Source organism: Tahibacter amnicola (assembly GCF_025398735.1).
GTDB classification, from domain to species: domain Bacteria; phylum Pseudomonadota; class Gammaproteobacteria; order Xanthomonadales; family Rhodanobacteraceae; genus Tahibacter; species Tahibacter amnicola.
In genome coordinates, this window is record NZ_CP104694.1 from 581,774 (window position 1) to 697,116 (window position 115,343).

Consider the following 115,343-nt stretch of genomic DNA (forward strand, 5'->3'; position numbering starts at 1 on the left):
CCCCGCGGCGAAATCCTGTTTCGCGACAACGCCAGGCAGCTGGCCGAACTGCCGGAGCTGCTGGGCTTTCCGATCGTGCTCAAGATTCCCGACGGCAGCTTCTCGCGCGGCATCGTCAAGGCCAACAACGCCGAAGAGCTGAAGAAGGGCGTGGACGAATTGTTCCAGCACACCGCGCTGATCATCGCGCAGGAATTCCTCTACACGGAATTCGACTGGCGCATCGGCGTGCTGAACAAGGAACCGCTCTTCGCGTGCCAGTACTTCATGTCGCGCGGTCACTGGCAGATCTACAACCATGGCGCCCGGGGCACGGCCAAGTCCGGGGGCTTCAAGACCTTCCCCGTCCGCGAAGCACCGCCGGAAGTCGTGCGTCTCGCGCTCAAGGCCACGCTGCCGATCGGTGATGGCCTGTACGGGGTAGACCTCAAGCAGGTCGGCAACCGGATCGTCGTGATCGAAGTGAACGACAACCCGTCGATTGATGCCGGCGTCGAGGACGAATACCTCGGCGAGGATCTCTACCGCCGCATCATGGAAGAATTCCTGCGCCGTCTGGAACGCAAACGCCTGGGCATCACCGACTGACGTTCACCCCGGCGGCGGCGGTGACTACAGCCGTTGCAGCAGTGCCGTGACCAGTACGCGGATCCGCGCCGTCCGGCGCGGGCGGCGCACCGGCAGCCGCCGAGCCTGGCGGTGCCGGACCATGACGTGGCGCCATCCCTGGCGCCGGTCGAACGGGGTCCCTTCCCCGGCCACGTCACTGCTGCGGCGCGCGAACGAGCGGACGAGGAACGCCCGCGCGCTGGCCAGCAACCGGTGCCGGTGCGCTGCGAGCAGCGTCACCAGCGGGGCACCCACGAGCCAGTAACCGACCCATCCGAAAACGGGCGAATAGGCGCGCGCCGAAGGCAGGGCCAGCCAGAGGCACAGCCCCGCAGCGAACCAGCAGCCGGAGACACGGTCGACCAGGGTGAAGCCGGGCGTGGCCTGTGGGGCAATGCGGGTTTGCGGGAAAGGCGTCATGGACGGTTCCGGCTCGTGGGTGCGAGCCGTTACTGTAGGCGCCGGTGATCTCAGATCCTGAGAACCCGACGCTGCGAAGCCGCATGCGATACTTCGGCGGTCTACCGGAGCCCACGCGTGGAAACACACACGATCCTGCACTACACCGTCGTGCTGCTGGCCGCGGCTGTCATTGCCGTGCCGATTGCCAAGAAGTTCGAGCTGGGCGCCGTGCTGGGCTATCTCATCGCCGGCGCGGTGATCGGCCCGGCCGGATTGAAGCTGCTGCAGAATCCGGAGCAGATCGCGCGCATTTCAGAGCTTGGCGTCGTGCTGATGCTCTTTGTCATCGGATTGGAACTGTCGCCGCAGCGGCTGTGGGTGATGCGCAAGTCCGTGTTTGGTGCGGGCACGGCGCAGATGCTGGGAACCACAGCGCTCATTGCGGGTGTCGCCGCACTGGGCTTTGGCCTGGGCCTGAAATCCGCGATCGTGATGGGACTTGGCCTGGCGCTGTCGTCCACGGCTTTCGGTCTGCAGCTCCTGGCCGAGCGCAAGGAACTTACCGCGCCGCACGGCCGCCTGGCCTTCGCCGTGTTGCTGTTCCAGGATCTGGCCGCCATTCCCATTCTTGCGCTGATCCCCGTGCTGGGCGGCGCCGGCGGCGCGGCGATGAACCTCGTCGATGCGTTGCGCGTCGTTGCCGTCATCGCCCTGGTCGTGGTGGCCGGCCGCTTCCTGCTGCGGCCGGTGTTCCGTGCCGTCGCCGGCACGCGCATTCCGGAAGTCTTCACCGCCACGGCTTTGCTCGTGGTCATCGGCACGGCCTGGCTGATGGAGCTGGCCGGCATCTCCATGGCCCTGGGCGCGTTCCTGGCCGGCCTGCTGCTCGCCGATTCGGAATACCGCCACGAGCTGGAATCCCAGATCGATCCGTTCAAGGGGCTGCTGCTGGGCCTGTTCTTCGTCAGCGTGGGCATGTCGGTGGACCTGGCTCTGCTGTTGCGCGAGCCGTGGGTGGTGCTGGCATTGACGGCGGCTCTGCTGGTCGCCAAGGGCCTGGTGCTGCTTCTCGTCGGACGCAGCATCGGTGGCCTGGATACCCCGCAGTCGCTCGCCTTGGCCGCAGTGCTGGCGGGCGGCGGCGAATTCGCCTTCGTGGTGTTCAAGCTGGCGCACAAGGCGCAGCTGCTCGACGGGCGCCAGCACGACCTGCTGACCCTGGTGATCACCTTGTCGATGGCGTTGACGCCGGCGGTCGTGGTCTGCGTGGCCAAATACCTCGGCACGCGGGAACGGGCTCCCGAGCGCGAGTTCGATCGTATCGAAGGGGATCCGCCGCGCGTGATCATCGCCGGCTTCGGCCGGGTCGGGCAGATCGTGGCGCGTATCCTGCGCGCCCAGCGCATTCCGTTCACGGCGCTGGAAAATTCCATCGAACAGGTGGACGTGTCGCGCCGCTTCGGCAGCGAAATCTATTTCGGCGATCCGACCCGCCCCGAGCTGCTGCGCGCGGCGCAGGCGGACAAGGCCGAGATCTTCGTGCTCGCCACGGACGACCCCGAGGCCAATGTGCGCACCGCCCGCATCGTGCGCCGGCTGTATCCGCATCTGAAGATTTTCGCCCGGGCGCGCAACCGCCAGCACGCCTTCCGCCTGATGGACCTGAACGTCGACGGCGTCGTGCGCGAAACCTTCGACGGCAGCCTGGTGCTCACCCAGCAGGTGCTCGAGGCGCTGGGGCAATCGCCGGGGCTGGTCGCCGAGCGGATCGCGCGTTTCCGCGCGCACGACGAGGCGCTACTGCTGGCGCAGCACCTGGTCTATGACGACGAGGCGGCGCTGGTGCAGAGCGCGCAGGAAGCCTTCGTGGAACTGGAACGCATCTTCGCCGCCGACATCGACGCGACGACCTGACCGCGGCACCGGCGCCTACTCCGGCGGCCGCACCGGCTGGCGCAGCATCTTGGCGAGGCTGGGGATCGCCGCGGTGGCGCCCAGTTCCGCCGCGACGTCCGCATAGCCGAGGAGTTCGGCCAGGTCCGCCGGGCGCCGCCCGCGGCAGTCGCGCAGCTCGCGGTCTGCGCCGCGTGCCAGCAGCTGGCGTGCGCAGCCCAGCAGGCCATGGATGGCGCAGGCGTGCAGCGCCGAGACACCCCGTTCGTCCTGCACATCCAGGTCGGCGGCGTAGTCGAGCAGCACGGCGACGAGCCGGCCGAGCGCCGGTGCATCGCAGGGGGTGCCTGGATCGGCGCGTCCGCCCACGAGCAGCAGCAGCGGCGTCTGCCCCTTGCCGTTACGCGCATTGGGCGCCGCACCGGCGCGCAGCAGCGTTTCCAGTACGCCGGCGGCGCGCTGCGCCGGCTGCGCGAAGCCGTACTGCACGGCCGCGTGCAGGGCAGTGGCGCCGCTGTCGTCCGCCAGTTGCGGGTCGGCCCCGGCCTGCAGCAGCTGCAGCACCAGTTCCGGAAATCCCAGCGCGCTGGCAATCATGAGTGCGGTGGTTCCGCCCGGCAGGCGCGCGTTCACGTCCACGCCATGGCCCACCAGGCAGGCGACCACGGCTTCGCGGCGCGCGCTGATCGCGGCGGAAAGACAGGTCGCGCCGCTGGTCGCCGCGTGATTCGGATCGGCGCCGGCTTTCAGGAGGTCGTCGACGAGGTCGCGATGACCCTGGCCGCAGGCGCGCAGCAGCGCAGTGGCGCCCTGCCCGTCGGTGGCCTCGATTGGCAGCTTCAGTGCCAGCAGCTTGCGCACCGCGTCGCGGTCGCCCTGGGTTGCCGCGCTGACCAGGTCCGCCGGCCACAGGCGGCGTCGCGGCAGCGGCCAGTTGGGCCAGTGCAGCCAGCGGGTCAGGTCGGATGCACCGCTGCCCAGGACCCGACCCAGCGGTGTTTCGCCATCGTCGCCAGCGATCTCCGGATCGGCGCCAAAATGCACCAGCCGCATCACGATCGCCTCGGCTGCCGGAACCGGCAGTGCCATGGCCAGGGCCAGCGCCGTGCGGCCGCGCGCATCGCGGTGGTTGGGATCAGCGCCGCGTTCCAGCAACGCATCCAGGACATCCAGTGCGCCCAGCTGGGCGGCGATATGCACCGCTGTTTCGCCGGACTCGCCGGCGTCGAAGGGGTCGGCGCCGCCGTCGACCAATTCCCGGGCCAGCTGCAACAGGCGCTGGCGCCGCGGCGCGTCTTCGCAATGACGCGCCGCGTCGAGCACGCGGCGCAACAGGCCGGATCCGCCGATGCCCGCACCCGCGTGGACCAGCTCTTCCAGCGCGGCGAGGCTGTCGGGCAATTGTGCGACGGCCGCATCCAGCAGCCGTCCGCCGGGGCCGTAGGCATCCGGTCGCAGGCCGTGATTGAGCAGCCACTGGCGCGCCCGCGGGTCGCCGTGGGTGGCCAGTTCCTGCCAGATACCCGCCAGGTCCCGCTCGGACCAGCTGCGGATCACCTCGATAAAGCTGTCGGCGATGGTCCAGTGGCCGAAGCGCAGCGCATCGAGCAGGTGCGCCGGCGAATCGGTGGCCGCCGTGCCCGCGGCGTCGGCCAGGCTCGCCGGCAAGGGATAATCCGGGTCGATCAGGGCGACCAGGTCCCAGCGGCCGGTCGTGATCGCGTGGTCCAGCGCACAGCGACCATCGCCGCAGGGGCGCCGGCGGTCGATACCCAGTGCCAGCAACGCGCGGACCGTATCGGCGCGGGCCTGGCGCGACTGGCAGGCGATGACCAGGGCCGTGCGGCCCAGGTGGTCGACGCGGTTGGGATCGGGTTTGCGCTGCGCGATCAGTGCGATCACTTCCGGTGCCCCGGCGCGGGCGGCTTCCATCAGGGCGGTCGTTGCATGCCCGTCGGCGATGTCGACGCTGGCACCGGCATCCAGCAGCAGGCGCACGATGCCCGCATGTCCGGCGAGCGCCGCCGCCATGAGCGCGGTGCGTCCCATCGGGCCCTGGGCGTCCGGACGGGCCTTCTGCTTCAGCAGCAGCTTGGCGCCGGTGATGTCGTCGTCGGTGATGCCCGAGGCGGACAGCAGCAGCGGCTGGGCATGCTCCACCTCGTTCTTCGCGCCGTGCTCCAGGAAAAAGCGCAGCAGGGTCCAGTTCGCGGCCGCGGCGGCCTGTCCGGGCGGCGTCAGGCCATCGCGGTTGATGCAGGCCATGGAGGCGCCGGCATCGAGCAGCATGGCTGCGACGACCGGTTCGGAAGCCAGCGCGGCGTAATGCAGCGCGGTATTGCCCTGGGCGTCGGCGAGGGCCGGATTGGCACCGTTCGCCAGCAGGGTCAGCACGGCGTCCGGGCGGCCTTCGTAGCTGTCGCGGGTGGCGGCCAGCAGCGGGGTCAGGCCCGCATGGCAGCGATTGACGTCGGCGCTGCGTGCAATCAGCGCGCGCAGCAGGCGTACCTCCGGCAGCGTCGTCGCCAGCATCAGCACGCTGCGCTGGTCGCGCTCGGTCTCGGCGGGCACCGTGTTCGGATCGGCACCCCGTTCCAGCGCGGCGATCGCCAGCTCCACCTGGCCGCAGCGGGCGGCATGCAGCAGCGCGGTATCGAGCTCGGAGCGGCTCAATCCGCCGGGAAGCACTGCCGGCGACGCGCAGGTGCCGTCGGTGTGTTCCGCTACGACCGGCTCGGCGCGCTCTGCATGGCGGCTGCGCCGGGCAGTGAGCACGGCGCGCAGGGTGCGGTTGGCTACCAGCAGTTGCCCGACCGGCAGCAGCACCAACCCGTAGACGACCAGTGCGCTCAGGCGCAGTTCGTTCGGCAGCACGCCACCCAGGCCGGCGATGGCCGCCGCGGCGCAGGCGAGCAGCAGCTGGATCAGCCCGACCCACAGGCCATGGCTGAAATACAGCTCGTGTTCGCGCGTCAGGTGCAGCGAGAACGTCAGGCTGCGCGACAGCGCGGTGGCAATCCAGGAACGTTCGTCGTCTTCCGGGTAGGCATCATCCCAGACCAGCACCAGCCCGAACGCCGGCCAGATGCGCCACAGCGCCAGCAAGGCGACCACGACCGCGGTCGACAAGGCCAGCGTGGCGACGAGCGAGGGCTCGCGCAGCAGCCAGCCCAGGGGCCAGCCGAGCATGAGCACGAGCAGTGCGCTGTAGCCGGCCACCAGGACGAAGTGCGCCGCGCCGCGGCGCAGCACCGTGCGCGCGAAATCCGCTTCCAGGTCAAAGCCGAGGCCGTGGCAGACCGCGGCCAGTGTCAGCGAGTTGGCGGCCAGCAGGGCCAGGAGCACGGCCGGGTGCACCACCATGCCGGCGACGACCAGGCAGGCCGCGGCAGGCAGGAAATACGGCAGGCTCGCAATGAGGGCGCCAAGGCGCGACGGCTTGGATCTGGGCACGCAGATAAAGTCCGGGCACAAAAGAACGGGCCGAGTATAAGCACCCTCGGCCGCAGGCGCGGTAAAGCCTGGTTAATGCGCCGGCGGGCGCGTCGCGGCGGTTTTCCGGCCCATTCAGTGGGGTTTGGAAGGCGCCTCGGCTTCGGCGAGGCCCTGTACGGGCGGCAGCTGCAGGTGGAAACCCGGGCCACGCAGGTTGGCCATCACCGCCTCGACGTCCTCGCGCGCCAGCTTGCGGTCGGGCGAGAGCGTCAGCTCGATCACGAAGGTGAGCTGGCCCAGGCCCTGCGCCAGCGATGCCGGCAACAGGCCGAAGGCATCGCGTTCGCGCAGGTATACGTACGTATCGGCCTTGCGTTCGGAACGGTAGACAAAGCACTGCATGTCATCCTCGCCAATCTCTGTCGTAAACAAAAAAACCGGCGGCCGCGGCCGGTGCCGCGCCCGCCGGTCGTCGCGACACGGACAGTCTATTCGCCGAAATGCGTGGGCGGCGCCGGTGCCTGCACCGGAGCGGCCCGCACGGCCGGCAACTGCGCCAGCAGCACGTCGACGGCCTTCTCGATGCTCGGGTCCTTGCCGGCAGCAATCAGTTCCGGGCGATCGATGATTTCGATGTCGGGCGCGACGCCCTCGTTCTCCACGGCCCATTTTCCATCGGTGCCCATGAAACGGAAATTAGCGGCGAGAATGGTGCCGCCATCGGCCAGGTTGGGATTGCCGGCGATGCCGATCAGCCCGCCCCAGGTGCGCGTGCCGATCAGCGTGCCGAGCTTGAGCTTGCGGAAATAGTAGGGAAACGCATCACCGCCCGAGCTCGACAGGCCGTTGATCAGCATCGCCTTCGGTCCCTCGTGCGACACCAGCGGCGTGGGCACGGGATCCAGTCCACGCCGCTTCCAGTAATTGAGCGGCTGACGCGCGACCAGCTCGATCATCCGGTCAGGAATGAAACCGCCACCGTTGTAGCGGTCGTCGATGATCAGTGCTTCCTTCTCGTGATAGGCGAGCATGCCGCGGTTGAGCTCGCGATTGCCCTCGACCGCCGTGTTCGGCACGTGGATATAGCCGATGCGGCCGCCGGACAGTTTCTCGACCAGCGCCCGCCGTGAAGCGACCCAGTCGGCATAGCGCAGCGACTGCTCCGAGGTCAGCGTGCGCACGCGCACATCGCGTGCCTCGCGACCTTCGGGGTTGTCGGACACACGCAGGCTGACCACGACATCTCCCTTGCCATGCAGAAGCGCATAGGGATTTTTCACCGAACGCGCATCGACGCCGTCGACCGCCAGCAGGAAGTGCCCTTCGCGCACATCGATACCGGGTTCGGTCAGCGGTGAGCGCTGGTCGCGGTTCCAGTTCTCGCCCGCAAAAATCTTGGCAATGCGGAAATAGCCCGACGGATGCGTGGCGAACTCGGCGCCGAGCAAGCCGCTCGCATGGCGCTCGACCTTGGGCATGTCGGTCGACGACTGCACATAGACGTGCCCGGCGTTGGTCTCCCCGGCCACTTCCTGCAGCAGGTAGTCAAAGTCCGCGCGGCTGGCCACGTGCGGCAGCCAGCGGCCGTAGCGTTCGCGGATCAGGTTCCAGCGCTCGATGCCGCCGTGCACGCCCGGTTCGTAGAACCAGTCGCGCACCAGGCGCCAGGCGTCGGTGAATTCCTGCTTCCATTCCACACGCGGGTCGACGAACAGCTCCATGCGATCAAGATTCAGCGCGCCCGCGTTGAAATCCTGGCTGGCGTCCGCCTTGACGATCGCATAGCGCTCCGCCTGGCGTAGCAGCAGCTTGTCACCCGAAAGCGACACGCGGTAGTCGTTGAGGTTGGCGGCGACGGGCTTGTCCTGGTCGGCATCCAGGGCGAGGCGGCGCAGCTCGAAACTCTGCTGGCGCGGGCTGCCCGACAGGAAGTAGATCGCGTCATTGCCGGCGCGCAGCGCCTGGTAGCTGCCGCCGGCCACCTTCAGTGCGACAACGCGGCCCGAAATGCCGTCCAGGTCGATCCGGGTGGGGCCCGGCCCCTTGTCGGGCGCCGTCTCGCGTTCGGCGCGTGCCTTGCCGACGGAATCATCGCCGGCTTCATCGCTCTTGTTCGGATACGGCGTCGGCCCGTCCTTGGCCAAAATCAGTGCGTAGGGCTTTGTTGCATTCGTATACAGGTAGTTTTGTTCGTGCGCGCTGAACGTGAGGTTCCAGTCCCGGTTGGACAGGAAATACAGCCAGCGGCCCTTGGGATCAAAAGCCGGGCTGAAGGCGCTGGAAGTGGGCTCGGCCAGCGCCACGGACTTGCCGCTGCGCAGCGAATACAGGAACAGCTGCGAAAGGTGGGTATCGGTGCTGCGGCCGTAGGCCAGCCACTGGGAATCGGGCGCCCAGGCGTAGTCAGTGATGTCTTCAAAGGTGCTGCTGTCGACCTCGGTCGTCGCGCCGGTCGCGACCTCGACAATGCGCAGGCGCTGGCGCTTGTCGGCGTAGGCCAGGCGCGTGGAGTCGGGCGACCATGCCGGCGGGAAACGCCAGGTATCGCCGTCGGTCGTGATGCGGCGCGGTTCGCCGCTGCCATCCTGGGCGCGCAGGTAGATCTCGTATTCGCCGGTGGCGTCCGACAGGTAGGCGATGGTCTTGCCGTCGGGCGACCAGCTCACGCTGATCTCGCGCTCGGCCGGGGTGCGGCTGATATTGCGCACCTCGCCGTTCTTGGCCGGCACGGTGAAGATCTCGCCGCGCGCGCCGAACACGGCGCGCTCGCCCTGCGGCGACAGGTCGAAGGACTCGACATAGGCAGCGGCCTTCTTCCACTGCGGCAAGGCCTGCGGAAAATCGCCGGTGACCTGGATATCCACCTTGGCCGCGCTGCCCGTGGCCGGGTCGAAGCGCCACAGGTAGCCGCCCTGCTCGAATACGATGGCGTCGGCACCGGCGCTGGGCCACATCACGTCGAAATCACTGAACTGGGTCCGCTGCACCGGCTCGCCGCCCTGGGGCGACACCGACCACAGGTTCAGCGTCTGGCCCCGGTCCGAGGCGAAGAAAATCGTATTGCCCACCCACATGGGCTGGTGGTCCGAGGCCGGATGGTGGGTCAGGCGCTGCGAGGTGTTGTTGACCAGGTCGTAGGTCCACACCTCCTGGGCGCGGCCGCCGCGGTAGCGCTTCCAGCTGCGGAAATCACGGTCGATCGGCGTGTAGACCACGCTCTTGCCATCCGGAGCGAACATGCCGCCGCCGGATTCGGGAATCGCCAGCGGCGTTTCCAGTCCGCCGTCGGCCGGAATGAGATAGGGCCGACCGCCGCGCTCATCGAACGGCAGGCGGTTGACCCGCACCAGGACGTTGCGGCCGTCGGGCGACCAGTCCAGCACGCGGTAGTCGGTGCCGCCGCGCGGCGGCATCGCGCCGACATCGTTGTACCAGCTGATCTGGCGCGGCGCGCCGCCGCTGGTGGGAATCACATACACCTGGCGGGTGCCGTCATATTCGGCGGAGAAGGCGATCTGGGCGCAGTCCGGCGAGAACTTGGGATACAGCTCGTTGCCCAGGTGAGAGGTCAGGCGCAGCGCCGTGCCGCCCGTGGCCGCCACGCGATACACGTCACCGGCATAGACGAAGGCGATGTGGTTGCCGCAGATATCCGGCAGGCGCAGCAGGCGCGTGCCGGTGTCCTCGGCCGGCGGCGTGGCGCCGAGCAGGATGGCGGCAGTGGCAAGGACGGGTGAAATCGGCATTGCGGGTTCTCGTCTCGTGGGTCAGGCGCATTGTAGGAATGCCCGTGGCAAGTGCCGTGGGCCATAAGGGCTAGTCCGGCGTCGCGAAACCGGCCATCGCCGTACGGCGCGACCGCGTGCCGCATCGCCGTTCCCGGTCCGGTGCAGTACCGTGCAGCCTGGCCGGCTGCAACCCGAGGCTTCGGGCGAGCCCTGGATCCCATCAAGGACGATCATGATTCCGCTATTCCGCCCGATCGGCGCGGCGCTGTGCGCGCTCGCCAGCCTGACTGCCGTGGCGCACGAACACGCCAAGCCCGCGGTCCGCCCGGCGCTGGGTGCCTCCGTCGCGATCGCCCCGGACGGCCGCGTGTGGTGGGTGGGGGCCTCGGGCGAGCATGTCGTCGTCCGTCGCGCCGCCGCGGTGGGTGCGCCGTTCGATGCGCCGCGTACCGTGAATGCGGAACCGGAAACCATTGCCGCCGACGGCGAAAACCGTCCCAAGATCGCCTTGGGCAAAGACGGCGCGATCTACCTGAGCTGGACGCACCCGCGCGGCCAGCCCTACAGCGGCGACATCCGCTTCAGCCGCTCGCTCGACCAGGGCGAGACCTTCTCCCCGCCCGCGACCGTGCACAGGGACCGCCAGGAAATCACGCACCGCTTTGACGCCCTGGCGGTCGACGGCCAGGGGCGCGTGGCCGTGGCCTGGATCGACAAGCGCGACCGCAGCGCCGCTGCCGGACGCGGCGAAACCTACGCCGGCGCGGCGATCTACGCTGCCTGGTCCCGCGATGGCGGCGAGCACTTTGAACCCGAAGTCCGCGTGGCGGACCACAGCTGCGAGTGCTGCCGCATCGCCGCGGCGACGGCACCGGATGGCACGGTATGGCTGCTCTGGCGCCAGCTCTTCGACGGCGGCGTGCGCGATCACGCATGGGCGCGACTGGATGCTGCATCGAAGACGCCCCCGGTCGTTCTTCGCGCCACCGCAGAGAACTGGCGCCTGGATGGCTGCCCGCACCACGGCCCGTCCCTGGCATTCGACGGCGAGGGTCGCGCCCACGCCGTGTGGTTCAGCGCGGCCAAGGGCAGTCGCGTCCACTACGGCTCGGCACCGGCGGGCGAAACATTCCCGTCGATCGAAATGGCGGCAGCCGGTGCATCGCACGCCGACCTCGCCGTCGACGGCGATCGCGTATGGATCATCTGGCAGCAGATCGTCGAGGATGCCGACACCCTGCAGGTTCGTACGTCGACCGACGGCGGTGCCACGTTCAGCCCGCCGCGTGAAATCGCGCGCACCACCGGGCCTCACTCGCAACCGCAGGTGCTGGTGTGGAAGCGCAAGGCCTACGCCGCATGGACCCTGCCCGAAGGGCCACAGATCGTCGCACTGGAGACGCGCCGATGATGCTGGCAACCGCGTTCGCCGCGCTGGCGCAGCTGGCCACGCCGACGCTGCAGGTACTGGACGAGGTGGCTGCGCGACACCTGGTGGCGCCGGGCGCGCGCACGAAAGTGATCGCACTATGGTCGCTCGACTGCGGCTACTGCGACGCCCACCTGCGGGCGCTCGACACCCTGGCACGCAACGGTGCGCCACTGGACGTGGCCATCGTCGCGACCGATGGCGCGGAGCGTAGCGAAGCCGCCGCCGCCCACCTGGCAGCGCTGCAATTGGGATCGTCGTCGACCTGGATCTACGCCGAAGCCGCTTCACCACGCATCGGCTATCGCCTCGACCCGGAATGGGGCGGTGAACTGCCACGCACCATCGTGATCGACCCAGACGCCCGCCGCAGCCGCAGCGGCGTGCTGTCGGAGGTGCAGTGGAAGCAGCTCCTCGGCGTTTCGCCGGAGTAGGCCAGCGCAGGGGGCGTCATACGCCGTGCTCTCCGCCCGGAGGCCGGTTCATCCGAATCGCCATGGGCGCACAGCAAAGCGTCGCGTGCGCGGCGCCGCGCACGCGAACGAAAACTGCGCAGATCGAAGTGGATGATCCGTCGACCGCGGCCGCAGCGACGGCGTGGAAGCGGTTGTGTGATACCACGCCGGCAAGGCGATGCTCGTCAGCACGCTTTGCCCGCCAGCCCGTCGCGAACAGGCTGTGGATATCGACCAACCCGTACAATGGCAAATGTCACCGGAAACACCGTCGACGCCCTTTGTGCGGCAATCCATCCTCCGGACAGATTGATCGTCGCCTTCCGGCACGATCGACGATACTTCCTGCGACATTCGCGCAAGGCTTCGGTAGGTTGGGGTGAGCGCCAGCGAACCCCGACACGTGCCTCTCGGCAAGTCGAGACGCCATCGGTGCCGCCTTGTCGGGCTTGGTTTTCGCCCACCCCAGCCTGCGTCACCACCCGGTGGCTACGGTTGACGTAGCGACGAACGAATGCGCCCTGTTGGAGTTCGCTGGCGCTCACCCCGACCTACGAAAGCAACGCTACGCTCCCGTAGCCCGCGACCGCATCAACAATTGCCCGCTGTTGTAGGTTGGGCTGAGCACAGCGATGCCCAACATCGCCGGGCGCGTAACGCAACGGCGACAGCTACGTACCGCGTAGCCGGGTTGAGCAGCAAGCTTAGCCGCGGGGAAACGCCGCGACTGCGATCACGGTGACGCGACACCCGACGCAGCGACCATCTCACGCCGCTACCTCCACCGCCCGCGCCTCCCGGTCAACCTCCTCCAACCGGTACCGCGCATGCGCTTCGAGCATGGTCAAGGCGTGCACCTCATCCGCCAGATGCGCCACCAGCGCGCCCACGCCGTGCACAAATGCATTCCCGGGCGCCGCTGCGCCGCTCTTCCCCCGGCGCAGCACCGCCGCCAACGTGCGCAGGCCCGCCAATGCCCGGTCACGCCGGCCCCGCGCGGCGTCGACAATCGTTTCCGCACTGTCGGCATCCGCATCAAACGCATTGACGAGCACATCCGCCAGACAGAACTCGTCGGCGGGCAAACCATGAGGGGACGAATTCACGCGCACCTCCGCGACGGGGAGGGAAGGCCACGCACCCGCCGGCCAGCGGCACGGCGGATGCGTCGGGTATCACTGCGCGTACAACGTTCGCGATGCGCGAACGGACTTTCCATGCAGATCGACATCGTTGAGTCCTGGACGAGTGGATAACCCGTCACCGGACCCGAAACGGTGACGGACGGCGCATGGTTGGCATACCGGACCTTGGGCCGGCCAGCCTCTCGGCTGCCGCGCGCCGCCCGCCATTGAAACCGGAATGGTATCAATAGGGCGCCCAGCCGACGATGGCGGACGCAAAAAAAGCGCCGACATCGACGGATGGGCGCTTGTGGCGCCAAGGTCACCAGGATGCCAATCCCGGGCTGCCGATTTGGCGGCAGCAAGGGGATTTTGCGAATGCGGTGGAGTGGCGTCAATCCGTACGGTGGAGAAATTTCCGGGTAGCGTGGTATGGACACCGGTGTGTGGATGCCCTGCAATTCCCGGTTGCAATGCTCGGCGATGGTTCTTGGTGGTGCACATCAATTTCGCGACACGACGCGCTTCGGGCGTCTCACGATCCGATACATCGGCTTGTCAGAATCGCATGACTGGTCCATGGAGCAGCCCATGACAAACCCATCCGTCCAACGTTGCGGCCATCGCGGATATAACCGTCTGCGTCTAGCAGTGCTATCGCAAATTCCGTAGACTCCGTCACGTTTCAATCGGCGCACGTTGCGCCGCATCCGGATCGGCAGCAGGCATTCCTGCGACTGGCTACGCCGGTCCGTGATCATCCCTTGCGCGCATCGTGATCAGGTGGCTCGACACCGTACTCCGATGCGCTGCGATGTAGCAGCCAGTAAACCAAACCCTTTGGCGGTCCCGTTGTGGGCCGCATGCCAGCCATACCAGGGGCTTTGCCTTGACCACCACCGAAGCGCCTTGCGGCGCGTCGCAATCCGTTGTCGCGCCTGATCGGCGTGACCTCGCCTCTGCGGCGCCTGTCGATTCCTCCCTCCCCATGTTCGCCATTCACCGATACCCGATGACAAGCTTCTTCCAAAAAACGCTACGTACTGCGACGACGCTGTTGCTGGGGCTGGGCGCCTGGAGCGCGGCTTCCGCGCAGGTCACGCCGCCTCCGGCGACGGTCTGCAATGCCGTGACGGTGCCCACCGTCCACGGCACCGTGCCCGGCTTTCCCGGCCGCTGGGTCAATCCGGATCGCCAGGGCCTGGGCTGGGACTTCTTCTACGGCGACGGCCAGCAGTCGATGTACCTGACCTGGTTCACCTACAACCGCGCCGGCCGTCCGGTGTGGTTGCACGGTGAAGCCAAGGATCTGCAGTTCAATGTCGTTTCCGGCGAGCGTACCTGGGCGTCGACGCTCAACTGGGTGGAGTTCAATCCGAACGGCCGCCGCACCGTCACCAAGGTCGGCGATATCGCTATCACCTTTCCGGCCAACACGACCACCCGCGCGGCGGTCCGCTGGCTCTGGAACCGCGGCGTCAACAAGGTCGACGACGTGGTCCACGACGAATGCCTCGTCGACATGTTCCGCGACATCGCCAGTCGCGGTACGCAGCCGAACCAGGCGTTCTCGTCGAACTGGTTCTTCCGCACCGACAACGACAACGACCCGCGCCTCGGCTGGGGCGTCGACTTCATCTTCCACAAGCTCGCGGACACGGCCAACTACGTCGAGATTGCCGCCGCGGCGATCTTCGACCAGGCCAACCAGCCGGTCTGGCTGCAGTCGATCGACCTTGCCGGAAACCTGCCGCCGGCCACCACGCTCAATCAGCTGCCGACATCCCAGTACGGCGTGCTGAAATACCTGCACTACACCTACACGGGCAACAACCAGGCCTCGGTCCATCCGATCCTGCGCACCTGCGTGGAAAACTGCACCACGCAGATCGACGACGGCCTGAGTCCCAACCCGGAGAACGCCGCGCAGCCATTGCGCCGCAACTTCGTGGAGCGCCAGATGGAAGCGGCGCGCGCCGGCCTGGCGCGGGTGATTGCCTCGGTGCCGGCCTCCAGGACGGGCACGGCCGCGATTGCGTGGCCGCCAGCCGTCCTCGGCTCAGAACCCGTGTCGGTCGTGCGCGTCGACGCCGACCACATCATCGTCGATCGCTCGGTCTGCAAGGTGCCCAAGGTGGGCGACACCTGTGAGTTCCGGGTCAGCTGGAGCAGCGAAGACGAGAACGCCGTGATCTCGCGCGTCGATCTGGTGCGCGGTGGCGTGACCCGCATTGCCACGGGCCACTGGGGCGAACGCACCGAAGTGCTCAAGGCCGGTGACCGCGTCCAGTACCGGATCAACTACAAGACGGCCGTGCTGACGGGCGAGCACTACACGCCGGAAGTGCGCGTCATCGTCGGCGGTGATTTCCCGGACGAAGCAGAGATCGTCCAGAACGCCTGCAGCGACAAACCCGAGTGCGACCTGGGTACCCACGACGCGTCAGTTGGCGCAACGGCCGGCGAAGCCGGTGTCGACGGCGGCGCGGCGACGTACACCATTCCGATCACGGTTCCGCCGGGCCGAAAGGGCATGCAGCCATCCGTCTCGCTCAGCTACAGCAGTCGCGCCGGCAATGGCATCGCGGGCATCGGCTGGAGCGTCTCCGGATCCAGCAGCATCCATCGCTGCCCGCGCACATTGGACCAGGACAACGACGTCGGTGGCGTCAAGCTCGATGCGTACGATGCCCTTTGCCTGGACGGACAGCGGCTGGTCAAGATCAACGGCACTTACGGCCAGCCCGGCACGACCTACCGCACCGAGATCGACAGCTTCGTCCGGGTGACGCAGACGGGCAACGCGCTGAACAGCGGCAATGTCTGCTTCAAGGTGGAACACAAGGACGGGCGCACGTCCTACTACGGCTGCAAGTTCGACAACACCGACGGCTGCAACCGGGGCGTCGCGCCGCGCGTGGTGCCGGTGGAAGTCACTCCGGGTGCCCCGCCGCAGACCAAGGAACTGTCGTGGCTGATCGCGCGTGTTGAAGATCGCACTGACAACCGGATGGACTATTGCTATACGGCCGGCGCCCGCGGAGAAACCCTGCTGGAGGCGGTGAAATACACCGGCTCTAACCACGACGGCCCCGGCGACCGCGTCGTGCGGTTCAGTTACGAACCGCGACCGATCGACAACGGCGCGAACGATCGCAGTTACTCCTATGTCGCTGGCTTCCTGACGCAACAGACGCAGCGCCTCACCCAGATCCAGACCGAAGCGCCGAATTTTGACGGCGTCGCCAAACCGGTCCGCACCTACACGCTGCGCTACGACAACGAACTGCAGTCCGACCGCAGCGCTTCCAGCGGACGCAGCCTGCTGCGCTCGGTGCAGGAATGCGCGTTCGGCTTCGACAATGTCGACAAGGATGGCAACGACGCCGAAACCATGGCCTGTCACGAGCCGACCGTCTTCGACTGGGCGGATAGCGGACTGAATTTCCGTTCGGGCCCCATGACGGAGTTGACGCTGCCCGATGCCGCACCGACGGGCGGCAGTGATGAGGGCCCGGCTCACGCCGTTCGCTCCGTCGCCATCAAGGCGGACTACAACGGCGACGGCGTGCGCGAAGTGATGTTCAGCCAGCGCCAGTCCGATGGCCAGCTGCACCACTACCTGGCGCAGTTCGATGCGGATCGCCGCACGCGCGATCTGGTCGAGCTGTCATCGTCGAGCTTCAAGAACCGCGCAGTGGACGCCCTGAGTGCCTCCCGCGCCGCCGACTTCGACGGTGACGGAAAGTCTGAGGAGCTGACCGACTACACCCTGCAGAAGTGGAAACTGGAACCGGGCGCGCCACTCACCGGCGATCCGTTTGCCACCGTCAGCACCAATCTGCCGGCCTACGACAACCCCTACATCGGCGACTTCAACGGAGACGGCGCGCCGGACATCCTGGCACTGGCCAACCGCACCTGCACACCCAGCGCGCCGGGCACGGTCTATACCGACGGCACGTTCTACACCGTGTGCCTGTTCCTCAATCCGCGTCCGGCCGACGTGTTTCCGCTCAGCAACGGCCGCATCGACTTCACGCCCCACCGCATCATCGAGCTGCCGCACGCCACCGGCAGTGCGCAACGCCTGGTGCACATCACCGATTTCGACGGGAACGGGCTGACCGACTTCTTCGTCGGGCCGAGCGGACCGGAAACCGTCTACCTCGCCAGCCGCAGCGGCAGCAGCGTGACGTTCACACCCAAGCGTGCGACTGACCTGAACTTCCAGCACCAGTCCAATGACATCGTTCACTGGATCGACATCAACGGCGATGGCCTCGACGACATGGTGCGTGCCCACCCGGAAACGTGTCCGACCAACCAGTCGTGCTATGGCAACTGGCATATCCAGCTCAATCGCGGTGGCTACTTCGCCAACACGGCCACGCCAAACTATCCGGGCCAGCCGGGTGCGCCGGGACTGATCCGCAGCGGCCGGACAATGCGCTACGCCAACGCGGTTCGGCCGGCGGATATCGACTCGGACGGTCGCGCCGATCTTCTCTACCCCGCGAAATTTGCCGCGCGTATGTGCGTGCACACGATGACGCAATGCCGGCAAGACGATTGTCCCGACACGCGGCGAGTCTGGGCATGCCCTGAGTACCCGCCGGAAGAGGGGGCGCACCCCAACGACCTTTCCAATCTGCAGCAGGCAGTGGCGGGCTTTTCCTACCACAATAGTTCTGGTGTTGAATATCTGTACGCAAAAGAGCACGAGGGATCGGATCACAGCATCTATCAGTTCAACGCCGTGAAGTTCGTCCAGACGGGCGAGAACAGCTTCGATGCCGTCGTCACGCAGACGCCGCTCCTGGGCAAGATCTTCTCGCTGGGACGCGACACGGATCGCGCTGTCGATGACCTTTTCGGCGACGGCATGACCGATCTGCTGAACAATGACTTCTACTGCCCGGTGCGACCGGCGCCGGGTACGCTCTACGACCGAGCCGCGTGCGCTGTCATCGGTGCGATCCAACCCTTCCCTAACGCCCCTACCTACCAGGTGGGCCCGACCGCGCCGCTGCCCGGCGGCGTGCCGCTGGCGTGCCTGGCCCAGTTTGCGTATGGCCTGCCGACGCCCGCCAAGAATGCCTGCGATGTGGCCCGTGCGACCTACCTGAACGAAAACCTGGGTGACCACGAGCGCAGCCGCGCGGATGGGCAGCGCCTGGCCCCGGCATTTCCGGAAGTGATCGACCGCGCCACCGATGCGCTGGGCAACCAGAGCGTCTGGGAATACTTCCCGCTCACCAGCCAGGCCGGTCGACTGTCGCAGGTGCCGCCGCTGTACACGCTGGGTACTGACGGTTATGTCGGCCGCGACCGCCGTCACTTCCAGTTCCGTTCCTCGATGCCGGTCGTTTCGCAGTTGTCGCAGAGCAACGGCCAGAAGACGGGCACATCAAACGACCTGCTGGGTTTCCGCTCACGCCTGTTCAGCTACCAGGACGCGCTGTACAACGCTTACGGACGTGGATTCCAGGGCTTCCGGCGCATCATCGAGCAACAGGCGACCGCGCTGGGTGACGCCAACCGGCGTCTGCGCACGGCAACGACCTACCATCAGAAATTCCCGCTTGCCGGCCGCGTCGAAAAGGTCGAGACAGGAATCCCCTTGTCGGCGACGGCAATGCAACCCGTGTCGGAAACCACCTACGACTGGCGCTGCAAGATCGCCGGTGCTGCGCGGTGCGCGACGGAAACGGGGGCGCACCGGAAAACTATCCCTTCCTGCTCTCGCAATCCACGACGACATACGCCAGTTCCGGCGAGCCGATGCGCAGGGTTCAGGAAGTTCATATCGACGGGCTGAAGGCCGGCTGGGATCAGTACGGCAACCCCACTGCGACGACGGTGACCGCCAGCGATGTCGGCACTGATCTGCAGAAGCTCGTCACGTCAAAAGTCACGCATACCAAGAACGTCTACACCTACGACGAAAACGCGTGGTGGTTGGACAGGCTGAGCAGCAGTACCGTCACCACGCGCGCCGTGCAGTACAGCGACACGCATCCGTTGCCCGCTGGCGTCACGGTACCCGAATACACCGTCATCTCCACGCCGGCCTTCGATTCCGTCAACCGCACGCTGCTGTCGATGACCGTCGACGGAAAGACGGGCGCCACGGCCGATGCCAACAGCCACCTCGTCACCCGCTACACCTACCCTGCCGTCAACCATGGCATGCCGGCCACCACCACGGTCGAAGTGCCGCCGCAGGACGGTGTCACCGGCGTGACGCAGGAACGCAACTCCACCATCACCTATTCCAGTGACGGCTATTTCCCGGAGACCACGACCAATGCGCTGAATCAGTCGTCGGAGGTCACTCTGTCCGCCCGCGACGGCCTGCCGCGTGAGCAGACGGATATCGCCGGCATCACGACGTCAACGCGTTACGACGCATTCGATCGCCCCATCGAGGTGCGCCAGGCGCGCATCGGCGTGGGCAACCTGTCGCCGCCCATCCGTACGGCGGTTCGCCGGTGTAGCAACGGCAGTTGTCCGGGCGTGGGTGCCGGCAATACGACGAATGAGCGACAGGCCGCATTCCGGGTCACCGTGGCGCAGGACGGCCAACCCACGCGCGTGGAATGGCACGACGCGCTCGGTCGCACGGTCAAGTCCGCGCAGGCGACGCTCGTCAAGAACGGGCTCCCGGCGACGTACAAGTACCGCGCCACGCTGACTGACTACAACCGCATGGGGCAGGTGGAGCGGACATCACCGCCGTATCTGGAAGGCGTGGATCCGCTGCCACCCGCGGAAGCCTGGACGAACTTCCAGTACGACGCATTGGGTCGCGTCACGCAGAAGCTGTCGCCCACCGCCGAGGCGGACAAGACCCGTCGCATGGCAACGACCTATGCCTACGATGCCAACCTCACCAGCGTTTCGCTGAAGCCGACGGACAACGCCTGCGGCACCAACCTGTGCTTTACCGTCAAGCGCTATGACAGCGTGCTGGGCATGCTGCGCACGGAAGACGCCGACGGCGGCGTGACGCGCTACTGGTATGACGGCGCCGGACGCCCCCTGGCCATCGCCGATGCGCGCGCGAACAGCCTGGTGGCCAATGGCGTGGTCGCCTATGCGAATGCGACCACGGGCAGCTATAACGCCTTCGGTCATCGCCTGAAGCTGAATGATCCCAACCAGGGTCTGTGGCAGTTCAGCTACAACGTCCTGGGCGAGCTCGTCAGCCAGAAGGACGCGCGCAGTTTCGTCACCACGATTGAACAGCGCGACGCGCTCGGCCGCGTGCTGAAACAGCGCAGTGAAGACACCTACCGGGTCGGCACAGGTACCCGCAAGGAGTACTACCTGGACCAGTGGACCTACGACCAGGGCGTACCCGGCCAGCTCGATGAGGTCGTCCGTTGCGCCAAGGATTCGGCACCGCCCGATACCTGCACCAACGGTCTGCGCCAGTACTCGAAGGAAAGCACCACCTACGACGAGCTGCGCCGCCCGTACACGCAGACCACGCAGCAGTGGTCGCGCCCGGATATCAATATCCAGGGCGCCGAAACGGCCATGTCGGTCACGACCCACTACGACCGCTACTTCGGCCGCGTAAAAGGCGTGACCTACAACGACAGCCGCCTGCGCATCCGCACCAAGTACGACCGCTACGGCGAAGTGATCGATCTGCAGGACAACGACAACGGCGCCTGGCTGTGGTCCATCGACGGCTACGATGCCTGGGGCCAGCCGACCCGCCAGCAGTACGGCAACGGCGTCTGCGGCTTCTATAGCAGCAACCCCAAGACGGGCCAGTCTGCCAAGCGGGCCTGGCACCGCCATTGCGATACGGCGTCGGCCAAGCTGGACGAGGTGAACTACACCTACGACGCCCTCGGCAACCTTGCAACGCAGCAACGCGGCCGTCCCACCGTCGCGCCGTTCACCGCCACCGAGTCTTACGGCTACGACCGCCTGCAGCGCCTGCTGTCCGCCAGCCCCACCACGGCGGCACCGGTCAACTACAGCTACGACCTGATCGGAAACCTGACCCAGAAGACCGACTACGCGCAGTCATACACCTACACGCTGCCCCCCGCACCGAACGTTCCTGGAGCGACCAGCTGCGGACCGAACGTCGCCAAGCGCATCACCCGCATGGGCGGCGCCGGCACCGTCGACGCCGGCTGCGACGCAAACGGCAACCTCACGCTGACCCGCAGCAGCAACAGCGCCGACGAGCCTGACCGTCTGATCGACTACGACCACACCAACCGCCCGCGCCTGATCAGTCGCAACGGCCAGAACACCGCCTTCGACTATTCCCCGACCGGAACGCGTCTGCGCGAAACCGTCCACGCCGGCGGTGTGCTCAAGATGATGCTCGATCGCGGCCCCGGCGGCGTCGAACGCGAATACAGCGCGTCCAACATCAACGAGAAGACCCTGCGCCACGAGCTGGGCAGCGTAGTCATCATCAAGAGGAAGCGCGAAAGCGATGGCACGCTTACGGATCTGGGAACCTACTACCGCCCACTCGACCGCCTTGGTTCGCCATTGGGCATGCTCGACAAGAATGGCGATTACCGCCAGCCCGTCACCGACGCCAGCCAGTCCACCGCATCAGCACTCGCCTTCGATGCCTTCGGTCAGGCGCGTGATTGGACTTTCGCTACCCGTCCGGCCAGTGGGACAAAACCCAGCGGCCAGACCAATCTGACGACAACGCATCTGGGCTTCACCGGGCACCAGCATCTGGGTGATGTGGGCCTGATACACATGAATGGTCGCGCCTACGACTATCGGTTTGGCAAGTTCATGTCGACAGATCCGTTTATCCAGTTTCCAGCGAACTCGCAAAGTCTGAATCCATACTCATACCTTTTGAACAACCCATTCGGTGGACATGACCCTACCGGGTATGCCTTTAGATGCGACAAGGATAGGTGTTCCTTCAACGGGGCGGATGTCAGCTACTTCGAGATTCTGACGATGGAAGACGGCGAGAAAATCGTCGTCGCGCAGGGGAAAGACGGAGGGTTCTATAGGGTTGAGTCGATCTCCATTTCAGAGAGCAATGGCATGGAGGCGCCGTCGAAACTGCTCTACAGCTCGAAGGGTAAGACTCACGACTCCATTAGGGCGCTCAATGAGCGACACAACCTATTTCGAGACGATGTCACGTACAAGGGCACAGACTTCATCAAGGAAGAAGTCAATCGGCACGGGCGAGAATATGTCGAGGCGGTGTTGGAGTTGGACAAGAAGGCAGCCGAATGTGCCGCGAGCGGCCTTCTTTCGTGTGCAGTTGACGCGGCCGCAGAGCTTGCAGGTGCTCCGGGGTTCGGAGAGAAAAAGGAGCGGCAACTCGCCAACGAAAATCCGGAACTGCTGGCGAAGGCGGAACAAGCCCGGGACTCTGTAATACTTGAGAAGAAGACGAAGCACGGGATGTACATTGGCGGGTACACGGACGACGGAATTATCGTCGTAGGGTGCTCAAAGAATCCGACTGGATGCGCAGAGGACGACGCAGCGCGTCAGGGTGCTACTCGCTTCACGTTGCCTGTTGGCCGTCGGTTCGACGAGACGGCCGGAAAGAGAACCTGGCACGACCGGCCAGTTTGCGTAAAATGTCAGGAAAAGTACTACCCCTGGCAGTTCCCGCCGGGAGTGAAGTGGGATTCTGGTGGGCGGTGGGACGAAATTATGGGGGCGTCGTCGAAGTAGATGCCTAGAATTTTCGCGGCGTTCGGCTGATGCCTTTCAGGTTATCAGTCGAGCTCGTACAGCGGGCTCTAAGCGTCACTACGATCCGCATTTGGCATAAGGTTTTTGACTTTTAGTCCTCCGAATGAGGGGTGTTCGATGGATCCGATTGAAGGCTCAGTGCTCCAAGGGTTTCCCCAGCCAGAATGGAATAGACAGGACAGCATATCTGCCGCGATTGTTGCGGCTCATAGCGTCAAAGATGGCGAGGAAATTCGAACTGCGGCTCGCAAATTGCTCGGTACGGTTGCCAACGATCATAGGGGAACCTACTACCCCGTAATCCTTCCCGTGTTGCCAATTTTTGAGAGAGTTCTTGAGTCAGATAACGGTATTGCGAAGCAAATTGTCTTAGGAACTCTTGGCAATATAGTTGATTGCTTTCAGCCAGAGGACGGCTACGAGGAGTTTCTCATGCCTGATGGGAAAACCATCCGATTGCACGACGAGTTTATGCGTGTAGTAAAAGGCATGATCCCTCTGATCAAGCGCATTTCCCATGAAAGCACTGTGGCTGGTGCTATGGCCCGCGAAATCCTAAGTGACTTTGCGGAGGGAAATTGACGGAGCGAGGATGGCTCGAATCGGGTTGGTCCAGGGCGACCACGTTTCAGTTTTCCGAGCCCGCTACCGGAATCCAACCGATTCCGGTAGCGGTAGTGGCGTGAAACAGTGGCGCTACGAGCGCCCCCAGACACTTCTCCGGTCCACCCAGTGTTGCCGTCCACTTCCACGGCATCTTCCGCTGCATCCGGCACGCGGTCCTATGCGACGAGGGAAACTTCACAGGCCAGGCCTTCGATCACCACAAGCAATGGATCGAAGCTCGTATGTACGAACCGGCGTCGATCTCTGCCATTGGTGGGTACGTGTCTCGATGAGCAACCGCGTGCACGTGGTCGCCACGCCCCCTGGCGCCTGTCGCGGCAGAGCGAAAACCATGAGTCTGACCATGCGCAATTGAACGGCTGGTTGTGAGGAGAAGGTCATTGATGCGGTAGAGTTGCCGGTCAGCGCCGACGGTGTCGGTCAAATGCACTATCTGGAGAAATCATGGTCAGGACTGGAATATTGCTCTCGTCGCTACTCGCCGTGTCGACAGCGCTTGCGGATGAGTCGTACGAGGACCGCTGGGTTCGCATTGCGAACGAGCACTTGGCGCTGGTGAAGGTGGAGCCGGGAAAGTCTTACGAGTACGACCTCATCAAGGTCCATAACACCTTCTGGAAGGATGTCACCGACAAATGCAGCGGTTCCGCGAAGAGGGGAAAAGTAGAGGCGTTTTCCGCGGTCGCCGTCATCGGCGATGATGGCGTAATCGCGGAGTTTCTTACTGTTCCTCGTAGCCCGCATCTGGCCTGCTTCGAGCAGGAGATGGTCGGCAAGCGTTATCCCAAGCCACCCTCGTATCCGTTCTACGAATTGCTCGAGGTCAAGCTCTGACGCGGGGCGAATCCAGGCCAACGGGGCGAATCCAGGCCAACCAAGTTTCAGACTTTTCCGAGCCCATCACCGGAATCCAACCGATTCCGGTGATGGTGACGAAGTGAAACAGTGGCGCCATGAGCGCCCCCCTACATCTCTTCGTTCCCCCCGGCGTTGCGGTACACGTCAAGCTACTTGTCGCCTGCTTTGATCAATTGACCAACTTGTCCGGATTGAGCGTCACGGCCCCCGTGGGCGACCAGTCGCGAACACCGCGAGACCATCGACGCGGATTCTGTGCTCGCGCCGATTCGTACAGGTGGTGACGGGCACGCAAGATGGCATGGTCCTCGCCACGATGACGTTGGGCTGGCGTAACGAACCGAATGCCGCTATGCCGATGCTCGCCGTTGTACCAATGGACGAAGTCAGCTGCCCACCGACGAGCGGCCTGGATGTCGCCAAATCCTTCCGGCGGATATCCGGAGCGGTACTTGGCGGTTCGGAACAGTGACTCGGCGTACGCGTTGTCATTGCTCACGCGCGGACGTGAGTACGACGGCGCGATGCCCAGCCATTGCAGCATGGCCAGCACTGTCGTCGCCTTCAGGCTGGCACCATTGTCGCCATGCAGGACGGGTTTGTTCAGTGCCGTGTGCACGCCTTCGGCCAGCGCGACGCGTTTAGCCAGGTGGGCGGCGTGCTCACCGGATTCGACCTGCTGAACCTCATGACCGACGATATGCCGGCTGTAGATGTCCAGGATGAGGTAGAGATAGAACCATTGGCCTTTCACGCGTGACGGCAACCAGGTCACGTCCCAGCACCAGACTTGGCCGGGCGCGGTGGCAATATGGGTTGTCGGTTCTCTGCGCCGTTCTGGCGCTTTCGCGCGACCGCGGTGTGTGGTCTGCTGGTTATGGCGCAAAACGCGATGGAAACTCGATTCGCTGGCGACATAGCGGCCCTCATCAGCCAGTCGCGGGACGATCTGCGCCGGCGGCAAGGCGGCAAATCGTGGTTCGTTGGCGATCTCCAGAATCGCTGCACGCTCTTGCGACGTCAGTGCATGTGCCGGCACAGGCCGCACGGCCATCGGGCGACGGTCACCGGTCTCCAACCCACCGTCGCGGCGCCATCGCTGCAGCGTGCGAATGTCGATCCCGGCCAGCGAACACGCCACGCTCAGGCGGGCACCGCTACAGTGCGCCTCATCAATGGCTTCTACCATCCAACGGCGATCTTCCATCGCGATCATTCGTCCGCGTCCTTGGGGAAGATCGCCTCGAGTTTTTTTGACAGAACCAGCAGAGCTGCCGTCTCCGCCAACGCTTTCTCTTTGCGACGAAGCTCGCGCTCCAGCTCCTTTACCTGACGCCGCTCCGACGGCACCTGCTGTGCAGCGTCCGGCCGCTCCAGGGCTCCTGTCGCGGCAGCACGCCACTGCGCCAATTCGCTCGGAAACAGCCCTTGCGACCGGCACCACGCGTTCTTCTCTTCCTCGCTCATTGCCGCCGTCGTCAGCAATGCCTCAAAGCGCGCTCCGGCTGTCCAACCGCCGTTCTTCTGGCCACTGGCCAGCGCCTCTGCGCGCCACCGCTCCAATGTATCCGCCGAGATGCCGATCTCGCGCGACACCACATTCACGTCCGCACTTTCCGGCGGCAGCAATCGCGCTACCGCCCGGTCCCTAAACGCCTTTCCGTATCGAGCCACGTTCTTGTCCTTCGCCCCAGGGGTACGATTCTATCGGGGCGACAAGTAGTCTGACGTAAGGGGGTTGCCGGCCATCTCCATTGCATCTCCCGCTGCGTCCGTCGGGCGTTTCTGTGCGGCGAGGATCACTTCACAGGCCAGACCTTTGATCACCGCAAGCAATGGATCGAAGATCGCCTGTACGAACTGGCGTCGATCTTCGCCGTTGGCGTGTACGCCTACGCCGTGATGAGCAACCACGTGCACGTTGTCGCGCACGTTGCACCGCATGGCGCAGCCACATGGACCGCGGAAGAAGTGGCCGAACGCTGGATGCGGTTGTGCCCGATCCGTCAGGACAACGAAATTGATCACACTGTCTGCGCCATGCGCGCAGCGCATATTGCCGCTGATCCGGCGAAAGTGGCGCTGTACCGTGATCGATTGTCCTCATTGCCGTGGTTCATGCGTTGTTTGAATGAGCCGATTGCACGACGGGCGAATCGCGAAGATGCGTGCACCGGACGGTTCTGGGAAGGGCGCTACCGCTGCCAGGCACTGCTGAACGACGCAGCGTTGCTGGCGTGCATGGCCTACGTCGATCTCAATCCTGTTCGGGCTGGAATTCCCCAGGATTTAGCAACATCCGAGCACACGAGAACTGGTAATGGCGAACTGCAAAAGCACGTTGCTTGAGGTGTTCAAGCCAAGAATTCCATGGTTCTTCTAATCGACAGCGAGAGTACCTGGTCGCCAGAGACGTCGGCGGAGGACACTGGTGGTGTGCGCCATGATGGCTGATAGTCCTGAAACAACTATCGGTGGGTTCTGTGATAGTAGTGCCTGTCTTGCGCCACTTAGAGTGCCTAACAAAACGCCGCGTAGTCTACAATGCGTCAGCCACAAAGAGTTGAGTGCTGACGGATGAGTAAGCTTGAGATCAAGGACGATCTATGGGACGTGATTCGGCGGCTACTTCCGCCGGAGCCAGATCGCCCGAAAGGTGGTCGGCCAAGAGTGCCGGATCGTGCTGCCATCAACGGCATCGTGTTTGTCCTGAGGACGGGGATTCCATGGGAGCATTTGCCGCTCCGGCTAGGCTATGGATCCGGCATGACCTGCTGGCGACGGCTGCGAGACTGGCAGCAGAGCGGTGTTTGGGATCGATTGCACAAGGAACTGTTGCGGCGGTTGCGTAGCTACGATCAGATCGACATGTCGCGAGTGAGTGTGGATGCAGCGAGTGTTCCTTCCCCCGGGCGGGGAGGAAACCGGTCCAAATCCTACCGATCGAGGAAAGTTGGGGTGCAAAAGGCACGTTGCGGTCGATGCCAGGGGCACGCCGCTCTCGTTCCTCATCAGCGGCGCGAACACGCACGACAGCAAGTGCTTCGAAGCCGTAGTCAATGCGTTACCTGCGGTTGGTGGTCTTCGAGGGCGTCCTCGGCGATGGCCAGACAAGGTTCATGCTGACAAGGGATACGACTACGAACATTGCCGACACGCGTTACGGCACCGTGGAATCGTCCAGCGTATCGCTCGGCGAGGCGTCGAATCGTAACCGTCCGGCGCCCCACATTCCCTGCCGAGATTCACTGATGAATGCTCGCCGCTCAATTTCCTGGAGCGACGAGTATGCAATCGGCAAAGACGAAACAGTTCTGGCAGCGCCACGTTGACGGCTGGAGATCAAGCGGCCTGACGCAGAAGCAGTACAGTCAGAAGCACGGCGTCAACGCACTGACGTTGGCACAGTGGAGCCACCGGCTCAAGCGTGATCGCACCGAAGTACCTGGTCGCGCGCTGGTGCCAGTCCGGGTTGTCGGCGAAGTTTCGCCTGCGCCGATTCAGGTGCAGCATGGTGCGTGGCGGATTTCGGTGCCGGTTGGGACGGATACGCATTGGTTAGCCACGCTGATGCGCGAGATCGTGGCATGCTGAGCCCGACGGCCTGGTGGATCGCGATCGAGCCGGTCGATCTTCGGTGTGGCATGGATCGCTTGCTGGCAACGATCGCGATTCAGTTTGGCCACGACGGTGCCGCCGGCGGGGCCTACGTCTTTCGCAATCGCAGTGGCACGCGCATCAAGGTCGTGTGCGCTGATGGCAGCGGCGTGTGGATGTGCGTGCGACGACTCAGAGAGGGGCGATTCGTCTGGCCGCGCAGTTCTGATCGCGTTTGCGAGATCGATGCGCAATCGTTCGCGTGGTTATGCACGGGCGTTGATTGGCATCGATTGTGCGCCAGACCGCTGGTCGGCGCGCTGGTGTAACTTTACAATCACCGGATGAGCATCGACACGCCGGCCACTGACGATCTGCAATCGCAATTGCGCGCGGCGTTGGCGGCATTGGCAGAACGCGACACTCAGATTGCCGCACGAGATGCTCTGCTGTCGCAGCGCGATGCTCAGATCATCGAGATGGCCACGGTTGGTGCGTATCGCGAAGCGCGCATCAAGACGCTGGAGTCGCAACTGGCGGAGATGAATCGCCGACTGTTCGGCCGCCGTTCCGAACAACTGGATCCGGCGCAGCGTCTGTTGTTTGAAGAGGCGTCTAACGAAGATGTCGCGGCGATCAAAGCGGAGCTGGAGACACTCAAGGCTTCGCCGTCACCATCGTCGGCGCCTCGCCAGCCCAAGCGTTTGCCATTACCGCAGCATCTACCCCGCGTCGAAGTCCGCCATGAACCAGCTTCGTGCGCCTGCGTGGCCTGTGGCGGCACGTTGACGCCGATGGGCGAAGATGTGAGCGAGCAACTCGACTGCGAACCCGCGAAGTTCTTCGTTCGTCGGCACGTCTACCCCAAGTACGCTTGCCGCACGTGCGAGACCGTGACCGCCACGCCCAGTGTGCCGAACATCATTGAACGCGGACGGTTCGCGCCGGCGTTCATCGCGCACCTGCTGGTCGGCAAGTATGCCGACCATGTGCCGTTCTACCGGCAGCAGCAGATCTACGCACGCAGTGGCATCGAGCTGGCACGCTCCACCATGACGGATACGTCGGGCGCCGTCGGCGTGGCGCTGATGCCACTGGTGGCGGCAATGAAAACGGATCTGCTGGGTCGGGGTGTGATCCACGCAGACGAAACGCCGCTCGCCATGCTGGATCCAGGCGCTGGCAAGACGGCTCGTGCGTACTTGTTTGCCTACACCTCGGCCCACGGTCCGCCGATCACCATCTTCGACTTCTGCACGAGCCGCAGTGGCGAGAATGCCCGGCGCTTCCTCGGCCCGTTCCGCGGTCATCTCGTCGTGGACGACTACAGTGGCTACAAGGCGCTCTTCGGCGATACCGTGACCGAAGTCGGTTGCTGGGCGCATATCCGTCGACGGTTCTTTGAGTTGCATGCCGCGAAGTCCAGCGCGCATGCCGAGCCCGCGCTGCGCTACATCGCCGAGCTTTACCGCATCGAAGCGCAGGCCAAGGGGTTGGATCCACCCGAGCGACAAGCGCTTCGACAGCAGCATGCACGCCCCATCCTCGATGCCTTCCAGCAATGGATCAGCGAGGTCTCCGCCATTGCCTTGCCCAACAGCGGCCTGGCCAAAGAGCTCGCGCACACCCGCAAACGCTGGCCCGCGCTAATCCGCTACGTCGATGACGGAACACTTCCGATCGACAATAACCCCGTTGAGCGCTCGATCAGGCCCATAGCGCTCGGTCGCAAGAACTGGATGTTCGCTGGATCCAAGATGGCCGGCGGACGCGCCGCCGCCATCATGAGCCTCATCGCCACCGCCAAGCAGAACGGCCACGAACCGTTCGCTTACCTCAAGGATGTGCTGACCCGCCTGCCAACCCATCCCAACAGCCGTATCGCTGAGCTACTGCCTCATCGGTGGCAGCCGGTGGTGTGATCATCGGCGGGTTGGTCCTGCGAGGGAATGTGGGCACGGCGGACGCTTACGTCGAATCTAGCCAGCGACTGGGCAAGCATCGTTGGGTCGTCGAAAGAACGTTTGCTTGGCTCAACCGATTCAAACGCCTTCGCATCCGGTATGAGCGCCGCCCTGAAATCTATCTGGCCTTCGGATTGCTCGCTTGCTCATTGATCTGCTGGCGTGCGATTGAACGGTTTTGTTAGGCACTCTTAAGTGAGGAATTGGCATGTCGGAGCGCCCCAAATTGTTTTATGAAGCTATTGTCTGGTCCAGAGATCCGAGCAGTGTTGGAAAAAGGATAAGCTTCTACTCTGAAGGGCCTGAAGAGGCGAGAAAGCATCTTATCGAACAGTTTGGCGAGGAGATCGCATTCACCTTGCACAATGAGGAGGCTGCAACGCGGCCTCGATAGGATCGAAGCCTACGACTACCGGTTCGGCAAGTTCATCTCGGTGGATCCGTTCATCCAGTTTCCGGAGAACTCACAGTCGCTGAATCCGTATAGCTACATTCTCAACAATCATTGAGTGGGAAGGATCCGACGGGGTACGCGGCCGAGGCGGGGTCCGCTTGCCACGTGGAAAAGGGGTATGCGGCGCTGCGTATGGCTCAGACGGCGATTCGGCACGGGCGGTCTATCTAATGGGTGTCAGCGGTAACCCAATAGTCCCCGAGACCCTGAAATTGGACGCGAATGACATCAAAAGCAGGCTGTTGCTGACAGGAAAAGTGTCACCAAGTGAGCTGCGAAGGTGTTCCGCGGCGGAAATTGACGCGCTGTGCGAACTTAGAGCTGGCTCCGCAATTTCGGACAGCAGCTTAAGTGGGAATCTGCTCCAATGACGAGGCGCCGAGGCGCCCAGAAAGGAGCAATCGATGAAACGTACCCGCCGGAAGCACTCGGCAGAGTTCAAAGCCAAGGTGGCGCTGGCGACCTTGAAGGGGGACCGGACGCTGCCCGAGTTGGCCAAGCGATTTGACGTCCACCCGAATCAGATCACGCAGTGGAAGGCGCAGCTGCTGGAGAAGGCCGCAGAGGCCTTTGGCGGCTCGCAGGAGCGAGAACCCACACCAACCGTGGATGTGAAGGCCCTGCAAGCCAAGATCGGCCAGCTGACGATGGAGAACGATTTTTTGGCCGTCGCGCTCGGTCGTCTGGACGATGCGAGCGCCAAGCGATGATCGATCGCGATCATGTCCTGCCGGTGAGCCGACAGGCGGAAATACTGGACCTATCGCGATCGAGCGTGTACTACCTGCCGCGATCGACGTCGCCTGCCGACCTGGTGTTGATGCGCCGGATCGATGAGCTTCACTTGGAGCACCCGTTCGCCGGTGCGCGCATGCTGCGTGATCTGCTGCGGCAAGAGGGTCATGTCGCGGGACGACGGCACATTGCCACGCTGATGCGCAAGATGGGCATAGCAGCGCTCTACCAGGCTCCCCGTACGAGCACGGCCAATCCGGCACATCGAATCTATCCATATTTGCTGCGCGCATTGAGGGTTGATCGTCCCAATCAGGTCTGGTCGACGGACATCAGCTACATTCCAATGGCAAAGGGATTTATATACCTTTGTGCAGTAATTGACTGGTACACGCGCCGGGTCTTGGCGTGGCGATTGTCCAACACGATGACGACTGACTTCTGCATCGATGCGCTGCAGGAAGCGCTTGATCTACACGGCAAGCCGGAGATCTTCAACACAGACCAGGGAAGCCAGTTCACCAGCGAATCCTTCACCGGTCTGTTACAGCAAAACGGCATCCAGATCAGCATGGACGGCAAAGGCGCATGGCGTGACAACGTCTTCGTCGAGCGACTCTGGCGAACGGTCAAATATGAAGAGGTATACTTACATGCCTACGAATCGATCGCCCAGGCAACGCAGCGTTTGACCCGATACTTCACGTTCTATAATCAACGCCGACCGCACAGTGCTCTTGACGGACGCACGCCGGACGACGCCTACTTCACTGCGCTGCCGCAAAAGAAGGCCGCGTAACTCCGCAGACTCTCACTTAACAACGACGGGAAGTTGTCCTAACAAGCGGAGCCACCTCTCTTGCCAGGCAACCGCTGCCGCAGAGAGTAGGGAGAGGATGGTGTTGAATCACGATTTGTATGGTTCAGGGCTAAGGATCACCGAACTCGCGCCGGCCATTGAGTCTGCGCTGGGCATCACGTTCGCCCTGCACGAGAGTGGATTTCATGGGGGTGAGTACTTCAGGTTCACGGCGGATACCGACGAGGAATTCATACTGAAGAACAACATTGACGACGTGGAGGACGAGTGGGCAGAGCCAGACTTCAAGGCGTCTGCTTCACTGCTATACGTCGACTTCACCAGCAGAGCTGAGGAAGTCGGACGGGCTCTCGCGAAGGTGATGTCGTTACAACTCCTGAGAAGCGAGGTTCTCTGAACTCGCAGTAGGCGCGCGCCTGGCTTTTCTGTGCAGTGAGTGCCCCGGTTCCAGCGTGCTCGTACGTGTCTATCATCGCCTTCGACAGCAGGCGCGATGGCTTCGAATATCGTGGATGAATTCGACTCGCTGCTGAAGTCGGTGCAGCTAACGCCAGTCGGCACCAAGCATTGCCGTGTTCCGGAGAAGCGTTTCAGACTGGTAGGCAGGCAGACTCCTCGCAATGCCTTTTGTCGATGACTTACCGGGGGGCTACTTTGGCGCCTGTCGCCGCAGAGCGAAGACCATGAGTCTGACCATGCGAAATTGAACGGCCGGTTGTGAGAAAAGGTCATCGATGCGGTAAGTTGCCGGTCGGCGCCGACGGTGTCCGCGACGGTCCACGCGGCCGCTTCGAACACGTCATCGAGGCGCTCATGGCGCCACGATGCCGTGGCGGGGTGGCGGGAGAATCAGCGGAACGCCGGCAGATGGGTCGGAAAATTCTGAAAGGCGGGTGTCGTGGTCTATTCGCGCGAGCACGGCTATCGGCGGCCCTACTCCGCGACCACATTTTCCGAATTGCAGTTTATCGACATGGGCTCCGAACGACATGACTCTGGTGATACCTAGATCGGTGCTCGCGAATACGGCGATGGATGGCACAGCGTGATATGGCCTCGCGCAGCACAATCCGTAGGCATGACAGTGAATCACCCTAACGACCATCGTGGCAGGTGGCGATGCACGCGTCGGCCGGAGTAAAGCAGTGAGAGATGTGCTACTGATCGCACCGAACGCATACACGTTCGACACGATGAAAGGGCTCCTCCCCGCCGGAATGGAGGTTGTCCAACCTGAGAATGAAGACCGCATCTACCTACGAAACCAGGGATTTGCCGTCTCCGTTGAGGTGAACCATAGCCCCGAGGTTGTGAACATCTACCAGGAGCCCTGGCAGCGCGCCGTTGTGGGGCAGGTAGGCGCCGAACCCAGGTTCTACTTTGTCGTGTTCTGGTCGATGGCGGACCTGAGGGATGTGCTGTCCGCGATTGCCGATACACCGGACCTCTTCGTTGACAACGACAACGGTATCGTCGAGCGCGGTGATCAGTTCGTGGCACGCTGGAGGCGCGACAGAAGTTGGGGTTGGTAGTCTGGAAGGGCGCGCCGGCACGTGGGCAAGCGCGAATCGAACTTCGGCCGATCCTCGGGCTTCATGCAGTGGCCGGGAGCCGCGCGCAGACGCGAACCGACGGCGAGGGGCCGGCATTGCGCGTGGGTTTCCGTAACGATGGTGTTCAAGCGGAGGCCGTGGTGAGGAATAGCCCGGTTTCGCTCGACTGGTTCCTGCGCAGTCTGCGGTCCGCCACCGCCTCGTAGTACCTGTGCGAGAACCCTGCTTGCATCCAGCGGAGCGGGCCCTATTTCGCGCGGCGGAGTTGACAGGCTTCGCGTCGACCCCGAACCGGGTGAACCTCCTTCCTGCCGATAGATCCACATGAACGCGAAACCGCTTCTCATCGTCGCCGCGCTGATGGCACAGGTGCTGCTCTGGCTGCCGGGGCACGCCACCGCCTGCAGTATCGGTCCCCAGAACTTGACCTGGTCCGAGATGCTGGAGAAGGCGACGGGGGCGGTGACCGTTCGTCCTGTGATCTCGCATGTCGCCGGCGACAGGGTCGTCGTCGAACTCAAACGAGAGTCCGTCATTCACGATCCCAGGGCACTGTTTCGCGGGCAGATGGTTGTCGCGGTGCCTTATGCCGAGACGATAGACCGGCATCGGCAGCCGGCCTTCTGGGCGGGTAAGCGGCCGGCGGGATCCCGGACTCCCTCGTGTCGGTTCGAGCAGGTGGTGGATGCGTCGAAATCCTACGTGCTTCTCCTTTCCGTGCAGGGGGAATACACCCTGGAGCCCATTTTCGGCGATGACGATCCCTGGCTTGAAGCGGTCAAGGCTCATTTCCGTACGGGAAAACCCGACGTGCGGCTGCACGTCTCGTTCAAGCTGGTCCGCAGCGGGCGCTGCGTGATGAATCACGCGCACAGTAGCGGCCTGCAGGTGTTCAAGGAGTGTCTGCTGACGCAGGCCAGCAGGATACCTACCAGGCCCCTGCCTCTGGATGTTGACGTCGATGGAGCAACACTGCACTTCGACATGAAGATCCACGAAGCGGGAATTACACCGGCAGAACTGCAGCGGGTCTTCGGCACCGACTTCGGTCTAACAGACGGGATTCCGTTTGAGTCCATGGTCAGGACGGTGACGGGACCTTAGGTCCGCACGCGATGAGGGGTAGTGCCCCTTGTGCGGCAAAATCGGACTACATAAGTTCCTAATGCACCTGCGCCAACGGCGGCAGGTCCAGCTGGGTGGCGGCGCTGTCGAGCACCAGCGTGCCGAGCCGCTGCAACTGCGGTTCGGCGCCGAACTGGTCAGCGAAATGCGTCGTCAGTGCGGCGAGGCTGGTGGTGTCGAGCGGCCAGGCATGCGCCAGGATACGCCACGCCGACGAGCCGATCGGCTGTGCCGCGGTCACGGCGACGATGCCGAGGCCGCGAGCCTCGTGCGCGAAGAGGCGCGCGGGCGGCAGGGAGGGATCAACGACGGCCAGCTGTTGCACGGGCCAGGGGCACTGCGCGGCGGAATCGTCGAAGCGCAGCGGAACGCGATGCGCAGCCAGCAGCGCGGCGAACTGGCGCAGCTCGAACAGGGATCCGGCGTAGGCGTGGGCGCGATCGGCCGGTGCGAGGACATTGCCGTGCTCCGCATGCCAGGCAGCGTAATCCGGGACGGTGGTATAGGCGCTACCCTTGGCGTAGTGCCAGCGGCGGCCGCGGGAGGAAAGGGCCTCGGCGGTGTTGTCCGGCGACAGCAGTGCCGGCTCCAGCATCTGCCACAGCGCCGACAGCCCGGCATGTTCCAGTTGTACACACGACAGCGCGCACACATCGTGGCGAGTGAGGTAGCGCGCGTGTTCCAGGCGCAGGCCGGTCAGGCGCATCAGGGCATCGGACGTTCGCGCACCGGCCTCGCCGCGCGCCACGAAGTCGCGCTCCATGCGCTGGCCCAGCGCCTGCACGGCGCTAGATTCGCCGCAGAACATCCAGGGCAGGAACAGCATCGCGCCGCTGCCGAGGGCTGGCTCCGGCTGCAGCACGGGCGTGGGCATCGCGCCCTCGTGCGCACCGAAGGCGAGCACGCGCGGGGTGGGATCGGCGGCAGGCAGGCCGCGCTGCGCCAGCTCGGCCAGCTCCGCGAAGACCGGCCAGCCCGGGCGCAGCAGCTGGGTCTGGTCAAACAGTGCGCCGGCCAGCACCAGGTGGGTGGACTCGGCGCCGGGCAGCAGCTTGCACAGGTCTTCGGCGAGCAAACCGGCCAGATGCTCGGTTTCTTCGCGCGAGAACACGCGTCGTTCGGGCAGCGCGCCGGGCGGCAGTTCGAGGGCGAGGACGGCGGGGCTGTGCAGCAGGTCGGTCATGGACGATGCGTCCCGGGCGCGCGCCCGGCATTGGAGAAACCGCGGATCTTATCACCGCCCATCCCCCGCCCCGGGACGTTCAACGGCGACGTCCGGCGAGGATCCGCGCTATCGTCGACGCGGCGTGTTGCCTGCTCGACTACCAAAGCGGGCTGGACGGTTTGCGTGCTGCAGTGCAGCGACGGGTCACGCAAACTCAGGCACTTAGCGCACAGTTGTCCGGACCTGACGGCATCGTAGTGCGGCGGCGCCAAGGATAAACTTGACATCTTCCCTAGCTCGCTACCGGGTCAACGAGCATGTCCGTGCCAGCCATCCAGATCGATCGCGACTACAGCCTAGAGCACAAGTATACACGTAGCGAAGGACGCATTTATCTGTCGGGGGTCCAGGCGCTGGTACGCCTGCCGCTGATGCAGCAGATGCGCGACCGCGCCGCCGGGCTGAACACCGCGGGTTTCATCTCTGGCTACCGCGGCTCGCCGCTGGGCGGTTTCGACCTGGAGCTGTGGAAGGCGCGCAAGCACCTCAAGTCGTCGAGCATCGAGTTCCAGCCGGGCCTGAATGAAGACCTCGGCGCCACGATGGTGTGGGGTTCGCAGCAGGCCAACCTCTTCCCGGGCGCGAAATACGACGGTGTCTTCGCCATGTGGTACGGCAAGGGCCCGGGCGTTGATCGCTGCGGCGACGTGTTCAAGCACGCCAACGCGGCCGGTACCTCCAGGCACGGCGGTGTGCTGTGCCTGGCGGCCGATGACCACGCCTGCCGCTCGTCCACGCTGCCGCACGGTTCCGAGCTGGAATTCGTGTCCGCGATGATGCCGGTGCTCAATCCGGCCGGCGTGCAGGACATTCTCGACATGGGCATGCTCGGCTGGGCCATGTCGCGTTTCACCGGGCGCTGGGTCGGCTTCAAGACGATTGCCGAGACGGTTGAATCCTCGGCTTCGGTGAATGTGAATCCGCATCAGCTCGACATCGTCATCCCGAGCGACTTCGTGCTGCCGCCCAACGGCCTGAGCATCCGCTGGCCGGATCCGCCGCTGGAGCAGGAAATGCGCCTGCACCAGTACGCCGTGCAGGCGGCCGTGGCCTTCGCCCGCGCCAACCGCATCGACCGCACCGTGATGGATTCGCCCAAGGCGCGCCTGGGCATCGTCACCACCGGCAAGAGCTATCTCGACGTGCTGCAGGCGCTGGAATACCTGGGCATCGGCGAGCGCGACGCGGCGGATATCGGCATCCGTGTCTACAAGGTCGGCATGACCTGGCCGCTGGAACCGATCGGCATCCGCGAATTTGCGCGCGGCCTCGAGGACATCATCGTTGTCGAGGAGAAGCGCTCCTTCATCGAATCGCAGATGAAGGAACACATGTACAACTGGGATCACCACACGCGTCCGTCGATCGTCGGCAAGTACGACGAAGAGGACAACTGGATCCTGCCCTCGACCAACGAACTCACGCCGGCGCGCATCGCGCGCGTGATCGCCAAGCGCCTGTCGCGCTTCTTCACGTCGGAGACGATCGAAAACCGACTGGCATTCCTGGCGGCGAAGGAAAAGGAACTGGCGCTGCCCCGCGCCAATTTCCCGCGCGCCGCGCACTACTGCTCGGGCTGCCCGCACAACACGTCGACCGCGGTGCCGGAAGGTTCGCGCGCGCTGGGCGGCATCGGTTGCCACTACATGGTGACCTGGATGGACCGCCGTACCGAAACCTTCACCCAGATGGGCGGCGAAGGCACGACCTGGTGCGGCCAGGCGCCGTTCACGGAGACCAGGCACGTCTTCCAGAACCTGGGCGACGGCACCTATTTCCATTCCGGTTCGCTGGCGATCCGCCAGTCGATCGCGGCCAAGGTGAACATCACCTACAAGATCCTCTACAACGACGCCGTCGCGATGACCGGCGGCCAGCCGGTGGACGGCACGCTCACCGTGCCGGATATCGCCCACCAGGTGCGTTCCGAAGGCGTCAGGACGATCATCGTTCTCTCCGACGACATTGAAAAATGGTCGCGCCCGGAGATCTTCCCCGAAGGCGTGGAATTCCTGCATCGCGACGAGCTGGACGCCGTGCAGAAGCGCCTGCGCGATACGCCGGGCGTCACGGTCATCATCTACGACCAGACCTGCGCCACCGAGAAGCGCCGCCGTCGCAAGCGCGGCAAGATGGAAGACCCGAAGAAGCGCGTCTTCATCAACTCGCTGGTGTGCGAAGGCTGTGGCGACTGCGGCAAGAAGTCGTTCTGCGTGTCGGTGACGCCGAAGGAAACCGAGTTCGGGCGCAAGCGCGAGATCGACCAGTCCAACTGCAACAAGGATTTCTCCTGCGTGAAGGGCTTCTGCCCGAGCTTCGTCACCGTCCACGGCGGTGGCCTGAAGAAGCGCAAGGGCGCCGGCCAGGTGGACTTCGACAGCCTGCCGATGCCCACCTTCGCGACCGATCTGGGCCAGCCCTGGAACATCCTGGTCACCGGCATCGGCGGCACGGGCGTCGTCACCATTGGCGCTTTGCTCGGCATGGCCGCTCACCTGGAAGGCAAGGGCGCCACCGTGCTCGACCAGACGGGCCTGGCCCAGAAGGGTGGCGCGGTGACCTGCCACCTGCGCATCGCGCGCCAGCCCTCAGACATCCACGCCGTGCGCATCGCTGCGGGCGAGGCCGACCTGGTGCTCGGCTGCGACATGGTCGTGGTGAACGACTACTGGGCGCTGTCGAAGATCCGCGCCGGTCGTACACATGCTGTGCTCAACACCCACGAAGCCATGCCGGGCACGTTCACGACGCGGCCGGACATGCAGTTCCCCGCGGCCCAGATTATCGACGCCGTGCGCCTGGCGATGGGTGCCGAAGCGCCGGAACTGGTTGATGCCACGGCGCTGGCGACCACCCTCATGGGCGATTCGATCGCCGCCAACCTCTTCATGCTCGGCTATGCCTGGCAGAAGGGCTGGGTGCCGGTCAGCCTGGACGCGCTGATCCGCGCGATCGAACTCAATGGCGCCGCCATCGAGATGAACCGTACCGCGTTCAACTGGGGTCGCATGGCGGCGCACGACCTGGCGACCGTGGTCAACGCCGCCAGCCCGAAGGCCAGGGTGTCGGACCCGACCCAGGGCTTTGACGACAGCCACCTGTCGGGCACGCTGGACGAAGCCGTCACGCGTCGCATGCTCTTTTTGACCGATTACCAGAATGGCGCGTATGCGGCAAAGTACAAAGCGCTGGTCGACAAGGTGCGCACCGCCGAAGCCGAGCGCGTGCCCGGCTCCACCGCGCTGTCGGAAGCCGTCGCCCGCTATGCCTTCAAGCTGATGGCCTACAAGGATGAGTACGAGGTTGCCCGCCTCTACACGCAGCCGGCCTTCCTCAAGCAGGTGCAGGACACCTTCGAGGGCGACTACAAGCTGCACTTCCACCTGGCGCCGCCGCTCCTGGCACGCCGTGACGCCGAGGGGCACCTGACCAAGGGCGAGTACGGCCCGTGGGTGCTGACGGCATTCAAGCTGCTGGCGAAGCTGAAGGGCCTGCGCGGCGGCGCGTTCGACATCTTCGGCAAGACCGCCGAGCGGCGCATGGAACGCCAGTGGATCGCCGACTACTTCGTCGCGATCGACGAACTCCTGGTCGGTCTGCAACGCGACAACCATGCACTGGCTGTGCAGATCGCCAGCGTGCCCGAGCACATCCGCGGCTATGGCCACGTCAAGGAAGCGCATGAGGCGAAGGCACGTGCCGACTGGCAGACGCTGTTGTCGGACTGGCGCAATCCGCAGGCGCCCCGCATCGCTGCCTGACCGCCACGCAGGACCGGGCCGTCTGCGGCCCGGCTGCCGGCTGTCGCCCGGGACAATCCCGACCACCGGAACCGGCCCACGCGCCGGTTCCGCGGGATTCGCCGGACGTGATTGACTCCCCGCCCCAGCGCGCGCGAAAAATCGCATAATCGGCTTTTCTCCGCCGCGCTGTCCGGCGGTCGCGCAACGGTGCGCCATCGCGCTTCGGGAGGTCCATGGATCGGTCGCAATTCGCACAATTGCTGGGGTCGTTCGACCTGACCGACTATCTCGATGAACACATCATCGAGCGCGGCCTCGACTACGTGGCGCGTGGCCGCGTGCTCAGTGCGACCTACCACGCCGGCAAGGCCCAGGGGCGCATCACCTGCCAGGTCCAGGGCAGCGGCAAGCAGCCCTACACCACCAGCATCGCGTTGCGCGAAAGCGGTGAGGGTGTTGAGGTCATCAACGCCTGTACCTGCCCGATGCAGGGTGACTGCAAGCACGTCGCGGCGGTCGCGCTGCAGGTCGTGGGCCTGTATGCCGTCATCGGGGGCAACGGTGATCCGGGTGAGGATCTGTTCGCGCCCGCCACGCCACGCGATCCGGACCTGCACCAGTGGGATTACTGGCTGTCCAGTCTCAACCTGCCTGCGGATACGCCGCCCGGTGCAACGGAGCCGCGCGTGCTGGGGTTCCTGTTCGAGGCCGGCGCCGGCACGCCGCAGCGGCTGTGCGCGCAGGCCGTGTGGTTCCGTCACGGCAAGCGCGGCGGCCTGGTGTCGCCGCGGCCGGTGCAGCCGGCGCCGGGCAGTCATGATCCCTGGGGGTCGCTCACGCCCGATGAATTTCTGCGCATCGCCGAGCTGCGCATGGCGCCCAGCGACATGGCGCGTCTGCAGGGCTGGCATTGCCTGGGATCGCCGCGCCACGAGGCCTGGCTGCTCGACGTGCTGGCCAACGCGCCGTGCTATTTCGGAAAGCCCGGCAGCAGCGCCCTGCGACTGGGCGCTTCGCGCGGCGTCGACTGGCGCTGGCTCAACCAGACCGACGGCACGCAGCGGCTCGAACCCCGCGTGGCGGGCACCGCTGACAACACCGTGATCCTGAAGATCGCCGGCCTGTGGTACTGGGATGGGGAATCCGGTGAGATCGGACGCGTGGAGGGCGATCTGCGCCTGGCCGAGCGCCTGCTCGCCGCGCCGCAGCTGCAGCCGGAGCAGGTCGCCGTCCTGCGTACCCGCTGGAAGGCGAACGAGACGCTGGCGGCCGTGCCGCTGCCGGAAGATCCCGGCCCGATCGAAGTGGTGAAGGTCAGCCCCGTGCCGGTGCTGCGCATGGCGACACTGCAGGCCGGCGCGCTGGGCCGCAGCGCGCGCGGATCGTACGTCGCCGGTTGCCTGCACCTGTCCTTCGACTATGCCGGCGAACGTTTCGATGTCGTGCCCGCCCTGCGTAACGAGCGGCGCCGCGCGCCGGACCGCATCCGCGAATTCGTGCGCGACCGGGGTGCCGAGCTGGCCGCCGCCGAACGGCTTGACCGCCACAAGCTGGTCGAGGCGATCGATGTCGCCTACGCCCACGGCGTGCAGCCGCGCACCATTCAGCCGGGCGACTACGTGCTCGAACGCGGCCGCAGCGAGCTGGCGCCGCCCGAGCAGTTGCTGGCGCTGGCGCTGCGGTTGCAGGCCGACGGCTTCCAGCTGGAATTCGATGCGGAATCGCCGGTGGAAATCCTGCCTGCGCCGGAAGCCTGGCATGCGGATATCGATGACACCGGCAATGCGTGGTTTGACCTCTCGCTGGGCATCGACATCAGCGGCCACCGCGTCGACCTGCTGCCGATCCTGCAGAAGGCGCTGGGGGATCCGTCTTTCCCGCTGAAGCCCCCCGCCAAGGAAGCCGAAGATGCCGTGTGGCTGGCGCCGGTGGATGCGCGCCGCCGCGTGCCGCTGCCGGTGGCGCGGGTGCGCGCCCTGATCGCGCCCCTGCTGGAGTGGCTGGAGGCAGGCGCGGTGCAGGAAAGCCTGCAGTTGCGCCGGGCGCAGGTGGGCGTGGTGGAAGAACTCACGCGTGGTCCGGCGGCCCTGCCCTGGCGTGGCGGCACGCGCCTGAAAGACACGCTGGCGCGCATCGGCGCCGAGCGCAAGCCGGTGACCGAGCCGCCGGGCTTCCGCGCCACGTTGCGTCCCTACCAGCGCGACGGCCTGGCCTGGCTCGAGTTCCTCGGCAGCGCAGGGTTGGGCGGCATCCTGGCCGACGACATGGGCCTGGGCAAGACGGTGCAGGTGCTGGCGCACCTGGAGGCCATGCGCCAGCGCGGCGAGCTGGCGGATCCTGCGCTGGTGATCGCTCCGACGAGCCTCGTCTGGAACTGGCGCGCCGAAGCGCAGCGCTTTGCGCCGGACCTGAAAGTCCTGATTCTGCACGGCGCCACCCGCGACGCGAATTTCGCCACGGTGCCCGATCACGACCTGGTGATCACCACGTATCCGCTGCTGTCGCGTGACCGCGACGAGCTGATCAATTTCCGTTTTTCGCTGCTGATCGTCGACGAGGCCCAGGCGATCAAGAATGCCCGTACCCAGGCGGCGAAAGTCGTGCGTGAGCTCGACGCCAGGCGCCGCCTGGCCATGACCGGCACGCCGCTGGAGAACCACCTGGGCGAGCTATGGGCGCAGTTCGATGCGGTTGAGCCCGGGCTTCTGGGGGATGAGAAATCCTTCGTGCGACACTACCGCACGCCCATCGAAAAACACGCCGACGTCGAGCGGCAGCAGAAGCTGCACAAGCGCATCGCGCCGCTGATGCTGCGCCGGCGCAAGGAAGATGTCCTGACCGATCTTCCGCCCAAGACCGTGATCGAACGTGGCGTGGAGTTGATCGGCAAGCAGCGCGAGCTCTACGAATCGCTACGCCTGGCGCAGCACGAGCGCGTGCGCGAGGCAATCCGCGAACGCGGGCTGGCGCAGTCGGGCATTGTCGTGCTCGATGCACTGCTGAAGCTGCGCCAGGTGTGCTGCGACCCGCGCCTGGTCAAGCTCGAGCGCGCCCGGCGCGCGCCCGAATCGGCCAAGCTGGATCTTCTGCTCGACCTCCTGCGCGAGCTGGCGATGGAAGGCCGGCGCGTGCTCGTGTTCTCGCAGTTCGCCGAGATGCTGGGCTTGATCGAGTTGGCGCTGGACGAGGAAGGCATTGCCTACCAGACGCTGACCGGCCAGACGCGCGACCGCGCCGAACTCGTCCAGCGTTTCCAGACGGGAGACGTCCCGGTCTTCCTGATCAGCCTGAAGGCCGGTGGCGTGGGCCTGAACCTGACGGCCGCCGACACGGTGATTCACTACGATCCCTGGTGGAATCCCGCGGTGGAAGCGCAGGCCACCGACCGTGTGCACCGCATCGGCCAGGACAAGCCGGTTTTTGTGTACAAGTTAATCTGCAACGGCACGGTCGAGGAGAAAATCCAGGACCTGCAGCAGCGCAAGGCGGAACTGGCCCAGGCGGTGCTCGAAGGGGGGACAACCCAGGCGCTGCGCTTTGACGAGGAAGATCTCGCCGAGCTGTTCGGCATGTAGCCGGGCGCGCCGCCCGCACCTTTGCGAACAGCGTCACGCTTCGGCACATCCGGGGCGTCCGGCTGGCACGCCCGCTTTCCGGGCTGCGAGAACCAAGGCACGACCATCCACAGCGCCGCTGCGCAAGGAGTTCGTCATGCCAGGTACATTGCGTCGTCTTTTCCACTTTGCAGGGCTGGCCATGGCCGCCAGCGCGTCGGCTGACGCGGCCATCCATGTTGTCACGCCGACATCCAACCTCCAGTCCGTGATCAACGCCGCGGCAAGCGGCGACGAGATCCGCTTCGAGCCCGGGCTGTACCGCACCGGCTGCCTCGACATCTTCAAGCGGCTGACGCTCACCGCGCGCGTACCCCACAGCGCCATTCTGCAAGGATCGGCCAACGCGCCGCTGTCCGCCAATGCGGGCGATGCCGCGGCGGCGGCCTGCGGCTTCAACCTGGCGCGGCGGACCGCAGACGGCACGCGCATCGAGGGCCTGCAATTCCAGTATTTCCGGCATGCCATCTACGGCAAGGGCCTGGCAAACCTCGTCATCGTCAACAACCGCTTCGTCAGCAACTTCGGCAATGGCGTCGCGCTGCGCGATACCGCGGACATCGAGATCGCGCGCAACGCCTTTCTCGATCCGTACCTGCCCAACGACACGCCGGGAACAGTCGAGCCCTACTGGGTCAATCCGGTCGGCGTCACCGACGCGCAGATGGACTACGGTGTCTCCATCTACGGCAGCCTGCGTCCGCGCGTGCATCACAACTACTTCTTCGGGGTGTTCAACCAGGCCCTGTCGTTCAAGATCGCCAACCGTGACGCCTACGCCGGCTACAACACGTTCGAGGGGTACAGCCTGACGGCGCTGTTCTTCGGCCAGGAACCCTCGATCGACGCGACCTATCCGGAGTTTGGCCTCTCCGGCTGGGACGGCGGGCGCATCGTGGCCGAAGGCAATGTGTTCCGCGCGGTGCGCGCCGAACACCCGGGCACGCACGCGTTGGTGGAATACCGCGGGCGCAGTCCGCTGCGCATCCGTTACGTCAACGGCGATGTGACGGTGCGCAACAACATTGTGGAATCGGGCATCCTGGGCTTCACGATCGAGTGCAACGGCAGCCAATGCCCGATGGGCACCATCGACGTGACCAACAACCTCATCGTCGGGCGTGTCATCACCGGCGACAACGTGGCGCACGATATTGGTGTCTGTGGGATCGATGTGCAGCCGCAGACCACCGCCCAGGTGCGCGTGTTCCAGAACACGATTGCCTGGCACCGCTTTGGCGTGTGTGCGGAAGGCGGCGTCCTGCGGGTGCAGAACACCGAGTTCCACCGCAACCGCGAACGCGATGTGCGCGCAACGCCAGATGTCATCGACTACAACAACCAATACACCGCCGCCGGCCCGGTACTGGGCGCGCACTCCACGAATGTCGATCCGCGCTTCTACGCGGCGCCGGATCTGCGCATCCGCACGGCGGCGGTGCGCCTGACGCCGAACCGCTCGTTCAGTCGGCCGTTCTACCTGACGCCGCAATCACCGGGTGCGACCAGCGGAAGCCAGGGCCTGTTCAAGGGGGCGTATCCCCTGATCACGACGATGCTGTTCGAAGACAACTTCGAGGTACCGTAACAGCCGTTCAGCGGCGGCGGGCGGAAGGCCGCCGCTTGGAGGCAGACGGCCGGCGCGCGCGCGTCGGCCGGGGCGGTGCGGCGACGGGGGCTGCGGGTGCATCCGGGCGGAAATCGCCGATAAGGCCCTTGGCTGGGCAGAGCTTGAAGATCGGGCATTTCTTGCAGCCGATCGCCAGGGCGACCGGACAGACAGTCACTGACATCGTTCTTCTCCACGGACGGAGCGGCGGCGGCTGGGCCGTATCATGACACCGAAGCGCGCGTCGTGCCCGGGCCGGCGCGCTATCGTTCGACCGGTACGGCCAGGCCGACCTTCACCCGTTCCAGGCTCACGCAGGTGCTGAAGCTGCGTACGTTCGTGTCGTCGAGCAGGGCGCGCCGGGTGAACTGCTCGTAGGACTCCATGTCGGCGGCCAGCACGACCAGGATGAAATCGGCCTGGCCGGTGACGTAGTAGCACTGTTGGACTTCGGCAAAGCTGCAGATTTTCTGGCGGAAGCGATCAAGGTCGGCTGCTGACTCGCGTTCGAGGTCCACCCCCACGATGCAGGTCACCGGCATGCCCAGTGCCTTGGGCGCCAGCTGGGCGATCTCGTGCTCGATCACGCCCGTCTCGCGCAGGCGCTTGAGGCGGCGCTGCACGGCGGCGGCGGAAAGGCCGATGGCCTCGCCGATCGCGGCCGCCGACAGCTGCGTGTCGTGCTGGTAGCGCGCCAGGATGCGGCGGTCGAAGGCATCCAGCCCGGTCGTTTCATTTTCGTGCATGCGGCACCTGGAGATTGCGGCGAAACCGCATTTGCCGGCAGGCGAACGCGGCGTGGCGACGGCACGCGTGGCCTACGCTCTGTCGACGACTTCTCCGCCACGAGCACGCCCCATGCCGCCATCCACGGCCCCATTGTACGCAGCGCCCTGGCCCGTCCTGGAGAACGGTGATGCGCGCCTGCGTCGGCGCTGCGCGCCGGTGGCCACAGCGGATGCGGGGCTTGAGCGTGATATCGCCGTTCTCGCCGCCACGCTGGGTGAGTTCCGTGACCGCCACGGCTACGGCCGCGCGATCGCAGCGCCGCAGGTCGGACTGGATCGGCGCCTGGTCGTGATGGACCTGGGTGCCGGGCCGATCGCCCTGGTCAATCCGGAAATCACCTGGCGCAGCGCGGAGACGGATGAATACTGGGACGACTGCTTCAGCCTGCCCGACTGTGTGGTGAGGGTGCGACGCCACCGCCACATCAGCGTGGCGTTCCGGGATGCGCAGTTCCGTCGTCGCGCATGGGAACGGTTGCCGGCCGATGTATCGGAACTGCTGCAGCATGAGATCGATCACCTCGACGGCTGCCTGATGACCGACCGGGCGGTTGGCGAGGCCGCGATTCAACCGATTGCGCGGCGTGCGCACCTGGTCGGGCCGCAACGGCCTGCGCACCGCCTGCAGCTTTCCCGCATCCGCGCTGCCGCAGCGGCCATTGATCCGGTGTTCCTGCAATCGCGGCAATACATGTCGGCACCGCTGTCGGCCGTCGCCGGTGCCACGGTCACCCTCAAGGACGAGACCGACAATCCCATCGGCTGCTTCAAGGGACGCGGCGCGACGTACTTTCTCGCGGAGTACCACGCCCGGGGCGGACGCGGCCCGCTCGTCTGCGCCAGTGCCGGCAACTTCGGCCAGGCCCTGGCCTATGCGGCGCGGCGCTACGGCATTGCCGTGATCGTCTATGCCGCGACGACGGCCAACGCGAAGAAGGTGGAGCGGATGCGCGCGCTGGGCGCCGAGGTGCGCCTGGCCAGCAGCGATTTCGATGCGGCCAAGGCGATTGCACGCCACGCCGCGGCGGCCGCGGGCGCACTGATGGTCGAGGACGGGCGCGAAGCGGCGATCAGCGAAGGCGCCGGGACGATTGCCAGCGAACTGTTCGCTGATGATCCGGCACTCGATGCGGTGCTGGTGCCGCTGGGCAATGGCGCGCTGCTCAATGGCATGGCGCGCTGGATCAAGGCCGCTTCACCGGGAACGCGTGTGATCGGCGTCTGCAGCCAGGGCGCCAGCGCCATGGCCGATTCCTGGCGCGGCGGCCGGCTCGTTGCGCATGCCGGCGTGGACACGATCGCCGACGGCATCGCCGTACGCCAACCGATTCCCGAGGCCCTGGCGGACATGCACGGACTGGTGGACGAGGTCGTACTCGTCGACGACGCCACCACCCTGCGCGCCATGCGCGAGCTGCATGCCGCCCATGGCCTGTGCGTGGAGCCTTCCGCGGCCGTCGGGCTTGCGGCAGTGCTCGCCGCCCGTGCGTCTTTTGCCGGGCGCCACGTCGCCACCGTGCTTACCGGCGCCAATCTCACCCCCTCGCAGCGCGAAACCTGGTTCGGCGATGCCGCGCCGGCAGCGCCTGCATCTACCTGCAAGGAAACTGCACCGTGATCGACCACGTAGAACTGTTCACCGAACGCCTGGATGCCTCCGCGGACTTCTTTGAAAAGGCGCTGGCGCCGCTGGGCTACCGGCTGCACGTCCATGGCGCCGTGCGTGGCTTCGGCGTCGACAATGATTCCCTCGACTTCTGGCTGCGCGAAGGTGGCCCGTCGACGCCGCTGCCGCACGTGGCCTTCCACTGCGCCGATCGCGCGCTGGTCGACGCGGCGTACCAGGCCGCCCTGGCCGGCGGTGGCCGCGACCGCGCGGCGCCCGCACTGCTGCCGCAAATCCACCCGAACTACTACGCAGGCTTCGTCTACGACCCGGACGGGCACAACATCGAGTTCGTCTGCCACCGGGCCGAGGCGGCATAGCCCGAAGAGCCGCGTGGCGCCGCCGTGGTCCGGTGTGCGCCACGCGGCGGCGTGACCCGGCGGGTCCGGTCGCGGCCCGGACCGAGATTTGAGGAACCGGCCGTGCTACCGTGCACGGGCGCCGGCCGGGGGCCGGCAAGCCCATCCTGTGCTGTCGCGCCCGTGCGCGTGCCGAATGTCGACCAACGATTCACCGATCACCGAGCTGCTTTCCCGCTGGCGCGCCGGCGCCACGGATGCCGAATCCCGCCTGATGGAGGCGGTCTATCCCGTGTTGCGTGAACTGGCCCGTTCGCGGCTGCATCGCGGGCGCCACGGCCTGACGCTGCAACCGACGGAACTGGTCAACGAAGCCTACGCGCGTCTGCAGCTGGCGCGCGAAACACCGTGGGAAGGACGGGTCCACTTTTTCGCGATGTCCGCACGGATCATCCGCGGCCTGGCGATCGACTTCGCCCGCGCCCGGGCCAGCGAGAAGCGTGGTGGTGACATGGTCTTCGTCGAACTCGACAAGGCCGAGGACATCGCCGGTTCCGAACCCGCCGTCGACCTGCTGGCCCTGGACCAGGCGCTCGAAGCCCTCGAGCGCGATGACCCTGTCTCGGCGCGGATCGTCGAGCTGAAGTTCTTCTCTGGTCTCACCACCGAGGAAATCGCCGAGGCCTGCGAAATCTCCACGGCCAGCGTCGTGCGCTACTGGCGCTTTGCCCGCGCCTGGCTCGGCGATCGGCTGTCGCCGACGCGTCCCGGCGATGCGGACTGACGTTCTGACGCCCATGGCCGGTGGTCCTTTTCATGGGCTCGCGAATGACCGGTGAGACGGCCGTGGACCTGGGCCGGCTGCGGCTGCTGTTCTTCCAGGCCGTCGAGCTGGCGCCGGAGGCGCGCACGCGTTTCCTGGCCGAACTGGAGGCGACCGAGCCCGCGATGGCCGGCCGCGTCCATGACCTGCTGCGCGCGGATGCCCTGGAAGCCGAGCGCCCCACCGCGCCGGTGATTCCGCAGCTGTCGGTGCTGCGGCAGGGCCCGGAGCAGTGGCTCGGCAAGACGATCGGCAACTACCGCGTCACCGCTTTCCTTGGCAGTGGTGGAATGGGTACGGTCTATCTTGCGGAGCCGGTTGCCGGCGGCGCGGCTCCGGCGGTCGCCATCAAGTTGATTCGCCCGGAATGGCTCGATGGTCCGCTGCGCAAACGCTTCCAGCTGGAATGCCAGGTGCTCGGCACGCTCGATCATCCGGGCATTGCGCGGGCACTGGGGGCCGGCGAATTGCCGGACGGCACGCCCTACCTGGTGCTCGAATACGTCGACGGGCTGCCGCTGACGGCCTATGCCGACCAGCACCGCCTGACGGTGCGCCAGCGGCTGCAGCTGTTCCTGAAAGTGTGCTCGGCGGTATCGCACGCCCATGCCCAGGGCATCATTCACCGCGACCTGAAAGCCAGCAATATCCTGGTCCGTGCCGACGGCCAGCCCAAGCTGCTCGACTTTGGTATCGCCAAGCCGCTCCGGGCGCAATTCGGCCCGCTGCCGGTGGAACGCACGGCCACGGCGCAGCGCTTTTTCTCGGCCAATCATGCGGCGCCGGAACAGTTGACCGGGGAACGGCCCGGCGTCGCCTGCGACGTCTACGGGCTTGGCGTGCTTCTGTACGAATTGCTTTGTGGTGAATTGCCATTAGTGCTGGCCGGAATGAGCGCCGGCCAGGCGGAGAACACGATCCTCCAGCAGATTCCGCTGCCCCCTCGGCGCGGATCAAGGCCGCGACGGCGTCGATCGGCGATGCGCGCGCCCGGGTACGTGGCGTGGCGGACCGACGGGAACTGGTCCAGGCGCTGACCGGAGAGCTCGACCGGGTCGTGGCGCGTGCGCTGCGCAAGCAGCCCGACGAGCGCCAGGCCGGCGTCGCCGAACTGGTCAAGGAGATCTGCGCCGTGCTCGCCCCGGTTCCGCAGCGCGCAGCACGCGCACGGCAGGACGCATTGCCGGCGTGGCTTCGCATCGGTATGCCGCTGGCGGTGACGGTTCTGGCCACGTTTGCCATCGTCCATTTTGCGACCCGGCGCCCGGCGATGCCGGCCCAGGACGCTGTTGCCGACCACGGCGGAGCCGCGTTGGAAACCTCAGTGGCCGACGGCGACGCCGGCAAGACCGGCAACCGGGCCTTCGCGCTGCTGGCGCTGGCCCAGGCGCATCATCGGTCCGGCGACCTCGCCGCGGCTGCCCAGGTGCTGGATGAAGCGCTGCAGGCGGCGCCGGATCGTGCGCTCGCCGTGGTGCTGCATGACCTGCGTGCCGACGTCGCCATCCTGGCGGGCGACCTGGGCATGGCCGACGCCCAGATCGGTGCCGGCCGCGCGCTCGCCCAGACGCGGCGCGAGCATGCGCAGCTGGCGCTGCGCGAAGTGGCGCTGCTGCGGGCGCGCGGCGAGCGTGCCGAAGCGGAACGCCGCCTTCAGGCGCTGCGGCTTGAATCGTTGCCGCTGCTGGATCCCGCGGATGCCGTGGCGCGGCAGATCCAGTCGGCAGATCCCGCGGCGGGTACCGAAGTGGGGGCGGCCGCGCCGGATAGTTCGGCAACGCCGGCCCGCGCGTCTACGCCAGCGCGGGCATCCTCTCCGGAGCCGGCACCCGTACAGGCGGTGACGCTTCCTGTCTCCGGCGGTGTCTCTCCCGATGCCGTCGCCGCGCAGATGGCGCAGTTCCGGCAGAACAGTTCCAACCAGCCACGCGACGTGCTCGAAGAGGCCTACGGTCCGTCGGCAACGCCGCCCACAGCACTCGGCATGGACGAAGGCTCCCGGTCGCTCGAACAGCTGGCGGCCCTGTCGCGTACCCGGACCGTGGCCACCGTCGCGCAGCCGCGACCGGCGGAGCCGGAGCCGGAGCCGGTGAAACCGGCGGCCGCTCCCGTCGCGCCACCGGCGCCATCGCCGGTGGCGGCCACCACGGCCTGCCCCGATCCGGAAGCCGCCACTGATCTGGCCGGCATCAGTGAAAAATTCCACACCTGTATTCTGGATCGTCAGCGCCAGGGCGATCCACCGGCCCTGCTGGAAGCGCGGGTGAACTACGGCCTGTATCTCAACCGGCAGCAGGCGTTCGCGGCCGCGCTGGCGGCACTGGAACAGGCGCTGGACGATGCAGATACCCAGCAGCGTCGTTCCGACACCGGCCGGCTCGGATCACTGGCGCTGGCCGTCGCACGCGTCGGTGTCGTGGGCAGCGACGATGACCGCCAGCGGCTGGCGCACGAGCTGGCGCTCGACGTCTGGCTGCAGACGCCCGTGGCCAAATCGCGCTGGCAGCAGCAGGCGGCGCTGGCACACCAGCTGGGCGTCGAACGCGCGCAATAGCGCCAGACGCGGTAGCGTCTGCACGGGCGGCCCTACTTGCGGATGAGGTACCGCCCGCCGTGCCTGGGTGTCAGGCGGGCGCCGACGCCTTCTGCCGATTGGCCCGCTTGAGCACCGCCACGGGCTCGGCCCAGCTGCTGTTGGGCCGGCGCTTGGTGGTGGCGAGCACCAGGTCAGTGGGGTGGAACACGTTGAGGTTGTGGGTGATCGGCGTGGTGAGGATGTACTGCGCCTCGGTGGCGCGCAGGAAGCCGCCGACTTTCTCGATATTGAACACGTCCAGGTGGGCGAAGGGTTCGTCGATGAAGACGAAACCGCCGGGGTGGGTCTCGTCACGCAGCAGGGCCACCAGCAGCAACAGGGATTTCATCACCTGCTGGCCGCCGGACGCCTCGCCGTCGTCCAGGCCGATCCAGCCCTTGCGGTCAAAATCAAAACGCACGACCAGCCCGGCCTGCGCCAGCGCCAGGTCGTCGTTGGCCAGCTCCGGCTGGTCGACTTCGACATTGATGCCCGACAGTTCGCCCAGCGCCTTGAGGTTTTTCGCGTAGGCGCGGACCGTGGCGCGCAGCACGTTGATGTAGGCACCGCGGGCCTCGTCCGTGATCCGGCGGGCGCGTTCCAGGTGTGCTTCGCGGCGTGACAGCGTGGTCGCCAGTGCCTCGTGGTCGGCGCCGATCTTTTCGCGCAAGGCCACGCACGCCGGATCAGTGACAAAACCACCGCGCTCGATGCGATGCGCCAGGCGCTCCAGTTCGCGCTGCACCTCGTGTGCTGTCTCGAACTCCGCGCGGGCGTCGGCCAGCACCTGCGCGCTGCGCCAGGCCGGCGGCATCAGGCCGCGCTGGTGACGGAACTCGATGATGCGGCGCACGTGGGTGCGTTGTTCCTGGGCGAGCTGGTGGCGCCGTTCGCCCAGTTCGCGCGCCAGCGCATCGCGCTCGGCGCGCCGCTTGGCGGCATCGAGTTCTTCCTGCTTGAGCGCCTCGCGCAGGCGATCGACGGTGTCGCGTGCCTGGGTCAGTTCCATCGCCGCGGCCTGGGCGTCCGCCTGGCGTTCGGCGAGCTCCGCGTCGGCCTGGGCGAATTCCGCCGCGCGCGTGACCAGTTCCTGTGCGGCATCGAGCTTGAGCAGGCGGGCCTGGGCCTGGTCGAGCTTGCGCACCAGCTCGGCCAATTCTTTCTCACGCTCCGCGTGGCGTCGCGCCAGCTGCGCCTGCTCGGCCTCCAGGTCCTTCAGGCGGCCGTGGCGTGCGCTGGTGCCGAAATGGCGTTCGTCGGTGCCGATGTGACGACCGCCGCGGTGTTCGCGCAGGTAGCCGGTCGGAGTGATCCAGTCCTGCCCCTGCGGCAGCTTGGCGCCGGCGTCCACGGTGGCGACACGGCGGATGCGATCGAGCTGGCGCGGCAGCCACGCCGGTGGATCGGCCGAGAAGCGCAACACTTCCAGTAGCGAGCCGGCGCTGGCCTTCTCCACCGGGGCGCGGTCGGCCACGACGAAGTGCCGGTAGCGGTGCTTTTCGCCCAGGGCAAAGGCACGTTTCGCGTCCGCCGGCGAGGCGAGCAGCACGAGATGGCGATAGGGATTGAGCACGGCTTCCACCGCCGCTTCCCAGGCCGGATCCGTCACCTCGACGCTGTCGGCCAGCATGCGGTGCTCGATGCCGGCGTCGTCCAGCGCCTGGCGGAACTCGCGTTCGAAGCCGGGCTGGTAGCGCTGGCCGGTCGACAGCGCGGCGATCTGCGTGCCGATTTCCGCGGCGCGCCGGCGCTCTTCGGCGGCGGCAAGATCCAGTTCCGCCTGGCGGCGGCGACCGGCTTCGATCTCACGGGTCAAGGCCGCGACGTCGCTGCCGCCCTGGCTGGCGGCGAGTTCTTCCAGTTGCGCATGACGGCGCGCCAGCCCTTCGATATCGCGGGCCAGGTCGCGTGCGGCGAGGAAGCGCTGCTCGGCGTCGCGGGCTGCCGCCTGCGCGGCCTCGAGCGCGGCACGCGACTGGGTGACGTGATCGCTGGCGCCGGTTTCGCGCTGGTCGAGCTGCTGCTGGCGCTGCTGCGCCTCGCGCAGGGCCCGGCGCAGGCCCAGCAGGCGCGGACGGCCGCCGTCGAGCGTGGACTTGAGTTCGGCCAATGCGACTTTTGGAGCTATTTCCACTTCGAGGCGTTGCTGCTCCCGCTGGATCTCGCCGAACTCCTCGAAGGAGCGCACGTCGGCCTTGGCGGCCTCCAGGCGGGTGTGCAACGCCGCGAGGTCCTGCCCGAGCTGCTTCAATTCCTGTTCGGTGGCGAACTGCTCGCCGCGGGCCCGCTGGTAGTCCTCCAGCACGGGCTTCTCGCCAAAGACATCCCAGACCAGTTGCAGCAGTTCGCGCGGCGGGTACTGGCACAGTTTGTCGGTGGCGCCCTGCTCCAGCGTCAGTACGCGCCGGATGGCGCGCGTGAGGCCGGCACCTTCCAGGCGTACGCGGTAGTCGCGCAGGCCCAGCCACTCGCCGCCCTGCGATTCGATCGCTTCGACGCCGGTGTCGCCGCCCACGATCTGGTAGTCACGCGTCCAGTCGCCGCCCTTCTTGCGAATCCGGCAGGCCAGCGTGACGTCGGCGTCCATGATGGGAAAAAACGGGCGCCGGCCGTTGCGGTCGGGCCGGTTGCTCACCACGGCGCGCAGCCACGCAAAGGGTTTGCCGTTGTGACGCAGGTACGTCTTGTAGTCGCGCGCGGTCTCGCGGTCTTCAATCGCCAGCAGCGTACGCAGTGCGTCCAGCAGGGTGGTCTTGCCCGAGCCGTTGGGCCCCACCACGGTCACGATGGCCGAATCCAGCGGCAGGGTGAAGCGCTGCCAATAGTCCCAGTGGACGACTTCAAGCGAACGGAATTCGAACATATGCGGCCTCAGGCCTCGCCGCCGAGCGCGTCGGCGTCATCGATGGGCAGGGTGTGGCGGGATTCCTCCACCACGAAGGCCAGCGAGCCGTCGAGCACGCGGCGCGCGGTGCGTTCGTAGTCGAAGGCCAGGTCCAGCAGCGGGCCCTCGTAGAGGCGTTCCTTGCGCCGAACGATGAAACCGTGGCGGGCGAGCACGCCCAGGTTCATGTTGATGCGCATCTTGCCGCCCAGCTTGTCGCCGAAATCGGCGAGCAGGGTGCGTTCGCTCACCGGCTCGGCCACCTCCTCGCCGACGGGAACGGGCTTGAGATCGGCGAAGATCTGGCCCTGGTCCTGGTCGCGATCGGTTTCCACGCGGGTGATCTGGCGTTGGCGTTTGGGAAGAATCAGCAAAGACCACAACACCACCAGCAGCGCGATCGCATCGCGGTCCAGGCCGAGGTTGGTGGCGGCCCAGGCCTTGGGGCCGGCAAACACCGCCGCTTCCTGCGCCTTGGCCACGGCGACCGCGATATGCGATGCGTAGGGGTGATCGAGCAGCCGCAGTCCCGCCGCGGCGAGGCGGCGGTCCAGTTCCTCGCGGAAGCTGGCGTCGGTCAGGGCCTGGCGGGCCAGTTCGTCCTCGCGCGGCAGCCAGCGTTCGGCCAGCAGGCGCGCAATCAGTGCAGCGACCGGGTCACTCATTCTTGTCTACCTCGGAAAGCAGGTGGCCGGCGCTGATCTGGCCGACATCGGCACCATCGACCCCTTCCAGCGTGCCGCTGAGGGTGAGCCGCAGCGGCAGGCGCGCCAGGGCAGCGAGGGCACCCACGCGCGATTCCGCGCCCGGATCGCCCAGCAGTCCCAGCAGCGAGAGGCGGTAGGCGCTGGTCGCGAAATCCGCGTGCGGTACCAGCGCTGCGAGGGAAACGGGGCCAGCCAGATTGGCCAGGTCCTCGTACCAGGCTTCGGCCAGGGAGAAATCGGCCGATGCGGCGAGTTCGCGCGTTTCCTCCGGCGCGCCCTGCGCGGGCGGAAGGCCGACGGCTTCTTCCGCCCCTTCGCGTTCGCGTTCCACCAGCTCGTAGTCGGCGATATCCAGCGCGATATCGCCGAGGATGAAGGCGGGCGCCAGGCGTTCGGCCAGCATGCCGTCGGCGACGGCGGCCAGTGCGGGGATGTCCATCGAACGCAGCCAGCGGTTGACGTCCGATGAGGACAGGCCGCTGCCGCCCAGATGGACGCGGTGGCGATCGAGCTGGTTGAGCGCGCGCTGGAACACCGACGCCTGGCGCAGCATCGCGCTCTGGGCGCGGCCGATCTGCTGTGCGACGCGATGGGTGGCAGGATCGATCTCGCCGTCCTGGGCAATCAGGCGCACGACTTCCGTGCCCTTCTCGACCCAGCGCCAGACCGACTTGAGCGTGGCAGCGGCGGCGCGAATGCGGTGTTCGGAACCGCTCAGCACGGCGCGGTCGAAATCGTCGCGCAGCTCGTTCAGGCGCGACAGCAGGTGTTGCAGATCTTCGGTGCCCACCCGGCCCATGGTTTCGCCGGCCGCCAGCTGCGCGGTGACATAAGCCAGTTCTTCGCCCTCGCCCTGGAATTGCAGCAGCAGGCTCAGTGCCGAGAGGGCCTGCCGGCCGACGGGGCTGATCCGGTAACGCTGGGTTTCCGATTCCCAGGCGAGCAGGCCGTTGTCGCGCAGACGCAGCAGCACCGTATCGAGCTTGGTGGCGTCGATGTAGGCGAAGTGCTCGCGCAGTTCCTGCGGACTCCAGTCCGGCGCGTGACCGCGTTCACCGATGGTGCGAAGGACCAGCAGGCGCACCAGGACAGCGTCTTCGCCGCCATGGAACAGGGTGGAGAACGCGCGCAGCAGTTCCCGCGCCTTGAGCAGCGGAAACAGCGCCGGTACATCGTTGGCCACGATGCCGGCGCGCAGGTACTCGTGCAGGCGATCGTCGGATTCGGACATCGGATAGCGGGCGAGAAAACAGCGGCGCGCATGGTCGGCCATCCCGCCCGAGGGTGCAAGCGCCCAGGTTCCGGACAGCGCTGTCCAGAAATGGCACGCCCCGCGCGGGGCGGGGCGTGCAAAACGACCGGGGGGACGGAAAACCCCCGCCGGATCAATAGGCCTGCGCGGTTTCCAGGCGGCGGCCACGGGTGGCGAGCTTGCGCACCAGCACGTAGAACACCGGGGTCAGGAACAGGCCGAACAGGGTGACGCCGAGCATGCCGGCGAACACCGTGATGCCCATGGCCTGGCGGATCTCCGAACCCGCTCCCTGCGCCAGCACCAGCGGAATCACGCCCATGATGAAGGCGAAGCTGGTCATGAGGATCGGACGCAGGCGCAGGCGGCACGCCTCCAGGGCCGCATCGACAATGCCCTTGCCCTCCCGCATTTCCAGTTCGCGCGCGAACTCGACGATCAGGATGGCGTTCTTGCAGGCCAGGCCCATCAGCACGACCAGGCCGATCTGGGTGAAGACATTGTTGTCGCCACCGGTCAGCCACACGCCGGTCAGCGCCGACAGGATGCACATCGGCACGATCAGGATCACCGACAGCGGCAGCGACCAGCTCTCGTACAGCGCGGCAAGCACCAGATAGACCAGCAGCACGCACAGGGGGAAGACCAGGAGTCCCGCCTTGCCCTGGGTAACCTGCTGGTAGCTCAGGCCCGTCCATTCGAACGACATGCCGTTGGGCAGCATCTGCTGCGCCAGGGCGCCGGCACCGGCGATCGCCTGGGCGGAGGAGACCAGGCGTGGATCCGCACCGCCCTGCAGGTCGGCGGCCGGGAAGCCGTTGTAGCGCACCACCGGGTCGGGGCCGTACGTATTGCCGATCTTCACGACGCTGGCGATCGGCACCATGGCGCCGGCGGCATTGCGTGTCTTCAGATTGGCGATGTCGCTGACTTCGTCACGGTAGCCCGCATCCGCCTGCGCGATCACCTGGTAGGTGCGTCCGAAGCGGTTGAAGTCGTTGACGTAGCGCGAGCCAAGGTATACCTGTAGCGTTTCGAACAATTCGGACAATGCAACGCCCTGCTCCTTGGCCTTGGTGCGGTCGACTTCCGCCGACAGCTGCGGCACGTTGGACTGGGCAAAGCTCACCGGCCGCTCGAAACCCGGCGTCTGCATCAGCGTGCCGGTCAGCGCGTCAACCTGCTTTGCAAGCTCGCCGTAGCCCAGGCCCGTGCGGTCCTGCACGTACATCTCGTACCCGGCGGACTGGCCCAGCCCCAGGATCGGCGGCGGCATCGCTGCGAACGCGAGGCCTTCCTTGATCTCGCCGAAGAAGCGCATGTTGAGCTGCTGCACGATCTGCTCGGCGGTCAGCCCCTGGCGCTCGTGGAACGGTTTGAGCCCGAAGAAGATCGTTCCCATGTTCGGCGTGTTGGTGAACTGGATCGCGTTCAGGCCGGGGAACGCCACGGCGGTGGCCACGCCCGGGGTTTCCAGCGCGATCTCGCTCATGCGACGGATCACCTTCTCGGTGCGGTCGAGCGATGCGCCCTCGGGCAGCTTGGTGCCGGCGAAGAGGTAGAGCTTGTCCTGTGTCGGAATAAAGCCGCCGGGCACCGCGCGGAAGCCGATCACCGTGAGACCGACCAGGACCAGATAGACGACGACCATCAGCGGCGCGCGCCGCAGTGCCGGGCGACCACCCTCGGCGTAGACGTCGCCGGCCTTGCGGAAAAGGCGGTTGAACGGGCGGAACAGCCAGCCGAACAGGCGGTCGATCACGCGCGTGAGCCAATCCTTGGGCGCCCCGTGCGGCTTGAGCAGGCCCGCGGCCAGCGCCGGCGACAGCGTGAGGGAGTTGATCGCCGAGATCACGGTGGAAATTGCGATCGTCACCGCGAACTGGCGATAGAACTGGCCGGTGACCCCGTCGATGAAGGCGATCGGCACGAATACCGCGCACAGCACGAGCGCAATCGCGATGATCGGCCCGCTCACCTCGCGCATGGCGCGATGCGCCGCCTCGAGCGGACTGTGCCCCTCCTCGATGTTGCGCTCGACGTTCTCCACGACGACGATGGCGTCGTCGACCACGATGCCGATCGCGAGCACCAGCCCGAACAGGGTCAGCACGTTGATCGAGAAACCGAGCATCCAGAGCACGGCGAAGGTGCCGATCACCGATACCGGCACCGCCAGGAGCGGAATGATCGATGCGCGCCAGGTCTGCAGGAACAGGATCACCACGATCACGACCAGGGCGATCGCCTCGAACAGCGTGGTGATGACCGCCTTGATCGAGTCGCGCACGAAGACCGTCGGGTCGTAGACCACGTCCCAGGTCACGCCCTCGGGGAACTGCCTGGACAGCTCCTTCATCTTGGCGCGTACCGCATCGGACATCTGGATCGCATTGCTGCCCGGCGCCTGGAAGATGGGAATCGCCACGGCCTGCTGGTTCGACAGGAGCGAGCGCAGGGCATATTCGGACGCCCCCAGCTCGATGCGCGCGACGTCTTTCAGACGCGAGACATTGCCGCGTTCATCGGCCTTGATGACGATATTGCCGAATTCCTCCTCGGTGACCAGGCGGCCCTGCGCGTTGATCGACAGCTGCATCTCCGATGCGATCTTCTGCGGCGGTGCGCCGATGGAACCGGCGGAAACCTGCAGGTTCTGCTCCTGGATGGCGCGCACGACGTCGCCGCCGGTGAGGCCCAGCGCGGCGATCCGGTCCGGTTGCAGCCATACGCGCATGGAGTAGTCGCCCGAGCCGAAGATCAGTGCCTGGCCAACGCCGGGAATGCGCGCGATTTCGTCCTTCAGATGCAGGACGGCGTAGTTGCGCAGGTAGGTGATGTCGTAGTTGCCCTTGGGCGAGAGCAGGTGCACGACCATCGTGAGGTTGGGCGACTGCTTGAGGGTGGTGACGCCCAGGCGCCGGACGTCTTCGGGCAGGCGCGGCAGGGCCTGGCTGACGCGGTTCTGCACCTGCACCTGGGCCAGGTCCACGTCGACGCCGGTCTTGAACGTGACGGTGAGCGTCATCACGCCGTCGGAGCTGGCGACCGACTTCATGTAGATCATGTTCTCCACGCCCGTGATTGCTTCTTCCAGCGGCGCGGCAACGGTTTCGGAGATGGTCTTGGGGTTGGCGCCCGGATAGGCGGCGCGCACCTGGACTGACGGGGGAACCACTTCGGGGTATTCACTGATCGGCAGTTGCGGGATCGCGATGAGGCCCGCAATGAAGATCAGAATCGACAACACGGCCGCAAAAATCGGCCTGTCGACGAAGAAACGCGAGAAATCCATTGTGTACTCCTTGCCGTGCGCGAACGCAGCGGCGAATGTCCTGTCGGCGCGCGACGCAGCGCCCGGGGGCGCTGTCGTCGCGAACGGCTTGGGGTCAGTGCGCGGCGACGCCCTGTCCCGCGCCCGCCGCGGCCGGCGGCGGCAGTTCGGGCTGGTCCATCGGCACCACGTTTGGTGCCACCGGTGCGCCGGGGAAGAAGACCTTCTGCACGCCATTGACGATCACGCTGTCGTTGGCAGTAAGGCCGTCGGTCACCACGCGCAGGCCATCCACCTGCGGGCCGATCTTGATGTCGCGGCGCAGCGCCTTGTTCTCGGGGCCGAGCACCCAGACGAACTTGCGGTCCTGGTCGGTGAGGATGGCGCGGTCATGAATCAACGTCGCCTTCTGCGTGCCGCTGCCCAGGAGCTTGATGCGTGCGAACAGGCCGGGGGTGAAGAGGCGCTCCTTGTTGTCGAACACCGCGCGGGCGCGGATGGTGCCGGTGTTGGCATCCAGTTCGTTGTCGACGAAATTCATCACGCCCTCGTGCGGAAAGCCGTCTTCATCGGCCAGGCCCATGCGCACGGGGTTCCTCACCTCGCGCGAACTCTGGCGTTCGCCGGAGCGGGCCAGTCCCTGGTAGCGCAGATAGGTCTGTTCGTCGCCCTCGAAGGACACATACACCGGATCGAGCGACACCACCGTGGTCAGCAGCGTGGCGGTGGGCATGCCGCTGGTGACGAGGTTGCCGGGCGTCACCTGGGCCTTGCCCACGCGGCCGTCGATGGGGGCCGTCACGCGGGTGAAGTCGAGGTTCAGGCGTGCCTGGTCGGCGGCCGCCTGCATGGCTTTCACGTCGGCCCGCGCCTGGGCCAGCTCGTCCTCGCGCGTATCGACGTCGATCGCCGCACCGAGTTTCGCGGCGGCAAGTTGGCGCGCGCGTTCAAGCTGCCGCTGCGCGAGGGTCACGCGCGACTGCGCGCGCTCGACGTCGGCCTGGGCCCGCGCGAAGGCTGCGCGGTACTCGCGGTCGTCGATGATGAAGAGCACGTCGCCCTTCTTCACTTCGCGGCCTTCCTCGAACTGGATCTTCTCCAGGTAGCCCGTGACGCGCGGACGCACTTCCACCTTGTCGACCGCTTCGATGCGGCCGGTGAACTCGTCCCACAGGGTGATGGATTTTTCCACGACGCCGGCGACGTTGACGGCCGGCGGTGGCGGCATGTGCGCAGGTGCGCCGCTGGTCTTGGCACAACCGGCGAGAATCAAGGCCAGCGCGGCCGCCAGCACGGCGGTTCGCACGCGCAAGGCGACGGTGGTCGGGTTGGTGCGTTGCATGTCCCACTCCTTCGGATCAGTAATCATTCAAGCCGCGCCGACCGGTTCCGGAACGCCTCCGGCGCGCAGTCCGAGCACGGCGGAAGCGCCGTCGGAACTGGCGAGAAGGTCGACGATATGGCGGCCGACTTCTTCGGCATCAAGCCATTCGGTACAGGCGCAGTGGTCGTTCAGATGCGTGCGCACAACGCCGCGAAGTGACAATTGCTGCACCCGCAGCGGAAGGCCGCGGCTTTCCTCGTTGACGACGCGCGCGAGCATGCGCAGCGCCGCATTGGCGATTGAAAAGTGGCCGTATCCGGCCCATGGAAATTCCGCCGCGCCGCTGCCGATGCTCAGGTACAGCGCGCCGGGCGAATATTCCGCCAGCAGCGGAATCAGATGCCGCGCCGCGATGAAATGCCCGACGACGTTGGCATGCAGCTTGTCATCCAGGAACACCTCGTCGCGATCGAGCAGTCTTCCGCTGGTGCGCGGCGGGCTGATCGAAACGACGATACCGGCGAGGCGGCGGCGCATTTCGCGCAGCTGTCGCGACAGGTCGCGGCCGGCTTCATCGCTTTCGACGCTCGCGGGAAGCACGGTCAGCGACGTCGGATGGCCCAGCCGTTCGGCCAGTCGCAGCAGGTTTTCACGATTGCGACTGACCGCAATGACCGGATGACCGGCGGCCAGCAGCGGTGGAATGATGCCGCTGCCGACGCCACCTGTGGCGCCAATCACAACTACGGAAGATTTCATCGGACGGAATGCATGTGTCTATAGGACAATGGTCGAGACGTGACGCGTGCTACACGATGTGTGAAGAAGCACGGCGACGACGGGTCGTGCATCCTATGTGTCCGGCGGCAGTTTGATTAGCCATCCAAATCGGGAATGATTGTTTCGTGAGCGGCCCAATCGGCGAATGCGATGAATCGTGATCTCAACGACACCCTGATCTTCGTGAAGGTCGTCGAACAAGGCGGGTTCACCGCGGCGGCAAAGGCGCTGGGGTTGCCCAAGACCACCGTCAGTCGCAAGGTCAATGAACTGGAGCAGCGGCTGGGGGCGCGACTGCTCCAGCGAACCACGCGCCGCATCGGGCTGACCGAGGCCGGGGCGCTCTACTACGAACACAGCCGGCGCATCGCGCGCGAACTGGACGAAGCCGAGGCGGCAGTCAATCAATTGCAGGGCGCGCCGCGCGGCTGGCTGCGCGTGACGGCGCCGCACACGCTGGCAGTCAATGCACTCTCGCCGATCCTGCCCGAATTCATGGCGCGCTATCCCGAGGTGCGCGTCGAGCTGATCCTGAGCAATGACGTGCTCGATCTGGTCGGCGCGGAAATCGATGTGGCGCTGCGGGTTGGCAACCTTGGCGATTCGAGTCTGAGTGCGCGACGGCTCGGCAGTTTCTCGGGCCAGGTCTATGCCAGCCCAGACTACATCGCGCGCCACGGCGAACCGCTGACGCCGCACGAGCTGCTGCACCACCGCGCCCTGGTGATGAGCCAGTACCGGTCGGGCACGCGCTACTGCTGGCCGTTGCGCAGCGATACCGAGGATGGCGAATTCCCGGTCACGCCGATCCTCCTCTCCAACGATTCGAGCCTGTTTCTCAGTCCGCTCGCGGCCGGATCCGGCCTCGCCCTGCTGTCGGATGCGCTGGTCGCGCCGCTGCTCGCATCACGCTGTGTGCGGCGCGTGCTGACCCAATGGCGCAATCCCGGGCACGAACTCAACGCCGTGTTTCCGGCGGGCCGGTCGCAGCTGCCCAAGGTGCGTGTATTCGTCGATTTTCTGCTCGAACGGCTGCGCCTGGGCGAGTGGTACCTGGCCTGTTCCAAATCGCGGGACGGCGAGCCGCACACCGAAACCCTCGCGTAGTGGCGCCAGTGGACGGGGTGGTTCAGGCCGTCGTCGGAAACTCGCCGTCGAGGTAGTACCAGCGTCCGTCCTCCTGGACGAACCGGCTGATCTCGTGCAGCCGCTGTGCGCTGCCGCCGCCCACCTTGAAGCGCGCGACGAATTCCACCATCGCGTGGGTGTTATCCGTGCGCTGGTGACGGCGCACCTCAAGACCCAGCCATTTGGGCGGCGTGGCTTCACGCGCCAACCCCAGCGAAGCCGGTCGCGTGCTGGCGTGCCAGGTCGCCAGCAGATAGGGCTCCAGGCGCATCACATAGGCCGCGTAGCGCGAACGCATCAGCGCGGCGGCATCAGCGGCAAGTGCGCCGGCATGCAGCGGCTCGCAACACGATGTGTAGCGCTGGCCAGACCCGCAGGGACACGGTGGCGGTGCGGCGGCGGCCATGGTGAGAGTGTCGGGTCGTTTCCGGGTCATGCGCAGAGCCTTGCAAGTGGGGGAATGATCGCCGGGGCGGCGGCCGGTCTCAACTGGCCGGCTGGCGGTGGGCGTTGAATCGGCGCGATATGCGCCAATCTTCGCCTTCGCGACCATCCGCAAGGAGGCTGTAATGCCGGATCGGACCGAACCCCTGACCCGTCGGCTGCCGCGCAAGCCGGCCCCTTCCCGCACCGACCCCGACAGCGCCATCCCGGACAACGTCACCCTCGCGCAGTTGCGCGAGGCGGCGGCGCGCTGTCGGGCCTGCCCTTTGTGGAGGCCGGCAACGCAGACGGTATTCGGCGAAGGCCCGGCACGGGCGCGCATCATGCTGATCGGGGAGCAGCCCGGTGACCAGGAAGATCGCAGCGGCCGTCCGTTTGTCGGTCCTGCCGGCCAGCTGCTTGATCGCGCGCTCGCCGAGGCGGGCGTGGCGCGGCAGGCGGTCTACCTGACCAACGCAGTCAAGCACTTCAAGTTCGAGCGGCGCGGCAAGCGCCGCCTGCATGCGCGCGCCAATGCCGCGGAACAGGCGGCCTGCCGCCGCTGGCTGGACGCCGAGCTGCGGCGCCTGCGTCCGCGCCAGATCGTCTGCCTGGGCGCCATGGCGGCCCAGGCGGTGTTCGGACGCGCATTCCGCCTGCTGCGCGAGCGCGGGGCATGGCGTGAACTGCCGGATGGCGCAATGGCGTTTGCGACCGTGCATCCGGCCTACCTGCTGCGCTTGCGCGATCCCGCGGAGCGCGAGGCGGCCTACGCGGCGTTTGTCCGCGACCTGCGCCTGCTCCGGCACGCCTGATGCCTGTTCAGCGCCCATTGCACCGGGTTGGCGACGCTACGCGTCCCTGACTGCCAAGGTGACTGCGATGCGTGTGCAATGGCTCTTCCTCGCGCTGGTGACAGCGCTTCTGCTCTCGGCCTGCGGCTCTTCTTCGACCCGCCCTTCGGCGGACGCACCGCCGGAGATGGAAGCGGCGAGCAGCGGCGGGTAATCCGGGAAGGTCACGCTGGTCGATTCATGGGGCTGCGAGAGAGCACGCTCGCGGCCTTGCAGACCTACCTCAGCGATAGTGTCCGCCGGCGGGGCCCTCCTTCCGGCGGACGCGGAACGCCAGACTGATCCGCGGGCCGACCGGGTAGTCGACCTTGGGAATGCCGTGGTCGTAATGCAACTGGGTGGCGTAGCTCATGATGAGCAGGCTGCCGGGCGCAAGATCGAGTTGCAGCACGCGTCGCGGCGGTCGTTTGGCGCGGATCGTCATCTGTCGCGTATCGCCCAGGGACAGCAGCACGATCGGAGTGCCAGGCTCCAGCTCGTCCAGATGGTCATTGTGAGGCGCGACGCTGTCGCGCCCGTCACGATAGAAGTTCAGACCGACACTGTTGAAGCGCACGCCGCTTCGACTTTCCGCGACATCGGACGCGTCGCGTAACGGTAGGGGCAGGGATGCGTCATCCAGGCGGAAACTCGCCACCAGCCGGGGCACATCGACGTCGCGTTCATACATCCGGCGTCGTTCGTGACGCCAGTCGATGGCCTCGCGAAGTTGCGTAAACCAGTGCCCGGCGGTATCGGTGTCGATGCAGTCCGGCAGGTATTCAACGAAGCCGGTGGCATCGTCGAACAGGCGCGACGACGGCGACGGAAACAGGTCTGACTGCATCATCGCCGTATCGCCATGCCATCGGGCGACACCGTGCCGCGGCGATTCAGGCGGGCCGGCCGCCCAGCACGCGTGCGGGCAGCATCACGATTGCGCGCAGCAGTTCGAACACGCCCGTGAAAGCCACGCCGACCAGGCGGAAGGGCAGCAACAACAGCCACACGACCGGATAGAGCACCAGCGCGAGCAGCGCCAGCGGCCAGCAGACGATGAGCAGCAGCAGCCAGACGAGGAACGTGAGCACGGTAATTCCTTGTTGCGGTCATGCACGTCCACCTTGGCAGATTGGCGCGCCGGTTGGATGTGCCGGAAGTCGACCGCCCGTCGCTGGCGGGCGCGGCGGTAACCCGCTATCCGACCGATTCTGTGTCGCAAAGGGCGAGACACCCGCCGGCGACAGTGGCAGCCCCTGCGGAGGACACCGTCATGCATCAACGGATCGCCTATACCGACCCCTGGCTGGAATTGCTCGATTGCATTGAAGACGCCGTGCAATTGTGCGCATTTGACTATTTTGCCGCCGCGCGCGACGAGCTGCGGCGCGCCGACCGCCTGCTCAAGATGTCCCTGCGCCAGTGGGAAGGCGAAGAGGCGCAGATCGCACGGGCATGGCTGGCCAAGGCCTGTGAACCCCAGACCGGCAGCAGCGATGCGCGCCGGGCGCACTACGCGGGCACGCTCTGGCGGGCGCGCCGTGCAGTGCGGCGTTATTGGCTGCGCCAGCAGGGCGTGGCCTGGGACCCTTACCCCGAGGCCCTGACGCGTCCGTGGAGCATGAGCGAGATCCGCGTAGTGGCGACCGGCGCCGACGCGCCCCGGAGCGCGTCAGCCGGGACGGATGCAGACACTCAGCGCGGCGGGGCGCCCAACTCGCGCGTATCGAGATAGCCGTTGTGGTCGACGTCCTGGCGGCGGAACACGTCCGCCAGGCGCTGCCGGTGACGGGCGAGCGAGATCGGTCGCGTGTTGGGGCCGACAGTCGCCGGATCGAGCTCGGACAGGTCGACCACGCCATTGTTGTTGCGGTCCATCGCGCGGAAGATCTGGCTCAGGTGATCCTGGTACTCGACCAGGCTCACCCGCCGGTCGCGGTCGGTATCCATCTCGGACAGATAGTCCTGCGTCGACGAGGCGTACTGCGCCAGGGCCATGCCGGTGGGCAGGATGAGAAATGCAGCAGCGGTGCGTCGGATCATTCGCATGCGGTTCGCTTCAGGCCTGATGGCTTGCTGCTGACGCGACAGTGCCGGTGCGCGTCGCACGATGGGCAATCACGGCGCCGATGCCCAGCAGCAGGGCCGCCAGCAGGAACGCCGCGCCAGGCAGGTGCCAGGAATTATCCTTTCCGATGCCCCAGGCGAAGGTCTGGGTATACAGCTCCGGGCCGATCACGCCGGCGAGGCTGACCAGGCTGGCCAGCGCCCCCTGCAATCGCCCCTGCTCGTGCGGATCGACCTGCCGGGTGACCAGGGCCTGCGTCGCCGGGTTGACGAATCCCCACAGCGCCAGGAACGGGATGGCGAACAGGGCGATCCAGCCAGTGGCGGCCAGCCCCTGCCAGGCGAATCCGACGACGCCGAAGAGCAGCCCCGCCAGCAGTGCCCGCCGCTCGCCAAAGCGCTGCACGATCTTGCCGACGAGGATGGCCTGCACGATGCCGTTGCAGATGCCGACCAGGCCCAGCGTGAACCCCACCGCTTGCGGGCCCCAGCCGTAGCGATAGTCCACGTACAGCACGAAGGTAGTGTTGAGCACGTAATGCGCCAGCTGGGACAGGAACATCACCGTCGCCAGGCTGAACACCTGCGGGTAGCGTCGAAGCAGCATCAGCGAGCCCAGCGGATTGGCGTTCCTGATGTCCAGGTGCCGGGTCCGGCGTTCCGGCGGCAGCGATTCGGGCAAGATGAAATAGCCGTAGGCAAAATTGGCCAGTGCCAGCCCGCCGGCGACCCAGAACGGCAGGCGCAGGTCGATTTCACCGAGGAACCCGCCCATGGCAGGGCCTAGTACGAAGCCGATGCCGAAGGACGCGCCGAGCTTGCCGTAGGTGGCCGCGCGCTTTTCCGGCGGCGTGATGTCGGCGATGTAGGCGTTGGCGGTGCTGAAACTGGCCGATGTCATGCCGGAAATGATGCGGGCGACCACCAGCATCGGCAGCGAATTGACCACCGCCATCAGGAAGAAATCCAGGCCCAGGCCCAGGTTGGACAGCAGGATCACCTTGCGCCGGCCGTAGCGGTCCGACAGCGCACCCTGGATGGGCGTGCAGACGAGCTGGACGATGGCAAAGATGGTGCTGATGATTCCGACCCAGTGGGCCGCCGCGGTCGACTCACCGCCGGCCATCTGCTTGATGAGCATCGGCAGCACCGGAATGATGATGCCGAAGGCCACGATATCGAGCGTGACGGTCACGAAGATGAAGGCCAGCGCCGCGCGGCGCAGGGTCGGAGCAGTAGCTGGCGATTCCACGATGACCTGCCTGGGATGTTGCGAGCGCGCGAAGTCTAGCCGCGGCAGGCGTGGATGTCCCGCGACGGTACGCCGGATCACGGTTCCGCCCGGCGGCCGGGCCCGGGTGCGACGAAGTCGCATTGGCTGAGGCCGGATCGCGGCGTGTACCATGCGCGGCATGAGCGACCAGTCCACCACCCATTTCGGATACCGCGACGTCCCGGTCGCGCAGAAGCAGAAACTCGTCGGCGAGGTGTTCTCCTCCGTTGCCGCCAAGTACGACCTGATGAATGACCTGATGTCCTTTGGCATCCACCGCCTCTGGAAACGGCATTTCGTCGGGATCGCCGGCATTCGCGCCGGTGATCGCGTACTGGACCTGGCCGGCGGCACCGGCGACATTGCGGCGCTGATGCTGCCCAAGGTCGGCGCGACGGGTGAGGTGGTGCTGGGCGATATCAATGCGTCGATGCTGCGCGTGGGCCGCGACCGGCTGACCGACCGTGGTCTCGTGCAGGGATTGCGCTACGCGCAGATGAACGCCGAGGCCTTGCCGTTTCCGGACCGTACGTTCGACGCCGTGACCATTGCCTTCGGCCTGCGCAATGTCACCGACAAGCAACGCGCGCTCGAGGAAATGCACCGCGTGCTGAAGATCGGCGGCAAGGCCCTGATTCTCGAGTTTTCCGCCGTAAAGCTGGAATGGCTCAAGCCCCTGTACGACCTCCATTCCTTCCAGGTGCTGCCGCGCCTGGGCCAGCTGTTCGCGCAGGACGCCGACAGCTACCGTTACCTGGCCGAATCGATCCGCAAGCATCCGGACCAGGAAACGCTGGCCGGCATGATGGAGCAGGCGGGCTTGGTCAAGGTCGAGGTGCGCAATCTCAGCGGCGGCATCGTCGCCATTCACCGCGGCTACCGGGTATAGAGACGCTATCGATGCGGTAGCGCGCTACGGTTCGATCATGCCCAGCGCGATGGCGCGGGCCACCGCCGGCTGGCGGCCGTTCACGCCGAACTTCTGCGCCGCGTTCTGCAGGTGGAACACCACGGTGCGCTCGCTGACGCCGAGCACGCGACCGATTTCCCAGCTGGTCTTGCCTTCGGCGGCCCAGTGCAGGCATTCGAGCTCGCGCGTGGTCAAGTGCGGGGGCGGTGGCAGCGCCGTCGCGTGGGAGTAGCGATGGCCGGCCTCGTGGATGTAGTGGGCGAACAGGTGCAGGTCCGCTGCCCGGTCGGCCAGTTCATCGGCCTGGCGCGGATCGGACGAGGCAAATGACACCATGCCCCAGGTACAGCCCAGTCCGTGGATCGGGATGCTGATGCCGCTCTTGAGTCCGTGTTCCGCCGCCTCGCGGAACAGCCGTCGTGCCGCAAGGCTCAGGCTCTTCTCGCCGCGACGCAGGTGACGCCGCGTCGGCCACACGATGGGCGTCGCATGGGCATGGCAATGCGCCACCACCGGGTCGATACGGAGGTAATCCTGGGCGAAATAGCGCTCAACCCATTCCTGTGGAAAACCGCCCATCAGGAACTGCGGCCGGCGTTGATCGATGAGCGGAAGATCCAGTGCGTAACACCAGTGATCCACGCCGTGGGCGCGCGCCAGGCGTGTCACCGCCCGGGCCAGTTCGGCTTGCGTGTGGGCAGTGGAAAGTTGCTGCAGCTGGTCGAGCTGGAAATTCATCCACACTCCGCGATCTGCACTCCTCCACTATAGCGAAAATTCCGGAGCGCCGGAGCGGCCGAACTGTCATCAGGGCCGACATTCGTGGCCGGTCGTCGTGGCGGGGCAGAGTGCGCCCGGTCACCGTGTCGACGGTAGCGGGCGCGGCACGGCCGCAGGCCGAACGGCCTACGCCGCGCAGGGCGGCCGGTGGCATACTCGGGACTTTCAGCCAGCCAGAAAGCCCATGTCGTCCACGTCAACGCTTTTCGCCGCGGTCATGACCCTCTGCGCGGTCCCCGCCTACGCTGCCAATGATCCCCAGTCCTATGCGCAGACGGACAAGGTCCGCATCCGCGCACTCAAGCTGGACCTGGATGTCGCCTTCGACAAGCGCCAGCTCAGCGGCACTGCCGAGCTCAGCCTGGACTGGCGCGACAAGAAGGCGCTGGAACTCAGGCTCGACACGCGCGACCTCACCATCGCGAAGGTCGAGGCGCTGGATGCGTCCGGCAAGGCGATTCCGGCGACCTTCACGCTCGCGCCGCGCGATGCGCTGTACGGCTCGGCGCTCACGATCGCCCTGAAGGAACAGGTGCCGTCGGTGCGCATCACCTATGCCACCTCGCCGGAAGCCTCGGGTCTGCAGTGGCTCACGCCGGAGCAGACCGCCGGCAAGAAGAAGCCGTTCCTGTTCTCGCAGTCGCAGGCCATTCACGCGCGCTCGTGGGTGCCGCTGCAGGACACCCCTGGCGTGCGCTTCACCTACACCGCCGATGTGAAGGTGCCCAAGGCGCTGCGTGCCGTGATGAGCGCCGACAATGATCCGGCGCACGCCCTGGACGGCAAGTTCCATTTCACGATGGACAAGGCCATTCCTTCGTATCTGATGGCGCTGTCGGTCGGCGATCTGGCGGTGAAATCGACCGGCCCGCGCACCGCGGTGTACGCCGAGCCGTCGATGGTGGAAAAAGCTGCCAAGGAGTTTGAAGACACCGAGAAAATGATCGTCGCGACCGAGAAACTCTACGGCGCCTATCCGTGGGGTCGCTACGACATCCTCGTGCTGCCGCCGAGCTTTCCCTTCGGTGGCATGGAGAACCCACGCATGACCTTCGCCACCCCGACGGTGGTGGTTGGCGACAAGAGCCTGGTCTCGCTGGTCGCGCATGAGCTGGCGCATTCGTGGTCCGGCAACCTGGTGACCAATTCCACCTGGAAGGACATCTGGCTCAACGAAGGATTCACCAGCTACGTCGAATCGCGCATTGTCGAGTCCGTCTATGGCCGCGAGCTGGCCGACATGGAAGACGTCATCAGCCAGTTCGGGCTGCGCCAGGAGCTGGCGACACTCGAGCCGGCCGACCAGCTGCTGATGCTGGCGCCGCAGGACGGACGCGATCCGGATGCGGTGCTCAGTGACGTGCCCTACATCAAGGGCCAGTGGTTCCTGACCTTCCTCGAGCAGCGCTTCGGCCGCGAGCATTTCGATCCGTTCGTACGCAGCTATTTCGAGCATTTCGCCTTCCAGAGCATCGACAGCGAGCAGTTCCTGGCCTACCTGCGCGAGAAGCTGGTGACGAAATTCCCGGGCAAGGTCACCGAGGCCGAACTCGACGCCTGGCTGAAGAAGCCGGGCATTCCGGACTTCGCCACGGCGGCGACGTCCAAGCGGTTCGAGGCCATCGATGCCGCCCGCGCCGACTGGCTGGCCGGCAAGGTGGCCGCCAAGGCGATCAAGAGCACCGGCTGGAGCACCCAGGAATGGGTCCGCTTCGTCGAAGCGTTGCCGGAAAAGCTCGACACGCGCCAGCTGACCGAACTGGATGAGGCCTTCCATTTCACCGGCACCGCCAATGGCGAGATCGCCCAGCGCTGGTACCCGCTGACCGTCCGCAGCGGTTACGTCGCGGCGCGGCCCGCGATCGAGAAATTCCTGATCGGGATCGGCCGGCGCAAGCTCATCCTGCCGACCTGGGAGGCGCTGGCCGCGACGCCCGATGGCCACGCCTTTGCCACCGCGGTGTTCGCCAAGGCGAAGCCGGGCTACCACCCGATCACGACGGCTTCGGTGACGACCACGCTGGAAAAGGCCAGGAAAAAGTGACGGGGCGGCCACGGCGGCGCGGGCCATCGTCCGCCGCTGCCGTGGGCGCGTCAGTTATGTGATACTCCCCGTTCTCTCGATCTTTCCTTCGTATCCGGAGCAATTCCATGTCTGATAACCAGGCCAACGGCCAGGCGTCCGCGCAGGCCCAGCTGTCCGTCCAGAAGATCTACATCAAGGATTCGTCCTTCGAGGCGCCGGGCGCCCCGCACATCTTCCAGGACCAGGGCCAGCCGCAGATCCAGCTTTCGCTCGGCCACCAGGCCGCCGCGCTGGCGCAGGACGTCTACGAGCTCGTCCTCACCGTCACCGTGACCTGCAAGATCGGCGAAAAGACGGCCTACCTGGCCGAAGTGAAGCAGGCCGGCATCTTCGGCGTCGCCGGTTTCGACGAGCAGAGCCGCGATGCGGTGCTCGGCAGCTACTGCCCGAATGTGCTGTTCCCCTACGCCCGACAGGCCGTGTCCGACATGGTCCAGGGCGGTGGATTCCCGCCGTTCTTCCTGCAGCCGATCAATTTCGACGCCCTGTACGCCGAAGCCGCCCGCCGTCGCGCGGAAGGCGAAGAAGCGCCGGCGCTCAACGCCTGATCGCTCCGCAATGACAGCGCAAACCCGCGTCGCCGTCATCGGCGCCGGCTCCTGGGGTACTGCGCTTGCGGCTCTGCTCGCGCGGCATGGCGCGCTCACCACCTTGTGGGGGCGCGATGCCGCGGCGATGCAGGCGATGACCGCGACCCGCCGCAATGCCCGCTATTTGCCCGACAGCCCCCTTCCGGACGCGCTTTCCTTCAGCTCGGACCTCGCCGCCAGCGTGCGCGATGCGGACTGGCTTCTGGTCGTTACGCCCAGCCACGCGTTTGGTGAGCTGATCGAGAAGATCGCCGGCCTTCCGCACCGGCTGGAAGGTGTGGCCTGGGCAACCAAGGGTTTCGAACCGGGTACCGGCCGGTTTCTGCATGAATTGGTCGAAGAGCGCCTTCCAGGCGTGCCGGGTGCGGTCGTCACGGGCCCGTCATTTGCCCGCGAAGTCGTCGAAGGGCTGCCTACCGCCGTTACCGTGCATTCGGACCACGCCGAGTTCGCCCAGCGCGTGGCGGAGCTGCTGCACGGACCGAGTTTCCGCGCCTATACCGGTTCCGACATCCTCGGTGCCGAGCTGGGCGGGGCGATGAAGAATGTACTGGCCGTGGCCACCGGCGTCGCCGACGGCATGCGCCTGGGCCTCAATGCCCGCGCGGGCCTGATCACCCGTGGTCTCAACGAGATGCTGCGGCTGGGCGTTGCCATTGGCGCCAAGGCGGAAACCCTGATGGGGCTGGCCGGCCTGGGCGACCTGGTCCTTACCTGCACCGGCGACCTTTCACGCAACCGGCGTCTGGGCCTGGCGCTGGGGAAGGGCGTCGGACTCAAGCAGGCGGTCGCCGAAATCGGCCAGGTCGTGGAAAGCATCCAGACCGTCGACGAGGTCATGCGCCTGGCGACGCGCCATGCCGTCGAGCTGCCCATCGCGCGGCACGTGCAGCGCGTCCTGCACGAAGAGATCACGCCGGCCGAGGGGCTGCGCCTGCTGCTGGCGCGCGAGCAGAAGCCCGAATACCCGGACGATTTCGTCGCCTGAACGGCGGGGCGGCCAGCCGCCCCGACCGGGCTGCATAGCCGGCCGACTTGCCTGGAAGCCCCCTGTCCTGCTATAAAGCGCGGCTCGCTCCGCGTCGCCCAGAAGGACAGGGCCAGGGACTCCGCCACACGGTTACGGTTTCCCCCGCAGTACACCTGACGCTAGCGATCTCCAGCACCGTGTGGCATCGCCGATGCCGCTGGCCGATACCGCCCTGGCCAAGGGCGGCAACACGACTATTCCGAGGTACGTATGGCCCGTAAATGCCAAGTTACCGGCAAGGGTGCGATGAGCGGCAACAACGTCTCGCACGCCAACAACAAGACCCGTCGCCGCTGGCTCCCGAACCTGCACGAGCGCCGCTTCTGGGTGCCGAGCGAGAACCGCTGGATCAAGCTGCGTCTTTCCAACAACGCCCTGCGTACCATCGACAAGAAGGGCATCGAGGTCGTCGTCGCTGAGCTGCGCGCTCGTGGCGAGAAGATCTGAGGAGCACTGAATCATGGCATCCAAGCGCGACAAGATCCGCCTCGTGTCCACGGCCGGCACCGGCCACTTCTACACGACCGACAAGAACAAGAAGACCACGCCGGACAAGATGGAGATCAAGAAGTACGATCCCGTCATCCGCAAGCACGTGGCCTACAAGGAAGCCAAGATCAAGTAATTGATCGGTTTTCCCGGCATGACAAAAAACCCGCCTTCCGGCGGGTTTTTTGTTGCCTGCGACCAGGGCGCAGAGTTCAGGCGAGCTCGGCGTGCTGCGGCAACACAGCACCAACCGCTGTTCTTGGGCGCCCGGTCAATCGCCCTGGGTGGCTGCCTGGCAGCCGAGCAGGTCGTTGTCGTTGATGACCCACTTGTCCTTGTCGGCACACAAAGCCACGTCTTCGATAATGCACTCGTCGCCGTCCTCGTCCACGACGCGCACGTCGTAGGAATCACAGGGAACGCCGTTGAGCGTGAACGTCTCGCCGTTGCCGATGGTGTGACTGCCGAGCTGATCCGGACCCCATTCGCGTTGCTCCGTCGGCGAGAAATACAGCTCGTGCACGGCGAAGTGCGAAAGGTTCTTGATGATGACCTTCGAGTCGGACGAATCGGCCATGGCCGGTCCGCACGCGACGGTCGATAACAGCACACCGATGCAGAAAAGGCGGGTGGATCTCATGAGCTCGCTCCTGGTTGTGCGCGCCGGAAGGCGCCGGTGGATTGCAGCGGATGAGGGACGGATTTGCAATCGGGCGAGTGGCTGGCCAGGTGCTTCTGGCGGGCGCGGCTGTTGTGGCGAAATGCCGTCTTTCGCAGGTTGGTGCTGAGCGAAGCGAAGCCCAGCATTGCCGGGCACTTTGGTGTGTTCGGGCTTCAAGAACAGCAGCGTTTCGTCTGCCTTGCAGGCAGCCGACTTCGCGAGTCGTCTCTGGGGTAGCGCAGAAGCAACAGCAACTGCGAAAACGGTCCGGGCTACGCGTTTCGTAGCCCGGGTTAACCCGCAGGGTTCACCCGGGGCGAACGTGCGTCGACGTCGGAAATGCGCCACGTCGTGCGGGCAACGATGATCGGGCGGCAATACATCGTTCACCCCGGGTGCGCTGTGCTTACCCGGGCTACAAAATCGAAAGCGCTGTATTCGTAGGCTGGCGCGTCATGACTGCCCAGGCGGTGTCCTGCGTGGCCGCACTTCGTTGCACGGATCGCGCGCCGTGTACCTGCGCCTAGCCACACCAAAGCGCCCGGCAATGCTGGGCTTCGCTTCGCTCAGGACCAACCTACAAAGCCAAAGCGAGGCAGGTCGGCCGCCCGCAAAACCCCCATCAGATATCCATCCCCAACCGCCACCGCGCACCGATGGACTGCGCCTTCTGCAGCACGACGGCGAAGTCGTCCAGCTCCGCGATGAGGTCGGCGTGCCGCCCGGCGTCTGCCTGCTGGCGCAGTGCAATGGCGAGGCGGGCGAAGTACTGCTGGCCTTCAGCGCTGTCGTGCCATTGGCTGTCGTCGGGCAGGTCCAGGCCCTCTGCCAGGTCCGCTGACTCATCATCATCATCGACGCAGAGGAACTGCATCAAATCGGGCAGGCCCTGCGTGCGCGCCAGGGTGTCGAGCAGGGGCTGGCCCTTGCCTACGGTCTTGCCGTCGACGGATGCATCAAAGCCCGGCGCGTCGGTGTCCAGCACGATGTAGTAGGCGACACCCATGGCGCTGCTCCCTCTGCTCAGGTTGCATCGGCGCATCCACGCCGCCGGTGCGGTGACAGTCTGAGCATACGGAATGCGGCGCGCGGCACGATCGACGGGGTCACATTCGTGCAAGTCGGATTGCCGAAAACAACGACGCCCGCACAGGGCGGGCGTCGCCGAATGCCTTGGTGAGAGGCGATCAGGTCGCGTTGACCAGCCGGTAGCCCTTCAGGCGCGCCGAGAATTCCTGCAGCGCGCGAATACCACTCTCTTCCGCTTCACGGCACCACTGCTTCAGGCCTTCGAGCATCACGGCGTCGCCGCCACGCTGCTCCATGAGTTCATGCAGACGCTGGCGGTATTCCATGACGGCAGCCATGGTGGGACGCTGGTTGACCCATTGCCCAAGGCGCTCGCGGGCATCGTGATCAAGCCAGCGACCGCCGCTCGAAAGGGCCTTGCGCAGGCGGTTGGGAAGGTCCTTGAGACTGTTGCCGGCCTGCTTGGCTTCCTCGTGCAGGGTGGGGGCGATGACGCCGCTGAAGTAGTCGGTCATCACCTGGAACTTGTGCGTCAGCAGGGCCTTGAGCGTCTCGGTGTCGGGCAGGTGCACATTGGGCAGCACGTCGAGCGACGGCGCCACGCGCAGCACCTTGGCCATGCCCAGCTTCTCGAACAGCTTGATCGCGGCCCAGCCGATGTCGAACTCGAAGCGGCGCAGGGCGAACTTGGCCGAGCTCGGGAACGCGTGGTGATTATTGTGCAGTTCTTCGCCACCGATGATCAGGCCCCAGGGGCTGAGGTTGGTCGAGGTATCGTGGCTTTCAAAATTGCGGTAGCCCCACCAGTGGCCCAGGCCGTTGACCACGCCGGCGGCCATGAAGGGAATCCAGATCATCTGCAGTGCCCAGATGAAGACGCCGTACAGGCCGAACAGCGCGAAGTTGATCAGCAGCATCAGGGTCGGGCCGGCTTCCGGGCAGGCGGCGTAGACCTTGTGCTCCAGCCAGTCGTCCGGCGTGCCCTTGCCGTACTTTTCCATGGTTTCCGTATCGCGGCGCGCCTTGCGGTACAGGTCGACGCCGTCGAGCAGCACCTTGCGGATACCGAAGAACTGCGGGCTGTGCGGATCTTCCTCGGTTTCGCACTTGGCGTGGTGCTTGCGGTGAATCGCCACCCATTCCTTGGTGACCATCGCGGTCGACAGCCAGGCCCAGAAACGGAAGAAGTGCGCCAGTACCGGGTGGAAATCCACGCCGCGATGCGACTGGCTGCGGTGCAGATACAGCGTGACCGAGAAGATGGTCAGCTGGGTCACGACGAGGAAATAGACGAGCAGTGTTGGCCAGTGCGCGTGCATCAGGCCGCCGGTCAGGAAATCGGCAACAGCGTCAAACATTGGAGTAAACCACCTAGGAGGCGAGGGCTTGACTATACCGCAGTCGGCGGACGTGGGGATCAAACAGAAGCAAAGCAAGTGCCATCCGCCGCCAATCCCCGACACTACACGATTCCGCGTTGTTCAAGTTGAGTCTAATCAAGCGCTTCGCAGGTTTTCGTGTCAGCGCGCGCCGGCGTGACGCCGAATGTCCGTACGGTCCTGGATGGGTCCGGATCGGCGGAAATACGTCACGCGTCGCGGTCCAGGGCGACGGCGCTTGTCGGTTTGCGGCCGCATCGGGAACAATCCTGCCCCGGCAACACGCGGCGTCCCTGTGACCGATCCCATTCCTGTTCCCATCCTGGCCGTCAACGCCGTGTCGCGCTCGCTCGCCGGACGCGAGATCGTGCGCGATCTGAGCCTGTCCCTGCGGCGCGGCGAGGTGCTGGGACTGCTGGGCATCAACGGCGCCGGCAAATCCACCACGTTGCGCATGATCGCCGGCGTGCTGGCGCCGGACCGTGGCCAGGTCCTGATCGATGGCGCCGACCTGTACGAAACGCCGGAACTGGCCCGCCGTGGCATCGGTTACCTGCCCGAACAGGCGCCCTTGCACCGGGAGCTGACGGTGGAGGAGTTCCTTCGGTTCTGTGCGCGGCTGCGTGGGCTGAAGGGCGCGGCCGTCGGTGCGGCGCTGGACCAGGCCATCGCGCGTTGCGACCTGGCGGAAGTGCGCCGGCGCCTGATTGGCCAGTTGTCCAAGGGGTTTCAGCAGCGGGTCGGAATTGCCCAGGCACTGATCCATCGTCCGCCGCTGGTGATCCTGGACGAGCCGGCCTCCGGTCTGGATCCGGTGCAAAGCGTCCGCATGCGCGAGCTGGTTGCAAGCCTTCGTCCTGACCACGCCGTGATCCTGTCGACCCATCTCCTGGCCGAGGCCCAGGTGTGCTGCGACCGTATCGCGATCCTGCACCGGGGCCAGCTGCGTCACCAGGCGGCGACATCTGCCGAGCGGACCGAGCAGCTCGAACAGCAATTCCTGCGCATCGCCACCGACCTCGAACCTGTCGCCGGGGTGGGTGTATGACGACGCTGATTCTGGCCCGTCACGAATGGCGGCGGCTGCTGGTGCAGTCCTGGACCTGGGGCCTGCTGGCGGCCACCGTGGCGCTGCTGGCCTACCTGTTCCTGCTGCAGGTCGACGCCTTCCTCGGCGGACAGTCGCGCCTGGCTGCCACGCCGGACGCGCCGGGCGTCACCGATCTCGTCGCCGTGCCGCTGCTGCGCATGGTCGGCAACCTGCAACTGTTCCTGGTGCCGCTCCTGACCATGCGTGCGGTCGCCGGCGAACGGCGCGACCACTCGCTGGCGCTCCTGCTTTCCTCCGGTGTCGACGACGGCGCCATCGTGCTGGGCAAGTGGCTGGGCGTGATGGGCTGGAATCTGGCGCTCATTGCCCTCGCGACGCTGATGCCGCTGAGCCTCCTGACTGCCACGCCGGTGGACCTGGGCCGCGTCGCCGCTGCTGTCCTCGGGCTGATGGCGCAGGCCGCCCTGCTGTCGGCGGTGGGCATCTATCTGTCGACGCTCACCCGGCAGCCGCCGTTGGCGGCGGCCCTTGGCGTCGCGGCCAATCTCGGACTGAACCTGGTGGATGCCGGCGCGCGGCTCAATGGTCTCAACCATGGCCTGATCAACTGGATTGCACTGCCCAGTCACCTCGATCCCCTTATGCGGGGGCTCGTATCGGCGGTGGACCTGGCCTACTTCGCCATCGGCGCGGCGGCCTGCCTGGCGCTGGCGGCGGGCCGCGTCGGCAGCTTGCGGAGCGCCGACTGATGCCATTTCGACCGCACCGCTGGCTGCGCGCCGCGCTGATCATCGCCGCCGCCCTTCTGCTGGGATTCCTCAGCACGCGGCTGAGCTTCCGCCAGGACTGGACCGCCGGTGCGCGGGCATCGCTCGGGCCGCAGACGACGGCCCTGCTGCGTACGCTCGACGCGCCGGTGGAAGTGGTTTCCTACGCCAGCGAAGTCGGCGCGCTGCGCGGTGCGATCGGCGATTTCATTGCGCGCTATCGCGTGGCAAAGCCTGACATCTCGCTGGCCTTCGTCGATCCCACCGTGGATCCGGCGGCCATGCGCGAGCGCGGCGTGCAGGTCGACGGCGAACTGGAGGTCCGCTACAAGGGGCGTAGCGAGCGGCTCAAGGTGCTGAACGAGCGCGAGCTGTCCAACGCGCTGCTGCGTCTGTCGCGCAGTCGCGAGCGCATGGTCGCCTTTCTCTCCGGTAATGGCGAACGCAAGCCCGACGGTGCGGCGAATGCGGATCTGGGCCAGTTTGCCCGCGTCCTGCTCGACCAGGGCATCCGCGCGGTGCCCCTGGTGCTGGGACCGAATGCGCGCATTCCCGACAACACCGACCTCGTCGTCATTGCCAATCCCCGGGTGCCGCTCGCCGATGCGGTCGTGGCGGAGCTGGTGGACTGGGTCGAGCGTGGCGGCGCGCTGCTGTGGCTGTCAGAGCCCGGCGAAGCCGTCGGGCTGGATCCGCTGGCCACGGCGTTGTCGGTCCGGGTGCTCGACGGCACCCTGGTCGATGGCAGTGGAGCGCGGCTGGGGCTGGGTGATCCGAGTTTTGTCGCCGTTACGGCCTATCCGGCGCACCCGGTGACACAGGGATTGAACCTCACCACGCTGTTTCCCCAGTCGGTGGCGCTGGCGCAACTGACTGGCGCGCGCTGGGACATCAAGCCCCTGCTCCGTTCCAGCGCACAGAGCTGGACCGAAACGGGCGTGATTTCCAGGACCGCCGAGTCGACCATCCGCTACGACGCCGACGGCCAGGAAATGCGCGGGCCGCTGGACCTGGCCTTCGCCCTGAGCCGGCTCTCGCCGCGTCCAGACCGGCGCGAGCAGCGCACGGCGGTCATCGGAGACGGGGATTTCCTGTCCAACAGCTTTCTCGGCAACGGGGGAAACCGCGAGCTCGGCGTGCGCATCTTCAACTGGCTCCTGGCCGATGACGACCTGATCGAGGTTCCCGATCGCGCGGCGCCGGATCGTGAACTGGTACTGTCGCAGGCCGGTCTCGGGCTCCTGGGTGGCGGCTTCCTGGTCGTCCTGCCGTCGCTCCTTGCGGCGACGGGCGGGCTGTTGTGGTGGCGCCGGCGTCGCCGCTGATGAAGCGCGAAACGCGCAAGAACCTGTTCCTGCTGTCGCTGGTCACGGCGCTGGCCGCGGGCTCGTGGTGGGTGGTGATCGGTGAACGGCAGGCGGCGTACACGCCGCTGACGACAATGGCGGCTGACATCGACATACTGGCGATCGACTGCCCCAGCCAGTGCCGTTCGCGCCGTTTCGCGCGCGAGGAAGGACGCTGGCAGATGCGCGAGCCCTATGCCATGCCGGCTGAGCCCGAGGCCGTGCGGCGTCTGCTTGCCCTGGCCGTGGCGCCGTCGCGATCGCGCCGGCCCGCGTCCCAGTACGACTTGTCGAAAATCGGACTGCGCCCTGCCCTGGCCATCGTGACGATCGGGCACGAAGCGCTTTCCCTGGGCGGTACCGATGCGATCAACGGCGATCGTTACGTCCGGATCGGCGGCGACGTCGCCCTGGTCGCCGACCGTTTCAGCGCCTGGGTGCTGGCGCCGCCCGAATCGGAGATCGACCGCCATCCGGCGGCGCCGCTGACGGTGCACAGTGTTCTCGTGGAGGGCAACCCGCATCCCGAGCTCGTCCCGGCCTGGCAAACGGTGACGGCCAGCCAGGTGCAGACGCCAGTACAGATTTCCGCTTCGGATAAAACGATATTGGTGGAACTTGTTGCAAGCGACGCCGACGAGCAGGTGCGCCTGCGCGTGCTGCCCCGCGAGGGGCGTTACGTCGCCCTGCGCGAGCAGCCGCCCCTGGCCTACTGGCTGGACGAAGCCCAGGTGCAGCAGCTGCTGCCGGCGACACGCTGATGCCCGAGCTGCCCGAAGTCGAAACCACGCGCCGAGGCCTCTACCCGCACCTGGTGGGGCGTCGCGTCACCGACGTGGTGGTACGGCGGGCGAAGCTGCGCTGGCCGGTCGCGGAAGAGCTGCAGACTGTCCTGCCTGGCCAGGTGGTCAACGCGATTGAGCGCCGCGCCAAGTACCTGCTGGTGCACACGGCGGCGGGAAGCCCGCTGCTGCACCTGGGCATGTCCGGCTCGCTGCGCGTGCTGCCCGCCGCCGTGAAGCCCGAGTTGCACGACCATGTGGACTGGTGCCTGGACAACGGACACGTGCTGCGTTTCAACGATCCGCGTCGCTTCGGCTGCCAGCTCTGGCAGGCACCGGGTACGCTGCATCCGTTGCTGCAGGATCTGGGGCCGGAGCCGCTGGGCGATGACTTCAGCGGACGCTATTTGTGGAATCTTTCGCGCGCACGCAAGGCGGCGGTCAAGCTGTTCCTGATGGACCAGCGTGTCGTGGTGGGCGTGGGGAACATCTACGCGGCCGAGGCGCTCTATGCCGCCGGCATCCACCCGGCCCGGGCGGCGGGCAAGGTGTCGGCCGAACGCTATGACCGGCTGGCCGCGGAAGTGCGCCGCATCCTGGCCTATGCGATCGAGCGCGGCGGAACCACGCTGCGCGATTTCATCAGCCCGGACGGCCAGCCGGGCTATTTCGAGCAGGAACTGTTTGTCTACGGGCGTGCCGGTGAGCCCTGCCGGCTCTGCGGCGGGGCGGTCCGCTCGGTGACGCTGGGACAGCGCAGCACCTTCTATTGCGCGCGCTGCCAGCGCTAGCGGCAAACGGTCAGGGCGATTCCGGCGCCAGCGGCAGCTGGGGTTGCTGCAGTTCGATCCGCCCTTCGCCGCTGATGATCTTCTTGAACTCGACGCGGCTGACCGAGACATACCGGTCGTTTCCGCCGATTTCCACCTGTGGGCCCTGCGTCACGGCGCGCCCGTGTTCGTCGACGCGCACGACCATCGTGGCCTTGCGGCCGGTGTGGCAGATGGTCTTGATCTCGGTGAACGAATCGGCCCACGCCAGCAGGTACTGGCTGCCCTCGAACAGCTCGCCGCGGAAGTCGGTGCGCAGGCCGTAGGCCAGCACCGGCACGTTCAGGGCGTCGACGATCTCCGTCAGCTGCCAGACCTGGGCCTTGGACAGGAACTGGGATTCATCGACCAGCACGCAGTGCAGCGGCCCGTTGCGGGCGATGTCGTCGCGGCACAGCGCAAGCAGGTCGTCGTCCCGCTCGAAGATGCGGCCGTAGGCCTTCAGCCCGATGCGCGAGGCCACCACGCCCACGCCGAAGCGGTCATCCAGGCGCGGTGTGAAGATCAGGGTCCGCATCCCGCGCTCGTGGTAGTTGTGCGCGCTTTGCAGCAGGGTCGTGGTCTTGCCGGCGTTCATCGCCGAATAATAGAAATAGAGCTTGGCCATCGGACGCGGATCGGGCTTCGGGGCTGGGGTCAAGGACTGGGGTCGGGGGGCGCAACCCGGTACATTACCGTCTTTCTGGTCCAAGCTCGCATTTCCGGTCGTGGCGGCCCTCCGCTCCCGGGCGAGCCCTTGTAGTGACGGTCCCCGTATGCTCAATCCTGCTCAACGCGCCGCGGTCGACTACTGCGACGGCCCTCTTCTCGTCCTTGCCGGCGCGGGCTCGGGCAAAACCCGCGTCATCACGGAAAAAATCGCCCACCTGGTTGGCAAGCGCAACCTGTCGGCCAAGAAGATCGCGGCGATCACCTTCACCAACAAGGCCGCGCGCGAAATGCGCGAGCGTGTGTCGAAACTGCTGTCCAGCGAGGCGGCATCCGATCTGACCGTCTGCACCTTCCACGCGCTGGGCCTGAAATTCCTGCAGATCGAGCACGAAAAGCTCGGCTTGAAAAGAGGCTTTTCCATCCTCGACGCCGACGACGGCGAAGCCATCGTCAAGGACCTCCTGCCCAAGGCGCTCAAGTCAGACCAGCTGTTCGCCCTGCGCAACCTTGTCTCGATGGCCAAGAACAACGGGTTGACGCCCGAGCAGGCCGCGGCGGCGGCGCGCAGTCCGCGCGAGCTGGAAGCCGCCGAGCTGTACGCGGGCTACCAGAAGCGCCTGAACGCCTTCAACGCGGTCGACTTTGACGATCTTATCCGCCTGCCACTGGCCCTGCTCGATTCGGACGAGGTGACGCGCAACGCCTGGCAGGAGCGCCTGCGTTACCTGCTGGTCGACGAATACCAGGACACCAACGCCGCCCAGTACCGGCTGCTGCGCAACCTGGCCGGGCCGCGCGGCGCGTTCACCGCGGTGGGCGACGATGACCAGTCGATCTACGCCTGGCGCGGCGCCAACCCGGAAAACCTCGACGACCTGGCGCGCGATTACCCCTCGCTCAAGGTGGTCAAGCTCGAACAGAACTATCGCTGCGCCAAGCGCATCCTGCGCGCCGCCAACAAGCTGATCGCCAACAACCCGCACAAGCATCTGAAGACGTTGTGGAGTGATCACGTCGACGGCCCGCCGATCCGCGTCATGGAGTGCAAGGATTCCGAGCACGAGGCCGAGCGCGTGGCCTCGGACCTGGCCCACATCGCCGAAAAAGCCAAGGCGAAGTGGGACGAATTCGCCATCCTCTACCGCGGCAACCACCAGTCGCGCGCCCTGGAAAAAGCACTGCGTCTGGCGCGCGTGCCCTATCACATCAGTGGCGGCACCGCGTTTCTGGATCGCCACGAGGTGAAGGACATCCTGGCCTACCTGCGCCTGATCGCCAATCCGGATGACGACTCGGCCTTCCTGCGGATTTCCAATGTTCCAAAACGCGACATCGGCTCCACCACGCTTGAGCGGCTGGGCGAGATTGCACAGACACGCCATGCTTCACTGCTACAGGCGGCGCAAAGCGATGCCGTGCTCAAGCAGCTGGCGGCGCGTTCGGCCTCGTCGCTGGCGAGTTTCGCCGATCTGATCCGTGACCTGACCCAGCTCTCGCGCAGCATGAGCGCGGCCGACCTGGTCGAGGAACTGATCCGCCGCACCCGCTACGCCGAGCACCTCACCGCCGAGATCAAGGACCAGGCCGCGCGCCAGCGACGGCTGGATAACCTGGCCGAGCTGGCGGGCTGGTTCCGTGCCATGCAGAAAGGGCCTTCCACCGCCGGCGATCTGGCCGCGCAGCTGGCGCTGATGACGCATTCGGACCGCGACGATCCCGGCAACGCCGTGCGCCTGATGACCTTGCACGGCTCCAAGGGCCTGGAGTTCCGCTTCGTGTACCTGGTGGGCGTGGAAGATGGCCAGCTGCCGCACGAAGGCAGCATCGAGGAAGGCCGGCTCGACGAGGAACGGCGCCTGATGTACGTGGGCATCACGCGCGCAAAGGAACGCCTGTGCATTTCCTATTCCGCGCGCTCGCGTCGTTTTGGCGAAGTGCTGAAGAACGAACCGAGCCGTTTCCTGACCGAAATTCCCGCGGACGACCTGCACTGGGACGGCCGTGATGCCGAGCAGGACGAGGTGGCAAAGAAGGAAGTCGCCGCTTCGCATCTGGCGCGCCTGGCCAGCCTGCTCGCGGACTGAGGCGACGCCTGTGCGCCGCGCCGATGCGCGCCACACGATGTCTCACGGATGTGAACTGAGGACGACGGGGAACCGATGAAGTCCATTTCGACGATCGTGGCAGCGGTTGCAGGGGTCTTCGCGCCCGTGGCGCTGGCCCTGGAGCCATTGGCCGACGTGCCCCTGGCCAGCCACGATTTCGGGCTGGCCATGATCGAGGTCCAGTTCGACAACGACGTGCGCATGACCTGCGCCCTGGACTCGGGTGCGGAGCGGTTCGGGGTGCTGCCGTTGTCGGTGGTGCGGCGCGCCGGCGTGGAAGCGGATTCGCGCGTGATCGAATTCATCAACGGCTCGAAACGGACGTTGAAAACCGCCATTGCGAGCATGCGGCTGAGCGACGCCACCTCGCAGCGTGGCCGCTTCAATGTCATGGATCTCAGGTTGTTGATGCCGGACGGGCAAACGCGCGAAAGCTGCCTGGTCGGCATCGACTATCTGCGTGCCTACACCGTGGATATCGACGGGATCGCGGGCCGGTTCCGCCTGTGGCCGAAGGGCACGCGCATCGACACGATCCTGGGGCCCGGGCGCAACGTGGTGATGGCGAGCTGGAACGACCTGCCGCGGGTGGGCGTCGTCGTGGACGGGCAAAACGTCAACGCGGCCATCGACACGGGCTCGTACAACTCGCATATCAACAAGCCGCTGGGAAAACGGCTGAACGTCCGCGAGGGCGATCCGCGTCTGGGCCCGCTGCGTGCCAGGGATGGGACGAAGTACGACGGCTTCACCCTGCCGATGCTGACCGTTGCCAGTTTCATGCTCGGTGACGCCGATCTGGCGGGCGAATCGTTCAGCTACGGCGACAAGCTGCGGGTGTCCAACACCTGGTCGAGCAAGCCCGCGGTGTGGCTGGGGTGGCGATCCCTGCGTGCGCACCGCACCCTGTTCGATTTTGCGAACGACGAAATGCGTGTCGTTCCGGCGCCCGCCCGCAGCCGGTAAACTGGGCGTCTTGCGCGCCGAGATGGCGCCCCCGGATGCAGAGCGCCGCCATGAGCTATTCACCGAAATCCATTGACCCGCGCGACCGTCTGATCTTCGCCCTCGACGTTCCCACCCGCAGCGAAGCCCTGGAGTGGGTGGACCGCCTCGGCGACGCCGTGACGTTCTACAAGATCGGCATGGAGCTGCTGACCAGCGGCGAGTACTTCCAGGTGCTTGCCGACCTCGCCGAGCGGGGCAAGAAGATCTTCGTGGATCTGAAATTCTTCGACGTGCCGGCAACGGTCGCATCGGCAGTGAAGGGGCTCACGCGCTATCCGGTCACCTTCTGCACCATCCATGGCAACGACGGCATGATGCGTGCGGCGGCGGCAGTGAAAGGGGACATCCGCATCCTCGCGGTGACCGCCCTGACCAGCCTCGACCAGCACGACCTGGATGACCTGGGCTTCCGCTGCGAGCCCGAACAACTGGTGCTGTCGCGGGCGAAAGCCGCGCTGGCGGCCGGCTGCGACGGCGTGGTGTCCTCGGGGCTGGAAGTGGCCGCGCTGCGGCGTGACGTCGACCACGCGCTGATCACCGTATGCCCGGGAATCCGTCCGGTGGGCAATGTGGACGACCAGAAACGCACGATGGATGTAGCCGAAGCCTTCGCCGCCGGCGCCGACTACATCGTCGTTGGCCGGCCGATCCGCCAGTCCGCCGATCCGCGCGCGGCAGCCCTGGCAATGCAGGACGCGATCGCCGCGGCAGTCGCGCGGCGCTGATCCGCTGCGACGCGCTACTTTGCTATCCCGGGTGGGTGCGGGCGGCGCGAAGTAATGCGGTTTCTATGTCTGCTCGCCTTGTTGTGTTCGTCGTCATTTACACCAGCAAATACACCGACTTACGTCGAATATATTCAGGTATTGCGTTAAGTGCGTTCACGTCGTAGCATCGCTCCCAGCTGTGACGAGCCTGCGCAACGCCGATAACAACACGCGCAAAACAATCACAAACCGCTTCCCCCTCCGGCACTGCCGGATTTGACCCGGGCGTTTGACCGACGCACCGGGTTTTTTCTTGCCCGTTGCCATCGCGCGTCCAGACGCGGCACAAGCGGTTTTGCTGGCATGCGCGAGAGTATTTCGGCTACAGTCGCCCGGCAGTTTTTTACACCTCCTGGGGAATTCACCATGTCCATGAAATTTGCTCGTGCCGCACTCGTGGCGGCACTCGGCCTGGCCATCATCGGCTGTGGCAAGGAAGATGCGGCGGGCACCTCGCCGACGGCAGCGGTTGTTGCGCCGGCGACGCCCGATGGCGTCATCGTTGCGGCGGCCAAGAACCTCAAGGCAGGCAACATCGATGCGCTGATCCAGAGCGCGTTGCCGCCGGAAGAGTACGCCAAGGTCAAGGCCGACTGGGCCAAGGAAATGAACGAAACGCCGGCCTCTGACGAAGAGAAGGCGAAGTTCGCCGAGAACATGACCAAGCTCACGGCGTCCGACGCCGAAGACAAGCTCTGGGCTGAACTCGAACCCAAGCTCAAGGAAATGGACGCCCAGATGGCGCAGCAGATGCCCATGATGGTCGCGATGGGCAAGGGCGTGATCCAGAGCTCGATCCAGCAGAACCAGGATCTGAACGACGCGCAGAAGCAGCAGGCGTCGCAGTTCGTCGATGCGCTGGGCAACTGGGTGCAGTCGGCCAAGTTCACGGATCCGGAACTGGCGAAGAAGTCGATCAAGATCGTGTGCGACACCGCGCGCAAGATCAACCTCAAGACGCTCGACGAAGCCCGGGCGCTCAGCTACGAGCAGGCGATGCAGAAGATCGGCGTCGGCTTCCTCGGTCTGAAGGACGTGCTCGCCCTTTACGGTTTCTCGATCGACAAGACACTCGATTCCATCAAGGCGGAAACGGTGTCGTCGGATGCCGCCACCGCGAAGGTCAAGGTGTCCTACACCGTGTTCGACACCGCGCTCACCGCCGAGAGCGACCTGGTGAAGGTGGGTGATCGCTGGTACGGCAAGGAAATGATGGACAGCCTCAAGAAGCACAAGGAAGGCGCAGCGGCACCGGCGGCTCCGGCCGAAGGTGAAACGGCCCCGGCGCCGGCCAGCAACGGCTGATCGTCGCGGTTCCCGGCTTTAACGGGAACCTAACCGAATAAACGCCGCCTTCGGGCGGCGTTTGCTTTTGCGCCGGTTACAATGTTCGGATGGAAGCCATCACGAACACCGGTAACACCCCTGAAGCCGCGCGCGTCCCCTGGCGACTGCGCCTGTTTGGACGTCTGCTTGAATCCTGGGTCCGCATCAAGCGCGATCCGGTCGATCCGAATCGTTTGCTGCTGCCGGGCGTGCCGGTCATCTATGTCCTGGAACGCTACGGGCTCTCCGATGCGTTGATTCTCGAACAGGCGTGCCGCGAGGCGGGCCTGCCTTCCGCGCTGGTGCCGCCCGCTGCGGTGAGCACGCGGCGCAAGCGCAGCTATTTCGTCACTTCCCTGCGCAACAGCCTGTTCTGGAATCGCGCGCGGAGAAGGCCGCCAACGGAAACGCTATCGGAACTGGTGCAGGCACTGGAAGCACAGCCGGAACTGGATATACAGCTCGTGCCGGTGTCCATCTTCGTCGGACGTGCGCCCACACGGCAGTCGGGCTGGTTCAGCGTGCTGTTCTCGGAAAACTGGGTGGTCGTCGGTCGCTTCCGACGCCTGCTGGCCCTGCTGCTCAATGGCCGCGATACGCACGTGCAGTTCTCCCAGCCGGTTTCGCTGCGGCAAGTCATCACGGAAGAGCAGAACCAGCGCAGCGAACGCACGGTGCGCAAGATCGCGCGCGTGCTGCGCGCCCACTTCCGCCGCATCCGCACGGCCATCATCGGGCCCGACCTGTCGCATCGCCGCACCATGGTCGATGCCGTCCTCAACGCCGAGCAGGTGCGTGACGCGATGGCCGCCACCGCCGCCAAGGAAGCCCTGACGCGCCAGCAGGTGTGGAAACGTGCACATGATTACGCATTGGAAATTGCTGCGGACTATTCGCATACCGTCGTCCGTTCGCTCTCGTTCCTGCTGACCAGTTTCTGGAACAAGCTGTACGACGGCGTCACCATGCGCCACTTCGACACGCTGCGCGCCGTGGCGCCCGGCCACGAAGTGGTGTATGTGCCCTGCCATCGCAGTCACATCGATTACCTGCTCCTGAGCTGGCTGCTCTACACCAACGGCATCGTGCCGCCGCACATTGCCGCCGGCGTCAATCTGAACCTGCCGCTGATCGGGCCACTGCTGCGTCGTGGCGGTGCGTTCTTCCTGCGCCGCAGCTTCAAGGCGAACGCGCTCTATTCGGCGGTGTTCAACGAGTACGTCGCGCAGCTCTTCGCGCAGGGCGTGTCGATGGAATACTTCATCGAGGGCGGTCGCTCGCGCACCGGCCGGTTGCTCCAGCCCAAGGCCGGCATGCTCAACATGACCATCCGCGCCTTCCTGCGCGAATCGCGCCGCCCGGTGGTGTTCCAGCCGGTGTACATCGGCTATGAAAAGCTGATGGAGGGCAAGAGCTACATCGGCGAACTGTCGGGCCAGCCCAAGGAAAAGGAAAGCCTCCTGGGGTTGTTGCGTTCCGTGAAGGTGTTGCGCCAGCACTACGGGCGCGTTTCGGTGAATTTCGGCGAGCCGGTGTTCCTGACAGAGCTGCTCGACCGCGAAGCGCCAGACTGGCGCCAGAGCGGACAGCAGGAGAAGCCCGAGTGGCTGGCGCGTGCCGTGGATCATCTGTCCGAGCGCATCCAGATCAACATCAACCGCGCGGCGGACGTCAACCCGATCAATCTCCTGGCCGTGGCGTTGCTGGCAACGCCCAAGCATGCGATGGCCGAATCGGACTTGCTGACACAACTGGAATTGTATCAATCGCTGCTCGCCGAGCTGCCCTATGGCGACCGTGTCACCCTGACCGAGAAAACACCCAAGCAGGTCATCGCCTACGGCGAGCAGATGGAATGGATCCGTCGTATCCGGCATCCGCTGGGCGACGTGCTCTCGTCCGACGGCAAGCAGGGCGTACTGCTCTCGTATTTCCGCAACAACGTGCTGCACCTGTTTGCCGCGTCGGCCTGGATCGCCTGCTGCCTGATCAACAACCGTCGCATGGCGCGCGCCTCGGTAGTGCGGCTGGCGCGGATGGTGTACCCGTTCATCCAGGCGGAACTGTTCCTGCCGTGGAACGAAGAAGGGTTTGTCGAGCGCATCCAGGCCACGATCGACTTCTTCATCCGCCGCGGCGTGCTCGGCGAGGACGCGGACGGCCGCGTGCTGAACCGGGGGCCCGGCCAGGGTGACGCCGCGTTCCAGCTTCGCACGCTGGCGCACAGCCTGCTTCAGGCCTTCGAGCGCTACTACATCACCATCGCCGTGCTGGTGAAGAATGGACGCGGCGCGCTGTCGGCCGGCGAACTGGAAAACCTCTGCACGCTCACGGCGCAGCGCCTGACCCTGCTGCACGAGCTCAACGCCCCCGAATTCTTCGACAAGTCCCTCTTCAAGGGCTTCATCGCCCAGTTGCGCGAGCGGCGCGTCATCTGGACAGACGACGCCGGCAAGCTGGATTTCGCCGACGCCCTGACGGACGTGGCCCGGGACGCCAAGGTCATCTTGAGCCGGGAAATCCGGCACGGCATCTTGAAGCTGGCGCCGCACCCGCGGGCGACTGCCGTTGCGGAGTCGGCTGCGGCGTGATCTGACTGGCCGCGGTGCGCCGTGGCCTTCTGTAGGTTGGCGCTGAGCGAAGCCAAGCCCGCCATTGCCGGGCGCGCTTTGGCGTGTCGGGGTGTCGAACAGCCAGAGCGTTTTGTCTGCCCTGCGACCAGTCGACCTGCTTTTCTTTACTTGTATAAAGAAGAGCAAGAATAGGAAAGTACACCCTGGGCTGGTCGGTTTTCGGCCATCCATGGCCGAGAACTGCGCAATCCCGTTCCTCGCGCACATCCCTGTGCGCGCCCGCCTGCGGCGGCTGGCCCTCCACGGGATTGCCGACCCGCATGGGGCCCCGGCAAGAGCGGCGTGCGAGCGGACGCAACGGCGACGGCAACAAAGCTGAGCGAGCCGACTAGGAAATCGCCGGCTCCCCCCGTTCTGGCCGTATTGGCAAGCGCACGGTGAATGTCGCGCCGTTCAGGGGGGTGCTTTCCACGTCAATCGTCCCCCCGTGGGACTTGACGATGTTGTAGGAGACCGACAGACCCAGCCCCGTGCCCTGGCCGACGGGGCGGGTGGTGAAGAAGGGTTCGAAGACGCGGTTGAGGTGTTCGGGTTCGATGCCGAAGCCGGTGTCGGTGATGGAAAACCAGATCTGGTCGCCCTCACGCCCCGTGCGGATGGTGATGCGGCCGCGTCCTTCCAGCGCCTGGGTCGCGTTGACGAGGATATTGAGCAGAACCTGCTTGATCTGGAAGGCCACGCACTCGATTTCCGGGAGCGTGCCGTATTCGCGGATGACTTCGGCCTTCTCGTTGAGGCGGTGGGACAGGACATTGAGCGTGCTCTCGATCGCGGCATGTATGTCGATCTTCTGCCACTCGGCCTCGTTGACCATCGAGTAGTCCTTGAGGTCCTTGACGATCTTCTCCACGCGCGACACGCCGTCGAGCGTTTCGGGCATCAGCGTGGTGAGGTCCTTGCGGATGTAGGGCAGGCTCTCCTTTTCTTCCAGTTCGTTGATGCGCTCCACCTCCGGGTGGCCGGCGCCCAGCACCTGCTTGAGCCGTTCGTAGGCGCGCAGGATGCCGAAGATGGACTGCAGGTAGCGCTGCAGGACACCCAGGTTGGCGCTGACGAACGCCATGGGGTTGTTGATTTCGTGCGCGATGCCGGCGGCGAGTTGGCCGACCGAGGCCATCTTCTCCGACTGGAGCAACTGGGTCTGCGTGCTTTCCAGTCGCTGGTTGAGGGCCTGGAGCTCGCGGTAAGCGGCGTCGCGCTGCAGCTGGCTGACATAGGCCGTCGAGTGGTGACGGATGCGCGCCACCAGCTCGATGCGGTCCGGCAACTTCACCAGGTAATCGTGGGCGCCACCGGCGAACGCTTCGCTCTTGACGGAGGCTTCTTCCTTGCTCGACAACACGATGACGGGGATGTCACGCGTGCCTGCATTGGCGCGGTAGTCGCGTAGCAGCGCCATGCCGTCAGCGCCGGGCATGACCAGGTCCTGCAGGATGACCGTGGCGCCGACTTTCTCGGCGGTGGCGACGGCCTCGGTGGCGTTGGCGCTGTAGTGGTAACGGATGTCGGCCTCCGGCAGCAGCATCCGGCGAATGGCTTCGCCGATCATGGGCTGGTCGTCGACCAGGAACACGGTGATGGGAAACTCCGCCACCGGCCGTTCGCCCGGGGTGGCCGTCTCGTCAGCTGTCATTGCGCTCCTCCTGGCGGATACCGGACGTACTGACGTTTGCCGTTCCGGTCCGTCGGTCCGGTGCAGACGCTGCTACGCCGATAGTAGTGATGCAAGTCGTGCGTCCTCCCGCTAGTTCGACGCCCGTGATTTACGCGTGGCCAGCACCTCTGCGATGCGGGCGGCAATGGACGGCAGCGGCAGGATCTCCACGGCCGCGTCCATCGCGGCGGCGGCCTTGGGCATGCCGTACACGGCACTGGTTGCACGATCCTGGGCGATGGTATGGAAGCCTTTGCTGCGCAGTGCCTTCAAACCCGCGGCGCCATCGTTGCCCATGCCGGTGAGGAGCACCCCCAGCCCTTCGCTGTTCCAGTGACGAACCATGCTGTGGAAAAACACGTCGACCGATGGCCGGTAGGCGTGGTCGACGGGATCGGCGGTGTAGCCCAGGCTGCCGTCGGACTTGAGCACGAGATGATCCGCCGATGCGGCCAGCAGCACGTGGCCCGCCGACGGCACATCGCCTTCGAGTGCGGCACGCACCGGCAGAGCCGACTTTTCGCTCAGCCATTCGGCCATGCTGGCGGCAAAGCGCTCGTCGACATGCTGCACGATGATGACGGCAGCGGAAAAGTCGCGCGGCAATCCGGAGAGCAAGGTCGACAGTGCGGTCGGTCCGCCGGCGGAGGCGCCGATGGCGACCAGCCGGTCCGCCGGTCGCTGCGTGCCACGGCGGGCAGGTGTGGCGGGTTTTGCGGCACCGCTGGCGATGAGTTTCTCGATTGCGTCGATCTTGGCCAGCAGTGGCGCCGTGGCGGATACGGAGTCCTTGCCGTTCATCACCGGTGTGTCGACGGCATCGATGGCGCCGTGGCCCATGGCCTCGAACACCCGCCAGGCATTCGCACCGACGCTCACCGTCACGATCAATACGGCGCAGGGTAGCTGCTGGACGATGCGCCGCGTGGCCTCGACGCCGTCCATGCCTGGCATGATCAGGTCCATCAGCACCAGGTCGGGGGTGTCCCGCGTACAGAACTCGACCGCTTCCAGCCCATCCCGCGCGATCCACGCGATCTTGTGGTGCGGCCGCAGGGACAAGGCACTGCGCAGGGCTTCGATCGCCAGGGGCAGGTCGTTGACGATGCCGATTCTCATGTCGCGGCCTCCCCGATCAGGTCAACCACGGCCTGCAGCAGTGTTTCATCGTGGAAACTACCCTTTGTCAAATAGTAGTCGGCGCCGGCATCCAGGCCGCGCTGGCGATCCTCAGGCCGATCCTTGTAGGAAACGATCATGACCGGCAATGCTTTCAGTACGGGATCCTTCTTGATCAGAGACACCAGCTCGATGCCGTTCATGCGCGGCATGTCGACATCTGTCACGACCAGGTCGAAGCTCCCGGTGCGCACCGCGTTCCAGCCGTCCACGCCGTCCACGGCCACTTCGACTTCGTAACCGCTGTTGCCCAGCAGCTTGCGTTCCAGCTCGCGAACCGTGAGCGAGTCGTCGACCACCAGCACGCGCTTGACCTTCACGCCCGCCACGCCGCCACCGTCACGTTCGACCTTGCTCAGCCGTCCGCCGCTGATGAGCTTGTCGATCGAGCGGATCATGTCTTCCATGTCGACGATCAGCGTTGGCGAGCCGTCTTCCATCAGGGCGCCGGCGGTGATGTCCTTGACCTTGCCCAGGCGCGCATCCAGCGGCTGCACGACCAGTTCGCGTTCGCCCAGGAAGCGGTCGACCACCAGCCCGAACGTGTGGTTGTGATCGCCCACGACGATGACGGGCAGTTCGTCGCCGACCACGCGCAGTTCGCCCCCTTCCAGTACCTGGCGCGCACTGACCAGGCCGATGTGCTGGTTCTCGAAGGCGAAATGCTCCCGGCCCTCCAGCAGTTCAATGCGGGTCTTGTCCAGCTTGAGCGTGCGATTGATGTAGGCCAGCGGGAAGGCATAGGGCTCGCCGCCGATCTCCGCCAGCAGCGTGCGGACGACGGAGAGGGTCAGCGGCAGCTGCAGGGTGAATCGCGCACCCTTGCCGGGCGTGGAGCTGATCCGCACAGTGCCGCGCACCTGGCGGATCATGTCCTGCACGACATCCAGGCCCACGCCCCGCCCGGATATGTCGGTGACGGTGTCCTTCATGGTGAAGCCCGGCAGGAAGAGGAATTCCAGCAACTCCGTTTCGGAGAGCTTCTCGGCTACTTCCGTTGTCGTGAGCTTGCGGTCGACGATACGCTGGCGCAGCCGTTCCACATCGACGCCGGCCCCGTCATCGGCTACCACGATCTGCAGCGTGCCACCGCTGTGGTGGGCTTCCAGCTGGATCAGGCCCTCGGCCGGCTTGCCCGCGGCGGCGCGCTTCTCGGCGGACTCGATGCCGTGGTCGACGGCGTTGCGCAGCAGGTGGCCCAGCGGGGCGTCGAGCTTCTCCAGCATGTCGCGGTCGACCTGCGTGCCCAGGCCGACAATTTCCAGCCGCACCGGCTTGCCCAGCGTGCGGCCGACGTCCCGCACCATGCGCGGAAAACCGTGCGTGCCGTCGGCGAAGGGGCGCATGCGACTGGCGAGGGCTTCCACGTACAGGCGGTGCGCCAGGTTCGCCGAGCGCGAGTCGAACAGCTCCAGTTCCACCAGGCGCTGCGACATCAGCTGCTGGATCTCCAGCGTGCGATGCTGCAGGTCGCTGAGCGCGCTCTGGATGCGGTCGGACATGGTCTGGGGCATGAGGGCATCGCGGATTTCGTCGATGCGCTGCGCCGTGCCGTAGTGCAGGCGCTTGAGGCGCAACAGGGAGGCCGCGAACGGCTTGAGCCAGCGCGATTCGACCAGTGATTCGCCCGCGAGCCCCAGCAGGCGGTTGAGATTCTCCGCCGTGACGCGAAGGACGCGGTCACCGGACTCCAGCGGCAGCGGGGCGCGCTCGGCGGGCGCCGCCGGTGCCGGCGCGGTGGCGGCGCCTGCGGCGACGGCCACCGCGGGTGCCGTCACGGTCCGGGCTGTCTCGGGTTCGTCGCCGGCTTCGATGGCGACCGTGAGTGCTGCCTGGAAGTCTTCGATCTCGGCGCGCTTTTCCTTCTCCCATTGGCCGACTTCCGCCTCGGGCGTGCCGGCAATACGGGTGAGGAGATCCACCCCGCGCAGCAGGACGTCGATCTGCCGCTGGCGCAGCGTGAGTTCGCCGCGTTGCGCGGCGACGAAGCAGTCTTCCATGACGTGGGCAACGCCAACCCCGACCGTCAATCCGACGATGCGCGCGGCGCCCTTGAGCGAATGGGACGCGCGCATGCATGCCTCGAGCTGTTCGGCCGAGGTCGGATCGCGTTCCAGCGCCAGCAGGCCGGTGGTCAGGACCTGCGTCTGGTTCTCCGCCTCGATGCGGAACAGATCGAGCATCGAAAACTGGCTTAGGTCATGGTCGCTGATGCCAGGCTCCTGTCGATGGTGTAGAAGAGCAGCTGTTCGTCGAGCACGCCGACGGTCTTCTGATTCCAGTCGAGCACGCCCTTGGTGTAGGTGGCTGTCGCGCGCGCGACCGTCGCCGGCACGTCGTTGAGCTCCTGCGTATGGAAGCGCTGGATGCCGTGCACCTCGTCTACCGGGAACACCGCCGTCCCGGCGTCGTGCTGCACCACCAGCAGCCGTTCCTGCTGGGCAGCGTGACGTTCGCGTTTTCCCTGCGGCGCGGCCTCGATGTGCAGCAGCTGCTGCAGTGAAATGCAGACCTGCAATCCGCCGCGGATATTGACCAGGCCCAGTACGATGCCGTTGCGCCGGTGCGGAATCGAATGCACCGCGCGAACGCTGGCGATCTCCCGGAACACGTGCGTGGACAATGCCAGCCACTCGCGCCCCACCCGGAACAACACGACGGACAAGGTCTGCAGTTCATCCAGCACCTTGGGCCTGGCCACGTGCTCGGTCCAGTGCTGGCTGTAGTCGGAAGGCATCGCGATATCCAGCAGCATGGCAGCCGCTGACGCATAGCGCGGACAGTTCCGGCAGTGGATGTGGGCGACGAGCTCGGGACACGACATGTCGCCGCGCACGCCGATGCGATTCCAGCAGTCATCGATGGCGCCGCGCGCGGTGATCATGCGCGACCCCGCGATACGGCGCCGGTGGCGCGCTGGGCGCGTTCGCGCAGCAGGCGCGCACCCTTGGCGTCACCCTGTTTCTCCAGCAGATAGGCCAGGTGCACGAGCACCTCCTGGTGGGAGGGGTCCAGGTAGAGCGCCTTCCGATAGTACTGGATCGCCTCGGGCAAGTTGCCGGTGGCTTCGCGCACCAGGCCCAGCAGCTGGAAGGCCCGCGCGCTCGGCCCCTGTTTGCGCAGGACCTCGTTGCACAGCTTGGCGGCCTCGACCAAATGTCCCTGGTCTGCCAGGCGTTCGGCCTGCTCGATGTCGCCTTCCGGCGGCGCCGCGACGGGTTCGGGCTTGCGCGGTGCCGGTGCACCCACGGCGACTGGCGCCGCGGGCCGCTTCGGCGGCGGCGCCGTGCGTGGCGTCGCAACGCGCGGCGCGGGCTTCTCGCGGGGAGCGGCGACCTTGGGCGGCGTCGCCAGGCCGCGGCGGAATCCGAAGGCGAGCGGAAACTTGATCGAAACGTATCCGTGGCTCATCACGAGCCCGGTTTCCGACGGTGCGACGAAGAGCAATCCCTTCTCGGCCATCAGCCGATCCAGCACGGACATGGCGCGATCCTGCGTGGCCCGGTCAAAGTATATAAGTACATTGCGGCAGAATACGACGGTGTACATTCCGGAGCCGGGCAGGAAGTCGTCGGCGAAGAGATTGCCCTGGCGCAGGGTGACCTGCGCGCGCACGTCGTCGCGCACGCGATACCCGCCCGGTACGGCGTCAAAGTGGCGATCGCGAAACTCCAGCTCCGCACCGCGGAAGGAGTTCTGCCCGTAGATGCCGCGGCGCGCCAATGCCAGCGCGCGTTCGCTGATGTCCACGGCGTCGATCTTGAAGCGGTCGGCCGCGAACCCGTTGTCGAGCAGGGCCATGGCCATCGAATACGGTTCTTCGCCGGTGGAGCACGGAAGGCTGAGCAGGCGCAGCGATGCACCGGAGAGGTGGGCAAGATCCTGCTGCAACAGGCTGACCATGGCGTTGAATGCTTCACGGTCGCGGAAGAACCAGGTTTCGGGGACGACCACCGCTTCGATCAGCTCCTGCAACTCGACGGCCGAGCGGCAGAGGATGTTCCAGTACTGGTCCAGGTCCGCGGCGCCCAGGTCGCGCATGCGGTTCCGGACCGCACGATCGATCGAGGACGATCCGATCGAGGCCGCGTCCAGGCCCATGGCGAGCTTGAGCCGGTTCTCGATGTCTGCGCGGCTCATGAGGCGGGCGCCGCCGTTGAATCCAGGCATGCCAGCATGGCCGGCGTGAGGAGCTTGTCGATCTCCACGCGCTGCACGATGCGGCCCTGGGTGACGCGTACCGGACCCAGGTACGCCGTGTCGGGATCGGCAAATCCGCTGCTGACGAACTCGGCGGCATCGCAGCGCAAGGTCTCGGTGGCCTGTTCGGCGACCAGGGCAAGGAGCGATCCGTCGGCACCGCCACGGCGCGCCATGATCAGCCGCGTGCTCAGGCGCGGGGCAGATGCGCGACCCAGGGCGAGCTGGCTCAGGTCGACCACCGGCACCGCGGCGCCGCGATAGTTGAGCAGGCCCGCAAGGCCCGCGGGCGCCTGCGGTACCTGCTTGAGCTGGACCAGCGGCAGCACTTCCACGATCTGCGTGGCATCGAGTGCGTAGCGGTCATTGCCGAGCTGGAAGAGCAGGAACAGCATACCGGTCGCGCCTCTGCGCCGAGCGACGTGAGTGTCATTTCTCCAGTTTGAACCGGGCGACGCCGCCGCGCAGGCTGCTTGCCGCCTGGTTGAGATCGTCGACCGCCTGGCTGGAGGTGCGCAGTGTCTCGACGGTCTGCTGCGCCGCCTCGCTCAACTGGGTCAGGGCCTGGGTGATCTGCTCGGCGCCGTTCGCCTGCGCCTGCATGCCTTCGTTCACCGATTCGAACCGCGGCGCCAGAGCCTGCACGTCGTTGATGATCTGCGACAGCTGCGTGCTGACCTGTTGCACGTCGCTGATGCCCCGGCGGACTTCCTCGGAGAACATGTCCATGCCCATCACGCCCGCGGCGACCGCGGACTGGATTTCCTTGACCATCTGTTCGATATCGAAGGTCGCGACGGCCGTCTGGTCGGCCAGGCGGCGGATCTCGGTGGCGACGACGGAAAAGCCGCGGCCGTATTCGCCGGCCTTTTCCGCTTCGATCGCGGCATTGAGCGACAGCAGGTTGGTCTGGTCTGCCACCTTGGTGATGGTGGTGACGACCTGGTTGATGTTGCCTGCCTTCTCGTTGAGAACGGCGAGCTTGGCGTTGATCGAGCCGGCCGCATCCATCACGCGACGCATGGTTTCTTCCATGTGACTGAGCGCCACCTGGCCGCCGCCGGCAAGGCTTGCTGTCTGGTCGGCGACGCCTGCGACTTCGGTCATCGTCTTCACCAGTTCGCGCGACGTGGCGGAAATTTCCTTGGAGGTGACGCTGACCTCGGTCGTCGTCGCCGCGATTTCGGCGGCAGTGGCCTGCTGTTCCTTCGACGCGGCGGCGATCTGGTTGACTGCCGAGTTCACATGGATTCCGGAGCGGTGCACTTCGCCGACCAGCGTCTTCAGGCCGCTGACCATGTTCTCCAGCGCATTGCCCATGTCGTCGTGCGTCGACTGCGTGGTCACGGTGCCGGTGAGGTTGCCGTCGGCGATGTCTTCCACCAGCAAGACCTTCTCGCGCAGCGAGGTGACCATGAGGTCAAAGGCCTTGGTCAGCTCGCCGATTTCATCCTTGCGCCGGTCGACGTCGGCCAGGGCGGTAAGGTCGCCCGTGGCGATCTTGGTCGCCGTGCCGACGACCTGCCGCAGTGCCTGCACGATGTCGCGCATCATGTAGGCGGCAACCAGCGTCGCGACGAGGAATGCGAGTATGGCCCAGGCCAGGGTTGCGTAAATCTCGCTCTGGAACTTTGCAATGCGGATATCGATGAGGTTGCGCAGGGACTGCTGCGCCTGATGGGTCAGCTCGCGCAGGGCCCGCAGGCTCGACTGCACTACCGCGTAGCGGTCCGCGGCACTGCGCCCATCCTTGAGGCCACGCGCCACTGCGGCAGTGGCGACGATCTCTTCGGTCGCGGCACGTTTGAGTATTGCTCCGACACCCTCCAGCTGCGGCTTGAGCGTGGCGTTGGCTTCAAACGCCTTGGCGAGCGAGAGGTCCAGGTTGCCCTGCAGGTATTCCATCAGCGTGGCCAGCCGGCCCAGGCGGTCGACCTGGTCGGCCGACAGCGGCTTATCGCCGGCGGTGGCGATGATCTCGGATGCATTGGCGATGACGTTGGAGAGCTCCGGACCCTGGAAGATCAGGATGTTCATCAGGTAATAGCTGTCCAGGTCCGGGTCGAGCGTCAGGTTGGAGGCATCGCCCGCGGCGGTGATCTGGGCAACGATGTCACCGAAGAGCTTGCCGTGTGCCTCGAGCAGCTCGGCACTGCCCAGCGACGGCGTCTGCTGCACCAGCTCGCGGACGGAGGCGGCGATACGCTGCCATTTGCCGGTCAGGTGCAGGTTCGCATCGAGCGCGTGGTCGACCTTCTCCATGCGCTGGAGCGTCGCATTGATCTCGGTGGCCTTGGCGAACAGGCGGTCCCTGCTGCCGGCGTCACCGCTGGTGGCCACCAGCGCCAGACCCAGGTGCTGCTGCAGGTCGTTCAGGAGTGGAAACAGGACCTGGTAGTAATCAAGGCCGCGGACCTCCTGGCGCGCAAACTCGATGCCGAGCTTGTCGACGGACGCCAGCATCCGGTAAGTCACCAGGGCGAAGGGGATCAGGAAGACAAACCCGATCAAAAGCAATTTCTGCCAGACCGTCAAATTCTTCATTTGCCGCCTCTGCAAAGCGCCCGGCACTCATGCCGGTGGGTTGTCGGCAATCGTCGCGTTCTGTTCCGTGCAGTCGTAAGGGGCCGTCAGGCGAGCCAAGCATCGGCCAAATGCACGGCCGGTCGCAAGGGTTTCCAGCGCTCCGCCGTGCGCCGGTTTGGTCGACGGCAGCGGTTGTGAAAGAGGCGTGAGGCGCGTGTGGGTCTTCAATCGTGTAGCAGGGTTGTTGTCGCGGTTGTTTTCCTGCGAGCCGGTGGGCGGCGCGACCGGGCCGTCCCGGCCACAATGGGCCCTTCCGGATAAAGGTGGCGGCTATGCGCGAAAGTGCCAATGTACCGAAGCGGTTGCGCGCCATGGTGTTATGGGGTGCGGGTGCCGCGTCTTGCGGCGGGCAGGCGGCCGCGAGCTGCCCCGGTTCGCCGGATGCGGCGGCGCGAATGCTGTACGAGCAGCACTATGGCTTCTACCGCGCCGATGCCGGCGGCAGCGCGCCGCTGGCGCCCGCGCTGCGATCGCTGCTGGTGCGTGACTGGCAGTGCCAGGCACCGGGCGAGGTGTGCGCGCTGGGTGCAGACCCCTGGGTCAACGCCCAGGATGGCGACATCCACGGTCCGATCCGTTACGTGGCCGGCGCGCACGGGGCCAGGCACGCCACGGTGTGGCTGCACTACCGCTTCGGTATCACGGCCGCGTCAGCGCGGCAGGTCGCCACGCGCCTGGACCTGGAACGCGATCCGGTTTCATCCTGCTGGTTGCTGGAAGACGTTACGGGCCCCGGCGGCGAATCGCTGCGGAAAACGCTGCGCCAGTTCGACGGATACCGGACGCCCTAGGCGGGCTGGTCGGGAATCAGCTGATTCTCAAGGTAGGCGATCATGTCCTTGAGGCGCAGCTTGCGCTTCTTCAGGCGCTTGAGCTGTAGCTCGTCACTGGCCGAATCGAGCGAAAGTCGTGCGATCGCCGCGTCCAGGTCGCGATGCTCGATGCGCAGTTCAACCAGCTGGCGCGTGATGTCGGCGGGATCCGGGTTGTGCATGGCGGCGCAGGGGGTACCCGGTACGGGCGACGCGACAAGTGTAGCCGCGCGTGGCAGTACCGCTCCACCGCGCGATGCCGGACGGCAGGCGAACTTGTGACTGAGAATCGTTCTTACTAACATCGCCGGTTCCGCCTGTCGATCCGGCCGATTCCGCAGGGATGGCGCCGGGTAGATCGCCGGCGGGCCGCATTCTCGGGGGAATACGCATGAACGGGCGCAAGGTGCTCAAGTGGTTGCATCTGTGGGTCGGATTGTCCGCCGGCCTGGTGTTCGCGATGCTGGGCCTGACCGGCGCCGTCCTCCTGTGGCAGCCTGAACTGGCGCAGCGCTCGGTCGCCGCCTACGAACGCCCGGCTCACCGCGAGGCGGCGGCCACACTGATCGACCGCGTCCGGCGCGACATTCCCGATGTCAGCGGCATCGAGCTGCCGCGGGCGGATATGCCTGTGTGGCAGGTTTTCGCCAAGGGCAAGCGCCTGTACCTGGATGACGAAGGCACGGTGCTGGCCACCCGTAGCCGCGACACCGACCTCATCCTCTGGCTGCGCGACCTGCACATGCATCTGCTGGCCGGCGACGCCGGCGAGGCGGTGCTTGGCGTGATCGGTATCGCCCTGCTGTTCCTGCTGGTGACCGGGATCTATCTCTGGTGGCCGGGCCGGGGAGCGATCCTCGGCAGTTTCCGCTGGTACTCGCAGCCGCCGGTGCGGCGCTGGCTGACCTGGCACCGCAGCCTGGGTGCGGGCGTGGTGCCGCTGTTGCTGCTGCTGGCCGTGACCGGCACTTTGATGGTCTACAGCGGGTTTACCCGTTCGACCCTGCGCAGTCTGATGGGCGATGCGCCGGAGCCCAGGCCGCCGGCACCGATTGCGGTGGATCCGCAACGGGCCATCGACTGGAACGCCCTGCTCGCGGCAGCCCAGGCGGCCTTGCCCGAGGCGGAGCTGCGCCGCATCACGTTTGGTCGCGGCGACAACGCCGTCGTGACGGTGCGTGGCCGCCAACCCGGGGAATGGCATCCGGCCGGCCGCAGCTCGGTGGCGCTGGACCCGTATTCAGCCCAGGTGCTCACCGTGCAGGACGCCACCCGCCAGGGGGCCGGCGCGCGCGCGGCCGGGGCGATGTATCCCCTGCATACCGGTAACGCGGGGGGCTTGCCCATGCGGTTGGTACTCACGGCGGTGGCGTTTGCGCCGTGCTTCCTGCTGGTCACCGGGTTTCTGTTCTGGCGTCGCCGCCGGGCGCGCGGATAAGCCGCCAACGATGGTGGAACTGCCGCAGGCGTCCCGCTGCGCGGCGGGGGCGCTGGTACAATGCGCGCCCGCCGCGCCGAACCTGGGTCATGTCTTCCGCTCTCGCCCGCAAGCACGAAATCAACGCCAACAAACTGGCCAAGCGATTGCGTCGCCAGGTGGGCCAGGCCATTGCCGACTTCAACATGATCGAGGACGGCGACCGCGTGATGGTGTGCCTGTCCGGCGGCAAGGATTCCTACACGCTGCTTGACCTGTTGCTGCAGCTCAAGGCCAAGGCGCCGGTGGCGTTCACGCTGCATGCCGTGCACCTGGACCAGAAGCAGCCCGGTTACGACCCGACTACGCTGCCGGACTACCTGGGGCGCATCGGCGTGCCCTTCACCATTCTCGAGCAGGACACCTACAGCGTGGTCAAGCGCGTGGTGCCCGAGGGGCGCACGATGTGCAGCCTGTGCTCGCGGTTGCGACGCGGCAATCTGTACGATCACGCGTTTGAGCAAGGGTATACAAAGATCGCGCTGGGGCATCACCGCGACGATATCGTCGAGACGTTGTTCCTGAACCTGTTTCACCAGGCCAAGCTCAAGGCCATGCCGCCCAAGCTCCGGTCGGATGACGGCCGCAATGTGGTGATCCGGCCGCTGGCCTATTGCCGTGAGGACGATATCGCCGACTACGCGCAGCAGAAGGGTTTCCCGATCATGCCCTGCAACCTGTGCGGTTCGCAGGAGAACCTGCAGCGCAAGGCCATCAAGGCGATGCTCGGCGACTGGGAGCGCAGGTTCCCGGGGCGCGTGGAGAACATCTTCCGTGCGATCGGCGATGTATCCCCGTCGCAGCTGGCCGATCCGAAATTGTTTGATTTTGCCGCCCTGGGCAGTCACAGCGGCCAGCGGCGCAGCAAGGCCGAGTGGCTGCTTGGCGACGGAGCCGACGCCGCCGACTGAATCCTTCGCGCCGGCATTCCGCGCGTTCCGTCTCATGTCCTGAGACTCGTTTTTTCCATTGTTGCCGATCGGCGGACGCGCTCCGCCCACGGGGTGATCCTTCATGTTTTTCCGCAATCTGAGCCTGTTCCGTTTCTCCGAAGCCGTCGCCGAGTCGCTGGCCGAGCTGGAAACGCACCTGGAAGAAAAGCGTCTGCGTCCCTGTGGCCCGCTGGAGCAATCCACGCGGGGCTTCGTCTCGCCGCACGGCCGTAACGCCGAAACGCTGGTGCACACGGTTGGTGCGTACACGATGATCACCGTGGGCGGCGAGGACAAGTTGCTTCCCGGTTCCGTGGTCAACGAGGAGCTGGCCGCGCGACTGCAGAAGATCACCGAAGAGCAGGGCCGTCGTGTCGGTGCCAAGGAACGCAAGCGCATGAAGGACGAGGTGCTGACGGACCTGCTTCCGCGCGCCTTCGTGCGACCCTTCCGCATGTACGCCTATCTCGATCGCAAGAACGGCTGGCTCGTGGTCGACACGTCCAGCCGCAAGTCGGCCGAGGAGACCGTTTCGGAGATCCGCGAAGCGATCGGCACCTTCCCCGCCACGCCGATGGCGCCGGAGGAGTCGACCCGCACTCTGATGACCGATTGGGTGACGCACGGCAAGCTGCCGGCGGGCTTGGCGCTGGGCGATGAATGTGAGCTGCGCGACCCGGCCGAGTCCGGCGCAGTGGTGCGCTGCCGGCGGCAGGACCTGGAAACCGACGAAGTGCGCGAGCACCTGAAGAACGGCAAGCAGGTATTCCAGCTCGGGCTCACCTTCGATGACCGCATCAGCTTCGTGCTGGGCGAGGACATGGTCGTGCGCAAGTTCCGTTTCCTGGATCAGGTGCTCGACGAACTGGGCGATACCGAGGCCGATTCGGCCGCGGCCGAGCTCGATTCGCGCATGGCCCTGATGACCCTGGAAGTCGAGCGCCTGCTGGGCAAGCTCGACGAATGGTTCGGCCTGCCCAGGCCGCAGGATCGGTGACTTTCTTGCCGCATTCGCGACAGTCGAATGCGGTACAGTCGTGGGGCGACAGCGAGGGACGGCACGCGGTTTTCTCTCAAAGCAACGGAATGCCGATGAACTCGAACGGCTGCCGATCCCTTCCAGCGATCCGGCAGTTGCTTCGGCAGGAACGCTGATGGCTCCGGACGATAATCGCTACCTCGAACTGGCCACGCCCAAGGGCGAGACCATCAAAGTGCTCAAGCGGGTCCATCCGCGGGCGCGTCGGCTGCGTCTGACGGTGACCTCCAGCGGTGCGCGCCTGTCGTACCCGGAGGGGACGCATCCGGCGCAGGTCTTCGCCTTTCTCCGCAAACACGTGAACTGGCTCGAGCGCAAGCTCGATGAACTCCAGCTCGACAGTGCCGGGCCGCCGCCGGTCAAGCCCGGGGCGCCGACCCTGATTCCCTTGCGCGGCGAAACGATCCGGCTGATGTGGCGCGACGGCGCCTTTCCGGCCATCGCCCACGAAGACGACAAGCTGATCCTTACCGTGCCCTCGTCCACCGCGCCACGCGCATTGTCGATGGCGCGCGCGCTGCTGCGATCGTTCCTCGAGACGCAGATCCGCCGGGATATCTCGCGACTGATGGCCCGCTACACGGGGGAGCTGGGCGCCGCGCCCGTGGGTGTGCGGGTCCGGCCGCTCAAGAGCCTCTGGGGGAGCCTCGACACGCGCGACCGGATGACGCTCGACCTCGCGCTGGCCCTGGCGCCGCCGGCGGCACTCAAATATGTGGTGATCCACGAGCTGTGCCACCTGAAGATCCGCAACCATTCGCCGCGCTACTGGGCGCTGGTGTCCCAGTACTACCCCGAGTGGAAAGAGCAGCGAACCTGGCTGCGCGAGAAGGGCCACGCACTCAAGGCGGAGCTGTCACGCCTGATTGGCCGTTAACGTCGGCAAAATTCGCCCATCGCGGCCGCCACTGGACGTGGATCCTCCAGGTGCAGGTGATGGTTGCCTGGCAGGTGCCGGATCGTGATGCCGGCAACGCAGGCCGCGCGGGCCATCATCATGTCGGTCGGCAGGTAAGACGTTGCCGGTTCGGCCAGCAGCATCAGTGTAGGTGCACGGATGCCGGCCAGGAGCGCACGGACCTGGTCTTCCGTGTAGCGCACAGGCGAAGCCAGGGTCAGGCGCGGATCCGACGACCAGCACCAGCCGCCATCGACACCGATCAGCCCCCGTTCCACCAGGGCCTGGGCCGCCATCCGGCTCAGTCCGTTCACCTGCTCGCGGACTTTCACCGCGCTTTCGACGGTGTCGAAGATGCGCAGGCTTTTCGCATGATAGGTCTCGCGCTGCGACAGCCCGCGGCGCAGCTGTTCGAGCGTGTTTTCCGGGGCCACGGTCAGCGGCCCGAGGGATTCCACCAGCAGCAACCGCTCGATCTGCTCGGGATGCACGGCGGCGTAGATGCTGGCGGTGGCGCCACCCAGGGAGTGCCCGAGCAGGGTGAAGTGCTTCCAGCCCAGGGCGGCGGCCGCGCCGTGGATGTCCCCCAGGTAGTCGACATAGTGGTACCAGCTGCCGGGCGGGCGATGACCGGACCGGCCATGGCCGGGGAGGTCGATCGCCACGACGTGGAAACGCTCTGCCAGGAGCGGCGCCAGCGTGGCGAACGAGGCGGCGTTGTCGAGCCAGCCGTGGACGGCCAGAAGTGGTGGGCGGTCACGTTCGCCCCAGGCCAGCGCGGCGAGCTTGACGTGCGGCAGTTCCAGTTCGAGTTCACGCGGCGCCATGGAGGGCCTCCGCGTCGACCGCGGTGCGCGCGGCGAATTCCGGCCAGCCCCGGGTGTGCTGAAGCACCAGTTTGAGCAGGGATTCCACCTGCACGGGCTGGTCATTGAGCGCCGGGATGTACTCGTAGCGCTGGCCGCCGGCGTGGAGGAAGTGCTGGCGGTTCTCGACCGCGATTTCCTCGAGAGTCTCCAGGCAGTCCACCGCAAATCCCGGACACACTACCTGTACGGCGCGGACGCCGGCGGCGGCGAGTTCGGCCAGGGTCACGTCCGTGTACGGCTTGAGCCATTCCTCGCGCCCGACGCGCGACTGGTAGGTCATCACATAGTCGCCGTCGGGCAGCCCGAGGCGTTCGGCCAACCGGCGTGCGGTGGCCTGGCAGTGCAGCCGGTAGGGGTCGCCGGCCTTGGCATAGCGCAGGGGAATGCCGTGAAACGAGAGCACCAGACGGTCCGCCCGGCCGTGGCTGGCCCAATGGGTTTCGATCGTGCGGGCAAGTGCCTCGATGTGATCCGGATTGTCGTGATAATCAGTGATCGTGCGCAGTTCCGGCGGCCACCGCAGCGAGCCCAGTGCGTGGGCCAGGGCGTCCAGGGCGGCGCCGGTCGAGGTCGCCGAATACTGAGGGTACAGCGGCAGGGCCAGGATGCGACGGACACCATCGCGGTCCAGCTGCGCCAGCGTGGCGGGCAGCGACGGCTGTCCATAGGTCATGGCCAGGTGCACCTCGACGGGGCCTGTGCAGCAGGCCTTGAGTTCCCGGTCCAGTGCGGCCGCCAGGCGCTGGCTGCCCGCCAGGAGCGGCGAGCCGTGCTCGGTCCAGATGCTGGTGTAGGCGCGGGCAGAGCGCCCGGAACGCAGCGGCAGGATCGCGCCATACAGGACCGGCAGCCACAGCCAGCGCGGTGCTTCGATCACGCGCGGATCGGACAGGAACTGCGCCAAATAGCGGCGAACTGCGGCCGGTGTCGGCGCGTCCGGAGTTCCCAGGTTGATCAGGACAACCGCGGCCTTGCCGGCGCGGGAGAGTTCGGCCTCGGGCCGACCGCTGTAGGTGAAACGGGGCATCGGGTTCCCTCGTGGATGCGCGTGCCGCGGCGCCCCCGGCGGCACGCAGGCCACCCCGGAACCGCAAGCGGATTCGCCGGATCCGCGCTAGAACCTTGTGGGATATCGGGAAACTGCTAGACTGGCCGAGCCGCGTCTACGCCCGATGCGGCCGACGATTACCAGAAACGATAACAAAAGACGGTGAACAATGAGCCTGCGCGCATTCCCTGCCGCTGCGGCACTGTTCGCTCTGCTGGCTAGCCCCCTGGCCACCGCGGAGCCGTTTGCGTTGGCTGCAGCATACGACCAGACCTACCGCGTCGACCTCGCCACCCGCACGGCAATGCTTGTCGGCGAGAACGGCACCCTCTTCGGCCAGCCCGTCGTGATCAAGGGCATGGCCTATTCCGCTACGGGCCAGCCCTACGCCGCATCGGACAACTTGAAATCGCTGCTCCGCCTGGAAACCTCGGCGCTGTCCGTGGTCCGGGTCGGCGGCTTCGGCCTGGAAGGCCAGGGCGATCCGGGCAACTACGATTCGCTGGACCTGGGTTTCACGATCAACTGCGAGGGCACGCATTTCCTGTCGTCGGCCTACGCCCAGAAGTTGTGGCGCGTGGACCCGAATACCGGTGGTGCGTCGGTCATCGGCCCGCTCGGCGCGAAGATCACCGGCCTTGCCGCCAAGGGGCGCGAGCTCTACGGCATGGGCTCGCTGGGCGATGACGGGCTCTACAAGATCGACCCGGTCACCGGGGTCGCCACGGTCATCCGCCGTTATCCCGAACTCGTTGGCCGTGCCAGCTATCTGTTGCCGGCATTCGATGCCGGCGGCCAGTTGTGGGCCGTCATTACCTACAACCCGTCGGTGAACTGGAGCGACCTTGCCCGGATCGACCTCTCCACCGGCGCGATGACCATCCTCGGACCCATCACCGGGCCCGAAGATCTGCGCAACATCGGCATCCGGGGCTTTGCCATCAACGGGCCCGGCGTGTGCCCGGCGGGTGAGCCGACCACGACGGAAATTCCCGCGGGTTCGCCGGTGGGCTATTCCCTGATGGCCGGATTCCTGGCGCTGCTGGGCTGGCGGCGCCTGCGTCGGCGCAACGCTCCCGACCGGGCAGTTTGACGGCTGCCACGGCGCTGCGGCGCCTGTTCCGCGGCCGATTCTCCATGAAAAGCATCTGAACCGTTCTGCCGTGCCGGGTTGCCTTCCGGCGTCGCTGCAGCGACGCTCGGCCCCGGACGCGCGCCAGCCGGCGCCGGAACGAGGGACAAGTCCATGAATAAACTAAGTGCAATTGTACTGGGCTTGGCCGGCCTGGTCGCCAGCTTTGCCAGTCCGGCCGGCGAAGCCGAGCACAAGCGGGCGCGCGAGGCGACACGGGTGCTCGACGAGATCATGCAGGCACCGGACCGGCGCGTCCCTGCCAACCTGATCCGTGATGCGCATGCCATCGCCGTCATCCCCGATGTGATCAAGGCCGGCCTGGTCATCGGCGGGCGCCACGGCGAAGGCCTGATTTCGGTGCGCGGCGCCGACGGCACCTGGTCTAACCCCAGCTTCATCAAGATGAGCGGCGGCAGCATCGGGTTCCAGGCGGGCGTCCAGTCCACCGACGTGGTCCTGGTATTCCGCAGTCAGCGGGGCGTGGATTCCATCGTCCACGGAAAATTCACCCTGGGAGCCGATGCCGCCGTGGCCGCCGGTCCCGTTGGCCGCACCGCGGAAGCCTCCACGGATGCGCAGTTGAAGGCCGAGATCTACTCCTATTCCCGCTCACGTGGCCTGTTTGCCGGCGTGGCGCTCGATGGATCGGTGCTGTCGATCAACCACGACGACAACCAGTCCGTTTATGGTGAGGGTGTAACTCCGCGCCGGATCTTCGAGGGCGGTGTCGGCAATGTGCCCGCGGACGTGGTCGACTTCCGCGACCGGCTGGAGGAGTACACTGCCAAGGTGAGCGAATAGCGCATATGCGTAAATCGGCTGACGCATTTCTGGCGTAAACTATCGAGCTTTGCCGCGCACGGCCGAGTGCGGCGACGTCGGGAGTTCCGCTATGGGTAGTTTCAGCATTGGGCACTGGATTATTGTGTTGCTGATCGTGGTGCTGATTTTCGGCACCAAACGGTTACGCAACATGGGTGGCGACCTGGGCTCTGCCCTGCGCGACTTCAAGAAAGGTCTGTCGGGCGATGAAGCCAATCCGCAATTGAAGGCGGATCCGCCGGTCGGCGAAAAGGCGCAGAGCGAGACCAAGCGCGAAAACGCCGAGTAAGTCACGCCGATGTTCGATATCGGTTTCTCCGAGTTTCTCCTGATTGCCGTTGTCGCGCTGATCGTGCTGGGGCCGCACCGCTTGCCGGGCGCGGCACGCACGGTCGGCGTGCTGCTGCGCCGCGCGCGCAACAGCTGGGCCAACGTGCGCAGCGAGATCGAGCGCGAGCTGGCCGCCGAGGAGATCAAGCGCAGCATGCGCGAGACCGCCGCGGCCGCCGATCCGCGCGAAGAGATCCAGGCAGCGGCCGATACCTTCAAGCAGACCACCGAAGAAGTCGGCAGGAAGCTCGATGAGCGAAACTGAGCAGGACCAGGGCGCCGAAGCCTCCTTTTTCTCCCACCTCATCGAGCTGCGCCAGCGCCTGCTGAAAGGGGTGGTGGCGGTCGGGCTGGTGTTGCTGGCGCTGATGCCCTTTGCCAACCGGCTCTACAACTGGCTGGCGAAGCCGCTGCTGCACGCATTGCCGGAAGGCAGCAAGCTGGTGGCGATCGAAGTCGCCTCGCCTTTTTTCACTCCGCTAAAACTGGCTTTCTGTACAGCGCTGGTCATCGCAATGCCGGTGCTGCTCTACCAGATCTGGGCGTTTGTCGCGCCGGGCCTGTACCGCCACGAGAAACGCCTGGCGATGCCGTTGCTGCTATCGAGCGTCGCACTGTTCTACGTGGGCTGTGCATTCGCCTATTTCCTGGTGCTGCCCGCGGTGTTCTCCTTCATGGCGAAGGTCACGCCCGAAGGCGTGGCGATGATGACGGACATCGGCAAGTACCTGGATTTCGTGCTCGTGATCTTCCTCGCCTTCGGCTTCTGTTTCGAAGTGCCGGTGGCGGTGGTGATCCTCGTCGCGTTGGGCTGGGTGACACCGGCGCAGTTGACGGAAAGCCGCGGATACGTGATCGTGGGCGCGTTCGTCGTGGCAGCCATCCTGACGCCACCGGATGTGGTATCGCAGCTGATGCTGGCTGTGCCGATGTGCATCTTGTACGAGGTCGGCATCATCGCAGCGCGCATGCTCGCCAAGAGTGACTCTCCGGCCGACGGCCCCGTCACTTAAATTGACACTCTCGGGAACCGACGATGATGCCTCTTTCGAGGGGCAATCGGCTCACGCGTTTACAATTCGTAACAAGTACGACACTGCATTTGCCGCCTTTTTCTGCGTGTGCGACGTATACTAATCCCGCAATACACGTAGTACCACTTCTTCTCCAGGGTGAATATCATGAAAAAGTCCGCTGCTGCAGCTGCCGATGAAGATACCCGCGACGCCAGCTTGCGCGTCTCCAAGCGCATGCGTGACAGCCTGAAAGCTGCCGCCGCCGTCATGGGCCGTCCGCTCTATGACGTGACGAATGAGGCGATCAACGATTACCTCGGTGGTCTGAAGCTCCCGGATCCGCTGGCTTCGCTGCGTAAAGGCGGCAAGGCCCGCAAGTAAGCTTCAGCACCTTCCATCGGGTGCACTGCACCCGGACGGAAATCAAGCGCCGCGCTCTTAGCGCGGCGTTTGCATTCTGGCAATGTGAAAATGTGTTTCACGGCGCGGGGGCGTAGCCCCGCTGTTCTGCTAGCTCCGCTCAGCCAGCCGCACGAATCGCCGCAGCAACCGGCGTCCGGCGGGCGTGGGGCCGCAGGTCTGTAGCAGGACACCCGGGTCGATGCCCTCTTCGCGCAACCGTTCCGCACGACCCCGCACATAGCCGGCCATCACGCCGGCGCTGAACTCCGGGTGGAACTGCACGCCCCAGGCGCGTTCGCCATAGCGGACGGCCTGGTGCGCGTCATGGTCCGATGCGGCCAGTACCAGGGCCCCCGCGGGGGGCGTCAGGACCGACTGCTGGTGTGTCGTCTGGGCGCGAAAGCCGCGCGCAAGCGGTGCGAACAGGGGGTCACTCCGGGTGGCCGACGTACAGACGATGTCGCGAGTGCCAATCTCGCGCCCCTTCGGTGCCCAACCGACTTCGCCACCCAGTCCATGCGCCAGCAGCTGGTGCCCGTAACACACCCCGAGAACCGGGCAGCTGGCGGCCCGGGCCACAGTGGCCAGCCATTCGGCCGTCCGTTCGCTCCAGGCCTGGCGCTCCGTCACCATCGCACCGGAACCGGTAACGATCACGCCGGCGTAGCGGTCCAGCGCAGGAAACGCCGCGTCCGCCGTGGCGTCATGGATGTGGACGGTGCCGACCGGCAAGCCCATGCCAATCCGGAACCAGTGGGGGAAGTCGCGACGACGGGCGCGCAGCGCCGGTAGCGTTGTCCCTGTTTGTACAATCAGAAAAGGTCGCATCAGTCGACCGGCGGCAGCACCGTCATCACTTCCGCCACCGTCGTCACGCCGCGGGCCACCTGTGCGGCGGCGGAAATCCGCAGCGGCCGCATGCCCTCCGAGAGGGCGGCTTCACCGTAGGCGACCAGATCCGTATTTGCGGTGATCATCTGTCGCAGCTTGGGCGAGATCCGCATCATCTCGTAGATGCCCGTTCGGCCCAGGTAGCCGGTGTTGCGACATTCCAGGCAGCCGACAGGGCCCTGGGTCCGTTCCGGCAAGGCCAGGTTCCAGCGGTGCGTCAGGGCATCCCAGGCGCGCGCGTCAATCGGTAGGGGCTTCTTGCAGTGCGGGCAAAGCGTGCGGACCAGGCGCTGCGCGACCACGCCGGTGAGCGTGGACTGGATCAGGTAGTGCGGAACGCCCAGGTCGAGCAGTCGCGTCACCGCGGTCGGCGCGTCGTTGGTATGCAGCGTCGACAGCACCAGGTGACCGGTCAGGGAGGCCTGCACGGCCATCTGGGCGGTCTCCAGGTCGCGGATTTCGCCGACCATGATGATGTCCGGATCCTGGCGCAACAGCGTGCGCACGCCGGCGGCGAAATCCAGGTCGATTGCCGGCTGCACCTGCATCTGGTTGAACTCGGGCGAGACCATTTCGATCGGGTCTTCGACCGTGCAGACGTTGAGGTCCGGCGTGGCCAGGAACTTCAGGGTCGAATAGAGCGTGGTGGTCTTGCCCGAGCCGGTCGGGCCCGTGACCAGGACGATCCCGTGGGGCCGCTCGACCATCGAGCGCCAGAGGTTTTCCTCGTCCATCGAAAAGCCGATCTGGCGGAATTCCTTGACCACGATGTCCGGGTCGAAGATACGCATCACGACCTTCTCGCCGAAGGCCGTGGGCATGGTCGACAGACGCAGTTCCACTTCGCGGCCGCCGGGGGAGCGGGTCTTGATGCGGCCGTCCTGGGGGCGGCGCTTCTCGGCCAGGTCCATGCGGCCGAGGATCTTGATGCGGGCCGTCACCGCGGTCATGACCGGGGGCGGAAACTCGAACACCTTGTGCATGTTGCCGTCGATGCGGAACCGGATATTGCCGGTGTCGCGGCGCGGCTCGAGATGGATGTCAGAGGCGCGCTGGTCCAGCGCGTACTGCAGAAGCCAGTCCACGATGTGCACGACATGGCGGTCGTCGGCACCGATGTCACCGGTCTTGCCCAGCTCCAGGAGCTGTTCGAAATTGAGCAGGGTCGACGGGTCGTAGCCGGCCTCGCCCTTGGCATCCTTGGCGCGCTGGATCGAGCGCTGCACGCCGAAGAACTCGGTCAGGTAGCGGTTGACGTCCAGCGGGCTGGACACCACCCGCTCGATGTCGCGGCGCAGGATGTGGGAAAGGTCGGCCAGCCAGCGCCGGTCGAAGGGCTCGGCGGTGGCGATCGTGACCTTCTCCGGCGCCACGGCTACCGGCAGGATGCGATACCGCGTGGCGTACTGGTGCGAAATCACCTGGGTGACCGCTGCCACATCGATCTTCATCGGGTCGATGCGCAGGTAGGGCAGCTCGGCGCGGTCTGCCAGCCACTGGGTCAGCACCTCAAGGCTCAGCGGCTTTCCGCCGCCGCGCTGGTCGACCGGCTTGAGATTGGCCACCAGCACCAGGGGATGCAGGGCGAGCTTGTCCTTGCCGGAGCGCGAATCGGCGCGAACCTTGCGGGCATCCTCGGCCGAGAGCAGTCCGTCCTGCACCAGCGCCATGAGGGTTTCGTCCAGCTCCAGCCGGCCATGCAGCCCCAGCTGGGCGGCACCGGCGGCGTTCTCGGTCTTGGCCACGGCGGGGCGGTGGGAACTGGGCGACATGGGCGTTCCTGTGAGGCATCGAAGCGCTCGTTATACTAGCGCGCTTCGCAGCATCTTCCGTGAGCCAATCTATGTCCACGCCCACATTTCAGGACATTATCCAGACCCTCAACCGCTACTGGGCGGAACAGGGCTGTGTACTGATCCAGCCGCTGGATACCGAGGTGGGTGCCGGCACCTTCCACCCGGCCACATTTCTCCGGGCGCTGGGGCCCGAACCCTGGGCGGCCGCCTACGTGCAACCTTCGCGCCGTCCCACGGACGGGCGCTATGGCGAAAACCCCAACCGGCTTCAGCACTACTATCAATACCAGGTGGTGCTCAAGCCCAATCCGGACAATATTCTCGATTTATACATTGGATCGTTGCGTGCGCTGGGGATCGACCCCCTCACCCACGACCTGCGCTTTGTCGAGGACAACTGGGAATCACCGACCCTCGGCGCCTGGGGCCTGGGCTGGGAAGTCTGGCTCAACGGCATGGAGGTGACGCAGTTCACCTACTTCCAGCAGGCCGGTGGCCTGGAATGCCGGCCGGTGACCGGTGAAATCACGTACGGCCTGGAACGTCTGGCCATGTATCTGCAGAACGTCGACAACGTCTATGACCTGGTCTGGACGCAGGCGCCGCACGGCGTGGTGACCTACGGGGATGTCTTCCTGCAGAACGAGGTGGAGCAGTCCACTTACAACTTCGAGCACGCAAACGTCGCCGAGCTGTTCCACTGGTTCGACGTGTGCGAGGGCGAGGCGAAGAAACTCGTCGAGGCCGGCCTGCCGCTGCCCGCCTACGAACAGGTCTGCAAGGCCTCGCACAGCTTCAACCTGCTCGATGCGCGCCGTGCCATCAGCGTGACCGAGCGCCAGCGCTACATCCTGCGCGTGCGCACCCTGGCCCGCGCGGTGGCCGAAGCCTATTACGCCCAGCGCAAAAAGCGCGGTTTTCCCGGATTGAAGGCGCGCGCGGAGGCGGCCCATGCTTGATTCCCTGCTGATCGAGATCGGCACCGAAGAACTGCCGACCCGCACCGTCGACGAGCTGGCCCAGGCGTTTGCCGGCGGCATCATCGAAGGATTGAAAAAGCGCGGTTTCGCGGTCGATGGCGAGGCTGCCAAGGTCTACTGCTCGCCGCGCCGTCTCGCGCTGTGGCTAGCGGGCGTCGCCGATGCGCAGCCGGACCAGGCCATCGAACGGCGCGGTCCTGCGATCGCCGCCGCGCTTGATGCCAGCGGCCAGCCGACCAAGGCGCTCAGCGGCTTTGCCGCGTCCTGTGGTACCACGGTCGAGGCCCTGCAGCGCCTGGAAACGGACAAGGGCGCCTGGTTCGTCTACCGGGCCGAGCAGCCGGGACAGCCGCTGGCGGCGCTGCTGCCCGATGTCATCGGCGAGTCTCTCAAGGCGCTGCCGGTGCCAAAACCCATGCGCTGGGGCGACCACGACTACGCCTTCGTCCGGCCGATGCACTGGCTGGTCATCCTGCACGGCAGCCGTGTCATCGACGCCGAGATCTTCGGCATCGCGAGTGGCCGCGCATCCCGGGGCCACCGCTTCCACCACAGCGGGCCCGTTGCGGTCGACAGCGCCGATGCCTGGCTCGACGCCCTGCGCGGTGCGCGCGTACTGGCAGATCCGGCCGAACGACGCCAGCGCATCCGCGACGAGGTGGAGCGTGCCGGGCGCGAGATCGGCGCCACGCCGCGCCTGCGTCCGGAGCTGCTCGACGAAATCGCCAACCTCACGGAATGGCCGGTCGCCATCCGCTGCACCTTCGAACGTGACTTCCTGCGCGTGCCGCAGGAAGCGCTGATCATGACGATGGAGACCAACCAGAAATTCGTCCCCGTTTTCGACGCGGCCGGCAAGCTCACCGAGCATTTCATCGGCATCGCGAACATTGAAAGCGCGGATCCGGCGGAAATCCGCAAGGGTTACGAGCGCGTGATCCGCCCGCGTTTCGCCGACGCGCGCTTCTTCTACGACGAAGACCTGAAGGCCCCGCTCGAATCGCACCAGCCGACGCTCGCGAACGTCACCTACCAGCAGGCGCTCGGCTCGGTCTGGGACAAGACCATCCGCGTCGCCGAGCTGGCCCGCACCATCGCCAACCGCGTCGGTGTCGACGCTGCACTGGCCACCCGTGCGGCCGGGCTTGCCAAGTGCGATCTCATGACGCGCATGGTCGGCGAGTTCCCCGAGCTGCAGGGAACCATGGGGCGCTACTACGCGACCGCCGGGAACGAGCCGGCAGAGGTGGCCGAAGCGCTCGATACGTTCTACCAGCCGCGATTTGCCGGTGACGGCATCGCCCCCGGCCGCGTCGGCCAGGTGCTGGCCGTGGCCGAGCGCGTGGATACGCTGTGCGGCATCTTTGCGGTTGGCCAGAAGCCGAGCGGGAACAAGGATCCGTTCGCCCTGCGCCGTGCCGCCCTGGGCCTGGCGCGGACCTTGATCGAAAGCGGCCTGTCGCTGGACCTCCCCGCTCTCCTGGCGGACGCACTCGGCCAGATCCCCGAATCCGCCCTGGCCGCCGGAATGCCCAAGCCGAAGGAGGGCGCCCCTGCCTTTGACGCCGGTCAACGTCGTGCGGAGCTGGGACGCGAACTCTACGACTTCGTGCTGGACCGTCTGCGCGGCTACTACACCGACCTGGGGATCGCTCCGGATCTGTTCGAGGCCGTGCGCGCCCTGGCGCCGGGCGACCTGTCGGACTTCGACGCACGCCTGCGCGCCGTGGGTGAGTTCGCGCGCCTGCCCGAGGCGGCGGCCTTGGCCGCGGCGAACAAGCGCATCGGCAACATCCTGCGCCAGGCCGGCCAGGTGGAGTTCGGGCAAATACAGACGAACCTGCTGGGTACCGGCGCCGAATCAGGCCTGCACGACGCCCTGGTCAACGCCCAGGCCGCCACGGCGCCCCTGATCGCCGACCGGACCTACGTGGCGGTTCTCAAGCGGTTGGCAGAGCTGCGCGATCCGGTCGATGCCTTTTTCAACGACGTCATGGTCATGGCGGACGACGCAGCGGTCCGACAAAACCGTCTTACCCTGCTTGCTCAGTTGCGCCAGTTGTTCCTCCACGTGGCCGACATTTCGGTCCTCCAGGCCGCCTGATCCGAGCCTTCCGGGTGCCGCCCTTGCGGGCGGCGCCTCGCGGTCGTCACCGGGCCGCACATTCTGCGCGAACGCGCCGCAGGGATTTTCTATACGAATTCCTTCGTATTGTGCCGGAACAGGCGCGAAATCGTC

94 protein-coding genes and 2 pseudogenes (1 of these 96 cut by a window edge) are annotated in these 115,343 nt (G+C 65.9%); 60 read left to right on the top strand and 36 right to left on the bottom strand.

What is annotated here, in order from left to right; translation table 11 throughout:
- Positions 1–588, top strand: partial view of a RimK family ATP-grasp domain-containing protein gene (locus N4264_RS02415; protein ID WP_261695487.1) — the 3' portion only. The gene continues 897 nt to the left of window position 1, outside the view; 588 of the gene's 1,485 nt are visible here — the last part of the coding sequence; the start codon falls outside the window, past its left edge; its stop codon occupies positions 586–588.
- 24 nt (positions 589–612) lie between these two features.
- On the opposite strand, the gene N4264_RS02420 is transcribed toward N4264_RS02415, so the two are convergent.
- Positions 613–1,029 (bottom strand): hypothetical protein, encoded by a 417-nt coding sequence (locus N4264_RS02420; RefSeq protein WP_261695488.1) that lies wholly within the window; start codon positions 1,027–1,029, stop codon positions 613–615.
- A 117-nt stretch (positions 1,030–1,146) separates the two neighbouring features.
- Here N4264_RS02420 and N4264_RS02425 point away from each other — a divergent pair, with 117 nt between their 5' ends.
- Positions 1,147–2,925, top strand: a complete 1,779-nt coding sequence (locus N4264_RS02425) for a monovalent cation:proton antiporter-2 (CPA2) family protein (RefSeq protein ID WP_261695489.1) — start codon at positions 1,147–1,149, stop codon at positions 2,923–2,925.
- 15 nt (positions 2,926–2,940) lie between these two features.
- Here N4264_RS02425 and N4264_RS02430 read toward each other — a convergent pair whose 3' ends face one another.
- From N4264_RS02430 to N4264_RS02440, 3 genes are all read right to left on the bottom strand, one after another.
- Positions 2,941–6,357 carry an ankyrin repeat domain-containing protein gene (locus N4264_RS02430; RefSeq protein ID WP_261695490.1) on the bottom strand — a complete coding sequence of 1,139 codons (3,417 nt, stop codon included), beginning with the start codon at positions 6,355–6,357 and terminating at the stop codon, positions 2,941–2,943.
- A gap of 114 nt (positions 6,358–6,471) precedes the next feature.
- Positions 6,472–6,741: a YcgL domain-containing protein gene (locus N4264_RS02435; protein WP_261695491.1), complete on the bottom strand. Its 270-nt coding sequence runs from the start codon at positions 6,739–6,741 to the stop codon at positions 6,472–6,474.
- Positions 6,742–6,827: 86 nt separating this feature from the next.
- Positions 6,828–10,085 carry a S41 family peptidase gene (locus N4264_RS02440; RefSeq protein ID WP_261695492.1) on the bottom strand — a complete coding sequence of 1,086 codons (3,258 nt, stop codon included), beginning with the start codon at positions 10,083–10,085 and terminating at the stop codon, positions 6,828–6,830.
- Between the two features lie 214 nt (positions 10,086–10,299).
- On the opposite strand from N4264_RS02440, the gene N4264_RS02445 reads away from it, so the two are divergent.
- Both N4264_RS02445 and N4264_RS02450 read left to right on the top strand, forming a co-directional pair.
- Entirely contained in the window at positions 10,300–11,478 is a 1,179-nt protein-coding gene (locus N4264_RS02445) for a sialidase family protein (RefSeq protein ID WP_261695493.1), read from the top strand.
- Positions 11,475–11,930 carry a hypothetical protein gene (locus N4264_RS02450; protein ID WP_261695494.1) on the top strand — a complete coding sequence of 152 codons (456 nt, stop codon included), beginning with the start codon at positions 11,475–11,477 and terminating at the stop codon, positions 11,928–11,930. The genes N4264_RS02445 and N4264_RS02450 overlap by 4 nt, the downstream gene beginning before the upstream one ends.
- 788 nt (positions 11,931–12,718) lie before the next feature.
- Here N4264_RS02450 and N4264_RS02455 read toward each other — a convergent pair.
- Positions 12,719–13,057 carry a hypothetical protein gene (locus N4264_RS02455; RefSeq protein ID WP_261695495.1) on the bottom strand — a complete coding sequence of 113 codons (339 nt, stop codon included), beginning with the start codon at positions 13,055–13,057 and terminating at the stop codon, positions 12,719–12,721.
- Positions 13,058–14,087: 1,030 nt separating this feature from the next.
- On the opposite strand from N4264_RS02455, the gene N4264_RS02460 reads away from it, so the two are divergent.
- The 4 genes from N4264_RS02460 to N4264_RS02475 all read left to right on the top strand — a co-directional run bounded on the left by N4264_RS02460 (position 14,088) and on the right by N4264_RS02475 (position 24,259).
- Positions 14,088–18,896, top strand: a complete 4,809-nt coding sequence (locus tag N4264_RS02460; protein WP_261695496.1) for an FG-GAP-like repeat-containing protein — start codon at positions 14,088–14,090, stop codon at positions 18,894–18,896.
- Positions 18,860–22,777, top strand: a complete 3,918-nt coding sequence (locus N4264_RS02465; protein ID WP_261695497.1) for an RHS repeat domain-containing protein — start codon at positions 18,860–18,862, stop codon at positions 22,775–22,777. The genes N4264_RS02460 and N4264_RS02465 overlap by 37 nt, the downstream gene beginning before the upstream one ends.
- A gap of 138 nt (positions 22,778–22,915) precedes the next feature.
- A complete protein-coding gene (locus N4264_RS02470; protein WP_261695498.1) occupies positions 22,916–23,380 on the top strand; it encodes a HEAT repeat domain-containing protein in 465 nt (154 codons plus the stop codon).
- Positions 23,381–23,869: 489 nt separating this feature from the next.
- Positions 23,870–24,259: a hypothetical protein gene (locus N4264_RS02475; protein WP_261695499.1), complete on the top strand. Its 390-nt coding sequence runs from the start codon at positions 23,870–23,872 to the stop codon at positions 24,257–24,259.
- 193 nt (positions 24,260–24,452) lie between these two features.
- Here N4264_RS02475 and N4264_RS02480 read toward each other — a convergent pair.
- Positions 24,453–25,957, bottom strand: a protein-coding gene (locus N4264_RS02480; protein WP_261695500.1) for an IS3 family transposase whose coding sequence is annotated in 2 segments (ribosomal slippage) — positions 24,453–25,531 and positions 25,531–25,957 — 1,506 coding nt in all. Because the reading frame shifts where the segments join, the coding sequence is not laid out codon by codon here.
- A gap of 228 nt (positions 25,958–26,185) precedes the next feature.
- On the opposite strand from N4264_RS02480, the gene N4264_RS02485 reads away from it, so the two are divergent.
- The 11 genes and pseudogenes from N4264_RS02485 (at position 26,186) to N4264_RS02535 (ending at position 34,510) form a co-directional block, all read left to right on the top strand.
- A complete protein-coding gene (locus N4264_RS02485; protein WP_261695501.1) occupies positions 26,186–26,632 on the top strand; it encodes a hypothetical protein in 447 nt (148 codons plus the stop codon).
- Between the two features lie 228 nt (positions 26,633–26,860).
- Positions 26,861–27,491 (top strand): annotated as a pseudogene (locus tag N4264_RS02490) (IS5 family transposase); the annotation flags it as partial.
- 80 nt (positions 27,492–27,571) lie between these two features.
- A complete protein-coding gene (gene tnpA, locus N4264_RS02495) occupies positions 27,572–27,877 on the top strand; it encodes an IS66 family insertion sequence element accessory protein TnpA (RefSeq protein ID WP_261695502.1) in 306 nt (101 codons plus the stop codon).
- Positions 27,871–28,209, top strand: a complete 339-nt coding sequence (tnpB, locus tag N4264_RS02500) for an IS66 family insertion sequence element accessory protein TnpB (RefSeq protein ID WP_261695503.1) — start codon at positions 27,871–27,873, stop codon at positions 28,207–28,209. Before tnpA ends, tnpB begins: the two co-directional genes overlap by 7 nt.
- Before the next feature lie 15 nt (positions 28,210–28,224).
- Positions 28,225–29,802, top strand: coding sequence for an IS66 family transposase (gene tnpC / locus N4264_RS02505; RefSeq protein ID WP_261695504.1), 1,578 nt, complete (start codon positions 28,225–28,227; stop codon positions 29,800–29,802).
- A gap of 50 nt (positions 29,803–29,852) precedes the next feature.
- Positions 29,853–30,029 (top strand): annotated as a pseudogene (locus tag N4264_RS02510) (transposase); the annotation flags it as partial.
- Positions 30,030–30,209: 180 nt separating this feature from the next.
- Entirely contained in the window at positions 30,210–30,353 is a 144-nt protein-coding gene (locus tag N4264_RS02515; RefSeq protein ID WP_261695505.1) for a hypothetical protein, read from the top strand.
- A gap of 349 nt (positions 30,354–30,702) precedes the next feature.
- Positions 30,703–31,832, top strand: a protein-coding gene (locus N4264_RS02520; RefSeq protein ID WP_261693907.1) for an IS3 family transposase whose coding sequence is annotated in 2 segments (ribosomal slippage) — positions 30,703–30,964 and positions 30,964–31,832 — 1,131 coding nt in all. Because the reading frame shifts where the segments join, the coding sequence is not laid out codon by codon here.
- A 103-nt stretch (positions 31,833–31,935) separates the two neighbouring features.
- Positions 31,936–32,250, top strand: a complete 315-nt coding sequence (locus tag N4264_RS02525) for a hypothetical protein (protein WP_261695506.1) — start codon at positions 31,936–31,938, stop codon at positions 32,248–32,250.
- A gap of 748 nt (positions 32,251–32,998) precedes the next feature.
- Complete coding sequence (locus N4264_RS02530) at positions 32,999–33,385, top strand: hypothetical protein (RefSeq protein WP_261695507.1); 387 nt, start codon at positions 32,999–33,001, stop codon at positions 33,383–33,385.
- A 345-nt stretch (positions 33,386–33,730) separates the two neighbouring features.
- Positions 33,731–34,510 (top strand): hypothetical protein, encoded by a 780-nt coding sequence (locus N4264_RS02535; protein ID WP_261695508.1) that lies wholly within the window; start codon positions 33,731–33,733, stop codon positions 34,508–34,510.
- 58 nt (positions 34,511–34,568) lie between these two features.
- Here N4264_RS02535 and N4264_RS02540 read toward each other — a convergent pair whose 3' ends face one another.
- Positions 34,569–35,714, bottom strand: a complete 1,146-nt coding sequence (locus tag N4264_RS02540) for a hypothetical protein (RefSeq protein WP_261695509.1) — start codon at positions 35,712–35,714, stop codon at positions 34,569–34,571.
- Between the two features lie 299 nt (positions 35,715–36,013).
- On the opposite strand from N4264_RS02540, the gene N4264_RS02545 reads away from it, so the two are divergent.
- The 3 genes from N4264_RS02545 (at position 36,014) to N4264_RS02555 (ending at position 44,701) form a co-directional block, all read left to right on the top strand.
- The gene (locus N4264_RS02545; protein WP_261695510.1) at positions 36,014–39,517 is read left to right on the top strand and encodes an indolepyruvate ferredoxin oxidoreductase family protein; all 3,504 of its coding nucleotides are present in this window, start codon (positions 36,014–36,016) and stop codon (positions 39,515–39,517) included.
- A gap of 215 nt (positions 39,518–39,732) precedes the next feature.
- Entirely contained in the window at positions 39,733–43,074 is a 3,342-nt protein-coding gene (locus tag N4264_RS02550) for a DEAD/DEAH box helicase (protein ID WP_261695511.1), read from the top strand.
- A 136-nt stretch (positions 43,075–43,210) separates the two neighbouring features.
- Positions 43,211–44,701 carry a right-handed parallel beta-helix repeat-containing protein gene (locus tag N4264_RS02555; protein ID WP_261695512.1) on the top strand — a complete coding sequence of 497 codons (1,491 nt, stop codon included), beginning with the start codon at positions 43,211–43,213 and terminating at the stop codon, positions 44,699–44,701.
- Between the two features lie 284 nt (positions 44,702–44,985).
- On the opposite strand, the gene N4264_RS02560 is transcribed toward N4264_RS02555, so the two are convergent.
- Entirely contained in the window at positions 44,986–45,468 is a 483-nt protein-coding gene (locus tag N4264_RS02560; protein ID WP_261695513.1) for an Lrp/AsnC family transcriptional regulator, read from the bottom strand.
- A gap of 112 nt (positions 45,469–45,580) precedes the next feature.
- Here N4264_RS02560 and N4264_RS02565 point away from each other — a divergent pair, with 112 nt between their 5' ends.
- The 5 genes from N4264_RS02565 (at position 45,581) to N4264_RS02585 (ending at position 50,852) form a co-directional block, all read left to right on the top strand.
- Complete coding sequence (locus tag N4264_RS02565) at positions 45,581–47,128, top strand: pyridoxal-phosphate dependent enzyme (RefSeq protein ID WP_261695514.1); 1,548 nt, start codon at positions 45,581–45,583, stop codon at positions 47,126–47,128.
- Positions 47,125–47,496 (top strand): VOC family protein, encoded by a 372-nt coding sequence (locus tag N4264_RS02570; protein ID WP_261695515.1) that lies wholly within the window; start codon positions 47,125–47,127, stop codon positions 47,494–47,496. Before N4264_RS02565 ends, N4264_RS02570 begins: the two co-directional genes overlap by 4 nt.
- A 175-nt stretch (positions 47,497–47,671) precedes the next feature.
- Positions 47,672–48,259 carry an ECF-type sigma factor gene (locus N4264_RS02575; protein WP_261695516.1) on the top strand — a complete coding sequence of 196 codons (588 nt, stop codon included), beginning with the start codon at positions 47,672–47,674 and terminating at the stop codon, positions 48,257–48,259.
- Positions 48,260–48,303: 44 nt separating this feature from the next.
- Positions 48,304–49,335: a serine/threonine-protein kinase gene (locus tag N4264_RS02580; protein WP_261695517.1), complete on the top strand. Its 1,032-nt coding sequence runs from the start codon at positions 48,304–48,306 to the stop codon at positions 49,333–49,335.
- Positions 49,302–50,852 (top strand): hypothetical protein, encoded by a 1,551-nt coding sequence (locus N4264_RS02585; protein WP_261695518.1) that lies wholly within the window; start codon positions 49,302–49,304, stop codon positions 50,850–50,852. Before N4264_RS02580 ends, N4264_RS02585 begins: the two co-directional genes overlap by 34 nt.
- 70 nt (positions 50,853–50,922) lie before the next feature.
- Here N4264_RS02585 and N4264_RS02590 read toward each other — a convergent pair whose 3' ends face one another.
- The 6 genes from N4264_RS02590 to N4264_RS02615 all read right to left on the bottom strand — a co-directional run bounded on the left by N4264_RS02590 (position 50,923) and on the right by N4264_RS02615 (position 61,073).
- Positions 50,923–53,736: an AAA family ATPase gene (locus N4264_RS02590; protein WP_261695519.1), complete on the bottom strand. Its 2,814-nt coding sequence runs from the start codon at positions 53,734–53,736 to the stop codon at positions 50,923–50,925.
- A gap of 8 nt (positions 53,737–53,744) precedes the next feature.
- Positions 53,745–54,422 (bottom strand): hypothetical protein, encoded by a 678-nt coding sequence (locus N4264_RS02595; protein WP_261695520.1) that lies wholly within the window; start codon positions 54,420–54,422, stop codon positions 53,745–53,747.
- A complete protein-coding gene (locus tag N4264_RS02600) occupies positions 54,415–55,695 on the bottom strand; it encodes a hypothetical protein (RefSeq protein WP_261695521.1) in 1,281 nt (426 codons plus the stop codon). Before N4264_RS02600 ends, N4264_RS02595 begins: the two co-directional genes overlap by 8 nt.
- Positions 55,696–55,849: 154 nt before the next feature.
- A complete protein-coding gene (locus N4264_RS02605; RefSeq protein ID WP_261695522.1) occupies positions 55,850–59,011 on the bottom strand; it encodes an efflux RND transporter permease subunit in 3,162 nt (1,053 codons plus the stop codon).
- 94 nt (positions 59,012–59,105) lie between these two features.
- The gene (locus N4264_RS02610; protein WP_261695523.1) at positions 59,106–60,332 is read right to left on the bottom strand and encodes an efflux RND transporter periplasmic adaptor subunit; all 1,227 of its coding nucleotides are present in this window, start codon (positions 60,330–60,332) and stop codon (positions 59,106–59,108) included.
- A gap of 27 nt (positions 60,333–60,359) precedes the next feature.
- Positions 60,360–61,073, bottom strand: coding sequence for an SDR family NAD(P)-dependent oxidoreductase (locus tag N4264_RS02615; protein ID WP_261695524.1), 714 nt, complete (start codon positions 61,071–61,073; stop codon positions 60,360–60,362).
- A 171-nt stretch (positions 61,074–61,244) separates the two neighbouring features.
- On the opposite strand from N4264_RS02615, the gene N4264_RS02620 reads away from it, so the two are divergent.
- On the top strand, positions 61,245–62,201 hold the full coding sequence (locus N4264_RS02620) for a LysR family transcriptional regulator (RefSeq protein WP_261695525.1): 957 nt from the start codon (positions 61,245–61,247) through the stop codon (positions 62,199–62,201).
- A gap of 22 nt (positions 62,202–62,223) precedes the next feature.
- Here N4264_RS02620 and N4264_RS02625 read toward each other — a convergent pair whose 3' ends face one another.
- Complete coding sequence (locus N4264_RS02625) at positions 62,224–62,658, bottom strand: YchJ family protein (RefSeq protein ID WP_261695526.1); 435 nt, start codon at positions 62,656–62,658, stop codon at positions 62,224–62,226.
- 67 nt (positions 62,659–62,725) lie between these two features.
- Between N4264_RS02625 and N4264_RS02630 the strand changes: the two genes are divergently transcribed.
- Complete coding sequence (locus N4264_RS02630; protein ID WP_261695527.1) at positions 62,726–63,460, top strand: UdgX family uracil-DNA binding protein; 735 nt, start codon at positions 62,726–62,728, stop codon at positions 63,458–63,460.
- 67 nt (positions 63,461–63,527) lie between these two features.
- Positions 63,528–63,653 carry a hypothetical protein gene (locus N4264_RS02635; RefSeq protein ID WP_261695528.1) on the top strand — a complete coding sequence of 42 codons (126 nt, stop codon included), beginning with the start codon at positions 63,528–63,530 and terminating at the stop codon, positions 63,651–63,653.
- Between the two features lie 69 nt (positions 63,654–63,722).
- On the opposite strand, the gene N4264_RS02640 is transcribed toward N4264_RS02635, so the two are convergent.
- Both N4264_RS02640 and N4264_RS02645 read right to left on the bottom strand, forming a co-directional pair.
- Complete coding sequence (locus tag N4264_RS02640) at positions 63,723–64,328, bottom strand: alpha-ketoglutarate-dependent dioxygenase AlkB family protein (RefSeq protein ID WP_261695529.1); 606 nt, start codon at positions 64,326–64,328, stop codon at positions 63,723–63,725.
- 43 nt (positions 64,329–64,371) lie between these two features.
- Positions 64,372–64,569: a hypothetical protein gene (locus N4264_RS02645; protein WP_261695530.1), complete on the bottom strand. Its 198-nt coding sequence runs from the start codon at positions 64,567–64,569 to the stop codon at positions 64,372–64,374.
- Positions 64,570–64,751: 182 nt separating this feature from the next.
- Here N4264_RS02645 and N4264_RS02650 point away from each other — a divergent pair, with 182 nt between their 5' ends.
- Entirely contained in the window at positions 64,752–65,213 is a 462-nt protein-coding gene (locus N4264_RS02650) for a hypothetical protein (RefSeq protein ID WP_261695531.1), read from the top strand.
- Here N4264_RS02650 and N4264_RS02655 read toward each other — a convergent pair.
- Both N4264_RS02655 and N4264_RS02660 read right to left on the bottom strand, forming a co-directional pair.
- The gene (locus N4264_RS02655; protein ID WP_261695532.1) at positions 65,174–65,527 is read right to left on the bottom strand and encodes an EF-hand domain-containing protein; all 354 of its coding nucleotides are present in this window, start codon (positions 65,525–65,527) and stop codon (positions 65,174–65,176) included. The two genes, N4264_RS02650 and N4264_RS02655, sit on opposite strands and share 40 nt — an antisense overlap.
- Before the next feature lie 10 nt (positions 65,528–65,537).
- Positions 65,538–66,800, bottom strand: coding sequence for a TCR/Tet family MFS transporter (locus N4264_RS02660; protein ID WP_261697561.1), 1,263 nt, complete (start codon positions 66,798–66,800; stop codon positions 65,538–65,540).
- Positions 66,801–66,957: 157 nt separating this feature from the next.
- Here N4264_RS02660 and ubiE point away from each other — a divergent pair, with 157 nt between their 5' ends.
- On the top strand, positions 66,958–67,707 hold the full coding sequence (ubiE, locus tag N4264_RS02665) for a bifunctional demethylmenaquinone methyltransferase/2-methoxy-6-polyprenyl-1,4-benzoquinol methylase UbiE (protein ID WP_261697562.1): 750 nt from the start codon (positions 66,958–66,960) through the stop codon (positions 67,705–67,707).
- Positions 67,708–67,731: 24 nt separating this feature from the next.
- Here ubiE and N4264_RS02670 read toward each other — a convergent pair whose 3' ends face one another.
- On the bottom strand, positions 67,732–68,466 hold the full coding sequence (locus tag N4264_RS02670; protein WP_261695533.1) for a helix-turn-helix transcriptional regulator: 735 nt from the start codon (positions 68,464–68,466) through the stop codon (positions 67,732–67,734).
- Positions 68,467–68,692: 226 nt separating this feature from the next.
- On the opposite strand from N4264_RS02670, the gene N4264_RS02675 reads away from it, so the two are divergent.
- The 5 genes from N4264_RS02675 (at position 68,693) to rpmG (ending at position 72,839) form a co-directional block, all read left to right on the top strand.
- Positions 68,693–70,552, top strand: coding sequence for a M1 family metallopeptidase (locus tag N4264_RS02675; protein ID WP_425508304.1), 1,860 nt, complete (start codon positions 68,693–68,695; stop codon positions 70,550–70,552).
- Positions 70,553–70,659: 107 nt separating this feature from the next.
- On the top strand, positions 70,660–71,142 hold the full coding sequence (gene secB, locus N4264_RS02680; protein WP_261695534.1) for a protein-export chaperone SecB: 483 nt from the start codon (positions 70,660–70,662) through the stop codon (positions 71,140–71,142).
- A gap of 10 nt (positions 71,143–71,152) precedes the next feature.
- The gene (locus N4264_RS02685; protein WP_261695535.1) at positions 71,153–72,172 is read left to right on the top strand and encodes an NAD(P)H-dependent glycerol-3-phosphate dehydrogenase; all 1,020 of its coding nucleotides are present in this window, start codon (positions 71,153–71,155) and stop codon (positions 72,170–72,172) included.
- 252 nt (positions 72,173–72,424) lie between these two features.
- The gene (gene rpmB, locus N4264_RS02690; protein ID WP_261695536.1) at positions 72,425–72,661 is read left to right on the top strand and encodes a 50S ribosomal protein L28; all 237 of its coding nucleotides are present in this window, start codon (positions 72,425–72,427) and stop codon (positions 72,659–72,661) included.
- A 10-nt stretch (positions 72,662–72,671) separates the two neighbouring features.
- Positions 72,672–72,839 carry a 50S ribosomal protein L33 gene (gene rpmG / locus N4264_RS02695; protein WP_425508329.1) on the top strand — a complete coding sequence of 56 codons (168 nt, stop codon included), beginning with the start codon at positions 72,672–72,674 and terminating at the stop codon, positions 72,837–72,839.
- A gap of 135 nt (positions 72,840–72,974) precedes the next feature.
- On the opposite strand, the gene N4264_RS02700 is transcribed toward rpmG, so the two are convergent.
- From N4264_RS02700 to N4264_RS02710, 3 genes are all read right to left on the bottom strand, one after another.
- Positions 72,975–73,343: a hypothetical protein gene (locus tag N4264_RS02700; RefSeq protein WP_261695538.1), complete on the bottom strand. Its 369-nt coding sequence runs from the start codon at positions 73,341–73,343 to the stop codon at positions 72,975–72,977.
- A gap of 643 nt (positions 73,344–73,986) precedes the next feature.
- On the bottom strand, positions 73,987–74,370 hold the full coding sequence (locus tag N4264_RS02705) for a hypothetical protein (RefSeq protein ID WP_261695539.1): 384 nt from the start codon (positions 74,368–74,370) through the stop codon (positions 73,987–73,989).
- A 181-nt stretch (positions 74,371–74,551) separates the two neighbouring features.
- Positions 74,552–75,751 (bottom strand): DesA family fatty acid desaturase, encoded by a 1,200-nt coding sequence (locus N4264_RS02710; protein ID WP_261695540.1) that lies wholly within the window; start codon positions 75,749–75,751, stop codon positions 74,552–74,554.
- A gap of 316 nt (positions 75,752–76,067) precedes the next feature.
- Here N4264_RS02710 and N4264_RS02715 point away from each other — a divergent pair, with 316 nt between their 5' ends.
- The 5 genes from N4264_RS02715 to mutM are packed head-to-tail and all read left to right on the top strand — an operon-like array spanning position 76,068 to position 80,509.
- On the top strand, positions 76,068–76,820 hold the full coding sequence (locus N4264_RS02715; protein ID WP_261695541.1) for an ABC transporter ATP-binding protein: 753 nt from the start codon (positions 76,068–76,070) through the stop codon (positions 76,818–76,820).
- Positions 76,817–77,572, top strand: a complete 756-nt coding sequence (locus N4264_RS02720) for an ABC transporter permease (RefSeq protein ID WP_261695542.1) — start codon at positions 76,817–76,819, stop codon at positions 77,570–77,572. Before N4264_RS02715 ends, N4264_RS02720 begins: the two co-directional genes overlap by 4 nt.
- On the top strand, positions 77,572–78,915 hold the full coding sequence (locus tag N4264_RS02725) for a GldG family protein (RefSeq protein ID WP_261695543.1): 1,344 nt from the start codon (positions 77,572–77,574) through the stop codon (positions 78,913–78,915). The genes N4264_RS02720 and N4264_RS02725 overlap by 1 nt, the downstream gene beginning before the upstream one ends.
- Complete coding sequence (locus N4264_RS02730) at positions 78,915–79,697, top strand: DUF4340 domain-containing protein (protein WP_261695544.1); 783 nt, start codon at positions 78,915–78,917, stop codon at positions 79,695–79,697. Before N4264_RS02725 ends, N4264_RS02730 begins: the two co-directional genes overlap by 1 nt.
- Positions 79,697–80,509: a bifunctional DNA-formamidopyrimidine glycosylase/DNA-(apurinic or apyrimidinic site) lyase gene (gene mutM, locus N4264_RS02735; RefSeq protein ID WP_261695545.1), complete on the top strand. Its 813-nt coding sequence runs from the start codon at positions 79,697–79,699 to the stop codon at positions 80,507–80,509. Before N4264_RS02730 ends, mutM begins: the two co-directional genes overlap by 1 nt.
- A 10-nt stretch (positions 80,510–80,519) precedes the next feature.
- On the opposite strand, the gene N4264_RS02740 is transcribed toward mutM, so the two are convergent.
- Positions 80,520–81,155, bottom strand: a complete 636-nt coding sequence (locus N4264_RS02740) for a thymidine kinase (RefSeq protein WP_261697564.1) — start codon at positions 81,153–81,155, stop codon at positions 80,520–80,522.
- Positions 81,156–81,303: 148 nt separating this feature from the next.
- Here N4264_RS02740 and N4264_RS02745 point away from each other — a divergent pair, with 148 nt between their 5' ends.
- The 5 genes from N4264_RS02745 to plsB all read left to right on the top strand — a co-directional run bounded on the left by N4264_RS02745 (position 81,304) and on the right by plsB (position 88,996).
- Positions 81,304–83,283, top strand: a complete 1,980-nt coding sequence (locus N4264_RS02745) for a UvrD-helicase domain-containing protein (protein ID WP_261695546.1) — start codon at positions 81,304–81,306, stop codon at positions 83,281–83,283.
- A 75-nt stretch (positions 83,284–83,358) separates the two neighbouring features.
- The gene (locus N4264_RS02750) at positions 83,359–84,270 is read left to right on the top strand and encodes a hypothetical protein (protein ID WP_261695547.1); all 912 of its coding nucleotides are present in this window, start codon (positions 83,359–83,361) and stop codon (positions 84,268–84,270) included.
- Between the two features lie 50 nt (positions 84,271–84,320).
- Entirely contained in the window at positions 84,321–85,037 is a 717-nt protein-coding gene (gene pyrF / locus N4264_RS02755) for an orotidine-5'-phosphate decarboxylase (protein ID WP_261695548.1), read from the top strand.
- A gap of 408 nt (positions 85,038–85,445) precedes the next feature.
- Positions 85,446–86,384, top strand: a complete 939-nt coding sequence (locus N4264_RS02760) for a hypothetical protein (protein ID WP_261695549.1) — start codon at positions 85,446–85,448, stop codon at positions 86,382–86,384.
- Positions 86,385–86,473: 89 nt separating this feature from the next.
- Positions 86,474–88,996, top strand: a complete 2,523-nt coding sequence (gene plsB, locus N4264_RS02765) for a glycerol-3-phosphate 1-O-acyltransferase PlsB (protein ID WP_261695550.1) — start codon at positions 86,474–86,476, stop codon at positions 88,994–88,996.
- Between the two features lie 370 nt (positions 88,997–89,366).
- On the opposite strand, the gene N4264_RS25645 is transcribed toward plsB, so the two are convergent.
- From N4264_RS25645 to N4264_RS25650, 7 genes are all read right to left on the bottom strand, one after another.
- Positions 89,367–90,671: an ATP-binding protein gene (locus tag N4264_RS25645; RefSeq protein WP_282563029.1), complete on the bottom strand. Its 1,305-nt coding sequence runs from the start codon at positions 90,669–90,671 to the stop codon at positions 89,367–89,369.
- A gap of 111 nt (positions 90,672–90,782) precedes the next feature.
- On the bottom strand, positions 90,783–91,811 hold the full coding sequence (gene cheB, locus N4264_RS02780) for a chemotaxis response regulator protein-glutamate methylesterase (protein ID WP_261695551.1): 1,029 nt from the start codon (positions 91,809–91,811) through the stop codon (positions 90,783–90,785).
- Positions 91,808–94,054: a hybrid sensor histidine kinase/response regulator gene (locus N4264_RS02785; RefSeq protein WP_261695552.1), complete on the bottom strand. Its 2,247-nt coding sequence runs from the start codon at positions 94,052–94,054 to the stop codon at positions 91,808–91,810. The genes cheB and N4264_RS02785 overlap by 4 nt, the downstream gene beginning before the upstream one ends.
- Before the next feature lie 11 nt (positions 94,055–94,065).
- On the bottom strand, positions 94,066–94,755 hold the full coding sequence (locus N4264_RS02790; protein ID WP_261695553.1) for a chemotaxis protein CheW: 690 nt from the start codon (positions 94,753–94,755) through the stop codon (positions 94,066–94,068).
- The gene (locus tag N4264_RS02795; protein WP_261695554.1) at positions 94,752–96,011 is read right to left on the bottom strand and encodes a CheR family methyltransferase; all 1,260 of its coding nucleotides are present in this window, start codon (positions 96,009–96,011) and stop codon (positions 94,752–94,754) included. The genes N4264_RS02790 and N4264_RS02795 overlap by 4 nt, the downstream gene beginning before the upstream one ends.
- The gene (locus N4264_RS02800) at positions 96,008–96,466 is read right to left on the bottom strand and encodes a chemotaxis protein CheW (RefSeq protein ID WP_261695555.1); all 459 of its coding nucleotides are present in this window, start codon (positions 96,464–96,466) and stop codon (positions 96,008–96,010) included. The genes N4264_RS02795 and N4264_RS02800 overlap by 4 nt, the downstream gene beginning before the upstream one ends.
- Before the next feature lie 34 nt (positions 96,467–96,500).
- A complete protein-coding gene (locus tag N4264_RS25650) occupies positions 96,501–98,615 on the bottom strand; it encodes a methyl-accepting chemotaxis protein (RefSeq protein ID WP_282563030.1) in 2,115 nt (704 codons plus the stop codon).
- Positions 98,616–98,929: 314 nt separating this feature from the next.
- Here N4264_RS25650 and N4264_RS02810 point away from each other — a divergent pair, with 314 nt between their 5' ends.
- Complete coding sequence (locus N4264_RS02810; protein WP_261695556.1) at positions 98,930–99,448, top strand: hypothetical protein; 519 nt, start codon at positions 98,930–98,932, stop codon at positions 99,446–99,448.
- Here the strand turns inward: N4264_RS02810 and N4264_RS02815 are convergent.
- Positions 99,445–99,651, bottom strand: coding sequence for a YdcH family protein (locus tag N4264_RS02815; RefSeq protein ID WP_261695557.1), 207 nt, complete (start codon positions 99,649–99,651; stop codon positions 99,445–99,447). The two genes, N4264_RS02810 and N4264_RS02815, sit on opposite strands and share 4 nt — an antisense overlap.
- A gap of 209 nt (positions 99,652–99,860) precedes the next feature.
- Here N4264_RS02815 and N4264_RS02820 point away from each other — a divergent pair, with 209 nt between their 5' ends.
- From N4264_RS02820 to N4264_RS02835, 4 genes are all read left to right on the top strand, one after another.
- On the top strand, positions 99,861–100,907 hold the full coding sequence (locus tag N4264_RS02820; RefSeq protein WP_261695558.1) for a PepSY-associated TM helix domain-containing protein: 1,047 nt from the start codon (positions 99,861–99,863) through the stop codon (positions 100,905–100,907).
- Positions 100,908–100,996: 89 nt separating this feature from the next.
- On the top strand, positions 100,997–101,857 hold the full coding sequence (gene ttcA / locus N4264_RS02825; protein WP_261695559.1) for a tRNA 2-thiocytidine(32) synthetase TtcA: 861 nt from the start codon (positions 100,997–100,999) through the stop codon (positions 101,855–101,857).
- Positions 101,858–101,960: 103 nt separating this feature from the next.
- A complete protein-coding gene (locus N4264_RS02830; protein ID WP_261695560.1) occupies positions 101,961–102,875 on the top strand; it encodes a recombination-associated protein RdgC in 915 nt (304 codons plus the stop codon).
- Between the two features lie 157 nt (positions 102,876–103,032).
- The gene (locus tag N4264_RS02835; protein WP_261695561.1) at positions 103,033–103,794 is read left to right on the top strand and encodes a M48 family metallopeptidase; all 762 of its coding nucleotides are present in this window, start codon (positions 103,033–103,035) and stop codon (positions 103,792–103,794) included.
- Here N4264_RS02835 and N4264_RS02840 read toward each other — a convergent pair.
- Both N4264_RS02840 and hemH read right to left on the bottom strand, forming a co-directional pair.
- Positions 103,791–104,642 (bottom strand): alpha/beta fold hydrolase, encoded by an 852-nt coding sequence (locus tag N4264_RS02840; protein WP_261695562.1) that lies wholly within the window; start codon positions 104,640–104,642, stop codon positions 103,791–103,793. The genes N4264_RS02835 and N4264_RS02840 overlap by 4 nt on opposite strands.
- On the bottom strand, positions 104,629–105,711 hold the full coding sequence (gene hemH / locus N4264_RS02845; RefSeq protein ID WP_261695563.1) for a ferrochelatase: 1,083 nt from the start codon (positions 105,709–105,711) through the stop codon (positions 104,629–104,631). Before hemH ends, N4264_RS02840 begins: the two co-directional genes overlap by 14 nt.
- Before the next feature lie 190 nt (positions 105,712–105,901).
- Between hemH and N4264_RS02850 the strand changes: the two genes are divergently transcribed.
- The 6 genes from N4264_RS02850 (at position 105,902) to N4264_RS02875 (ending at position 109,416) form a co-directional block, all read left to right on the top strand.
- Entirely contained in the window at positions 105,902–106,825 is a 924-nt protein-coding gene (locus N4264_RS02850) for an NHL repeat-containing protein (protein ID WP_261695564.1), read from the top strand.
- 153 nt (positions 106,826–106,978) lie between these two features.
- Complete coding sequence (locus N4264_RS02855; protein ID WP_261695565.1) at positions 106,979–107,668, top strand: lipid-binding SYLF domain-containing protein; 690 nt, start codon at positions 106,979–106,981, stop codon at positions 107,666–107,668.
- Between the two features lie 91 nt (positions 107,669–107,759).
- The gene (gene tatA, locus N4264_RS02860) at positions 107,760–107,978 is read left to right on the top strand and encodes a Sec-independent protein translocase subunit TatA (protein ID WP_261695566.1); all 219 of its coding nucleotides are present in this window, start codon (positions 107,760–107,762) and stop codon (positions 107,976–107,978) included.
- Between the two features lie 9 nt (positions 107,979–107,987).
- A complete protein-coding gene (gene tatB / locus N4264_RS02865; RefSeq protein ID WP_343231986.1) occupies positions 107,988–108,284 on the top strand; it encodes a Sec-independent protein translocase protein TatB in 297 nt (98 codons plus the stop codon).
- On the top strand, positions 108,271–109,032 hold the full coding sequence (tatC, locus tag N4264_RS02870; RefSeq protein WP_261695567.1) for a twin-arginine translocase subunit TatC: 762 nt from the start codon (positions 108,271–108,273) through the stop codon (positions 109,030–109,032). Before tatB ends, tatC begins: the two co-directional genes overlap by 14 nt.
- Positions 109,033–109,200: 168 nt before the next feature.
- Positions 109,201–109,416, top strand: a complete 216-nt coding sequence (locus tag N4264_RS02875) for a hypothetical protein (RefSeq protein WP_261695568.1) — start codon at positions 109,201–109,203, stop codon at positions 109,414–109,416.
- A gap of 129 nt (positions 109,417–109,545) precedes the next feature.
- On the opposite strand, the gene N4264_RS02880 is transcribed toward N4264_RS02875, so the two are convergent.
- Positions 109,546–110,265 carry a glutamine amidotransferase gene (locus N4264_RS02880; protein ID WP_261695569.1) on the bottom strand — a complete coding sequence of 240 codons (720 nt, stop codon included), beginning with the start codon at positions 110,263–110,265 and terminating at the stop codon, positions 109,546–109,548.
- Positions 110,265–112,100 carry a type IV pilus assembly ATPase TfpB gene (gene tfpB, locus N4264_RS02885; RefSeq protein ID WP_261695570.1) on the bottom strand — a complete coding sequence of 612 codons (1,836 nt, stop codon included), beginning with the start codon at positions 112,098–112,100 and terminating at the stop codon, positions 110,265–110,267. The genes N4264_RS02880 and tfpB overlap by 1 nt, the downstream gene beginning before the upstream one ends.
- Positions 112,101–112,171: 71 nt before the next feature.
- On the opposite strand from tfpB, the gene glyQ reads away from it, so the two are divergent.
- Positions 112,172–113,083: a glycine--tRNA ligase subunit alpha gene (glyQ, locus tag N4264_RS02890; RefSeq protein ID WP_261695571.1), complete on the top strand. Its 912-nt coding sequence runs from the start codon at positions 112,172–112,174 to the stop codon at positions 113,081–113,083.
- Positions 113,076–115,208: a glycine--tRNA ligase subunit beta gene (gene glyS, locus N4264_RS02895; protein ID WP_261695572.1), complete on the top strand. Its 2,133-nt coding sequence runs from the start codon at positions 113,076–113,078 to the stop codon at positions 115,206–115,208. The genes glyQ and glyS overlap by 8 nt, the downstream gene beginning before the upstream one ends.
- Positions 115,209–115,343 lie beyond the last annotated feature (135 nt).

What these genes read in the sequence shown, in the direction of transcription:
- N4264_RS02420 (WP_261695488.1), bottom strand. Translation starts at nt 1,029, where the DNA reads ATGACGCCTTTCCCGCAAACCCGCATTGCCCCACAGGCCACGCCCGGC.
- N4264_RS02435 (WP_261695491.1), bottom strand. Translation starts at nt 6,741, where the DNA reads ATGCAGTGCTTTGTCTACCGTTCCGAACGCAAGGCCGATACGTACGTA.
- N4264_RS02440 (WP_261695492.1), bottom strand. Translation starts at nt 10,085, where the DNA reads ATGCCGATTTCACCCGTCCTTGCCACTGCCGCCATCCTGCTCGGCGCC.
- N4264_RS02445 (WP_261695493.1), top strand. Translation starts at nt 10,300, where the DNA reads ATGATTCCGCTATTCCGCCCGATCGGCGCGGCGCTGTGCGCGCTCGCC.
- N4264_RS02450 (WP_261695494.1), top strand. Translation starts at nt 11,475, where the DNA reads ATGATGCTGGCAACCGCGTTCGCCGCGCTGGCGCAGCTGGCCACGCCG.
- N4264_RS02460 (WP_261695496.1), top strand. Translation starts at nt 14,088, where the DNA reads ATGACAAGCTTCTTCCAAAAAACGCTACGTACTGCGACGACGCTGTTG.
- N4264_RS02465 (WP_261695497.1), top strand. Translation starts at nt 18,860, where the DNA reads ATGCGCAGGGTTCAGGAAGTTCATATCGACGGGCTGAAGGCCGGCTGG.
- N4264_RS02470 (WP_261695498.1), top strand. Translation starts at nt 22,916, where the DNA reads ATGGATCCGATTGAAGGCTCAGTGCTCCAAGGGTTTCCCCAGCCAGAA.
- N4264_RS02475 (WP_261695499.1), top strand. Translation starts at nt 23,870, where the DNA reads ATGGTCAGGACTGGAATATTGCTCTCGTCGCTACTCGCCGTGTCGACA.
- N4264_RS02485 (WP_261695501.1), top strand. Translation starts at nt 26,186, where the DNA reads ATGAGCAACCACGTGCACGTTGTCGCGCACGTTGCACCGCATGGCGCA.
- tnpA (WP_261695502.1), top strand. Translation starts at nt 27,572, where the DNA reads ATGCAATCGGCAAAGACGAAACAGTTCTGGCAGCGCCACGTTGACGGC.
- tnpB (WP_261695503.1), top strand. Translation starts at nt 27,871, where the DNA reads ATGCTGAGCCCGACGGCCTGGTGGATCGCGATCGAGCCGGTCGATCTT.
- tnpC (WP_261695504.1), top strand. Translation starts at nt 28,225, where the DNA reads ATGAGCATCGACACGCCGGCCACTGACGATCTGCAATCGCAATTGCGC.
- N4264_RS02515 (WP_261695505.1), top strand. Translation starts at nt 30,210, where the DNA reads ATGAGGAGGCTGCAACGCGGCCTCGATAGGATCGAAGCCTACGACTAC.
- N4264_RS02535 (WP_261695508.1), top strand. Translation starts at nt 33,731, where the DNA reads ATGAACGCGAAACCGCTTCTCATCGTCGCCGCGCTGATGGCACAGGTG.
- N4264_RS02540 (WP_261695509.1), bottom strand. Translation starts at nt 35,714, where the DNA reads ATGACCGACCTGCTGCACAGCCCCGCCGTCCTCGCCCTCGAACTGCCG.
- N4264_RS02545 (WP_261695510.1), top strand. Translation starts at nt 36,014, where the DNA reads ATGTCCGTGCCAGCCATCCAGATCGATCGCGACTACAGCCTAGAGCAC.
- N4264_RS02550 (WP_261695511.1), top strand. Translation starts at nt 39,733, where the DNA reads ATGGATCGGTCGCAATTCGCACAATTGCTGGGGTCGTTCGACCTGACC.
- N4264_RS02555 (WP_261695512.1), top strand. Translation starts at nt 43,211, where the DNA reads ATGCCAGGTACATTGCGTCGTCTTTTCCACTTTGCAGGGCTGGCCATG.
- N4264_RS02560 (WP_261695513.1), bottom strand. Translation starts at nt 45,468, where the DNA reads ATGCACGAAAATGAAACGACCGGGCTGGATGCCTTCGACCGCCGCATC.
- N4264_RS02565 (WP_261695514.1), top strand. Translation starts at nt 45,581, where the DNA reads ATGCCGCCATCCACGGCCCCATTGTACGCAGCGCCCTGGCCCGTCCTG.
- N4264_RS02575 (WP_261695516.1), top strand. Translation starts at nt 47,672, where the DNA reads ATGTCGACCAACGATTCACCGATCACCGAGCTGCTTTCCCGCTGGCGC.
- N4264_RS02580 (WP_261695517.1), top strand. Translation starts at nt 48,304, where the DNA reads ATGACCGGTGAGACGGCCGTGGACCTGGGCCGGCTGCGGCTGCTGTTC.
- N4264_RS02590 (WP_261695519.1), bottom strand. Translation starts at nt 53,736, where the DNA reads ATGTTCGAATTCCGTTCGCTTGAAGTCGTCCACTGGGACTATTGGCAG.
- N4264_RS02595 (WP_261695520.1), bottom strand. Translation starts at nt 54,422, where the DNA reads ATGAGTGACCCGGTCGCTGCACTGATTGCGCGCCTGCTGGCCGAACGC.
- N4264_RS02600 (WP_261695521.1), bottom strand. Translation starts at nt 55,695, where the DNA reads ATGTCCGAATCCGACGATCGCCTGCACGAGTACCTGCGCGCCGGCATC.
- N4264_RS02605 (WP_261695522.1), bottom strand. Translation starts at nt 59,011, where the DNA reads ATGGATTTCTCGCGTTTCTTCGTCGACAGGCCGATTTTTGCGGCCGTG.
- N4264_RS02610 (WP_261695523.1), bottom strand. Translation starts at nt 60,332, where the DNA reads ATGCAACGCACCAACCCGACCACCGTCGCCTTGCGCGTGCGAACCGCC.
- N4264_RS02615 (WP_261695524.1), bottom strand. Translation starts at nt 61,073, where the DNA reads ATGAAATCTTCCGTAGTTGTGATTGGCGCCACAGGTGGCGTCGGCAGC.
- N4264_RS02620 (WP_261695525.1), top strand. Translation starts at nt 61,245, where the DNA reads ATGAATCGTGATCTCAACGACACCCTGATCTTCGTGAAGGTCGTCGAA.
- N4264_RS02625 (WP_261695526.1), bottom strand. Translation starts at nt 62,658, where the DNA reads ATGACCCGGAAACGACCCGACACTCTCACCATGGCCGCCGCCGCACCG.
- N4264_RS02635 (WP_261695528.1), top strand. Translation starts at nt 63,528, where the DNA reads ATGCGTGTGCAATGGCTCTTCCTCGCGCTGGTGACAGCGCTTCTGCTC.
- N4264_RS02640 (WP_261695529.1), bottom strand. Translation starts at nt 64,328, where the DNA reads ATGATGCAGTCAGACCTGTTTCCGTCGCCGTCGTCGCGCCTGTTCGAC.
- N4264_RS02650 (WP_261695531.1), top strand. Translation starts at nt 64,752, where the DNA reads ATGCATCAACGGATCGCCTATACCGACCCCTGGCTGGAATTGCTCGAT.
- N4264_RS02655 (WP_261695532.1), bottom strand. Translation starts at nt 65,527, where the DNA reads ATGCGAATGATCCGACGCACCGCTGCTGCATTTCTCATCCTGCCCACC.
- ubiE (WP_261697562.1), top strand. Translation starts at nt 66,958, where the DNA reads ATGAGCGACCAGTCCACCACCCATTTCGGATACCGCGACGTCCCGGTC.
- N4264_RS02670 (WP_261695533.1), bottom strand. Translation starts at nt 68,466, where the DNA reads ATGAATTTCCAGCTCGACCAGCTGCAGCAACTTTCCACTGCCCACACG.
- N4264_RS02675 (WP_425508304.1), top strand. Translation starts at nt 68,693, where the DNA reads ATGTCGTCCACGTCAACGCTTTTCGCCGCGGTCATGACCCTCTGCGCG.
- secB (WP_261695534.1), top strand. Translation starts at nt 70,660, where the DNA reads ATGTCTGATAACCAGGCCAACGGCCAGGCGTCCGCGCAGGCCCAGCTG.
- N4264_RS02685 (WP_261695535.1), top strand. Translation starts at nt 71,153, where the DNA reads ATGACAGCGCAAACCCGCGTCGCCGTCATCGGCGCCGGCTCCTGGGGT.
- rpmB (WP_261695536.1), top strand. Translation starts at nt 72,425, where the DNA reads ATGGCCCGTAAATGCCAAGTTACCGGCAAGGGTGCGATGAGCGGCAAC.
- N4264_RS02700 (WP_261695538.1), bottom strand. Translation starts at nt 73,343, where the DNA reads ATGAGATCCACCCGCCTTTTCTGCATCGGTGTGCTGTTATCGACCGTC.
- N4264_RS02705 (WP_261695539.1), bottom strand. Translation starts at nt 74,370, where the DNA reads ATGGGTGTCGCCTACTACATCGTGCTGGACACCGACGCGCCGGGCTTT.
- N4264_RS02710 (WP_261695540.1), bottom strand. Translation starts at nt 75,751, where the DNA reads ATGTTTGACGCTGTTGCCGATTTCCTGACCGGCGGCCTGATGCACGCG.
- N4264_RS02720 (WP_261695542.1), top strand. Translation starts at nt 76,817, where the DNA reads ATGACGACGCTGATTCTGGCCCGTCACGAATGGCGGCGGCTGCTGGTG.
- N4264_RS02725 (WP_261695543.1), top strand. Translation starts at nt 77,572, where the DNA reads ATGCCATTTCGACCGCACCGCTGGCTGCGCGCCGCGCTGATCATCGCC.
- N4264_RS02730 (WP_261695544.1), top strand. Translation starts at nt 78,915, where the DNA reads ATGAAGCGCGAAACGCGCAAGAACCTGTTCCTGCTGTCGCTGGTCACG.
- mutM (WP_261695545.1), top strand. Translation starts at nt 79,697, where the DNA reads ATGCCCGAGCTGCCCGAAGTCGAAACCACGCGCCGAGGCCTCTACCCG.
- N4264_RS02740 (WP_261697564.1), bottom strand. Translation starts at nt 81,155, where the DNA reads ATGGCCAAGCTCTATTTCTATTATTCGGCGATGAACGCCGGCAAGACC.
- N4264_RS02745 (WP_261695546.1), top strand. Translation starts at nt 81,304, where the DNA reads ATGCTCAATCCTGCTCAACGCGCCGCGGTCGACTACTGCGACGGCCCT.
- N4264_RS02750 (WP_261695547.1), top strand. Translation starts at nt 83,359, where the DNA reads ATGAAGTCCATTTCGACGATCGTGGCAGCGGTTGCAGGGGTCTTCGCG.
- pyrF (WP_261695548.1), top strand. Translation starts at nt 84,321, where the DNA reads ATGAGCTATTCACCGAAATCCATTGACCCGCGCGACCGTCTGATCTTC.
- N4264_RS02760 (WP_261695549.1), top strand. Translation starts at nt 85,446, where the DNA reads ATGTCCATGAAATTTGCTCGTGCCGCACTCGTGGCGGCACTCGGCCTG.
- plsB (WP_261695550.1), top strand. Translation starts at nt 86,474, where the DNA reads ATGGAAGCCATCACGAACACCGGTAACACCCCTGAAGCCGCGCGCGTC.
- N4264_RS25645 (WP_282563029.1), bottom strand. Translation starts at nt 90,671, where the DNA reads ATGACAGCTGACGAGACGGCCACCCCGGGCGAACGGCCGGTGGCGGAG.
- cheB (WP_261695551.1), bottom strand. Translation starts at nt 91,811, where the DNA reads ATGAGAATCGGCATCGTCAACGACCTGCCCCTGGCGATCGAAGCCCTG.
- N4264_RS02785 (WP_261695552.1), bottom strand. Translation starts at nt 94,054, where the DNA reads ATGCTCGATCTGTTCCGCATCGAGGCGGAGAACCAGACGCAGGTCCTG.
- N4264_RS02790 (WP_261695553.1), bottom strand. Translation starts at nt 94,755, where the DNA reads ATGATCACCGCGCGCGGCGCCATCGATGACTGCTGGAATCGCATCGGC.
- N4264_RS02795 (WP_261695554.1), bottom strand. Translation starts at nt 96,011, where the DNA reads ATGAGCCGCGCAGACATCGAGAACCGGCTCAAGCTCGCCATGGGCCTG.
- N4264_RS02800 (WP_261695555.1), bottom strand. Translation starts at nt 96,466, where the DNA reads ATGCTGTTCCTGCTCTTCCAGCTCGGCAATGACCGCTACGCACTCGAT.
- N4264_RS25650 (WP_282563030.1), bottom strand. Translation starts at nt 98,615, where the DNA reads ATGAAGAATTTGACGGTCTGGCAGAAATTGCTTTTGATCGGGTTTGTC.
- N4264_RS02810 (WP_261695556.1), top strand. Translation starts at nt 98,930, where the DNA reads ATGCGCGAAAGTGCCAATGTACCGAAGCGGTTGCGCGCCATGGTGTTA.
- N4264_RS02815 (WP_261695557.1), bottom strand. Translation starts at nt 99,651, where the DNA reads ATGCACAACCCGGATCCCGCCGACATCACGCGCCAGCTGGTTGAACTG.
- N4264_RS02820 (WP_261695558.1), top strand. Translation starts at nt 99,861, where the DNA reads ATGAACGGGCGCAAGGTGCTCAAGTGGTTGCATCTGTGGGTCGGATTG.
- ttcA (WP_261695559.1), top strand. Translation starts at nt 100,997, where the DNA reads ATGTCTTCCGCTCTCGCCCGCAAGCACGAAATCAACGCCAACAAACTG.
- N4264_RS02830 (WP_261695560.1), top strand. Translation starts at nt 101,961, where the DNA reads ATGTTTTTCCGCAATCTGAGCCTGTTCCGTTTCTCCGAAGCCGTCGCC.
- N4264_RS02835 (WP_261695561.1), top strand. Translation starts at nt 103,033, where the DNA reads ATGGCTCCGGACGATAATCGCTACCTCGAACTGGCCACGCCCAAGGGC.
- N4264_RS02840 (WP_261695562.1), bottom strand. Translation starts at nt 104,642, where the DNA reads ATGGCGCCGCGTGAACTCGAACTGGAACTGCCGCACGTCAAGCTCGCC.
- hemH (WP_261695563.1), bottom strand. Translation starts at nt 105,711, where the DNA reads ATGCCCCGTTTCACCTACAGCGGTCGGCCCGAGGCCGAACTCTCCCGC.
- N4264_RS02850 (WP_261695564.1), top strand. Translation starts at nt 105,902, where the DNA reads ATGAGCCTGCGCGCATTCCCTGCCGCTGCGGCACTGTTCGCTCTGCTG.
- N4264_RS02855 (WP_261695565.1), top strand. Translation starts at nt 106,979, where the DNA reads ATGAATAAACTAAGTGCAATTGTACTGGGCTTGGCCGGCCTGGTCGCC.
- tatA (WP_261695566.1), top strand. Translation starts at nt 107,760, where the DNA reads ATGGGTAGTTTCAGCATTGGGCACTGGATTATTGTGTTGCTGATCGTG.
- tatB (WP_343231986.1), top strand. Translation starts at nt 107,988, where the DNA reads ATGTTCGATATCGGTTTCTCCGAGTTTCTCCTGATTGCCGTTGTCGCG.
- tatC (WP_261695567.1), top strand. Translation starts at nt 108,271, where the DNA reads ATGAGCGAAACTGAGCAGGACCAGGGCGCCGAAGCCTCCTTTTTCTCC.
- N4264_RS02875 (WP_261695568.1), top strand. Translation starts at nt 109,201, where the DNA reads ATGAAAAAGTCCGCTGCTGCAGCTGCCGATGAAGATACCCGCGACGCC.
- N4264_RS02880 (WP_261695569.1), bottom strand. Translation starts at nt 110,265, where the DNA reads ATGCGACCTTTTCTGATTGTACAAACAGGGACAACGCTACCGGCGCTG.
- tfpB (WP_261695570.1), bottom strand. Translation starts at nt 112,100, where the DNA reads ATGTCGCCCAGTTCCCACCGCCCCGCCGTGGCCAAGACCGAGAACGCC.
- glyQ (WP_261695571.1), top strand. Translation starts at nt 112,172, where the DNA reads ATGTCCACGCCCACATTTCAGGACATTATCCAGACCCTCAACCGCTAC.
- glyS (WP_261695572.1), top strand. Translation starts at nt 113,076, where the DNA reads ATGCTTGATTCCCTGCTGATCGAGATCGGCACCGAAGAACTGCCGACC.